This window comes from Methylobacterium sp. Leaf466 (assembly GCF_001425565.1).
In the GTDB taxonomy this organism is placed as follows: domain Bacteria; phylum Pseudomonadota; class Alphaproteobacteria; order Rhizobiales; family Beijerinckiaceae; genus Methylobacterium.
Window position 1 is genome coordinate 54,101 of sequence record NZ_LMRC01000002.1, and the last position, 111,195, is coordinate 165,295.

A 111,195-nucleotide genomic window follows, 5' to 3' on the forward strand; every position below is an offset into this window, starting at 1 on the left:
CCTCGGCACGCGGGCGCAGGCGATCGACGTCGATTCCGGGCGGGTATTCGCGGATCTCGGCGGCATGCCGCCCCGCGCCCGCCATTGCGGCGTGGTCGGCGAGTTCCTGGTGCTGGCCGGTCTCGCCTCCGACCCGAACGCCGTGCAGTGGTCGGACCTCGGCAACATCGATTCATGGCCGCTCGGCCTGAGCAACGGCCGCGAGGGCGACATACAGCCCTTCCCCGACGGCGGAGCGGTCACGGGCTTTGCCGGCGGCGAGTTCGGGATCGTGTTCCAGGAACGCACCATCCGGCGCATGGTCTTCGTGCCGGGTTCGGCCGAGGTCTTCGATTTCGACGTCTACGAGGAGAACCGCGGCGCGGTGGCGCCCTGGTCGCTGGCCAAGGTCGGCGCCAAGGTGTTCTTCCTCGACCGCGATGGCTTCTACGTCTTCGCCGGTGGCGGCTCGACGGCGATCGGCGCCGAGCGAGTCAACCGGTTCTTCGCCGAACGGGTCGACCCGAACGCGGTGGCCTCCGTCGTCGCGATCCGGGACGTGACCGGCCCACGGGTGATGTTCGCCTATCGCAGCAGGTCGGCTCCGACCACGGACCGAACCCTGCTCGACGAGGTCCTGCTCTACGACTGGCTCCTCGACCGGTGGTCGTTCCTGAAGCTGCCGATCCGCTTCGGTCTCGTGGCGGCGACGCCGGCGACGTCGATCGACAGCATCCCGGGCTCGCTCGACGATCCGGGCCAGATCTCGCTCGACGATCCCTCCTATGCCGGCGGCGCGCCCGCGTTCGGCCTCGTCACCGCCGACAACCGGCTGGCGCTGCTGAAGGGCCCGGCGCTCGAGGCGATCCTCGAAACGCCCGACGCCATGATCGCGCGGCCGGACAGGGCCTTCGTGCGCGGATTGCGGCTCGATACCGACGCCGACGACTGGCGCGTCGCGATCGGCGTGCGCGAGACGCTGCGCGCCGCCGACCCGGTCCGGTTCAAGCCCGAGACCGCGCCCACCGTCGAACGGTTCGCGCCCTGCCGCGCCTCGGCCCGGTATCACCGCGTCCGGGCCCGCATCCCGGCCGGTACCGCGTGGAGCTACGTGACCGGCGTCGAGCCGGATGCGACGCCGGAGGGCAGGCGATGATCGTCCCCGGCAAGAACGAGAGCAACCCGGAGAAGGTCGTCCAGGCCCTCTCCGACCTCGCCCGCGGCGGCACCAACGCACTCGGCGCCTCCCTCGTCGCCCTGGCTTCCGACGTGACCGAGACGACCGTCGCCGACTCGCTGTGCACCGAAGGCGCCCTCGTCGCGCCGATCCCGACGACCCAGAGCGCGGCCGACGCCCGCGTCTGGCTGAAGTCCACCGCGCGCGGGTCGTTCACCTGGGGGCACGACGCTTCGCCGGCGACCGACCGCCTGTTCCGCTACGAGATCCGGCGACCCTGATGCAGCTGCGCTCGATCGATCACGTCGACCTGGCTCCGGCCTGGGCGATCGCGGCCCCATGGCTCGCCCGCGCCTGCGCCCGGCCGGGCTGCGACCTCTCCCTGGCCGACCTGCGCGGCCTGGTCGACCGGGAGGAAGCCCTCCTGGTGCTGATCCTCGACGCCACCGGCGCGCCGATCGGCGCCGGCGTAACGCAGGTGCGCGAGCGCGCCGACGGCGGCCGATCCTGTTGCGTCCTGGCGGCCGGAGGGACGGGCGTTCGTCGCTGGCGAGAGATCATGCGGGAGATCGAGGCCGGCGCCGTGCGCGCAGGCTGCAGCCGCGTCGAGTTCGTCGGTCGTGTCGGCTGGGCGGCTCTGCTCCCCGACTACCGGGTCGACGCCTACTACGTGAAGCATCTTGAGGTGGCGGCATGAGCGGCGGCGGATCGAAGACGCAGACCACCACCTCGAACACCAAGACCGACCCCTACGCGCCGGCGGTTCCGGCGCTGCAGAAGATCGTTGACCGTGGAACCGCGGCCTTCGACTCCGGGGTAGGCTCACAGGTCTACGGCGGCGATCGCGTCGCCGGGCTCGGCGACACGACCAAGGCCGGCCTCGATGCGATCAAGGCGACCGCTGGTGCCACCGCCGGCACGGCGCAGGCGGGCGCGGGCTTTCTGTCGAATCTCCTTTCGGACGGCGGCTCCACCGTTGCGACGCAGGGCTCCCTCACGGGTCTCATGAAGGTTCCGGGCGTAGATACGTCCGGCGTGGCCACCGCCGCCGCTCGCATGGGCGACCCCAACGGAGTGGCCGCCGCGGTCGGCAAGGCGCTGACGGGCGGCGACTATGCCCTTGATGAGACCGGGTACCGGGGGCTGCTCGGCGACGTCGGCACGACCACGCAGACCGAACGCTCGCTCCAGGACACCGCCGACGGCAAGTTCCTCGGCGGTTCGAATCCCTACCTCCAGGATATGATCGACCGGGCCACGGCCGGGGCGACCTCCGCTGTGGGCCAGAAGTTCGCGGCCTCGGGGCGGTACGGTTCGGGCCGGTTCGCCGGCGCGACGGCGGAGGCCGCCTCGAACGCCGAGCTCGGCCTGCGCTACTCCGACTATGACGCCGAGCGCGCTCGTATCGCCAATGCCGCTACCTCCATCGATGCGGCGGGCAATGCGCTCACTGGCATCCGCTCCGGTCTCCTGGGCGAGATCAATAGCGTGCGCACCGGCAACGCGAACCAGGCCGTCACCGGCGCCAGGCTGGCCTCGGGCGCGGATGCGGCGGCTCTCACCGGCGCGACGACGTTGGCGGGAATCGAGGGCGACAACAACCGACAGGCCCTGTCGCAGTTCGGCACCGCGCTCTCGACGGCGCAGGGCGACCGCGCCGCGGCGCAGACCGGCCTCGGCCAGATCGCCGGCGTCCAGGCCGACATCATGGCCCCGGGCCAGACGCTGGCCGGCATCGGCGCCGTCGAGGACGAGGAGCAGCAGAAAGAGATCGCCGCGGACCAGGACGTGTTCAACGAACAGCAGGCCGAGCCCTGGAACCAGGCCGGCCTCCTGGCGCAGCTCGCGCTCCCTGTCGCCGGCGCCGGCAGCACATCGACCGGCACGTCGCAGACGAAGATCCCGCAGCCCTCGCTCCTGCAGCAGCTGCTCGGCGGCGGGCTCGCGATCGCCGGGACCGCGTCGAAGTTCATGAAGTAGGCCTGAGGATCACCCGATGAGCGCAGGAATCCTGAACCGCTCCGGCGCGGTGCCGCAGGACGACCCCAACGACCTGATGCGCCTGTTCGGCCGGATGCCCATGGGTGCGCCGCAAGGGTTCGCGGGCACGTCCGGCGCCGTCGTGGAAGCGCCGGTGGCGAGCGCCGAGCCCGTGCCGGACCCGGTCGCGCCTGCTCCGACGGCGTCGAAGGCGCCGATGAGCGTGCCGCTGCCGCCGCGCCGCCCGCTCGGTCTCGGCCTGGGCGCGCCGGCCGCCGACATGCCCGCGCCCGACGCCGTGCCGGCCGCCGGCGCGATGCCCGCCCCGGCCATGGCTCCGACACCCTCCACCGCACCGGGGGGAGGGGGCGGCGCTCCGGCCGACAGCGGGTTCAACTTCGGCGATGCGTTCCAGCGCCTCACCGATCGCGGCGGCGGCGACCTCCTCGTCGGGATCGGGACCGGCCTGATGTCGACGCCCGGGTTCGGCGCCGGTCTCTCCGCCGGGCTGAAGAACGCACAGGTCGCGGACGCCACGCGGGCGACCACGGATCTCGCCAAGACGAAGCTCGGGCTCGAGCGGGCGAAGCTCGCGAAGGAAGCGCAGGGCCAGAACGCGACGAAGGCCTGGCTCACCGGCAAGGGGCTCGACGAGAACCTGGCCACGGCCGCCATGTCGAGCCCAGCGGTCCTGCAGAGCGTCCTGTCGCAGATGAACAAGGACCCGAGCCGGGTCACGATCGGCGGCAACGTCTACGAGCTGAGGGCCGGGGAGAAGCCCGGCACCGGCAACCTGCTGGGGCCGGCGAAGGACCCCACCGAGGCCGAGCGATACACGCTTACCGACCTGCCCGACGGCTCCAAGGCCGCGGTGAGCCGGACCGATCCGGCCGACGTCAAGATCATCGCTCCCGGCCAGCCCGCGCGTCCCGTCACGGCCGAGGAGAGGGTCGCCTTCGGCCTCGCTCCCAACGCGCCGGCGAAGATGACGGCCAAGGGCCCCGAGGCGATCGGCGGCGGCAACACGCAGGTCAACGTCGGCGCCACCGAGAAGGAGCAGGACAAGGTCGTCGGCAAGGGCTACGGCGAATACCAGCTCGAGCTCGGCACCAAGGGGCGCAACGCCTCGTCGACCCTGAACACGCTGGCCCTGATGGAGCAGGCGATGAAATCGCCCGGCTTCTACTCGGGCGTCGGCGCCGATGCCTTCAAGCGCGCGAACCAGTTCCTCGGCGCGCTCGGCGTGAAGGATGCCCGGGCCGCCTCGGCGGCGGAGGTGTTCGACGCCCTGTCGAACAAGGTCGTTCTCGACGGCCTGGGCGGCTCGCTCGGGCCCGGCATCTCGAACACCGACCGCGATTACATCTCCCGGACCGCGCCGACGCTGGCGCAGTCGGAACAGGGAAATCGCGACCTGATTGGCGTCGCCCGGTCCCTCGCCCAGCGCCAGCAGGCCGTCTCGAAGCTCGCCCGCGACTATGCCGCCAAGAACGGCGGTCGCCTCGACGGCGGCTTCGATCAGGCCGTGGAAGAGTTCGCGGCGCAGAACCCGCTCTTCCCGACGGCGAGGGATGGTGCCGCAGCATCGGCTCCGAAAGAGCCGCCGCAGGGCGCTCCGCAGGGCGCTCGGCAGGCTCCGGACGGTAACTGGTACTCGCCCGACCCCGCCCGGCCGGGCAAGTTTCTGATGGTGCGCTGATGAAGCTCGTCCCGGTCGATCACGACCCCTTCGCAGATGCAGCACCAGCCTCGGCCGGATCGCGCCTGGTGCCCGTGGATCACGACCCGTTCGCCGATCCCGCGACGGTGAGCGATCTGCCGACAGCAGAGTTGCCCGGCGACGGTACGACAGCGATCGGTCGTGGACTGATCAATGGCGTGCCCGTGGTCGGGCCGTACCTGCTCGCCGGCGTAAACCGCGCGGCCGCCGCCGTGCGCGCGCTCAAGAACGACACGACGTTCTCGGATGAGCTGGGCAAGGTGGAGCGGTTCGGCGAGGCCACGGCCAAGGCCAACCCGTGGGCGACGACGGGCGGTGAGGTCGCCGGCGGCGTGGCCGGGACGATCCCGCTCGTCATGGCCGCGCCGGCGGCGTTCGGGGCGGGTGCCGGGTCGCTGGCGGTGCGCACAGCGGCATCGGCCGGGAGCGGCACTGTTCTTGGTGGAGCCGATGCTGCTGTTCGGAGCGATGGTGATATCGGTGAAACTAGGTTCGGGGCGCTGCTCGGCGGCGGTCTGGGCGCGGCTGGGCCGGTCGCCGGCCGCCTGATCGGCAAGGCGATCACCGCGGTGCGCGGCGAGGCTCCCGGCATGGGGCTAGTGCGCGAGATGGCGCACGGCATGTCAGAGCAGGACCTCGTCTCGGCGCAGTTCCTGCGCGAGCAGGGCAGGGCGCTGCCGGGCGGCGGGGCGGAGCTGTCCGTGGGCGAGGCCCTGAACGCCGCGACCGGCGGCAGGGCCACTCGCGCCTCGCAGCTCGAGCGCGTGGCCGCCAACTCGGGCGGGGAGGGCGGTCGCATCGCGGCCGAGTTCTATGCGGTGCGGCCGGCGGCGGTGGACAACGTCGCCCGCTCGGCATTCGACAGCATCGGACCGCAGAACCAGGCGCCCTCCGGCGTCGGCATCGACCTGCAGTCCGCGGCGCGCGCTGGCGTGAGGCAGACGCCCGAGGGCATCGCGCTGGCGCAGGCACGTGAGGCGGTCGGCCCGCGTCTCACGGCGGACCAGGCCGGCCGCGTGATCCAGCCCGAGATGCGCGGCGTCGCAGATGCACGCGAGGCCGCCCGCAAGGCGCAGGCCGATCCGGATTATGCGGCGGCGCGCGCGGCCCCGGAGAACATCGGGATCGAGCGCATCATCGCCGTCGAGCGCCCCGGCGAGCCGATCGTGACCCCGACGGCCTGGGAGCGTCCGCAGTTCACCCCCGACGCGCCTCGCCCCCTCGACGGCATGAACGCGTCGGCCCCGTCCGCGGACGGTCCGGTCGAAAGCCTCGCCCGGTACATCGCGCGCAAGGGCGGTATCAACTTCGACGGCGGCGAGGCACGCGCCAACGACTTCCAGCGCTGGAACATCCCCGGCGTCGGCAATGTCGCCCGCGCGGACGGCAGGAGCATCGACAATTTCTGGCGCGAGGAGCTGATCGGCGCCGGCTACCTGAAGCCGGACATCGATGGCGGCGCGGCCCGGGACATCCGCGACGAGCTGTTGCGCAAGCTGACAAACGAACAGCGGGGCGTGCCGTCGTACCAGATCGGCAAGGAGCCCTCGGCCGCGCGGGTCCGGGCAACGCGCCAGGCCGACGAGTACCGCGGCAGCACGGAGGCGGCGGAAGGCTTCCTCGACCGCGACCTGATCAATGCCGGCATCCGGCCGGAGACCGTCCACCCCGACATTCGCTCGCGCGTCCTCGGCGAGATGATGCGCGACCCCCGCGCCGACTCGCTCGACGTCTACGAGAAGGTCGTGATGGCGATGCGCGATGCGCCGCCGCCCACGGTGAAGGGCACGACGATCCGCGAGGAGATCCCGGACGTCCGGTTCGGCCAGGTGAACCCGCAGGCGGCGCTCGACGCGATCGACGCCCAGATGCGCACCGCCAAGGGCGACGTGAGGAATGCCCTCGCCCGGGCGCGCCGCGACCTTTACGGGCCGGACGGGCAGACCGACCTCTCCGTCGAAGGGCTGCTGCACGCCCGCGAGCGCCTGGACACCGGCATCAAGCTCGCGCTGCGGGATGGTGACGGCACCAAGGTCCGCGATCTCCAGACGGCGCGCTCGGCCCTCGATGGGCAGCTCAAGACGGTGCCGGAGGTGGCCACCGCCGACGCGAACTTCGCGGCGAACTCGCGCTCGCTGGAGCCGTTCGAGGGCAACTCTCCGCTCGCCCGCGTCGTCCAGCAAGATCCGGCCACCGGCCGCATGGCCACCCCGACCGAGCAGGTTCCGAGCCACCTGCAGGGCGCCAGCGCCGCGCGCGAGTTCCTGGCCAACGCCACCCCGGCCGCGCGGCAGGCCTACGAGGCCAACGTCGCCACCCGCATCCTCGACGCCGCCACCGACCAGCGCGGGAACGTGGATGCCGACAAGCTCAGTGCTCTCTTGCGCGACAGCACCGACGTCCTGGAGAACATGCCGGACGTCTATCACCGGCTCGACGGCGTGGTCCGGACGCGCGACGCCCTCGCCAAGGTGGAGGCCTCCCCGCTCGGGCGAATCGCCGCCCGGCCCGACGTCGACGCCGCGATACAGGCCGTCTTCACGCCCAACCCGAAGCCCAGGAGCCACGCCGAGGTCTCGGCGGCGATGACGGCCCTGGCCCGCAACCGACCGGCGGCCGCACGTGATCTCGCCCGCATCCACCTCGAATCCGTCTTCAACGAAGCGACGCAGCAGTCGAAGGGCGTGGCAGCGCAGTACGGTGGTGCGGGGTTCGCGTCGGCGGTGCGGGGCAACAGCCAGCAGCGCCATAACCTCGAAGCCGCGATCCGGGCCCTACCCGAGGGCGACACCCTCTGGGGCGGGCTCGACCGTCTGATGACCACCCTCGAGGCGACCGGCTATCGCCCGCAGAAGGGGTCGGACACCGCCTTCAACGAGGCGATCAAAAAGCAGTTCGCGAGTGGCAGCACCCCGATCGGTCAGGCCGTCTCGGACGTCGCGACGGGCGCGGCGGCCGGGGCCACGGTCGGCGGGTTCGGCGGAGCGGCCGGCGGCGCCATCGTCGGCCTGAAGCGTGGGGCCGGGGACGCTGCGCTGCGCGCCCGCATGTTGGGCAACGGCGAGGCGATCGCGCGGTTGATGTTCGACCCGCGCGCCCTTCCGGACCTGCGAGCGCTTTCGCGCTCCCCGGCCGGGAGCAAGAACGCCGAGTTGTTCACCCGGCGCCTGCTCGCCCTGGCGAACGGTGGCGGTGGACCGGTCCGCGAGCCGTCAACGGAGCGTAGGTAGGCGCCGCATGCGGCCGGCGGCGTCGCGTGGCCAGTAGCCGAACACGGCGCAGGCCAGGATGACGGCCAGGAAGACCGCCCACGCACCGGTGCGGCCGATGCTGGCCACAGCCCAATCATGGGCGGGCGGCACGACGAGCTTCAGCACCCATCCGATCACCAGCATGACGACGGTGAAGGCGAGCCAAGCGAGGATGACGGTGGAGCGGTCGTGCATATGCGGAAGCTACATGGCGATCTGCCCCAGCGAAAGATGCGGTCGAGACACCTCCCGCAGTGGTCGTGTCTCAGTTTGAGATTTGCCGGCGGTCTGCTTCAGAAGCAGCAGTCCTTCCCGTAATCTCGCCTGCAACTTCGCGTTAATCCCGAACCTCCGAGGTCGCGGCACAACCTACCCGAAGTTGCCTTGGTCTAGGCGGCTTTCACGCCCTCCAGGAAGCGCGACACCTCCTGGGTCAGGTTCTCAGCATGGTGGGCAAGCTCCCTGGCCGCGCCAAGCACCTGTGTCGCCGCCGCGCTCGTCTGACCTGCCCCCTTACGCACATTGCTGATCGCGGACGTGACCGCGCCTGTCCCTTGCGCGGCGTGGGCCACGTTCCGCGCGATCTCCTGTGTCGTGGCGCCCTGCTCCTCCATCGCGGCTGCAATCCCGACGGACGTATTCGAGATCTCACCGATTACGCGTTCCATTTCTCGGATGTCCGAGACTGCCTGCAGCGTCGCAGCTTGGATCTCGGCGATCTGCTCACCGATCTCGCCCGTAGCCTTCGTGGTTTGACCAGCCAAGTTCTTTACCTCCGCGGCTACGATGGCAAAGCCCCGTCCAGCCTCTCCGGCCCGCGCCGCCTCGATTGTCGCGTTGAGCGCCAACAGATTGGTCTGCGACGCGATATCGGAGATCACTGATACGACTGAGCTTATGCGCTCGGCGCTGATTGCTAATTTCTGGACTGTGAGGTCCGTTTGCTTCGCCTTATCGGCGCCCTGCTGGGCGACCGCGGCTGACCGGCCGACCTGCTGGACAATCTCCTGCACGGATGCGGACATTTCCTCGCTGGCAGCGGCAACCGTTTGCACGTTGGCGGAGGTCTGGAGTGCCGAGTCCGCGGCGGTGACCGTTTGCTGTGTGGTCTCGGTAGCCGTAGCCGCCATGGTGTTCGCGGTGGCCTCCATCTTGGTGGCCGCGCCTGCGAGCCCTTGGACAAGTGCGGAGACGTTGAGCTCGAACTCCGACATCAATCCTGCCAGCGCGCCTGCCCTGTGCAATTTGAAATCGCTCTCAGCCGCCTGTTCGGCAGCAAGCTCCCGGGCGAGGTTGGCGCTACGAATGGCTTCCGCCGTTGCATCCTCGGAGGCGTTCATCGCCTTAACCAGTTGATGGGCCGCCAGCATAAGCGCACCAGCCTCGACGAGGAGGATCACGGCGTGGATCAGGACGCGGGTGTAGTCGGCACCGCCTGGGAACACAGCCGCCGGGTAGAGGACGTTCAGCGCGAGGTGGTGGACTGCGACGACGCCCGTCGCCACCAGGATCGAGGACCAGCAGCCCCAGCCCGCCACCAATGCGAGAGCGGCGAAGAAAAGCATGTGCATGTCGATCTGCAGGTCCGTGCCCGCGGCACTGAACACCACTAGGGCGACGAGGGACATGGCTGCTGCCGACGACATTTGACGCGTGATGGCAGCCGGCCCATTCACACGTGCAACCACTCCAATAATGATGATCAGAGCGCCTCCGAAAACGGCCACGCCTACAAGGTTGGCGCCTGCAGCCCACGCGGTAAGAACGGCAACAGCATACAGTAGACACAGGCTGCCGAGCAGTACGGGCATGAACGCGCGGCGCAGGTCCGAGAGGTTGCTGAGCGGTGTCATAGTTGGAGGGTCCCGGTTATGGACGGTTTGGCGGAAGCGCGGGGCAAGCAGCTACTCACTGCGTTGGCTGCAACAACCAGGGTTGCGCCCTCTTGGTAGAGCGCACGCACGAGGCCCGGCGGGGCGGAGTCGAGAATTAGGAGATGTCCCCGGGCCGACATCCACACGATCCGAGCATCGGCGTTCGCGACCGCTGTGGGCAGCAGTTCGATCGGTCTCAGTCGCAGGATCGCGACGGGCTCATCTTGCCGCGGGCTGAGCGACAGACCGACAGGGCCAAGCCCACACAAAACGATGAAGCAGAGGGCGAGGATGCGGTTCGTCGCCCGCGTCCTGAACCTTACCCCAAACAGATCAGAAATTGTAGGAGCTTCGGTCATTTTGCTCAATGAACCACCACTACAACCAAAACTTGTTTTTCTTTTATTACTGCTCTGTCATGTATCGCCACTCAGTCATGAAGGAATTCTTATGTTCTCCGGTTACGCGCATCGCAAATGAAGGAATACCACTCCCTTGGCTCGCATGCGGTATGGTGCGAGCGGCTGTGACGAAGCTGTATCGAAAGGGGGGCGTGACGGCGGTATCCGCTTTAATCGGGCGGCCATTCAGATGCAGTCCGTCACCAGTCCACCCGACGGGGCCATTCGTCTCGGCCATCCTGGCAGTCCGAAGCTGACGTTCTGAGCTTCCGCAAAGTGTCGATAACCGCCGCTTAAGCGGGGGCAGACTACAAACTGAAACACGCCTATGCCGTCTGCCGCTTGACCCGACGGGCGAACCGCCGCACAAGACCAACGTCCCGCGACGTGCGCCGGGACCTTCAGGGCCGCTCCGCAAGGGCGGCCTTTTGCATGTCCGGAGCACGCGATGACCGACGAGATGCGCGCGGCCATCCTCGCGACGGCCGGCCGGATCGGCGCCAGTCCGCTCGATCTCGGCACGACGATCTCCTACGAGACCGGCGGCACGTTCGATCCCTGGAAAAAGGGGCCGACGACGCAGTGGGGCGAGCACCGCGGCCTCATCCAATGGGGCGAGCCGCAGCGCCAGAAATACGGCGTGACCCAGGACATGCCGGTCGCGGCGCAGGTCGAGGCGGCCGGCAATTATCTCGTCGACGCCGGCTTCAAGCCCGGCATGGGGTTGATCGACCTCTACTCGGCCGTGAACGCCGGTCGGGTGGGGCGCTACAACGCCAGCGACGCGAACAACGGTGGCGCGCCCGGCACCGTGGCCGACAAGGTCAACAACCAGATGTCCGGCCATCGAGCGAAGGCCGCGGCCTTCCTCGGCGGCGAGTTCGTCGCCGCGATGCCCGACGCAGCCAAGGGCGGGATCGGGCGGGCGGGCTTCGGCCTTTCGGGGCCGGTGGCGTCCGACACGGCCATCGAGCCCTCGATGCCCGCGCTCGAGGCGGCCGCGCCGGCGCCGGAACGCCCCGATGACACGGACTATGCTGGCATCCTGAAGGGGCTGCTGGCGACGCAGGTCGGTGCCCCGGCGGCGCCGGCACAGGCCGCACCAGCACCCATCACCGCATCACCGCCGCGCCGCACCGCCTTCGACGCCTCGAAGTTCTTCGGCCTGCTGCCGACCGCCCGGCGCTGACGCCTTAACCGCACCACCATCGCCGTCGGCACGACCCGATCCGGACGCCCTGGCGTCATCGGAGCCGGAGGCCTGCGCGCTTCCAGAGCTCGCCCATGACCGGCCTGTGGGACTTCTCGATCGACGCAACCTCGAACGACCTGGCCGCGCCACCGATCAATTGGCAGGAAGGCCAGGCGGCCGGGTCCGTCAACGCCTCCGCGCGCGAGATGATGGGAGCTCTGGCGCGCTGGCATCTTGATACGGTCGGCGTCTCCGTCGCATTTCGTGGAGCGAACAACGCCTACGCGATGTCCACGTTTCAGGGCGCGACGGCCGCTTCCCTGCTCCGAGGCTTCACCCTCGCGTTCAGCGTCGACGTGCCCAACGACGGGCCCGCCACGCTCTCGATCGACGGCGTGGCCAAGCCCCTCAGGCGCCAGGGCGGCGTCGAGCTCGCGCCGGGCGATCTCGCTCCGAACATCATGTATCGGATCGCGCGCTCTCCGTACTCGGAGGCCTACTTCGTTCTCACGCCCGGTTTTGAGCCGTCGGGGCGCATCTCGCCCTTCGGGGCTTATGCCGCGATCCCGCTCGGGTGGATCATCTGCGACGGCGCGGCCCTGTCTCGCACCGCGTATGCGTCCCTGTTCGCCGTCATCGGCACGACCTACGGCGCCGGCGACGGTACGACGACGTTCAACGTCCCGAACCTCAACGGCCGGGCGATGTTCGGCCCCGGCCTTAGTGGGGCAGGCGGCCTCGGCGGCGCGGTCGGCAGCGCCGGCGGGTCGGAGACGGTCGCTCTGAGCGTGGCCCAACTGCCGAGCCATAATCACAACGGCTCCTCTACCACCGGAGCCGGCGGGCACGACCACGGCGGCGCAACACAAAGCGGCGGCGAGCACAATCACGGCGGGGCAACCCAAAACGCCGGAACGCACGACCATACCGCTTCGACGACCACCGATGGCGCGCATCCTCACACTGGAACGACCGGAGCGCCTGGGACTAGTCACGCCCACTCCGTCCCGGTTGAGGGCGTGAACTTCGCCCTTGGCAACGGGACCAATCTTACCTTCGGCGTCAGGGCCGGGGCTGGCTCCCAGTTTATCCCGACGAGCACCGACTCCCCCGCCCATGGGCATGACGTCACGATCGGAGCCTCGGGCGGACACGGTCACGGCGTACAGGTCAACAACGGCGGCGATCACGCCCACGGGATCCCCGGATCGGGCACGCATGCCCATGTAATCACGGCGGTCGGCGACCACGCGCACGGCGTGAACGTCGCCGCGGCTGGCGAGAACGCCGCCCACCCGAACATGCCCCCCGGCCTCGTCGTCGTCTTCGCGATCAAGGCCTGAGCGGCCCCGACCCCCCTTCGACAATCGAACTCTGGAGTACTGCCGATGGGTGTCCCCGGCTGGTCGCGCACGCCTGCGCAGAACGGTGCGATCGCGACCGCCATCGCGGCGTTGGACGGCGCATCCGCGCGCTCATTCCCGGGCACGACGCGCGAGGTCATGGCGGCCGTGCGCCGCCTGGCCGACGACCTGAGTGGTGTGCTCGTCACGTCGGGCACCCTTAACGCCTACGTGGTCCAGACGGGGAGCGGCCTGACGGAACTGCGCCGTGGCCTCCGCCTCATGATCCAGGTCGACCGCGACAACACCGCTGTCGCGACGCTCAACGTCGACGGGCTCGGACCGCTGCCGTGGGTCGATGCCGGCGGCGTGCCGCTCCAGCCCGGTCGGCTGATCAAGGGGCGGTACTACGACACCATCCTCGATACGCTCGCCGATGGGTCGACCGTCGCCTGGCGCGTCCAGGCCGGCGCATCGACCCTGGACGAGATCCCCGGGCTGATCGATCTGCGCCAGGATGTCGTCGAGGCCGCCGAGGTCACCCTCGACAAGACGGCCGCCGCGATCGCCGCTGCGACCTCGGCGCAGGCGCGGTCCGACGAAGCGACACTCGCCGCCGCCACGGCGACGACGAAGGCCGCGGATGCAGCCGCGCAAGCCGCCACTTCGGTGGCGCAGGCCGGGACCGCGGTTGCCGCCGCCGCCATCGCCACGACGAAAGCCGGCGATGCGACCGCGCGGGCCAACAGCGCCGCCGCGTCCGCCACGCAGGCCCAGAACGCCGTCGCGATCGGCCGAGTGACACGAGACACGCTCGTCGACGTTGACGGCGTCGTTGGCAGCGGGCTCGGCTCGTCGCTCAACTTCCCCGATGGCGCCGTCGGCGAAGTGATGTTCGGTCCGGACGCCGGATACTACGCGAAGACCGGAGCCTCGGGCGCCGGCGCGTGGGTCCTGAAGACGAAGGCGACGGTGCCGGGGCTCGACGAGCGGACAAAGGACGTCCTCCTCACCAAGTCGATCACCGACGACATCACTCGCTACATGCAGGGGATCCTCGGGCGCTTCAACGGCCTGCAGGGGTTTGTGTGGGCAGCGGCTCGGGACTCGCTCGGGCGCGTGCCGCTCGGCGTCACCAAGACCGGCGCCGTCGCGATCCGCCGCAACCTGGTCCGGGGCCTGGCCCTGTCGGATTACGTCGAGGTCTGGGGCGACCGCGCCGGCCGCATCGCACTCGGTATCAGCAAGCGGGGCGCCGTCACGATCCGCCGGAATTTCGTCCGCGGCCTCTCGATGACGAACTACATCGAGGTCTGGGGCGACCGCGCCGGCCGCGTCGCCCTCGGCATCACCAAACGCGGCGCCATCGCCTTCTCGCGCACCAACCTCCTGGTCTCGTCCCTGCTCTGGGAGCGGTACGGACTGCGCCATCTCTGGACGGTTGTCGACAAGAACGGCCGGGTCGGTCTCGCGATCAACTATCGCGGGCGCCTGCAGGCCCGCATCGACCCCCCGAGCTGGGTCGCGTCGCAGCGCGAGGCCACCCTCCCGGAGACCACCGTCATTGCCCTGGGTGCCGCCGGCACCGTTCAGGACGTGGTCAAGGACAAGGAGTTCTACCGCTACAAGTCCACGCCCGATGGCGTCACGATGCCCTACGTGATGCGGCCGGCGTACGCGGGTTCGCCGAGCCTGCTCGACACGACCTCGCGGCTGGCGATCCACATCAGCTACGGGCAGTCCTGGCGCACCGAGACCCTCACCGATGACATCCCGGCGGCCGTCGCCGATATCGGCGAGCCCCGCATGGCCATGTCGCTCGGTCGGATGGGCGGGTCGTCTCAGAAGATCGAGCCGATTCAGACCATCGGCACGGCGTTCCAGACCTCGGCAATCATCGACCTCGCTGGCCTAAGCATGTCGCGAGGGGCGAACATCGGCTATGCGGCGGCGCAGGCGCTCGCCCGGTTCCGCCGGCGCGACAACGCCCGGCAGATGCCGGTGCTGGAATACTGCCACGGCTATCCCGGCTACACCTGGGAGCAGCTCAAGCCCGGCACCGACCCCTGGGCCCAGGGCATCCTCATGCACGCGGCGGCCCGCATCCAGGCGGCCCGCTACGGCAAGACGCCGTTCTTCGAGGCTACGAGCTTCACCCACGGCGGCGCGGTCGATGGCGGCGGCGAGGACTATTTCCAGAGCCTGACCGAGATGGTCGCCGGCTACGACGCGCTCGCGCTCAACGGCGCCGGCGGCACGCCGCTGCACTTCTTCACCGATCAGACGGCGGCCAGCATCGGGCAGGGGCAGGCGCAGCTCTCCTACCTCGACCAGGTCCGGTTCGCCGTCACCAACGCGGCGCGCGTCCACCTGATCGGGCCGCGTTACCCGTACCCGTTCCGCGACAACATCCATCACACCGGGCTCGGCTACACGCGGATCGGCGAGCTCGAGGGGCTGGTCAAGCGCAAGGTGTTGGACCTCGGCGAAGCCTGGGACTGCGCCCGCATCAGCGCCATCGCGGTCGAGAACGGTGGCTTCACGCTGGCCGTGACCCGGCCGCCGGGCTTCGGTGATCTGGCCGTCGACACCGCCATGATCGAAGCCGCGCCCGACAAGGGCTTCGTGCTCAAGGTCAACGGCGTGATCGTGCCGATCGCCAGCGTCACCGTCAGCGCGAACCTCGTGCGGATCATCCCCGTCGCGATGCCGGCCTCCGGTGCGACGGTCGAGGTCTCCTACGCCTTCTACGGCCGCCTCGACATCCCGCCCGGCACCCATGCCGGCGCCTGGGGCAACATCAAGCGCGTCGGCCCGCCTTCCAGCTACTTCGCCGGCGAGACGGTCGATACTTGGCTGTGCGCTTACAAATCCACACTCGTCGTTTGAGGGTCGTCAGATGAACTACAATGAGATCGCCTTTGCTTTCGAGGACGCCGATGGCCTCGATCAGATCAAGGACTTCCAGTCCCTTCTCACGGGCCCCGAATGCGTGGGCTTCTGGCGCTTCGACAACCCGGCGGCGCTCAAGCTGACCGACGGCCGCGTCGAGGAGATCGCCAACTGGAAGGTCGGTGGCGTGCCGATGGTCCAGGCGGCGGCGGCGCGGCGCGCACCGGTCGTCTACGACGACGTGCTCAAGCGCAACGTCGGGCGCTTCGTCCGCGCCGACACGTCGTTCTACACGGCGTCGGGCTACGTCTTCAATCCGGCCGCGGTCTACTCCTGGGTGGCGGTCGTCTGGATCGACGACTTCGCCGCGTTCAACCAGGTCTGCGGTCAGTACATCAGCACGCCCAACCGCGTGCAGATGCAGACCGGCACCAACACGATGCGTCACCTCTACGGCGACGCCGCCGTCCAGGGACCGATCACCGCCGGCGCCTGGGTTCGCGTCATCGTCTCGCTGGGCGTCGACCTCAAGCCCAAGATCAGGATCGGCAACGCGGCACCCATCATCGGCGTCGCGCCGGCCAACGCGCCGGCTCCGGCGTCGATCAACCTGTTCCAGATGGGCGGCTCCGTCATCACGCTCGGGGGCAAGCTCGATCTTCTGGGCAAGTACAACATCGACCTTCTCGCAACCGGTAACGCGCCGATGCTCGCCAACCTCGACGAATATCTGACCCTGCGCAGCGTGTGATCGGATCGACCTGACGCCCGACCCGTTCGCCATCCGCGCCGCCTCCGGGCGGTTTTTTCATGCCCGCAAGGATCTCCGCCATGACCCCGTTGGACCCGGGCGCGTTCGCACGTCTCGACCGCGCCAAGTTCTTCGCCGCGATCCGCCCCCTGTTCGGCTCGCTCTCGGTGGCGCAGGTCGTCGGCATCGAGCGGCTGCTCGACGCCTTCCTCGCCTACGCCCTGCTCTTGGATCGTCGGCATCTCGCCTACATCCTGGCGACCTCGTTCCATGAGACCGGGAAGCGGATGCAGCCGGTCCGCGAAGGCTTCACGCTCTCAGATGCCGCGGCCCGCCGCGCCGTGGCCTCGCTCTACGCCAAGGGCAGGATCAGTCGGAACTACGCGCTCCCGAACGCCCGCGGCCTGTCGTTCTACGGCCGCGGCGACGTCCAGCTCACGCACGAGGACAACTATCTGCGGATGGGCCGAATCCTCGGCATCGACCTGGCCGGCAACCCCGACCTCGCCCTCGACCCGGCGGTCTCGGGCCGCATACTCGTCGAGGGCGTGACGCGCGGCGTCTCGATCAAGGGCGACTTCACCGGCAAGGCGCTCGAGGACTATATCGCCGGAGACCGCTGCGATTACGTAGGGGCCCGCCGCACGGTGAACGGCACCGACAAGGCCGCGACCATCGCCGGCTATGCCGGGCGGTTCGAGGCCGCGCTCGTCGCCGGCGGCATGTCGCTCCTCGGTGCGCGGATGCCCGGGGCCTTGGGCGCGCCGATCAAAACCGGATCAAGTTCTAGTCCGGCCGCGCCGCTCACTAACCCCCTGACGAATAAGGCCCCGTCGCCCGCCGTGGGCGAGCTGGTCAATTCGCCATCAAAAGTAGGCCAAGCCGAACCCGGCTTCTGGTCGTGCTTCCTGTCGACTATCCGCACCAACATGACGAAAGAAGCCTGACCCATGGGCGCGCTGATCACCCTTATTCCGATGCTCTTGCAGTTCCTCGGCCCCGCCCTGGAGAAGGCCATTCCCGACGCCGGCCAGCGTGCGCAGGTCCAGGCCGACTTCCAGAAGGCGGTGCTCGAGAACCAGTCGGCCCTGAACCAGGCGATGGCCGAGGTCATGAAGGGCGACGCGGCCTCCGAAGGCTGGCTCACCCGCAACGCACGGCCGATGGTCGTCGTGTGGGGCCTGTTCATGGTGACCTACGTCGGCGTGATCGCTCCGATGATCGGACTGCAGAAGGAGGTGGTCGCCGCCTTGGCAGCGACTCCGGACAACCTCTGGAACCTGATCTCGATCGGCATCGGCGGCTTCATCCTCGCCCGCACCGTCGAAAAGGGCATCTCCGCGATCGCCCCCAAGGCCGGCCGGTAACGCACTCCGCGCGTCCGGTCCCGCCGGCGCGCCACCACGCTCGTGGGGGCTCGGATCATGGACACATCGTTTCTCGCACCTGGTCCGATCACCTGGGCAGGCCTCGTCGCTTGCATGCTCGCCGTCGTGGCGATCGTGAAGGGGATCGACTGGCTCCAGGCCCGATCAAAGGCCGGCGCCACGGCGGCCGTCTCGCCGCTCACCATCGACATGGCGGCGGTCAAGATCGAGGTCTCCAGCGTGAAGGACCAGCTCAACGCCTTCAAGATCGAGGTCGCGCGGACCTACGTTACCGGCGACGTGATCACGCGGCTGGAACGCCGGATCGACGAGATGATGCTGTCGGTGCGCGACGAGATGCGCGAGACCAGGGAGCAAATGCTCAAGGCGCTGATGAACCGACGATCAGGCGACTGACCCCCAGTCGCTCATTATCGCTCGATCAGGCCCCGCCCGGCACACGCCGTGGCGGGTTCTCATAGGGCTCTTCGGCTAGGCCTCAGCGCTCGGATGCGAAGTCAATCCTAACGTGGATAACTCTGCTGTAACTCAAATTCTAAAACATCAGCGTTGATTTTTCTGCGTTTGACGTTTCAGATAGATGTCGCCTCTGCACATCGGTGTCAAACATGGACGAAATCACTTCTGATATGCTGCCCGATTACGTCGAGCTAGCCGCCGACATCGTGTCCGCCTATGTCTCCAAAAACGCGGTCCCAGTGACCGAACTCGCCAGCCTGGTAGTGAGTGTACACACGGCTCTCAGCGGTCTTGCTGGTGGTAGATCCGAGGCTCCGGCGACGGACGCCGTCGAAAAGCCGACCCTTGCGCAGATCAAAGATTCCATCACGCCGGATGTCCTCATCAGTTTTGAGGACGGCAAGTCTTACAAGACGATGCGCAGGCATCTGACCCTACGCGGGCTCACTGCCGAGGCCTACCGGGAGAAGTACGGCCTACCTCACGACTACCCAATGACGTCGCCCGCCTACTCGGCACTGCGCGCCGAGATCGCTCGCTCCCTTGGCCTAGGGCAGTTGCGGAAGGACAGGGGCAAGGCTGCGCAGCGGGATAACGCGGTCACTGATACCGCGGGTGAGGCCACGCCAAAGCGAGCTGAACGGTAAGGAGCCGTCCAGACAGGAGTCAGCACGCGCGTTGAACCAATTCCGCCGGAGGGGGCCGTTCCGTCAGCATCACCCTCAATTTCTCACTTAAGCCCCGCCCGGCGCATGCCGCAGCGGGGCTTTTCTTTGATCCTTGTGAATGCGCCCGCGGTCCGATTGCCCATGATCCGCCTATCGAGTTGGTTCCTCCGCCTCGATATGGAAGCGTATTTGCGGGCAATGTCCGTTCTTCGCAGGCGCCTCCAATGTTGATGACCTCAACTCGCCCCGCAGACTCACGGCTTGCGGGGCATTTTCGTCGTGACAGCCTGGTATATCTGACCGATCATGCGGCTGGTCTCTATGCATAAGGTCTCAAACCTTTGTCCGGCCTGCTTGACTGGCGCGCCGGCTTTTTTGCGTTTCCTCTTCCGCCTCGCTCCATCACCGCCCGCGTAATCACCGGGGCAACCCGTGGGCTTCATGCGAGAAACTGCTGGAGTCGTAGGGCTCTTTTGCTCGCTCAGACTTTAGCTTGCCTTCAAGAAGCTCTGCATGCTCTCTCCAAGTCCGACCGAATGGACCGCCAGCTGTTCAGAAATCGTGCGTACTGCTTCCGCAAGCTGACCTGTCGCAGTTGCTGCAGCTGAAACACCGGAGATGTTGCTCGACATTTCCTCGGTCGAGGCTGCCTGCTCTTCAACCGCACCAGCCATTGCCAACGTCAGGTTCGAGAGCTCACCTACCGCAGCGGTAATCAACCCGATAGCTGTAACGGCTTCTGCGGTCGCGCTTTGAATTGCAGTAACCTGTTGCGTGATTTCGCCCGTCGCTTTTGCAGTTTGCGCGGCTAGCGCTTTAACCTCACTCGCTACGACTGCAAATCCACGTCCGGCCGCCCCTGCGCGTGCTGCCTCAATCGTCGCATTCAAGGCCAAAAGATTGGTTTGGTCAGCAATGGACTTGATCATGCCAACGACCGTGTCAACCTTGTTGGCATTCTCAGCCAGCAGACGAACTGTAACATCAGTGGCTGCCGCCTGGGTTGCGATTTGCCGAGCACGCTCGGAGACACTTCCAACTTGACCCGAGATTTCGCCGATCGCGCCCGTCATTTGCTGCGAACCAGCAGCTACGGATGATGCCCGAGCGCTTGCTTCGTCGGCAGATTGGTTCAGCCCCAGGGCCGACTGTTGCATCTCCCTGATCGCGGCACCGAGCGCGTCGACGACACGCGACACTTCTGCCGCCATCGCCACTTGTGCCGTCACGACAGCCCATGTCAGCATCGGTCCAATGTAGTTGCCTTCTGAGTCTTTAATGGCGGATGCGCGGAGTTCAAGCGTTTCTGGACCAACTTTAATCTTTGTGCGATGAGGAAGCCGACTTGCATCAGCCAGCATAGTCCGTTGATGATTCGGATTTTTATGAAATACATCGAACGAAGAACCAAGCATTTCATCAACCTTGATAGGCAAATATTTCTCAATCGCTCCAAGAGTTTTACGAGAGGTCGAATTAAAATAGTTTATTTTAAAATTGTCTTTTGGGTCAGCTGTCATGACTGCAACCGGCATGTCGTCAATCATAGTCATTAGCCGACTTGTTTCGTTCTTTTTTACGGTAACATCAGAAGCAAACTTGATGATTTTCGTAGGTTTACCTTGCGCACCCAAAATTGGATTATAGGTCGCCTCCAACCAAACGCGTCGACGACCTTTGCCCAGGCGCATGAATTCGCCCGATATGTGTTGACCTGATTGAAGTTTATTCCAGAAATCTGTGTATTGCAAACTTGCTGAAAATTTTTCTTCAACAAATATACTGTGGTGCTTACCTTTGACCTCTTCAAGGCTGTAACCAACCACGGAAAGAAAATTATGATTTGCATTCAAAATGTTTCCGTCCATCGAGAACTCAATGATCGCCAGCGAGCGATCAAGCGCATCAAGCTTGGCCTGAGCTTCATTGTAAGCTGATTTACGAAACATCTTTTTTCTCGAGTTCATGCACGCCGATCTCAAATATCTGATGAAGGTTAAAAATTTGTAATTATCTTTATAAATGTCTCTGATTATTGAATTATTGAGCAAGCGGGTTTCAAACCCCCGTTGCCTCTTTTTGATGTGATGCAACCGCAAATCGCGCCTTATTTTCTAATTGGCAAAAAGTCATATGATAAAATTGAAAGCTTTGATTGACCTGGTTTTCGGCTCCAAAAAGTTTTCCTGCAATGGTAAACGAGTATACCGCGCTCATAATGTCGGTCCGGTGACATCGCAAAGCTATGGCAAATATCCGGTTACGCTAACGATTTGTTCGTCTTTTGGGAAATCCTCGAAAAATCGACCTTTGTCTTCACGGAATCGCAGAACGTTTCGGCGCTACCTCGTCTCCATAAGAAGTGCGTGGAATGATCCGTTGGTTGAGGGACGCGGCCGGTAATCGCGACGGCGGCGTGATGCTGATCTTCGCGCTTTCGCTGCCGATCCTGCTGGCCGTGGCGCGGCGGCCCTCGAATACGGGTCCATCGTCAAGCGGCGCGGCGAACTCCAGCGGGCCGCCGACAGCGGCNGGAGTGCGTGGAATGATCCGTTGGTTGAGGGACGCGGCCGGTAATCGCGACGGCGGCGTGATGCTGATCTTCGCGCTTTCGCTGCCGATCCTGCTGGCCGTGAGCGCGGCGGCCCTCGAATACGGGTCCATCGTCAAGCGGCGCGGCGAACTCCAGCGGGCCGCCGACAGCGGCAGCATCGCCGGGGTCAACCAGTTCAAGCTCGCCAATGCCGACGACGCCTCTNTCCATCGTCAAGCGGCGCGGCGAACTCCAGCGGGCCGCCGACAGCGGCAGCATCGCCGGGGTCAACCAGTTCAAGCTCGCCAATGCCGACGACGCCTCTTCCGTGCAGGTGGCGATCGCCACCGCCCAGACCCAGGCGGCGGTGCAGGCCACCGCCGGCGCCACGCTCCAGGCCGCGGCGCAGGTGCTCGGGAACCATTCGAGCGTGCAGGTCACGCTCACCGAGACCGTGCCYCTGGCCATGGGCAAGCTGCTCGCGATGTCGGAGATGACGATCAAGGTGCAATCGACGGCCAAGCTGTCGGGGACGACGCGCCTGTGCCTGCTCGCCCTCGATCCCGCCGCGCGCGGCGCCTTCCACCTCGAATCCTCGGCGCGGATCACGGCGGGCGACTGCTCGCTCTACTCGAACTCGCGCCACGCCTCCGGCATCGAGGGCGAGAGCAACGCGGTCGCCCGCGCCCTCTCGACCTGCTCGGCCGGCGGCTACACCGGCAACAAGGCGAGCTTCATGCCGCCGCCGGCCACCGACTGCCCGGTGCTCAAGGACCCGCTCGCCGACCGTGCCGGCCCGTCGCTCGGCCTCTGCAAGATCCTGCCGCTGTGGTACAACCCCAAGATGCTGTTCGACGGGATCGACAGCCCGCTCTACGGCACCCAGGTGGTCAGCACCACGGCGACCCTGGAGCCGGGCACCTATTGCGGCGGCCTGCACATCACCAAGGGCGCCAAGGTCACGCTCAAGCCCGGCATCTACATCATGTCCGGCGGGCCCCTGGTGGTGGACAAGAAGTCGTCGTTCACCGGCACCAACACCGGCTTCTACTTCACAGGCCTGCGCGCCGGCCTGCTGTTCGACGAAGACAGCGTCATCAGCCTGACCGCGCCCAAGAGGACGGCGACCGCCTGCTGCGCGCCGGCCTGCTGTTCGACGAAGACAGCGTCATCAGCCTGACCGCGCCCAAGGACGGCATCATGGCGGGACTGCTGTTCTTCGAGGACCGCGCCCTCATCAACCTCCTGCCGCTGCCGCCGCCCCTCAGCGGCAAGGGGCCCGCGCCGTCCCTGATCGGGGCCGTCGTCGGCCTGCGCGAGTACCGGATCATCAGCAACGAGGCCCGCAACCTCCTGGGCACCATCTACCTGCCCGCCGGACGCCTGATCATCGACTCGAAAAGGCCCATCGCCGATCAGTCCGCTTACACGGTGATCATTGCTCGGATAATCAACCTCTACGATGGCCCCGACCTCGTCCTAAACGCCCGCTACGGCACTACCGACATCCCCGTCCCCGAGGGCGTCGGCCCGAGTTCGGCTGATACCGTGCTGTCAAACTGACCCCAGTTGAGTCTCTATCCACCCTGCAAGCTTTCGGCGAAATCTTCCGGGATCTCGCCGAACCTTCCTAGGATGGTGACGCCTTCGAGCTCGCCGGTCTCGTCGTCGGCCATCACCTTAAGCGCTGCCGTTCCTGGCATCCGGCCGGCCATAGCCTCGGCCTTCTTTAATGCGCCGCTCTCGGTCGGCGAGATCTCGCGGTCGCCCGGGACCAGGCGCTTGCGCTTGATCGTGAACGTCTGGACGAGGAACGTGGTCTTGATCGTCATGGCCGGTCTCCGCTCCTGACAGCCCCGCGCTGTCCCCGTTATCCACAGCCCGCGCGATCCCGTTGACCCGGCCCGCCCCTCCTGTTTGTTCTCTTTCCGTTCTATCACGGATCGGAGCGCGATGTGGGCCTGTATCGGATCGCGGACCTGGACCCGGCCGGATTTATCCCCATACCGATCATGGGGCCCGCGCTATGCGCCGGGTTCCCGTCGCCGGCCGACGACTTCTTGGAAGGGGCGCTCGAACTGCCGCGCTGGCTCGCGCCCAATCCGCCGGCCACCTTCGCCTGGAACATCTCGGGCGATTCGATGCGGGCCGCCGGTATCTTCGACCGCGACCTCGCGGTGGTGGACCGCAGCCTGAAGGCCGGCGACGGCAGCGTGGTCGTGGCCGCGATCGACGGCGAGATGTCGATCAAGCGGCTGCGCATTGAGGGCAGCGTGGCGCGGCTGGCTTTCGACAATCCGGACCTGCCGGCTTTCGCCGTCCAGGAGGCGGCCGAGGGCGAGATCTGGGGCGTGGTCCGCTTCACGATCCGCTGGCACGNGGCTGGCTTTCGACAATCCGGACCTGCCGGCTTTCGCCGTCCAGGAGGCGGCCGAGGGCGAGATCTGGGGCGTGGTCCGCTTCACGATCCGCTGGCACGTCGCGCGCGCCGGACTGGTGCGATGAGCCGCGCCATCGCGCTGATCGACGGCAACAGCTTCTACTGCTCCTGCGAGCGGGTGTTCGACCCCAAGCTGGCACGGGTGCCGGTGATCGTGCTGTCCAACAACGATGGCTGCGCCATCGCCCGGACGGCCGAAGCCAAGGCGCTTGGGATCAAGATGGGCGACCCCTTCTTCAAGATCTGCGAGCAGTGCCGGCGGGACGGGGTGCGGGTCTTCTCATCGAACTACACCCTCTATGGCGACATGTCGGCCCGCACGAACGCGGTGTACCGCGACTTCGCGCCGGTGGTGGAGATCTACTCGATCGACGAGAGCTTCCTCGATCTGTCCGACGTGCATCCCGACCGACGCGGCGAGCTCGCCCGCGATCTGCGGGCGACGGTCCGAGCCTGGACCGGCATTCCAACCTGCGTCGGGATCGGGCCGACGAAGACCCTGGCCAAGCTCGCCAACCACATCGCCAAGTCCATTCCCGACCTCGACGGCGTCTGCGACCTGTCCGACGAGGACGAGCGGGCGGCCTGGCTCTGCCGCATCCACGTCGGCGAGGTCTGGGGTATCGGCCGGGCGTCGCTCGCCAAGCTCGAAGCCATGGGCGTCGATTCGGTGGCGGACCTGCGCGACCTCGACCCCCGTCCGGTGCGCAAAGCGATGACGGTGGTGGGCGAGCGTATCATCCATGAGCTACGCGGGCTGTCGTGCCTGCCGCTCGAACTGATGCCGGCCCAGCGCAAGGGCTGCGCGGTGACTCGCTCGTTCTCCCGCCGCGTCACCGAACGTGCGGTGCTGGAGCAGGCGGTGGCGGCGCACGCGACCCGCCTCGGCGAGAAGCTCCGGCGCGGCGGCCTTGGCACGTCCCACGTCACCGTCTTCTACCACACCAGCACCCACGACCGCGGTGACCCGATGCGGTCCGTCTCCACCACCGTGACGCTGCCGGAGGCGACCAACGACACGCTCGCGCTGATCGCCGCGGCCCGGCACGGCGTCGATCGCACCTGGCGCGATGCGCCGGACGACCGCCCCTGGCGCTACTCCAAGGCTGGTGTCGTCACCACCGACCTGATGCTGCTCGATGCCAGCCCGCGAGCGTTGATCGGCCAGCTCGATCGCGAGCGCAGCGGCCCCCTCATGGCGGCGATGGACGCCTGCAACGCCCGCTTCGGCCGCGGGAGTGTCGTGCCGGCCCGGGCCGGGCTGATGGAGAAGCGGACGTGGTCGACGAAGTTCGAAATGCGTAGTCCGCGCTACACGACGCAGGTGGCCGAGCTGCCGACGGCTCGGGCTTAGGCCCCGACAGGACGAAAAGCCCTTTGCAAACCCGCTCTAAGCCATTGATTTGTAATGGCCTCCGGAGTCTATCTTTTGCAAAATTATGTAATAAAATCAACGAATATATCTAGCTTGAGGTGCTAGTCCTGCAAGGGGTGGAGGTTCGAGTCCTCTTGGCCGCACCAACTCTACTGTCCTCGACGACAGGGAGTTGGTGCAAGACGATCCGGTTGCCGGCGACCGTGGTCCGACGCCGCTCCGAACCGAGGAGCGGTCCGGTGTCCGAAGCCCGTGCCATCATCACGAGTAACCCGACGAGACGCTCCGTCGCCTGGATGGTGTACCTGGGCGCGAGCCGGTCGAACCGCGCGGCGACGGGTCGGTTGTCTTTTTGCATCCACAGCGAGGACGACCGATGATCCGCCTGTCCCATGCGGCCCTTCTGCTGATCGCGGTCGCGCTGCCGGCGAGCCTGCCGGTTCCGGCGATGGCCCAGAGTCCGGCCAAGGACTACCTGTTCCAGGAACAGCGCTTCAGCCGGGCCTGCCGGCCGCCGCTCAAATACGCGGCCGGGGCGTGCGTGCGCCGTTGTCCCGCAGGTTACGAGGACATGGGCCGCACCTGCCGGCAGCGCAGCATGAGAGGCGGCGGCTGGTAGCCGCGGCGCCCGCACCGGCCTCCGACAACGCCCGCGGAACGAGAGCCCCTGTCTCCCGGCGCAGCGTCCAGGCCGCTCGACCCTAGCCATCCCTCGTCGGCGATCCTGCTCGATCCGCTCTCGACGAACGACAGAACGGCGCCCCCTGCGGCGCCGTTCTGTCGTTCGCACGCCTGCGCGTCACACAGAGAACGGAAAACCTTCCCGCACGATGCCGATGCCATCCTTAATCCACCCAACAACTGCGGCAAGATGCCACATCTGGTACCGGAGGCCTGGGCGGCGACGGGGAGAACCACAGGTAGAGCCGGGCCAACACGAAAAGAGGAAACCCATGCGCCACCTGCTCCTCAACCTCGCCGTCCTGCTCGCGCTTCCTGTCGCCGCCCAGGCCCAGGATGCCGGAGACCCTGCCGCCGGCGAAAAAGCGTTCACCGCCTGCAAGGCCTGCCATCAGGTCGGCAAGAACGGCGTCGGTCCCAATCTCGTCGGCGTCGTCGGCCGCAAGGCCGCGAGCTACGACGGCTACACCTATTCGGCGGCGCTCAAGGCGGCCGACATCACCTGGGACGACGCCAACCTGCACGCATGGCTGAAGAACCCGAAGGCCAAGGTTCCCGGGACCAAGATGATCTTCGCGGGCTATCCCGACGACAAGAAGATCGACGACGTCATCGCCTACCTGAAGACGCTGAAGTAAGCGGCGGCCCGGACCGGGACCAGGCCGGCTCCCGGCCATAGCGACGGGAGGGGCGGGACGGATCGGCCGTCCCGCCGAGGCGCGACACGGGCCGGGCCCCGTCCGGTCACTCGCGGAGCTCGTTCACCAGCTCGAGATGGGTGCCTTTCGCCAGGGCCAGGCCGACCTCGTAGAGGAGGAGGTCGATGAGTTCGCGCATCGAGGCCGTCCCGGCCTCCTCGATCACCGCACGGGCGGCCATGCAGTGATCCGCGAGGATCTCGAGGGCGTCGTCGGACTGGATCATCTGGGTTGCGGCCATGGTGTGGAATTCCTCATCAGGGGCGGCGATCACGCCGCGAGATACTGGACGACGGGGGCGAGGACGGAGCCGGTGTCGCCGCGGACTCCGCGAAGGCGGGCCAGGGTGCGGGCGTCGAATTCGGCGGTGGCGGCCAGGATGTCCTCGCCGCTGATCCGTTGCGGCAAGCCCAGCGGACGTGCCCGGAAATGCAGCTGCACCACGTGCAGCAGGTAGAGGGTCGGCATCTGCAGCACGAGCTGGCGCACGCCGCTGGCCAGGCCCCATTCGACGATTCCCGTCAGGAGCGCGATGGAGACCGGGTTGACGGCCTTGCCCCGCGCCCGGTGCGAACGGGCGACCGCCTGCCGGGTCCACTCCCAGGTGTCGGTGCCGCAGGGGCGCTCGCCCTCGCAGAGTTGCGGCATCACGTCCGACAGGAGATGCGGCCGCGTCGTCGGCAAGAGCCGGCTATAGCCGATGACCCGTTCGTCCTCCATGGCCAGAAAATGCACGGCCTGCGGCGTATCGAACTGATCGATCTCGCGACAATCCGGCTTGGCAAGATCGGTCCACTTCTTTTCGACGACGAAGACCTCATGACGTAGACGCCATACCTGCTCCATCGCATCGGAATACTGATTTGCATTACCGGGCGTAACGATATGGATCATGTTCGAGCCTCCGCGTTCGAGGCTTGTCTCGCATGTTGCTTCAGCGGCGCGTACTACGGGAATCCGTAGGGCGGGGCCGACGCGTGGCGGCGCGCCCCGCCCGGCTGTGCTATCCCTCGCGGCACGTTCGACTGCGCGCGTCCATACGGCTTCGAGCCCGGGCACGGGCGCGCCCCACCCCAGGTGACGCCGCCCCGCTGCGAGGCGGCACCGGAAGGCCCCATGACCCAGACGAAAACCGTGATGGTCGGCGATGTCGCGATCGGGGGGCAGAGGCCCTTCGTCCTGATCAGCGGCCCCTGCCAGCTGGAGAGCCTCGAGCATGCCCGCATGATGGCCGAGGGGATCGCCGCGGCCTGCGCCCCGACGGGGACGCCCTTCATCTTCAAGGCGAGCTACGACAAGGCCAACCGGTCGTCGATCTCCACCGAGCGCGGCCTCGGCCTGGACGAGGGGCTGCGCATCCTCGACCGGATCGGCCGGGAATTCGGCTGCCCGGTCCTCACCGACGTGCACGACGCGGGACAATGCTCTGCCGCGGCCGAAGTCTGCCACGTGTTGCAGATCCCCGCCTTCCTGTGCCGGCAGACCGACCTTTTGCTCGCCGCGGGCCGGACCGGGCGCGCGGTCAACGTCAAGAAGGGGCAGTTCCTCGCGCCCTGGGACATGGGGAACGTGGCCGCCAAGATCGCCTCGACCGGCAACGAGAACATCCTCCTGTGCGAGCGGGGCACGTCGTTCGGCTACAACACCCTGGTCACCGATTTCCGGGGACTGCCGACCATGGAGCGCACCGGCTACCCGGTGGTGTTCGACGCCACCCATTCGGTGCAGCAGCCCGGCGGCCAGGGCACCACCTCCGGCGGACAGCGCGAATTCGCTCCGGTCCTCGCCCGCGCCGCCGTGGCGGTGGGCGTCTCGGCCCTGTTCATCGAGACCCACCAGGACCCCGACAACGCCCCCAGCGACGGGCCCAACATGATCCCCCTCGACGAGATGCGAGGGTTGATCGGCAGGCTGGCCGCTTACGACCGGCTGACGAAGGCCGCCTGACCGGTGGCGCCGACGGGGACGAACGGCCAAGGCCTCATGGTTTCGCCGTCTTGCAGGGGGAAGGGGAGGGGCGGCTCAGGGTCCGGGTGCCCGTCCGACACGAGGATTGCCAAGAAGGCCAGGCTTTCGGACCGCATGACCGTCGAGCCTGGCTGAAGGAGCGCTGAATCGGCGATGCCCTCGAACAGACGCCACTTATCGAACGGACCCTGCATCATCCCGCTTGAAATACGCCGCCCGAACGGCTTTTTGGGGCTGGCGGAACCTTGCGATCTCCTGCGAGGGACCCCGACCACCCACGACGACGGGCATGTCCTCGCCGACGGCGGCATCCGCAATCCTCGCGGCCGGCATGCGCGACATTGCGTCGAGTCGCATCCGCCCTGCCGAACCTGAAGCTTTGTCGGTCCTGAAGAAGAGATTGTGCCCGCGATGGATTTCAGCAGCCCCACCTTCTACCTGTCGGTCCTCCAGATCATCTGGATCGACCTCCTGCTCTCCGGCGACAACGCGGTGGTGATCGCCCTCGCCGTGCGGGGCCTTCCGGCACACCAGCGCAAGGTCGGCATCTGGCTCGGCGCCGGGGCCGCCGTGCTTCTGCGCATGATCTTCGCCGGCCTGATCTCCTACCTGCTCAACGTCCCCTTCCTGAAGGTGGTCGGCGCCCTGCTGCTTCTCTGGATCGCGATCAAGCTGGTGGTCGGCGAGGAGGAGGAGGAGACCGACATCGCGACGTCGGGCACGATGTGGAAGGCCGTCTGGACGATCGTCGTCGCCGACGCCGTCATGAGCCTCGACAACGTCATCGCCATCGCCGCCGCCGCCAAGGGGCACTACGAGCTCTTCATCTTCGGCCTGCTGCTGTCGGTTCCCCTGGTGGTGTTCGGAGCGACCCTGGTCTCGAACATCCTCAAGCGCTACCCGGCCATCGTCTGGGCCGGCGGCGCACTCCTCGGCTGGGTCGCCGGCGAGATGTTCATCGGCGACAACTTCCTGCTCACCTACCTGCAGCCGCACCTGCCGGCCTACATCGTGGCCAACCCCCATTCGGAGGGCTACCTCATGAGCATCGGCCTGCTGCACTACGGCGTCGCGGCCCTGGGCGTGCTGATCGTCCTCGCGGTCGGCCTCATCATCGTGAAGCGCAAGGGCGGGCACCATGGGTCGTCGGCCCTGTCGGAGACCGTCCGCTGAGCGGGTTCAAGCAATGTGGTGACGGGGGTTCCCGAAGGAGACCCGCGTCCGATCGTGAACCCGGGCGGACGACGTGTCGGCCTGCCAACGCGTGTCTGCCGAGGGTCCCTGGTCCGGGACTGCCGTGCGCCCGGGCCTTCTCGGCGACGGGGGTACGGTTTCTCAACCTCTTGCGGCCAGGATTCCAGCCGCGGAGGACCAAGCCATGACCGAGACCTCGACCAACGATCGACCGGCACGGTCGGGCACCGGCCCGTCCCTGTCCCTGGTGGAGCCGGCCACCGTGCCGTCGGACCGCCGCGGCGCGGTGCGCCGCAAGCTCGTCATCGAGGTCTCGTCCGATCTTCACCAGCGCATCCTGTCGATCTGCGCCACGCGCCGCATCCCGGTGAACCAGGCGGTTCGCGAGGTACTGGAGCGGTCCTTTCCCGGCAAGTGACGGCTGGGCAAGTGACGGTGACGGCCAGACAAGTGACGGCCAGCGACCTGCCTGCGTCACATCCCCGTCCCCAGGAACGACGCGGATGACGGTCCGTTGACGGTCATTCTCGAGCCATGACCGGAACCGACACATGTCCACCAAGATCCTCCTCACCGCCGCGGCCGCCTGCGTTCTCCTCGCAGGACCCGCCCTCGCTCAGGACGTGCGGATGGACCGCATGCCGAACCAGACCGGGACGGTGGTGCAGCCGCTGCAGAATTCCACCGGGAACGACGGCGGCGTCGTGATCTCGCGCGGTGCGACCGGGGCCGATACGATCACCACCGATTCGGCCGCGGGCGGCAATGCCAGCCGGCCGGAGCAGGCCATCCCGAACGGCAGCGCCAACGGCGGCGGCGGCGGACGGTGACGGCTGCGAACGGACCGGAGGGCGGGAGGCAATCGACCGCGTTGCGGGAAGGCGCGCAGGCGCGCTTCTCTCTGTGCTTCCGACCGACATCGACGTCGGTGGTTTGTCATGAGCCCAGGTCGGGCCTCACCGCAGACGGGGCAGCATGGCCAATATCGCGATCATGATCGGCACGCCCGGCGGCACCCGCCTCATGGCGGCGTCCTCGGAACGCAGCGCCGCACTGATGGCCGAGGCGCTGCTCGTCACCCTCGGGCGCGACGCGCTTCCCGCGCCGCTCTGGGTGCAATGTGCCGACACCGGAATCGTCTCGCGGCTGACTGCCTATCTCGGCGATCTCCAGGCCGACATCCTCGGCGTCGAGGCGGAGTGACGGACGCGGCGGCCCGGTGCCGCCGCGTCCGTTGTTTCGATCCCGGGGCGCGAGATCGGGGCGCGACGGCCTACTGACCGCTGGCGTCGACGGCGGCGCGCAGGACGGGGGTCCAGCGGGCGACTTCGCTCTCCACGAGCGCCTGGAGGGCCTTGGGTCCCTGCTCGGCCGTAGACGGCACGGTGCCGCCCAGATCGAGGATGCGCTTCTTGGTGCCGGCGTCGGCCAACGCGCTGGCCAGCGCGTCCTGCAGCTTCTTGGCGACATCCTGCGGCAGGCCCTTGGGCGCGAAGACCGCGTTCCAGGCGCTGACCTCGTAGCCGGGAAGACCCGCTTCCTTGGTGGTCGGAACGTCCGGCAGCGCCGGGGACCGCTCGGCGGTGGCGATGGCGTAGGCCTTGATCGTGCCGCCGGTGATCTGTGTGGCGACGTTGACGATCTGGTCGGTCATGAAGTCGACCTGGTTGGCCATCAGGTCGTTCAGGGCCGGGCCGGTGCCGCGATAGACGACCAGGGTCGGCTTGGCGCCGATGATCGAATCAAACAGCACGCCGGTCGAGTGCGAGACCGAGCCGACGCCGGCATGGGCCTGGTTGACCTTGGGGCCGCCCGCCTTGACCGCCTCGACGAAGGCCTTGAGGTCGGCCGCCGGGAAGTCCTTCTTGGCGACGATGACGATCGGCGTACCGGCCGCCATCCCGATCGGGTCGAAGCTCTTGGCGGGGTCGTACTTGAGGCCCTTGAACAGGGCCGGCGCGGCACCGTGAGTGCCCATGTGGCCCATCATGATGGTGTAGCCGTCGGGACTGGCCTGCGCGGCGCGGGTGATGCCGGTGGTGCCGCCGGCGCCCGACACGTTCTCGATCACCACCTGCTGGCCGAGGGAGCGCGACATCTGCTCGGCCACCAAGCGGGCGACGATGTCGGTGGGGCCGCCGGCGGCGAAGGGCACCACCATGGTGATCGGGCGCTGCGGAAAGGTCTCGGCGGCGGCCTGGCCGGCGAGGCCGACCGTGGCGGCGAGGCCGAGGGCGCCGAGCGCGCGGCGGGTGAACGTTGTCGTCATGGCGTCATCATCCCTTCGAGGTCGTGGATCCCATCCGACATCCGTCCGCTTGGCTTCGCCCTGCGGATGCCGGCTTCGCTCAGGCGCCGCGCGGGCTCGGTGATACGGTTTCCGCTCGAATCGAGCGAGAGGCGCATCCGTCGCGGTTAGGCTTCGGTGAAGACCTCGTCCCGGCTCTTTCGCAAGGCGGGCGTGAGGGCCGCCACGAGCATCACCACCGAAATCACGAGCAGCACGGCGGTGACCGGGCGCTCGAAGAACACCATCGGATCGCCCCGCGACAGGGTAAGCGACCGGCGCAGGTATTCCTCCATCAGGCGCCCGAGGACGAAGCCGAGCAGCATCGGCGCCGGCTCGAAACCGAGCTTGATCAGGCCGTAGCCGAGGAGGCCGAAGAAGGCGATCAGCATCACGTCGGTGGGCAGGGAATTGATGGAGTAGATGCCGATCGAGCAGAACATCAGGATCGCCGGGAACATCAGCCGGTAGGGGACCTTGAGCAGGCGCACCCAGAGGCCGACCAGCGGCAGGTTGATGATCAGCAGCATCAGGTTGCCGATCCACATCGAGGCGATCATGCCCCAGAACAGGTTCGGGTTCTTGGTCATCACGCCGGGGCCGGGGATGATGCCGTGGATGGTCATGGCGCCCACCATCAGTGCCATCACCGCGTTGGGCGGGATGCCCAGGGTCAGGAGCGGGATGAAGGAGGTCTGCGAGCCGGCGTTGTTGGCACTCTCCGGCCCCGCGACGCCCTCGATGGCGCCGCGGCCGAACCGGCTCGGGTCGCGGGCGATGCGCTTCTCGATGGCGTAGGAGGCGAAGGGGCCGAGCACGGCGCCGTTGCCCGGCAGGATGCCGAGGATCGAGCCGATGGCGGTCCCGCGCAGCACCGAGGGCGCGGCCTGCTTCAGATCGGCCCGGCTGGGCAGCAGGCGGCCGATCTGCTGGCGCACCACGTCGCGGGTTTCGGTCTGGTCGAGGTTGCGCAGGATCTCGGCCACGCCGAACAGCCCCATGGCCAGCACCGAGAAGTCGACGCCGTCCGACAGGAAGGAGAGGCCGAAGGTCATCCGCTCCTGGCCGGTCTCGAGGTCGGTCCCCACCGACGCCAGCAGCACGCCCACCAGGATCATCGCCACCGCCTTGAGGACGGAGCCGCGCGCCAGCACCACGGCGAAGACGAGCCCCATCACCATCAGCGCGAAATACTCGGCCGGGCCGAACACCATGGCGAGACCCGTGAGCGGCGCGCCCAGGGCCGCGATCAGCAGCGTCGCCACCGTGCCGGCGAAGAACGAGCCCATCGCCGCGATGCCCAGCGCGATGCCGGCCCGGCCCTGGCGCGCCATCTGGTGACCGTCGAGGGTGGTCACCACCGAGGTCGCCTCGCCGGGAATGTTGACGAGGATCGCGGTGGTGGAGCCACCGTACTGCGCCCCGTAGTAGATGCCCGCCAGCATGATCAGCGCACCCACCGGGTCGAGCCCGAAGGTGATCGGCAGCAGCATCGCGATGGTGGCGATCGGGCCGACGCCGGGCAGGACGCCGATCAGGGTGCCGACGAGGCAGCCCAGGAAGCACAGGCCGAGGTTCTGCAGGCTCAGCGCGACGCTGAAACCGAGCCCGAGATTGGCGAGGAGGTCGGTCATGATCGGGCTCAGGTCGTCAGGGAGTGGGTGGCGACGTCGACCGGCCGGCGCCGGGCGCCGCTGCGAAGCAACGCCACCATCCCGATACCGAGGAGGATCAGGACCCCGGCCGACAACCGCAGCAGGAGCCGCATGGAAATCGAGCCGGACAGGGCCTCGATGACGACGGTGGGAAACATCGGGATCGGCAGGTTCAGGAGATCGCCGAACAGCAGCATGCAACCCGCGGTGAGGAGGAGCGCCAGGCAGACGAGTTCGCCAAAGCGCGCCTCGGGGCTGGCGTAGCCGCCCACGATGATCGCGAGGGGACCGGCGACGATGAGGCCGAGGCCGGGCGTGGTGAAGGGCCCGACCGGGACCGGCCGGATCGTCACCGCGAAGGCGACGATGGCGAGCATGACGACGACGACGCCGCGCCAGGCCACGGGCGGCAGCGGCTCGCCGGTCTTCAGGAAGCCCGCCAGGACGAGGGCGACGCCGCAAGCGGCGACGCCAATGCCGAGCCAGCGCGGCATCAGGCCGGGCCCCATGGCGCCAAGCGTGCCCTGCGGCAGGTCGCTGCCCGCCCAGACCGCGAAGACGCCGAGCGCGATCAATCCGAGGCCGGCGGCGAGGCTCTGCGGCCCACGGATCGGGCCACCCGCGCGGGCGGAGCCGTCATCGGGCACGCTCATGGTCGATCCTCCGCTGTTGTCGTCGTCCGGCCTGTCCGCCTCTGCGGGCGGATCGAAATGGAGCGGCCGGAGCCTATCCATTCCGAGCGTCTACAAGGGCCATTCGGCGGTGCCAAGCCTTGCCGGCACTGCATTTTCGATAAGACGTTCAGGATTACCAACACTAGGGCGCGCAATGACGCCGGCCGTCATTCGATCTGGACGCCGGCTTCCTTCACGACCGGGGTCCATTTGACGATCTCGGCCTTGACGTGGTCGGCCAGCTGCTCGGGCGTCGAGCTGACGACGGTGGCGCTGAAGGCCTTCATCCGCTCGATCACGGTGGGGTCGGCCAGGGCCTTGATCGCGGCGGCGTTGAGGGCGTCGATGATCGGGCGCGGGGTCTTGGGCGGGGCGAACAGGGCGTTCCAGGTGTAGGTCTCGTAGCCCGGCAGGCCGGCCTCGGCGACGGTGGGGATGTCCGGGAAGGACGGCGCGCGCTCCTTCGTGGTCACCGCCAGCCCGCGCAGGGAGCCCGCCTTGATGAACTCGGAGGCCGAGGGCAGGTTGTCGAACTGGATCGGCACCTGGCCCGCGACCACGTCGTTGAGGGCCGGACCCGAGCCGCGATAGGGGATGTGCTGCATGCTCACCCCCGCCATGCTCTTGAACAGCTCGCCCGAGAGGTGCAGCGGCGTGCCGAGGCCCGACGAGGCGTAATTGTACTTCTCCGGCGAGGCCTTGAGCAGGGCGATCAGCTCCTTCACCGAATTGGCCGGCAGCTTGGGGTTCACCACGAGGACGTTGGGGATGACCGCCAGGAGCGAGATCGGCGCGAAGTCGGTCACCGGGTCGTAGGGCTTGCGCTTGAGCATCAGCGGGTTGAGCGCATGGGTCGCCACCGTCCCCATGAGGATCGAGTAGCCGTCCGGCTCCGCCTTGGCGACGCGCGCCGCCCCGACGTTGCCGCCGGCCCCGACCACGTTCTCCACCACCACCTGCTGGCCGAGCACGTCCGACATCTTCTGGGCCACGAGGCGTCCGACCACGTCGGTGGACCCGCCCGCAGCGAAGGGCACGACGAGGGTGATCGGCCGGATCGGGTAGGGGGCCTGCGCCGAAGCGGGCAGGGACGCGGCGAGCGTGGCGGCGGCCAGGCCGAGCAGGAGCGATCGACGCGCCGGTGTCGGGAGGGTCATCGTGGCGTTTCCCTTCGTGATTGTTGGCGCCACCTTACACGGCACCGGGCACGAGGAAACGTGGTTGGAAGGTCTTGCACAGGATCGGATGGCGCAACGTCGGACGATCGCGCGAAGCGACCCTTATTCCGCCGGCGTCTGCCGACCGGGACGCGTGAACCGTTCGGCGACGAGGTCGACCGCCCCCCGAGCCCCATCACGAACGGCGCGACGAAAAAGAGATCCGCATCGACGGAGGCCGTCGCGCACGTCTTCAGGGCCGCGGCGCCCGGCTCGACGCGTTCGACGAGAACGGGATCGGTCACGCGGAACCTCGTCCGTGAGGCTCGCGGGCGAGCGTCGGCGCGATCCTCATCGCGTCACGCCCATTCATTCAACACGCCGCGACGTTCACCGCCAATCCACCCAGCGAGGTCTCCTTGTACTTCGTCTGCATGTCGGCGCCGGTCTGGCGCATGGTCTCGATCACGGCGTCGAGGCTGACGTGGTGGATGCCGTCGCCGCGCAGCGCCAGGGAGGCGGCGACGATGGCCTTGTTGGCGCCGAAGGCGTTGCGCTCGATGCAGGGGATCTGGACGAGGCCGCCGATGGGGTCGCAGGTCATGCCGAGGTGGTGCTCCATCGCGATCTCGGCGGCGTTCTCGATCTGGAGGGTGTTGGCGCCGAGCAGCGCGGCCAAGCCCGCCGCGGCCATGGAGGCGGCCGAGCCGACCTCCCCCTGGCAGCCGACCTCCGCCCCCGAGATCGAGGCCCGGCGCTTGATCAGGCCGCCGACGGCAGCGGCGGTGAGCAGGAAGTCGCGTCCGCGCTCGGGCGACCAGTCCGGGCAGAAGTCGCGGGCATAGCGCAGCACCGCGGGCACGATGCCGGCCGCGCCGTTGGTGGGCGCGGTGACGACCCGCCCGCCGGCGGCGTTCTCCTCGTTGACGGCGATGGCGAACAGGCTGACCCAGTCGAGGACCTCGTGGGCGGCACGGCTGTTGGAATGGCGGCCGGCCTCCAACTGGTCGTGGATCGCCTTGGCGCGGCGGCGCACCCGCATGCCGCCGGGCAGCAGCCCGTCCATGCGCAGGCCGCGGTCGATGCAGGCGAACATCGCCTGCGCGATCCCGTCGAGGCGCGCCTCGATCTCGTGGAGCGGGCGCAGGCCGCATTCGTTGGCGAGCTGGACCTGGGCGACGGAGAGGCCCGTGCGCGCGCAGACCTCCAGGAGCTCGGCGCCGCTGAGGAAGGGATGGGTCGCGGTGGAGACCGGCAGGCTCGCCTCCGCCCCGGCGCCGACGACGAAGCCGCCCCCGATGGAATAGGAGACCTCCTCGGCCACGCACGTCCCCTGCGCGTCGAAGGCGCGAAAGCACATGCCGTTGGTGTGCACCGGCAGGAGCTCGGTGAGGTTGAGGATGAGGTCGGCGTCCGGGTCGAAGGCGATCCCACGCCCGATCGACCGTTGGGCGCGCAAGGCGGCCATCAGGCCTGGGATCGCATCCGGATCGATCGTCTCGGGCGAGTGCCCGAGCAGCCCGAGGCAGATCGCCGTGTCGGTGGCGTGCCCACGCCCGGTCCAGGCCAGGGAGCCGTAGATCTCGACCTCCACCCGCGCCGTCTGGGGCCCGAGCCGGGCGCGGAACCCATCGGCCGCGATCATCGGGCCGACGGTGTGCGAACTCGACGGGCCGATACCGATCTTGAACAGGTCGAAGACGCTGATCATGCCCGGCGCGATCGCCCGCGGCGTCTGGCCCGCGAGGGCCGTTTCAAGTGGCATGCATCGGCTCCCGGCCCGCTCGGGCGGCAGCATGTCCCGTACCAATGCACCACGCCCGATCCGCCCGATGTAGGAATCGATCGTGACGCATACGTGGCATGCATCGCACGAATGAATATCTTTTGCCGGTGAAGATTTCGGACGCCCGGAGAGTGTCCGGCCACCGGCGGAGGTTAATCACGCTTCATCATTGTGGCGACGATGCGCAAGCGATTGCCTAAAAAAACGGACGCCTGATCTCGTCGCCTTCCATTTGAGCTTAAAAAAGCGCGTGAAGGTGCTCAAACGCACGTCCATTCGTCCGATTCATCGCCATATCGGGCTCACACCATAAGACGCGCCCCACCCCACCCTTCAGCGGGACGCGCCGGTATGAACGGACAGATGATGACCTCCCGAGTAGTTTCCGCCGCCTTCGCCTTCGTCCTGGCTTCGGCCGGTGCCACGGCGCTGGCCCAGAACTCCAGCGCGCCGAACCTGCGCCCGGTCGCCGAGAGCGGCAGCGGCCGCCTCGCACCCCGCTACCCGGCGCCGCCGTCCTATGGCACCGACGCGGTCGCCAGCCTGCGCGGCGACACCCTGACCACCGGCTCGATCGCCCAGCGCCAGCGCGAGACCCGCGCGCACTGAGCGCACGGCGGTTCGACGCGATCGTGAGCCGGTCCCGAAGGGGGCCGGCTTTTTTCGTGTCTCGCGTCAGCCCAGCAGCGCGCGGCGCGCCTTGCGCTTCTGCAGCCACAGGCCGGTGCCCAGCGCCAGGCCGATCACCAGCAGGGACATCGCCGTGGTGAGGGTGCCGAGCGCGTAGATCTCCGGGGTGGTCACGGTCGTCGTCAGCCCCTGCAGTTCGAGGGGCAGCGTGTTGCGGCCGCCGATCGCCTGGCTGGTGCGGGCGAGTTCGTCGAACGAGAGGGTGAAGCCGAACAGGGCGACGCCCACCAGCGAGGGCCCGAGGATCGGCACCACCACGTGGCGCAAAGTCTGGGCGCCGGTGGCGCCCAGATCGCGCGCCGCCTCCTCGTAGGCCGGGTCGAACCGGTTGAAGACCGCGAACATGATCAACAGGCCGAAGGGGAGCGTCCAGGTGAGATGGGCGCCGAGCGCGGAGGTGTAGAGCCCCATCAGCGTGCCGTGCTCCTGCAGCCAGCCCCAGCCGGTGGCGGCGGCGGCCGCATTGACGAGGTCGTCGAGGAGCCGGAACTCGAGGCCGATGCCCAGCGACACCACGATGGAGGGTACGATCAGGCTCGCCACCGCGATGGTGAACAGCGCGCCCTCGCCGCGAAAGTGCTTGCGGAAGGCGAGGCCCGCGAAGAACGACAGCACGACGGTGAGCGCCATCACGACGAAGCCCAGGCGCAGCGAGCGCCACAGCGCCGCCCAGATGTCGACGACGCCCATCCCGGCCCAGAGCCGCGAAAACCAGTGCGTCGAGACGCCATTCAGCGGGAAGGTCAGCCCGCCCTGCGGCCCCTGGAAGCTCAGGACCAGGATCGTCAGGGTCGGCCCGTAGAGGAAGGCGACGAAAGCGGCAAAGAACAGCGCCAGCAGATAGAAGGCGGGACCGCGCGGCCTGTCGCTCATCGGCGATCCTCGGACGGTCGCACGACGATCCCGGAAGACCGATACTCGCTGTTCCGCGTCATGCTCAGAGCTCCCTGCGCAAGTCGATGAGCCGGGTCATGGCCAGGATCATCACCATCACCGCGCCGAGCAGCACCACCGCGTTGGCGGCCGCCGCCGGGAACTGCAGCGAGGACATCTGCACCTGGATGACCTTGCCCACCGAGGCGATCTGCTGGCCGCCCATGATGCCCACCGTGACGAAGTCGCCCATCACCAGGGTGATCACGAAGATCGAGCCGATGGCGATGCCGGGCTTGGTGAGCGGCACCACCACGTTCCACAGGGTCTGCCAGCCGGTGGCGCCGGCGTCGTAGGCCGCCTCCAGCAGCGAACGGTCGATGCGGGCCATGGAGTTGAAGATCGGCACGATCATGAAGACCGTGTTGAGGTGGACGAAGGCCAGCACCACCGAGAAGTCGGAATAGAGCAGCCCCTCGATCGGCGCATCGATGATCCCGACGCTGCGCAGGGTGTCGTTGACGAGGCCGTTGCGGCCGAGCAGCGGGATCCACGAGATCATGCGGATCACGTTCGAGGTCCAGAACGGGATCGTGCAGATCAGGAACAGCGCCATCTGGGTGCGGGCTGAGCGGACGTGAAAGGCCAGGAAGTAGGCCACCGTGAAGCCGATCAGGAGCGTGAAGGCCCAGGTGAGAAAGCAGAACTTCAGGGTCGAAAGGTAGGTGCGCAGGGTGGTGCAGGGGTCGGACGTCGAGAGGCAGCCCTCGAACACGTCGACGTAGTTCTGCACCGTGAAGGCGGGGATGATCTCGTACTCGTTGTATTCCCAGAAGCTGACCATCACGGTCAGGGCGAGCGGCACCAGGAAGAACACCAGGAAGACCAGCGCCAGGGGCGCGGCCTGGAGATAGGCGAGCCGCCGCGTCCGGCGGGCGGTCCTGGTCAGGCTCTGCGCCGTGGCGGCGGGCGCCTCGGCGGGGGCGGGCAGGGCGATGTCGGTCATGGCGATTCCCCTCCCCACGGGGGGGAGGGGAGCGCGTTCGGGATGCGAACGACGGTGCCCATCACGCCGCGATGAACTCGTTCCACTTGCGGACCATGTAGGTGTTCTCGTCCATCACCGCGTTCCAGCAGGCGACGCCGCCCATGCGCTGCTCGAAGGAGCCGCCGTCGCGCACCGCGCCGGCCTTTTCCAGCACCGAGCCGTCGGGGCCCTTGATGTCCTTCTCGGCGGGCTTGCCCTCCATCCAGAACGCCCATTCGTAGGGCTCCATCTGGGTCTTGGCCGTCTCCAGCACCGCGGAATAATAGCCCTGGCGGTTGAGGTAGGCCCCGGCCCAGCCCGACAGGAACCAGTTGACGAAGTCGTAGGCGGCATCGAGCTTCCTGCCCGACAGGGTCTTGGGTAGGCCGAACCCGGTCGCCCAGGCGCGGTAGCCTTCCTTGAGCGGCTGGTAGGTGCAGGCGACGCCCTGGCTGCGCACCTTGGTGACGGCGGGCGACCACATCGACTGGATCACCGTCTCGCCCGAAGCCATCAGGTTCACGGATTCGTTGAAGTCCTGCCACAGGGCGCGGAACTGGCCGGCGCGCTTGGCCTCGATCAGCACCTTGATGGTGCGGTCGATCTCGGCCTTCGTCATGTTGCCCTTGTCGGGATAGGTGTACTCGCCCGAGGCCTCGATCACCATCGCCGCGTCCATGATGCCGATGGAGGGGATGTTGAGGATCGAGGCGCGGCCCTTGAACTCGGGGTTGAGCAGTTCCTTCCAGCTGGTGATCGGGCGCTTGATCAGGTCCGGCCGGATGCCGAGCGTATCGGCGTTGTAGGTGGTCGGGATCAGGGTGATCCACTCGGTGGGCGAGGTGGCGAAGGTCTTGGCGCTCTGGCCTTCCAGGTAGAAGACCTTCTTGGGCGCGGTGCCCTGGTCGCCGATTTTCTTGCCGTTCAGTTCGCCCTTCGTGAACACGCTGGTGATGTTGTCGGCCTGTTTGATGCGCCGGGCGTCCATGCCCATCATGTTGCCCGAGGGGATCAGCTTCTTGAGGCTGAAGTATTCGGAATCGACGATGTCGAACGAGTTCGGCTGCGTCACGACCCGCTTGGAGACCTCGTCGGTGACCACCGGGATGTACTCGATGACGATGCCGAGATCCTCCTTCACCTTGCGGGCGATGTCGGCGGACTGGTTCACGGCGGTGCCGAGGTAGCGCAGGGTCACCGGCTCGGCGGCGATGACGTTGGGAAAGCCGGTGATCGGCCCGGCCCCGAGGGTCAGCCCGGTGGCGCCGGCGCCCTGGAGCAGCGTGCGCCGGCTCAGCTTGATCGTGGTCATGGTCGGTCCTCTGGTCGCATCGAAGGGCAGGGGGCTCAGGCCGTGAGGCGGTGGGCGGCCTCGGCGTCCCAGCCCACGGGCACGGTCTGGCCGAGGGCGAAGGGGCGGGCGGCGAATGTGTCGTCGGGCAGGATCGCGGTGAGCGCGGTGCCGTCCTCGGCCAGCCCCTTCGCCTCGAGGCCGACGTGGACGCTGCTGCCCTGGTACTCCACCGAGACGATGCGGGCGGGCACCGCCTCGGCACCGGCCCGGTCGCCCAGCCGCATGCGGTCGGCGCGCACCGCAACCCGCCGGTTGCCGGGCAGGACGATGACGTTGTGGCCGCCGATGAAGCGGGCGACGAAGGCGCTGGCCGGGCGCTCGAACACCGTGCGCGGGTCGCCGGCCTGCTCGATGCGCCCGCCGTTCATCACCACCACGAGGTCGGACAGCGCCATGGCCTCCTCCTGGCTGTGGGTGACGTGGATGAAGGTGAGGCCGAGATCCTTCTGCAGCCGCTTCAGCTCGGTCCGCATCCGCACCCGCAGGAACGGGTCCAGCGCCGAGAGCGGCTCGTCGAGGAGCAGGACCTTGGGTCCGGTGACCAGCGCGCGGGCGAGCGCCACGCGCTGCTGCTGGCCACCGGAGAGCTGGGCCGGCAGGCGCTCGGACAGATGCGTCATCTGGACGAGGTCGAGCATGGCCATGGCCTTGGCCCGGCGCTCGGTCTTGCCGCCCCCCCGCATCTTGAGGCTGAAGGCGACGTTGTCGCGACAGTTCAGGTGCGGGAACAGGGCGTAGCTCTGGAACATCATGGCGGTGCCGCGCTCGGACGGGGCGGCGTCGCCGACCGCGCGCGGACCGATCACCACGTCGCCGCTCGACACGGTCTCGTGGCCGCCGATCATGCGCAGGGTCGTGGTCTTGCCGCAGCCCGAGGGGCCGAGCAGGCAGCAATAGTCCCCCGACCGGATCCTGAGGTCGATGCCGTCCACGGCGGTGGTGGAGCCGTAGCGCTTGGTCAGGCGGATGAGCTCGACGTCCATGCGGTGCTCCCTCGCAAGGCGATCAGCAAAGGTCGGGCCAGAGCGCGATCGGCATTCCCTCCCCGCGAGGGGAAGGGAGGCCGCCTCACCGTCGCCGCGCCGCCGGCTCGACGGTCCGGTCGAGCACCCGCCCATGACCGACCGCCCCGGTCACCCGCCCGTCCTGCGCGATCACCTCGCCGCGCGCGATCGTCATCACCGGCCAGCCCGTCACCGCGAACCCCTCCCAGGGCGTGTAGTCGGCGCCGTGGTGGAGGTGCTCCTGGCGGATGGTCTCGCGGCGGTTCGGGTCCCACAGGGTGAGGTCGGCATCGAAGCCGGGGCCGATCGAGCCCTTTCGCGGGTAGAGCCCGTAGAGCTTGGCGTGGTTGGTGGACGTGAGTTCCACGAAGCGGTTGAGCGAGATGCGGCCGGCCGAGACCCCCTCCGAGAACAGCACCGGCAGCCGGGTCTCGATGCCGGGGATGCCGTTGGGCACCCAGCGGAACGAGGTCTTTCCCTTCGGGTTCAGCTTGCCGGCGGGGTCGTCGTAGCGGAACGGACAGTGGTCGGAGGAGACCACGTCGAACAGCCCGGTCTGGAGCCCGCGCCAGATCGCGGCCTGGTTGGCGACGTCGCGCGGGGGCGGCGAGCACACGTACTTCGCCCCCGCCATCGGGTCGTCGGACCCAAGCCCCTTCATGTGGTCGGCGGTGAGCGTCAGGTATTGCGGGCAGGTCTCGGCGCGGATGTCGAGGCCGCGAGAGCGGGCCCAGGCGATCTGCTCCATCGCCTCCACGCCAGAGACGTGGACGATGACGATGGGCAGGTCGACGAGCTCGGCGTGGCTGATCGCGCGATGCGCCGCCTCGCGCTCCACGAGCTGGGGCCGGGACAGGGCGTGGCCGTAGGGGCCGGTCTGCCCCGCCCGTTCGAGCTTGTCGGTCATGTAGCGGATGGCGTCGTAGCCCTCGGCATGGACCATGACGCGCGCGCCCTCGCGCCGCGCCAGGTCGAACACGTCGAGGATCTGGCGGTCGTTCAGCACGAGGTCGTCGTAGGTCATGAAGACCTTGAACGAGGTGTAGCCCTCGGCGATCAGGCCGGGCAGCTCCTGGCCGAGCACCGCCGGCGTCGGGTCCGAGACGATGAGATGGATGGCCACATCGATGTGGCACTGCCCTTCCGCCAGCGCCCGGTAGGCATGGGTCGCCTCGCGCAGGGAGGCGCCCCGCGGCTGCAGGGCGAAGGGCATGACGCAGGTGTTGCCGCCGGCCGCCGCGGCGCGGGTGGCGGAGGCGAAATCGTCGGCCATGACGATGCCTGGGCCGGAGGCCTGCGCGATGTGGACGTGGCTGTCGATGCCGCCGGGCAGGACGAGGAGCCCGCCGGCGTCGATGGTGCGGGCGGCATCGGTGATCGCCTCCGCCACGGCGACGATGCGGCCGGCGCGGATGCCGATGTCGGCGCGCAGGGTGTCGGTGGCGGTCACCACCGTGCCGCCGCGCACGGCGAGGTCGAACTCGGGCATGGCGGTCAGCCCTCCCTGCGGGCGATGATCGCCACCGGGCCGCCGCCGTCCGGCCCTTGGTGCTCGGCGCCGCCCGAGACGAACAGGTCGGTGCGCCCGATGGCGGCGGCCGCGACCCCGCCCACCAGCGCGCGGGCGTGGCGGGTGGCGTTGATGTCGCTGTCGTCGTTCATGATGTGGCGGCGCCCGCGGATCAGCCCGTCGTGCGAGGGCTCGGCCTTGGCCAGCAGCGCGACGACCCGCTCGGACTCCTCCAGCGAGAGCTGGCCTCCGGTCGCAAAGCCGAGGTCCGACAGAACCTCCTGAATCGCGAAAAGATCGATGGCGTCGCGCATCACCCGGTGGGCGATCCGGCAGGGGCCGCTCCAGCCTTTCGCTTGCCCGAGTACGATGACCTCGTTGCGCATCAGCTCGATGCCCGCCGAGGCGCTGGCCCGGCCCGACCACAGGTCGCGGGACGAGCAGATCGCCGCGTCGCTCAAGGCCTCCCGCACGATCTCGCCCAGCGCCACGCCGATGCCCAGCGCCGAGGCCCCGCGCGACAACCCCATGGAGGCGTAGGTGTCCTGGCTGACGACGCTCTGCCCGCGCGATGCCGCCTCGAGGATGCGGGCGCTGGTGAGCAGCGGACACTTCACCTGGACGAAGTGCACGTCCTCGGGGTCCTCGATCCCGGCCTGCGCCATGGCGGCCGCCACCGCCGTCGCGGTGGCCTCCACCTGCGCCATCCGGCCGATCTCCTCGGGCGCGAAGTCGGGGGTGAAGGCGGTGCCCACCGCCAGGGCTGGGCCGTCGGGGCCGGCCGCGGCCTCGCGCCGGGCTAAGACGAGGAGATGGGGCGAGAGCCCGCCCTCGGTGCCGCCCGACATGACGAGGGCGACGCGGGCCGCGACCTGCGCCCGCGTGCAGCCCAGCGCCTCGGCCAGGGCCCCCTCCAGCGCCATCACCGCGAGTTGCCGGGTGAAATCGTTGACGCAGCCGTTGCCCTCGGTCTTGCCGAAGATCGCCACGACCTCGTCGGGCCGGACCTGGCCGCTCTCGAACAGGGCGGTGAGCCCCGCGACGTCGGCCGGATTTCGGGTGGGAACGCGCAGGACGAGGCATTCGGGCATCGGCGGGTCCGTGTCGGGGGCGGCGACGCGCGGTCGGCCGGGTCCGGTCTACCGCATGCACGGTGCGCCGGGCGAGTGCCGGTTGGTGTGCAGTGTGATGCCGAAAACAGCACGCTCGCGCGCGAGTTTGAGCAGCGCCCGAGGATGAAACCTCGCCGCCGGGCGTGACCGCCGGCAGCCGGCCTGCCGAACTTGCCTGCGGCGCCCGGGAACGGCACGAGTCCCGCGTCCGCAGGGGCGGCCGACATCCGGTGACGAGGGCAAAGGCGCATGCACGACGCACGACATAACCTGAAGGTCGACGGCTCGCGCCTGTGGGCGACGATCCAGGAGACGGCGCGGTTCGGCGGCACTCCGGAGGGTGGCGTCGACCGGCTCACCCTGTCGGTAACGGACGGTCGGGTTCGCGACTGGTTCCGGGATGCCTGCGAGGCGGCGGGGCTCGAGGTGGCGGTCGACGAACTCGGCACCCAGTTCGCCCTGCGGCGCGGGCGTGACATGAGCTTGCCCCCGGTCGCCTGCGGCTCGCACCTCGACACCCAGCCCACCGGCGGGCGCTTCGACGGCATCCTCGGCGTGCTGGCGGGCCTCGAGGTGATGCGCACCCTCGACGACGCCGGCATCGAGACGCAGGCGCCGCTCATGGTGGTCAACTGGACCAACGAGGAGGGCTCGCGCTTCGCCCCCGCCACCATGGCCTCGGCCGCCTATGCGGGGCTGTTCACGGTGGCGGACATCCAGTCCCGGCGCGACGCCGCCGGGATCAGCGTCGGCGAAGCCCTGGACGCCATCGGCTACCGCGGGCCCGAGCCCACCGGCGCCAGGGCGATCGGCGCCTTCGTCGAGCTGCACATCGAGCAGGGGCCGATCCTCGACGCGGAGGGCGAGAGCATCGGCGTGGTCGACCGCTGCCAGGGGGTGGCCTGGTACGACGGCACCGTCACCGGTTTCGAGAGCCATGCCGGCACGACGCCGATGCCGCGCCGGCGCGACGCCATGGCGGGGCTGGCCGAAATCGCACTGGCGGCGGAGGCCGTCGCCCTCGCGCACGGCCCCGCCGCGGTGGCGACGATGGGCGAGGCGACGATCGCCGCGCCGTCCCGCAACGTGGTGCCGGGGCGGATCGCCTTCACCCTCGACGTGCGCGACCCCGCACAGGCCACCCTCGACGCGATGGAGGCCGCCCTGCATGAGCGGATCGCCGAGATCGGCGCCCGCCGCGATCTCGCGATCACCCTCGACAAGATCTGGTCGCGGGCCCCGGTGGTCTTCCACCCGGAGGTGGTCGCGGCGGTGGAAGCCGCGACCCGCGGCCTCGGGCTGGCGCACCGGCGGATGGTCTCGGGCGCCCAGCACGACGCCTGCAACATCGCCGACACGGTCCCCACGGCGATGATCTTCGTGCCCTGCAAGGACGGCATCAGCCACAACCCGGCCGAATCGGCGACGCAGGAGGATTGCACCGCCGGGGCCGACGTTCTCCTACGGACCCTGGTGGCGCTGGCCGATGCGCCGCGATCTCAGAGCGCCAGCACCGTGTCGGGGATCGGCGCGAACACGCAATCGTCGGCCGAGCCGTCCTCGTAGACCAGCATCGCGAAGGTGCCCGGCGTCTCGCGGGTCATCATGTGGGCGTGCCAGGCGCCGGCCCGGTAGGTGATGCCGGTCTCGCCGGGAACCGAGAACGCCCGCAGGGTGGCAGGGTCGGGGGCGCCGTCCCGGTCCTCGGCCACCACCACGAGGTAGCCGGAGACGGCGAGCGGCAGGAAGGTCTGGCTGGAGAACGGGTGCATCTCCAGCCGCTTGAGCGGCATCAGCCCGGCGGCGGGATCGCTGCGGATCAGGGCGAGGTTGGGCGGGACGCCGGGCCTCGCGTTCTCGATGGGGCTCGCCCGGTCCTGTCGCGGCGCCGGCTCGGGCCGTTCGAGGAGGCTGCCGAACGGCGCGAAGGCCTCGGCGGTGATCGGCCGGACGACGAGGCGGACGACGGGCGATGCGGTCACGGGACAGGCCGGGGCTGGGTCGAACCAAGGGGTATCGGCACAGGCAGGTTCCGCGCCGCGGACCAAGTGGCCGACCACTTGCATACACCCTGGCGTCACAGCGTACAGGAGGGTGTCATCAGCAGCTCGGCTCAGTTCACGAAGGCGAAGGCTCCTCTCACGGCCACGAAGGCCCTCGCCGCCGCCCTGCTCCTGTCGAGCCTCGCCCCCGCGGGTGCTCTGGCCCAGGGCACCCTTCGGATCGGCATGACCGCCTCCGACATCCCGCTGACCACCGGCCAGGCCGACAACGGCGGCGAGGGCATGCGGTTCACCGGCTACACGGTCTACGACGGGCTCATCAACTGGGACCTGTCGAGCGCGACGAAGCCCTCGGTGCTGGCCCCGGGCCTCGCCACCAGCTGGGAGGCGGACGCAACCGACAAGACCAAGTGGACCTTCAAGCTGCGCGAGGGCGTGACCTTCCACGACGGCTCGCCCTTCACCGCCGAGTCGGTGGTGTGGAACCTCGACAAGCTCCTCAAGACCGATTCCCCGCAGTTCGACCCGCGCCAGTCGGCGCAGGGGCGCTCGCGCATCCCGGCGGTGGCCAGCTACCGGGCGGTCGACCCGACCACGCTCGAAGTGATCACCAAGACCCCCGACGCGACGCTGCCCTACCAGATCGCCTGGATCATGATCTCCTCGCCGACGCAGTGGGAGAAGGTCGGCAAGAGCTGGGACGCCTTCGCCAAGACGCCGGCCGGGACCGGCCCGTGGAAGCTGACCCTGTTCGCCCCCCGCGAGCGCGCCGAGATGGCGCCCAACAAGGAGTATTGGGACAAGGCCCGGATCCCTAAGCTCGACAAGCTCGTGCTGGTGCCGCTGCCCGAGGCCAACGCCCGCGTCGCCGCCCTGCGCTCGGGCCAGGTCGACTGGATCGAGGCGCCGCCGCCGGACGCCGTCGCCTCGCTCAAGGGCGCCAAGTTCACCATCGTCACCAACGCCTATCCGCACAACTGGACCTGGCACCTGTCGCGGGCCGAGGGCTCGCCCTGGAACGACATCCGCATCCGCAAGGCCGCCAACCTCGCCGTGGACCGCGAGGGCATGAAGGGGATGCTCGGCGGCCTGATGATCGCGGCCGAGGGCTTCATGCCGCCGGGCCACCAGTGGTTCGGCAAGCCGACCTTCAAGCCGACCTACGATCCGGAGGCCGCCAAGAAGCTCCTGGCGGAGGCCGGCTACAGCCCGGCCAAGCCCGTGACCACCAAGGTGCTGATCGCGCCCTCGGGCTCCGGGCAGATGCAGCCGCTGCCGATGAACGAGGTCATCCAGCAGAACCTCGCCGAGGTCGGGATCAAGATCGATTTCGAGGTGGTGGAGTGGAACACCCTCATCAACCTCTGGCGCGGCGGCTCCAAGGCCGAGATGTCGCGCAAGGCCACGGGGATGAACTTCTCCTACTTCATCCAGGACCCCTTCACCGGCTTCATCCGGCACCTGCAGTGCAACCTCGCCGCCCCCAACGGCACCAACTGGGGTCACTACTGCGACCCCGAGATGGACAAGCTGTTCGACCAGGTCCGCAACACCTTCGACACGGCCGAACAGGCCAAGGTGCTGGAGAAGGTCCACGAGAAATACGTGAACGACGCCCTGTTCCTGATGGTGGCCCACGACGTGAACCCGCGGGCGATGAGCCCCAAGGTGAAGGGCTTCGTCCAGGCGCAGAACTGGTTCCAGGACTTTTCGCCGATCACCGTGGAGAAGTGATCCTGGCCGGTCGGTCTTAGCTGGCGGGGCTCCCTCTCCCATGGGGAGAGGGCAGGGGTGAGGGGAGTGCCTTCTGCGAAGAGGTCACACACCTCACCCTATCCCTCTCCTTCCAGGAGAGGGGACCCGAGCCCGGCAGACCGGCGTCGTGGACGATGGCAGCACACCTGAACGGACGGACCTGAGCGGAATGCCACCATGCTGAGCTTCATTCTCCGGCGCCTCGTCGCCGTGACCCCGGTGGCGCTCGGCGTCAGCGTCGTGTGCTTCCTGCTGGTGCACCTGGCGCCGGGCGATCCCTTGAGCGCGGTGCTGCCAGTGGACGCCACCCAGGAGACCATCGACGCGATGCGCTCGGCCTACGGTTACGACAAGCCGCTGCCGGTGCAGTACTTCATCTGGCTCTGGCACGTGCTCCAGGGCGACCTCGGCACCTCGATCTCGAGCGGCCGGCCGGTGGTGTCGGAAGTGGGCCGCGCCGTCGTCAACAGCCTGATCCTGGCCTCGGTAGCGACGCTGATCGGCTTCACCTTCGGCACCTTCTTCGGTTTCGTGGCCGGCTACTTTCGCGATTCCGCCCTCGACAAGGTGGCGTCCGCCATCTCGGTCTTCGGCGTGTCGGTGCCGCACTACTGGCTCGGCATGGTGATGGTGATCATCTTCTCGGCCACCCTGGGCTGGCTGCCGCCCACCGGCGCGGGGCCGGACGGGTCGGGCAACTGGAAGCCCGACCTCGAACACCTGCGCTACATGATCCTGCCGGCGATCACGATGTCGGTGATCCCCATGGGCGTCATCGCCCGCACCATCCGGGCGCTGGTGGGCGACATCCTCTCGCAGGACTTCGTCGGCGCATTGCGGGCCAAGGGCCTCTCCGAGTTCGGCGTGTTCAAGCACGTCGTCAAGAACGCCGCCCCGACGGCGCTGGCCATCATGGGCCTGCAGCTCGGCTACCTGCTCGGCGGCTCGATCCTGATCGAGACGGTGTTCGCCTGGCCCGGCACCGGCTTCCTGCTCAACTCCGCGATCTTCCAACGCGACCTGCCGCTGCTGCAGGGCGCCATCCTGGTGCTGGCGATGTTCTTCGTCGCCCTCAACCTCATCGTCGACGTCGTGCAGACGGCGCTCGACCCACGCATCGAGAGGGGCTGATGGCCGGAACGACCACTCCCGCCACGGCCGGTATCGACCCGGCCATGGGAACGACCCAGCCCGCACCCGAGGCCTTCGTCGCCTCGGTGGGCTTCTGGGGCAGCGTCGGGCGCAAGCTCGTGCGCGACCCCGTGGCGATGACGGCCGCGGCCATCATCCTCGTCATCGTCGCGGTGGCGATCCTGGCACCCTGGATCACGCCGATGGACCCCTATCGCGGCTCGATGCTCCGGCGCCTCAAGCCGATCGGCGACGCCACCTACATCCTCGGCTCCGACGAACTCGGGCGCGACATGCTCAGCCGCCTGATGATGGGCGGGCGCCTGTCGCTGTTCATCGGCGTCACCCCGGTGATCCTCGCCTTCATCATCGGCTCGGGCATCGGCATCCTGGCCGGCTACGTCGGCGGCTGGCTCAACGTGGTGCTGATGCGCACCATCGACGTGTTCTTCGCCTTCCCCTCGGTGCTGCTGGCCATCGCCCTGTCCGGCGCATTGGGCGCGGGCGTTCTCAACTCCATCGTCTCGCTCACCTGCGTGTTCGTGCCCCAGATCGCCCGCGTCGCCGAGAGCGTGACGACCCAGATCCGCTCGCGCGACTACGTCGACGCCGCCAAGCTCTCGGGCGCCTCCACCTTCACCATCCTGCGGGTGCAGGTGCTCGGCAACGTGCTCGGGCCGATCTTCGTCTATTCGACGAGCCTCATCAGCGTCTCGATGATCCTGGCCTCGGGCCTGTCCTTCCTCGGCCTCGGCGTGAAACCGCCGGAGCCCGAATGGGGCCTGATGCTCAACACCCTGCGCACCGCGATCTACGTCAACCCGATGGTCGCGGCGCTGCCGGGCCTGGCCATCTTCATCGTCTCGATCTCGTTCAACCTGTTCTCGGACGGGCTTCGCTCCGCCATGGAGGTCAAATCGTGACTACCGTCGCCGACATCCGCGATCGCGGCGGGCCGGCCCAGCCGCTGCTCACCGTCGACGGGCTCATCAAGCACTTCCCGATCAAGAAGGGCCTAGGGGGCAAGAAGGCGGTGGTGCGCGCCGTCGACGGGGTCGATTTCGAGATCCTGAAGGGCGAGACGCTGGGCATCGTCGGCGAATCCGGCTGCGGCAAGTCCACCACCGCCAAGCTGATCATGGGGCTGATCGAGCACGATTCCGGCAACCTGCTGTTCGACGGCGAGACCATCGGCAGCCGCGCCCTGCCGATGCGCCAGTTCCGCGCCCAGACCCAGATGGTGTTCCAGGACAGCTACTCCTCCCTCAACCCGCGCATGACCGTGGAGGCCTCGATCGCCTTCGGGCCGCAGGTCCACGGCATCCCGACCCGGCAGGCGATCGAGCGGGCGCGCTCGCTGCTCGCCCGCGTCGGGCTCGAACCGACCCGGTTCGCCGCGCGCTATCCGCACGAACTCTCCGGCGGTCAGCGCCAGCGCGTCAACATCGCCCGGGCGCTCGCCCTGGAGCCGCGCCTCGTAGTCCTCGACGAGGCGGTCTCCGCGCTCGACAAGTCGGTGGAGGCGCAGGTGCTCAACCTGCTCCTCGACCTCAAGCAGGACTTCAACCTCACCTACCTGTTCATCAGCCACGACCTCAACGTGGTGCGCTTCATCTGCGACCGGGTCGCGGTGATGTACCTCGGCCAGGTCGTCGAGATCGGCCCGGCCGACACGGTGCTGGCCTCGCCCTCGCACCCCTATACCGCCGCCCTCCTGTCCTCGATGCCGTCGCTGGACCCGGACAACCGCACGCAGGTGGCGCCGTTGGCCGGCGATCCGCCCAACCCCATCGACCCGCCCTCGGGCTGCCGCTTCCATCCGCGCTGCACCCTGGCCGAACCGGTCTGCTCCGCGAAGGTGCCGCCCCTCGACACCGTGGTCGACCTCCACCGGGTCGCCTGCCTCGCGCGCCAGCCGGGCTCCGGCCATTCGGCGGCCAACGCCCTGGTGGCGGCATGACCGTGCCGGTCCCTTCCGCGCCGCTCTCGCCCGCGAGCCCCACCGGCCCGGCGGTGGCGATCCGCAATCTCAGCGTCACCTTCGGCGGCCGGGTCAGGGCTGTCGACGGGGTCGACCTCGTGCTCGAGCGCGGCCAGGCGGTGGCCCTGATCGGCGAATCGGGCTCGGGCAAGAGCGTGACCCTGCGCGCGATCATGCGCCTCAACCCGGAGAACAAGACCAAGATCGAGGGCACCATCACGGTGGCCGGGCAGGACGTGATGTCCATGTCCAAGAAGGAACTGACCCGCCTGCGCGGGCGCGCGGTGGCGATGATCTTCCAGGAGCCGCTGCTGGCGCTGGACCCGGTCTACACGGTGGGACGCCAGATCACCGAGGCGATCCGCCGCCACGAGGGCCTGGGCGAGGGGGAGGCGCGGGCCCGCGCCCTCGAACTGTTCGAACGCGTGCGCATCCCGAGCCCGCAGCGGCGCCTCGACGCCTATCCGCACGAGATGTCGGGCGGCATGCGCCAGCGCGCGATGATCGCCCTGGCGCTGGCCTGCCGGCCCAAGGTGCTGCTGGCCGACGAGCCGACCACGGCGCTCGACGCCACCGTGCAGATCCAGATCCTGCTGCTGCTGCGCGAACTGCAGGCGGAGCTCGGCCTCTCCACCATCTTCGTCACCCACGACCTCGGGGCCGCGGTGGAGGTCGCCGACCGCATCGCGGTGATGTACGCCGGGCGCATCGTCGAGGCGGGCACCGCGCGCCAGGTGGTGCTCAGCCCCAACCACCCCTACACCATCGGCCTGTTGAGCAGCCGGGCCGACGGCGCCCTGGTCAAGGGCTCGCGCCTCGAGACCATCCCCGGCAGCCCGCCCGACCTCGCCAACCGCAAGCCCGGCTGCCCGTTCGCGCCGCGCTGCTTCCTGGCGGTGGACAAGTGCCACAGGGAGGTGCCGCCCGCCCTCGAGGTGGCGCCGGGCCACGCGGTGGCCTGCTGGCGCTCGGACGACGCGGCGGCGGCGTTCCGCGAAAGGCTGGCCGCACCGGCGGCGGCCTGACAAAGAAGGACACCGGCTTTTCGTGAAAGCCCGTGTCCTTTTCACCAGGACATAGCCTTGACGGTGATTCCAGGGCTCTGCCCTGGACCCGCGAAAGGTCTCGACCTTTCGAAACCGAGATGACGTGGGTGTCCGGCTTTAGAAGAACCGTTCTTTCACGACGATGGTGTCGCCCGGGCGGACCGGATAGGTCATCGGCACGATCCCCGAGACCAGGCCCTTGGGGCCTTCGCGGGTGAGGACGGCGTAGTCGCGCGCCGCACGGGGGCCGAAGCCCTGCGCGATCGCCACCGCCGTCTCGACGGCCATGCCGTTGACGTAAGGGTACTGGCCAGAGGTGGTGACCTCGCCCAGGATGTAGAACGGCCGGTAGGAATCGACCTCCACCGTGACGTGCGGCTCGCGCACGAAGCCGGAGGAGAGCTTGGCCTCGATGGTCTTGGCCGCCTGGACCGTCGACTGGCCGCCCACCTTCACCGTCCCGATCAGCGGCATCGCGATCTGCCCGGCCCCGTCGACCGCGTAGATGTTCGAGAGGTTGTCCTGCCCGAACACGATCACGCGCAGGCGGTCGCCCGCAGAGAGCGTGTAGCGGGCTCCGATCGACCCCGTGCCGGTGGCGTCGAGGAGCTCGGTCCGGAAATCCGGACGCAGGCATCCGCCGAGCGCGAGGCTGGAGGAGAGAGCGAGAAGTAATGCGCGCCGGTTCATCAGCACTGCCGCCGTTGGGACTCGATACGATGAACGAGGCCTAACCGGGCATGGTTAAGGAACGATAAAGTCTCGTTTTCCCGTCCCACGACTTCGCGGCTCTTAACCTCCGGTCAACCCTAACGATGTCTGATGAGATCAAGGCCGATCGATCGGGTTCTCGCTCGCGATGGGTCATTTTTACCTTGCGTAAAGATCTCCCATGCCTCGCACCCGCCTGCATCCCGCCCCGTTACACGCCGCCCAGGGGCACGGCGACGGCCTCGGCCTGACGCAGGTGGGGGGCCTCCTGCGCCGATCCTGGGCCTGGATCGCCCTGCCGACCCTGGCGGCGGCGGCCGGCGCGATCGTGTTCGTGCAGGTGGTCCCGCCACGCTACACCGGCGAGGCCAAGATCCTCCTCGAGAACCGCGAGGCCGCCTTCAGCCGCTCGGGCACCGAGCGGGCCGAGGCGAGCCTGCCCATCGACGAACAGGCGGTGGCGAGCCAGGTCCAGGTGGTGATGTCGCGCGACCTCGCCCGCGAGGCGGTCCGCCGCCTCAAGCTCGCCGGCAACGCCGAGTTCGATCCGAGCGTCGACGGGGTCGGCGTGCTCCAGAGCATGCTGATCATGACCGGGCTCGCCAAGAACCCGCTCGATCGCACGCCCGAGGACCGGGTGCTGGAGACCTACTTCGAGCGGCTCTTGGTCTATTCCGCCGGCAAGTCGCGCATCCTCACCATCGAGTTCCGCTCGCGCGACGCCGAGCTCGCGGCCCGCGCCGCCAACACGGTGGCCGAACTCTACATCGCCTCGCTGGAGGCGGCCAAGGTCGACACCGCGCGCTACGCCTCGACCTGGCTCGGCGGCAACATCGAGTCCCTGCGCAAGCGCGTCGCCGAGGCCGAGGCCAAGGTCGAGACCTACCGCAGCCGCAACGGGCTGATCGCCACCGGCGGCACCTCGAACCAGCCGCTGGGCGCCCAGCAGCTCGGCGAGATCTCGACGCAGCTCTCCCAGGCCCGCACCGTCAAGGCGGATCTGGCCGGGCGCGCCAAGCTGATCAAGGAGATGATCAAGGACGGGCGCGTCTTCGAGATCCCGGATGTGGCCAACAACGAGGTCATCCGCCGGGCGGTCGAGCAGCGCATCACCCTCAAGGCGCAGCTCGCGCTCGAATCGCGCACCCTGCTGCCGGCCCATCCGCGCATCAAGGAACTGGTGGCGCAGGTCAACGACCTCGACGCCCAGATCAAGGCCACCGCCGACCGCGTCGTGCGCACCCTTGAGAACGACGCCCGCATCGCCGAGGCCCGGGTCGAGAGCCTTACGGCAGCGGTGGAGGCCCAGCGCGACGTCGTCGCCCAGGGCAACTCCAGCGAGGTCCAGCTGCGGGCCCTGGAGCGCGAGGCCAAGGCCGAGCGCGAACAGCTCGAATCCTACCTCTCGCGCTACCGCGAGGCGAGCGCCCGGGATGCCGAGAGCGCCACCCCGGCCGATGCCCGCGTGGTCTCCCGCGCGGTGGTGCCCGAGCTGCCGTCCTTCCCCAAGAAACTGCCGATCATCGCGCTGGCGACGCTGCTCGCCCTCATGTTCTCCATCGGTGCCATCCTCGCCCGCCACCTCCTGGCCAACCCCGAGGGCGTCGATGGCGGGCGCCGCCGCGACGAGGACGAGGATGCGGCCGAAAGGCAGCGCCCGTTCTCCCGCGAGCCCGGCCCGTTCGACTTCCCCGAGGCCTCCGCCGCCCTGTCCCGCTCGGGCGCCACCTACGCCGGCACGGCCTATGCCGCGCAGCCACCCGCCTGGGCCGCCTCCGTGGCGCGGGTCGAGGACGAGGACCGCCGGGAGGCCCCGGCCGCCGAACCGGACGGGCTCCATCGCGAGGAACCGTCGATCGCGATCCCGGCGCAGGTCGAGGACGTCCGCGATGCCGCCCGGGTCCGGGCGCCGGTGGTGCCGACTGAGGCCGAAGAGCTCCCGGTGATCCTGGCCGGTCCTCCGCTGGCCGGTCCTCCGTCCGACCTCGCCCAGATCCCCGCCCAGATCACCGCCACGACCCCCGCCATGGTCCCCGCCATGGTCCCTGCGGCGATCCCCCTGCCGCCGCCCGCTGCCGCACCCGAGGAGGCCCTCGCCGCGGCCGTGGACGAGCCCGCCGCCCCGCAGGCCGCCCCGGCCCGGTCCGACGCCGCCTTCCAGCTCGACCTGCTCGTCGCCCGCCTGCGGGAGGGCGGCGAAGGCCACACCGGTCCGCGCGTCGTCGTGGTCGAGACGGGGGAGGGCGGCGAGGAGAGCCTCGCCCAGACCCTGGCCGCGACCCTCTCGGCCTCCGGCAGCCGCACCCTGGTGGTCGATCTCAACGGGCCCGGCGACGACCTCGACGAACCCGGCGTCACCGACCTCGTGGCCGGCGAGGTCGCCTTCCACGATGCGATCCAGCCGATTCCCGGCTCGCGCCTCCACGTCATCGCCCGCGGCTCGATCCCGGCGGAGATCCTGATCGAGGAGCCCCTGGCCCTCACCATCACCCTCGACGCCCTGGACGAGGCCTATGCCTGGGTGGTCTGCCGGATCGACGCCGCCCGCGGCTGGCCCGCCCGCGAGATCATGGCCGCCTGCATCGGGCCGACGACGGCGGTGGTGATCGCCTCGAATGCCGAGGCGCACGATCCCGCCCTCGTCGATCTCTACGCCCGGGCCGAGGATGCCGGCGCCGCCCTCGTCGTGGTGGCGCAGGACCGCCCGGCGGTCCCCGCCGAGACCGACTCCGCCGAGAAGACGGACCTGGGCCTGCGCCTCTCGGCCGCCTGATCCGCCCGGCCGTCAGGCGGCGCGGTCGGTCGGCCGCCGCACCAGGCGGCCGAGGCGGCGGAAGATCCGAAAAAGGCGCGGGCTCGCCTTGATGCGCCGCTTGAGGCGGTTGCGCCCGACCGCCTGGGCGGTGACGAGCCGGCCGAGCAGGGTGATGGGGATCGCCACCTCGCGCAGTTCGATGGTCTCGTCGCAGATGCTGGCCTTGTAGCGCGCCTCTCCGACCCCGAGGTCGAAGGCCCGCCGTCCCCTCTCCGCCTGATACCGCACCAGGTGCTGGAGCAGGATGTCGCCGGGGCTGAAGCGGGCCAGGGCCGGGTCCTGGTCGAACGAGGTCATCATCCCGCTGTAGCGCCGGCCGTCCACGGCGCCCGCGAAGGTCGCCAGGATCCGGCCGTCGCCCCGTGCCACCAGGGCGCAGACCTCGATGGCCGTCCGGTCCTCCAGGCCCGGCACCGCCCCCACCGCCCGGGCGAGGAATTGCCGGATGCCGGGAACCACGTAGGGATCGCAGACGCCGATGGTGGCGAGGCGGGCGGCCTTCTGCGCGTAGAACGCATCGAGGATGGCGCGGGCCTCCTCCGCCGTCGCGGCGACGCTGAAGCCGATCGGGCCGACCGCCTCCACGAGCTTCTTCTCCTTGCCGCGCAGCTTCTTGCGGGCGTCGGCGCTGAAGACCCGCCGCACGGTGGCCTCGGCATCTGCGTCGGTCCCCAGACTCAGGCCGTAGGCGTTGCTGGGGGCCGGCTCGCTGCACTGGGCGAGGGGGTTGGCCACCCCGTCCCAGTGCCGGGGCTGATAGCCGAGCAGGTAGGCGTCGATGCCGGCCTGCGCCCCGGCCGCCCGCAGGGCCTCGACGACCTCGGGCCCGGCCAGGGCCGCCGCCTCGGGCGAGGCGAACAGCGGCATGTGGAAATTGGCGTGGGCGGCGCCGACCACGCGGGCGATCACGGCGCCGTGCTCGCGCCGGCACCATAACGGCAGGATCATCCGCACGCGCCCGGCGCGGTCGCGCAGCACGACGATCCGCACGGCCCCGGCCCGATGCTCGGCATCCGCCGCCGAGGCGCCCGCACAGAAGGCCGCGACCCAGTCGAACCGCTGGTAGGGCGTCGCCAGGACCGCCGGGTCGCTTTCGACCCCGCGCCACAGGGCCTCGACCGCCGACAGGTCGCGATGGACCTCGAACCGCAGGGCCGACCGGATCGACGCGTGGATCATGTCTGCCTGGGCCAGATCATCGACAAGAGCCGCCATGACAACCACTCCCCCCCGATCGTCCGGCACGATATCGCCGGGTCGGGTCGTTCAGTCTCTAGGATGCCGAGCGTAAACCACGGTTGAAGGCGGCCGGAAGGCAATCCCCGATCGGCGCGCGTGGGTAACGAAACCTTGCCGCTTTTCCCGGCACTCTCGGGATCCACGCCGTCCCGGCCGAACGGGACGAGCCGAGCGCCGGTCCGCCGAGGGGACCGCGGCCGGCGGCATCGCCACGAACGCCGGCAGGGGGAGGATCACCGATGACCGCATCCCGCCACCGCCTGCTGGCGGCCGGCTTTCGCGCCATCGCCGCGACGGGCGCCGACCGCTGGCTGCGCCCGCTCGCCCGCGGCGCCGGCGTGATCCTGACCTTCCACCACGTCCGCCCCGAGCCGCCGGGGGCCTATGCACCCAACCGCCTCCTGACGATCACGCCGGACTTCCTCGACAGGGTGCTGGTGCGGCTGGAGGCGGAGGGGTTCGCCATCGTCGGCCTCGACGCGGTGCCGGAACGGCTCGCCGCCGGTGGCGGCCCCTTCGCGGTCCTGACCTTCGACGACGGTTATCGCGACACGCGCGATCACGCCGCCCCGGTGCTGGCACGCCACGGGGCGCCCTGGACCCTGTTCGTCACCAGCGACTTCGCGGACGGGCGGGGACGGCTGTGGTGGATCGAGCTCGAACGCGCCATCGCGCGCCTCGACCGGGTCCGGCTGGCCGGCGACGACCGGGACGCGACAGGCCTCGACCTGCCGGCACGGAACGCCGACGAGAAGACGGCCGCCTTCGAGGCGGTCTATCGCCGCCTGCGCGCGGGCCCCGAGGACAGGCTGCTCGACCGGATCGCGGCGCTCTGCGCCGAGGCGGGAATCGCGGCCGGTTCCGCGGCCGGCGACCTCTGCCTGTCCTGGCCCGAGCTGTCACGCCTGTCCGAGGACCCGGCGGTGACCGTCGGCGCGCATACGGTGAGCCACCCGATGCTGGCCAAGCACCCGGAGCGGCGCGCGGCCTTCGAGATCGGGGAGGGGCGCGACCGCATCGCGGCGCGGCTGGGAAGGCCGGTGCGACACCTCTCCTACCCGGTCGGCGACAGGACCTCGGCGGGAGGACGCGAGTTCGCCATCGCCCGCGACCTCGGCTTCGCCACCGCGGTGACGACCCGGCCGGGCCATCTGTTCGCGGGCCACGCCCGGCACCTGCACGCGCTGCCGCGGGTCTCGGTCAACGGCTGGCACCAGAACGAGGCGGCGTTGCAGGCCCTGCTCTCGGGCGTGCCTTTCCTGGCCTGGAACCGCGGCCGGCGCCTCGACGTGACGTGAGGGTTTCAGCGTCGGCGACGAAAGCGGCGATACGACCGGTTCTCGCCGCCGCCCACCGAGAAGGTCGCGCTCTGGCGTCCGCCCCGCGCATACGACCCGCGCCGGTGGCGCCGGCCACGCCGGGCCTCGGGCGCGGCCTCGTCGGCAGACGACCCCGCCGTGGCCACGGCGGGCGGCATCGCCGGCGGCATGGCGGTGATGGCCGTTCCGGTGGAGGCCGCCCCTTCGCTCGGCGCGGCGGCGCCTCCGGCCACGTTCCGGGCGGCCGGCCCGAACATCGACAGGCACTGGTTGTAGGCGAGGTCGTTCTTGAGCCGCTCGCAGTCGGAGGCCGAGCGCGGGCCGGCCTGCGCCGCGACCGGGTGATGGAGCACCGGCACGAGGACGAGGGCGAGGACGACGGGAAACGGGCTGAGACGAGGCATGAAGCGGTGGAGCGACCTTCGGGAACGACCCGGCGCGAGGGGATCGCGTCGCCACCGCGACGTCCCCGGCCGTGCGAGGTCCTGTTGCGAGACCGTCGGGCGCCCCCTCTGCCGGGGGAGTAAGGCGAAATCCCGGCGCGGCCCCGAGCCGGACCGTCGGCGTCCTACGGGCTCGGATCGGCGTCCGGGCGCTCCATCCAGCGGATCACCGGCATCAGCGGGAAGATCCAGGCGATGCCGAGGATGCAATAGAGCACCGTCTGCACCGGGGCCGGGGTCTGCGAGATGCGGCTGTCGGCCAGCGCCATGGCCAAAGGCGCATAGACGATCACGAACCCGAGGATCGCGACCGTGCCAATCAGGGTGCGGGTGCGGCGGCGCATCGGGCTGTTCCTACCGTCGGAATCGAGGACGGCTCCTGCCTAGAACCCGACGCGGGCAGTGGCAACGTCGCCCGCCGCCGCATCCCGGGTGCGGCACCGCCGGACGTTGCCGGCCGGACGCGGGCTCCTTAACTGGCGACCCATAGGCTCGGCCCCCATGTCAGACGAGATCCCGCGCGATGATCCTGAGCGAGGCGTCCACCGCACACACGCCCGGCCGGTACCGGGGCGTGCGCGCCTGGCTCATCCTGCTGGCCGCCCTCGTGGTCTGCATGGTGGCCGTGGGCGGCGCCACGCGGATGACCGGATCGGGCCTCTCGATCACCGAGTGGCGGCCGGTGACCGGCGCGGTGCCCCCGCTCTCGGCGGAGGCCTGGGCGGCGGAATTCGACAAGTACAAGGGCACCCCCCAGTACCAGATCCTCAACCAGGGCATGGGCATCGCCGACTTCAAGGTGATCTATGCCTGGGAGTGGGGCCACCGCATGCTCGGCCGCGTCCTCGGCCTGGTCTTCTTCCTGCCGCTGGCCTGGTTCTGGTGGCGCGGCGCCCTCGACCGCCGCCTCGGCCTCGGCCTCCTCGCCCTGGGCGCGCTCGGCGGGCTGCAGGGTGCGATCGGCTGGATCATGGTCGCCTCCGGCCTCCAGCCCGGCATGACGGCGGTGGCGCCCCTGAAGCTCACCTTGCACCTGACCACGGCCAGCCTGATCCTGGGGGTGCTGGTCTGGCTCGCCACCGGCCTGCGGCAGCGGGCGCCGGAGCCGGCACCGGCGGGCCTGCGCAACGGCGCCTATGCGGTGGCCGCCCTGGTCCTGGTCCAGATCGCGCTCGGCGGCCTCGTGGCGGGCTCGCGCGCCGGCCTCGTCTACAACACCTGGCCGACCATGGACGGCCTGTTCGTTCCGCCGCTGTCCATGCTGTTCGCGGTGACGCCCTGGTTCGAGAACTTCGTCGACAACGTCACCCTCGTGCAGTTCGACCACCGCATCGCGGCCTATCTCCTCCTCGCCCTCGCCTTCGTCCATGCCATCGACGCGACGTGGCGCAGGCCCGGCACCGGCATCGCCCGCCGGGCCTGGGCCGTGGCCGGCCTCGTCCTCGCGCAGGCCGTCCTCGGCGTGACGACGCTGCTGTTGGCGGTGCCCCTCTGGGCGGGCCTGTCCCACCAGGTCTTTGCGATGGTGGTGCTGATCATGGCCGTCGTCCATGCCCGGCTCACCGTGGCCCAGGCGGCGAGGCCGGTCCCGACCGGTGCGGCGAGCCCCGCCTTCGGGTTCGAGTATCTCGGCGCCGCACGATAATGCAGATGATGAAGATCGCCGCCTAATCCTGCAGGATACCGCGGCTTTTCGGATCTTTCGGCGTCTCGACGAATCGTGAGTGCCGCAGCGCACACACTTATCGCAACGCGGCGAACCGACCGGACACGACGGCGTTCCTCCCCCACTCGGCCACAACCGGACCGGATGGAGAACAGCCTTTGAAGACCGTCGAACCGAACCGGGATACCGCCGCCGAGGGTCGCCACGTCCGCCCGACGAAGTCTCGCGAGCGGCTGTCGCGCCGCGCCGCGATCGCCCTGACGGGCATGCTCGGGGTCGCCTGGGCGGCCGTCATCCTCAGCCGCTATCCCACGCTCATCGCGGGCTAGGCTCGGCGCCGCCAGGCGGCGACATCTGCGCTCCGTAGGGCGCGCTTCACCATGACGCGGGTTTATCCGCCGGCTGTCCCGTCCCGCGTAGTCCGACGCCGGAACGGGGTCGCGCCCTCCACGGTTAAGCTCCTACCACGCGACGGCCGGGGGTTAAGCCTCGCCGTCGCGGATCGCGGTGGCGACAGGGAAGGCTCCACGATGTTCCTGGCGGAAGACGGTCGTCCCGCGGACCTGAAATGGAATTACACCCGCGGGGAGACCCTCGCGGACGGGGCGATCCACGTCATCGGCGTGACCCTGGGTCTGGCCGGAGCCATTGCCGTCGTGATGCTGGCGGCCATGGAGCCGCTGGGCTGGGCCGGGTGGGCCGCCGTGGTGGTCTATGCCGCCGCGCTGGTGTCGATGCTGGGGGTCTCGGCCACCTACAACATGTGGCCGGTGGGCCGGCGCAAGTGGATGCTACGCCGGGCCGACCATGCCCTGATCTACCTGATGATCGCGGGCACCTACACGCCCCTCGTCACCCTCGTGGGCACCGGTTCCTCGGCATGGGCGCTGCTCGCCGCGATCTGGCTGGTGGCGGGCGTCGGCATCGCCCTCAAGCTCCTGATGCCGGGGCGCTTCGACCGGGTCGCCATCGGCCTCTACCTGATGCTCGGCTGGAGCGGCGTGCTCGCCTACGACTCGATCATCGCGGTGCTCACCCCGGACGCCCTCCGGCTGCTCGCCGCCGGCGGACTGCTCTACTCCTTCGGGGTGGTGTTCCACGTCTGGCGCAGCCTGCCCTACCAGAACGCGATCTGGCACGCCTTCGTCCTGGCCGCCACCGCCTGCCACTACGGTACGGTGCTGCTCACCGTGGTCGACACGCGGGTCTGAAGCCCAAGTCACACGGCGCTCACACCTCGGTCGACCGCCCCACCGTCGCCTCGATTTGCCCGTGCGGCTCGTCGGTGGGCAGGAACACCCGCCCGTCGCTGGCGAGGCCGAAGGGCGAGAGGTCGATCGGGATGTAGTGCTTGTTGGGCATGGCGAACCGGATCTCGGCGATCTCGGGGATCGCCGCCAGCACCGCCTCGCCCATCCGGTACATGCTGTCCTGCACGCTCGGACTGTAGGTGGTGCCGAACACCGCAACGAGGATCGCGAGCACCCGCGCGTTGGTGGCGACGGTTTCGGCGGGGACGTCGGACCATGTCCAGGTCGCGTCCATGCTGGTGGCGGCGATGCGATCGCTCGTGTCGGCCAAGGTACGGTAGCCGTCGTCGACGAAATTTGCCCAGCCCGACTGCGTGGTCTTCATGAAGGTGTAGCCGCGCAGGCCCGATTGCAGCACCGAGCCGGCGCGGTCGGCCACCAGCTTGACGTAGCCGACCCCGTTCCCGTCGAGGGTGAAGGTGTGGCCGTGCGGCGTGCCGGAAACGGCATGGCGCAGCCAGCGGGTCTCGCGCGCCTCCACCGAGATCTCGGAGACCTGCGGGTAGGTGTCCAGGAACACCTGCGCCACATGGCCGGCGAAGGCTTCCGCCTCGGCCTCCACGTGCTTGGCCGCCGTGACGTTGACGATGTTCTTGACGCTGTCGGTGGCGACGCAGGTGCGGTTGTCGCCGTCCGTCCAGGCGCGGTCGAAGGCGCCGGTCATGAGGACCTCGAGGGTGAGCTCGCGCGGGGTGTGGTGGTCGCCGTCGCGGGCGAGCCGCATCACCCGCACCCGTCCCTTGCCGTATCGCGACGCCGTCAGTGCCATCGTCGGTTCCTCGTTCGATCGGTCGGTCGCCCTCGGGCCTACGCGGCATGGACGACGCGGCTCCGCTCCGCCCGGGCCGAGGCGGTGTCGCCCAGCCCATCGAAGAACAGGGTGAGGACGACGGCGCAGATCGCGGCGAGCAGGATGCCGGATTCGAGCAGCGGATGCAGCATCTGCTTGAACAAGTTCGGCGCCACCAGCGGGATCAGGCCGAAGCCCACCGAGACCGCAACGATGAAGAGGTTGTTGCGGTTGGCCGCGATAATCCACCGCGCCGAGGATGCGCGCGCCGGTGACCCCGAAGAGGCCGATGTGCCACGAGCCTGCTCGGGCGCCAGCCCCAACGCCCGCCCGACGATGAGCGGCACCGCCACCGCGCCGGCATCCATCGCCAGCCCATGCTGCAGACCGAGGAGCCCGAGGGTGGCGGGGGGCACCTTCGTGATGGTGCCGGCGCCGGCGTCGGAGGGGTGAGCGCTCACGTGTCGGACCCTCCCGGCGACCCGGCCCTCCTCGCGGCGGTCGAGCAATCCCTATGCCAGGGATTCACATAACAAGCCTGGCCGCGGCGGAGCGATCCGCCGCGGCCAGGCCCTCACGCTGGCTTCCTCATCCCATTTCCGGTTGATCACTTCGTGATGCGGACATGGGCTTCGCTCAGGCGCCGCGCGGGCTCGGTGAGACGGGTCCCGCTTGATTCGAGCGGAAACCGTCTCACAGGATGAAGTCGCCCCGCGCGAGGTCGGTGGTGCCGCCCGCCAGGGTCACGTCGATCGCCATGTCGGCGGCGCCGCCGTCGACGTTGACGAAGACGGTCCAGTCGGTGCCCGAGCCGGTGGCCCAGACCGAGCCGGCGGCCGTGCTGGGACCGGTGATCGAGAAGGTGAAGTCCTGGTTGTTGGCCCGGGTCAGGTCGGCATCCATGGCGTGGAGGTCGATCTTGTCGCCCTCGGTCCGGTTGAAGTCGAAGATCTCGTCGCGGGCGCCCGCGGCCGATTCGAGGTGGTTGAAGTAGATGAAGGTGTCCGCGCCCGAGCCACCGGTCATGTCGTCGGCGCCGCGCAGGCCGATGATGCGGTCGTTGCCGCTCCCGCCGGAGATGGTGTCGTTGCCGCCGGCCACGAAGATCAGCGAGTCGCCCACGAGGTAGTCGTTGCCCTGGCCGCCGTAGATCAGGTCGTTGCCGAGCCCGGCCTCGACGCTGTCGTCGTCGAAGCCGGCGTAGACGGTGTCGTTGCCCGAGCCGAGCTGGATGGTGTCGTTGCCGGTGCCGCCGTAGACGGTGTGGCCGGCTTGGGCCGCGCTCGAGGTGGAGCCGATGTCGATGATGTCGTTGCCCCCTTGCGCGTTGATAGAGAGCGAGCGGGTGGACGGCGCCAGGAACAGCACGTCGCGGTCGTCGTCGAGGTTCTGGAAGCCGGTCCGGTCCTGGTCGTCGAAGAAGCGCTGGATCAGGTTGAGCTGCGCGCCGGTGAGCTGGGTGGTGTAATCGCGGTTGAAGTCGAACATCGCGCTCTCCTCGTGTCGGCCGGTCGGTCGACCGGCATGAGGGGACCATGCCCGGCGATCGGCGCCCCTTCCGTGATCCGGATCACACAAGCCCGAACAGGCGCCCCGTGGCGCGGAGCCTGCTAAGGGCTGGCGTCGGCGGGCGCGGCCCGGCCGTCCTCGTCATGGCGGAGCCTCATGACCCTCTCGCTCGATGCCCTGAACCGGGCCAGCCTGCCCGATTTCGTGACCGCCCTCGGGGCGGTGTTCGAGCACGCCCCCTGGGTGGCCGAGGCCGCCGCCGCCGGCCGGCCCTACGCCACGGTGGAGGCGTTGTATTCCGGCATGCGCAGGGCGGTGGAGGCGGCGCCCGAGTCCTCGCGGCTGGCGCTCCTCACCGGCCATCCCGAACTCGCCGGCCGGGCCGCGCGGGAGGGCGCCATCGCCGCCGATTCCATCGCCGAACAGGCCGCCGCCGGGCTCGACCGGCTCTCCCAGGCCGAATACGCCCGCTTCGAGGCCCTGAACGCCGCCTACCGCGAAACATTCGGGTTTCCCTTTATCCTCTGCGTCAGGCGCCACGGCCGCGCCTCGCTGCTGCGGTCGTTCGCGGCCCGGGTCGCCTCGGACGCGGCCACCGAACGCGCCACCGCGCTCACGGAGGTGTTGCGCATCGCCGCGATCCGGCTCGACGCCCTGGTGACGGGCGAGGGCCCCTTGCGGACCACCGGCCGGATCTCGACCCACGTCCTCGACACGGTGCGGGGCAGGCCCGCCGCCGGGGTCGCCGTCGACCTCCTCGAATGGGTCTCGGCCGAGGAGACGGTGCTGGTGGCGCGGGCGGTCACGAACGCGGACGGGCGCACCGACGCGCCCCTGATCGGCGGCCGGCCGGTGCCGATCGGCACCTACGAGCTGCGCTTCCACATCGGCGACCATTTTCGCAGGCTCGGCCTCGACACGGCCGAGCCGCCGTTCCTCGACGTCGTACCCCTGCGCTTCGGGGTCGCCGAGCCGGAGGGGTATTACCACGTGCCCCTGGTGGCGACGCCCTGGAGCTACCAGACCTATCGCGGGAGCTGACACCGGTGGATTTCGCCCCCCGCATCCAGGCGCGCCTCGACGCGCTGGCCGCCATCAGCGCCGAGCCCGGCGCCATCACCCGCCTCTACCTCACCCCCGAACAGGCCCGTGCCAGCGCCCTCGTCATGGGCTGGATGCGCGAGGCCGGAATGAGCGCGCGCCTCGACGCCGCCGGCAACGTGATCGGCCGCCTGGAGGGCCCGGTGCCGGGGAGCCCCGCCGTGGTGATCGGCTCGCATCTCGACACGGTGCGCGACGCCGGGCGCTACGACGGCCCCCTCGGCGTCGTCACCGGCATCGCCTGCGTCGCGGCTTTGGCGGCATCGGGCACGCGCCTGCCCTTCGCGGTGGAGGTGGTGGGTTTCGCCGACGAGGAGGGCACCCGCTTCGCCGCGACCCTGATCGGCAGCCGCGCCTTCGCCGGCACCTTCGACCCGGACAAGCTGGCCTGCCCGGACGGGCAGGGGGTCACCGTCGCGCAGGCGCTGCGGGCGGCCGGGTTCGACCCGGAGCGGTTCCACGAGGCCGCCCGCCGCCGATCCGAGATCCTCGCCTATCTCGAACTCCACATCGAGCAGGGTCCGGCCCTGGAACGGGCGGGCCTCGCCGTCGGGCTCGTCACCGCCATCAGCGGCGCCACCCGTCTGGCCGTGACCCTGGAGGGGGAGGCGGGGCACGCCGGCACCGTGGCGATGGACGGGCGGCGCGACGCCCTCGCCGGGGCCGCCGCCTGCGTCCTGGCCGTCGAGGCGCGCTGCCGCGGCGAGGCCGGATTGGTCGGCACGGTGGGGAGCCTCACCGCCAGTCCCGGCGCGGTCAACGTCATCCCCGGCCGGGTCGCCTTCAGCCTCGACCTGCGCGCCCCCGACGACGGCCAGCGTGCGGCCGCGCTCGCCGACATCGCGGCGGCCTGGCGGTCCATCGCGGCCGAGCGTGGCCTGGCCCTCGCCTGGCGCACGACCCACGACGCCCCGAGCGTGCCTTGCGACCCGGCCCTCGCCGAGCGCATCGCCGCGGCGATGGCGGCGGAGGGTCATCCGGTGTTCCGCCTACCGAGCGGGGCGGGGCACGACGGCATGGCGGTGGGGGCGCTGGCGCCGGTGGCGATGGTCTTCGTGCGCTGCCGCGGCGGCGTCAGCCACAACCCGGCCGAGTTCGCGAGCCTGCCCGACATCGAGGCGGGCGCCCGCGTCCTGCTGGCGACCGTGCGCGGGCTCGGCGCGGACGGATGACGCCCCCTTCCGTAGGTTCGAGGAGCCCGTGGAGGACCTTCGTCGGCGTGGACTTGCCGGCCACGATGGGCTTGCCGGCCAGATGGACTTGCCGGCCACGATGGACTTGCCGGCCAGATGGACTTGCCGGCCCCAATCTCGTGATCGACGGGTCGTTGGCGGCCAACAGCGGCACCGGTCCGTCGCGACCGGGCACCGGTGCCGCGGCCTCCACCCTCAGGCCGTACCGAACAGGCTATGGGCGAGGCGGGTGTGGGCCTCGCGCAGATGGCCGGTCTCGATGCCGAGCGGCTGGCCGTCGATCACCCGCCAGCGGCCGGCGACCATGACCCGGTCGGCCTTGTGGGCGCCGCACAGGACCAGCGCCGCCAGGGGATCGTGCGCGCCCGAGAACCGCAGTTCGTCGAGGGTGAAGAAGGCGAGATCCGCCTCGCGGCCCTCCTCGATCCGGCCGATGTCGGCGCGCCCGAGGCAGGCCGCCGACCCTTCCGTCGCCCAGCGCAGGGCGTCGAGATGGGTGACGCGTTCGGCCCCGTAGGTGAGGCGGTTGATCATCAGGGCGTGGCGCACGCCCTCCATCAGGTTGGAATTGTCGTTGGAGGCCGAGCCGTCGACGCCGAGCCCCACAGGGCTGCCGGCGGCCTCGAGCTCGCAGGTGCGGCACTGGCCCGACGCCAGCGTCATGTTCGAGGTCGGGCAGTGGCAGACCCCGACCCCGGCGCGCCCGAGGCGGGCGACCTCGGCGTCGTTGAAGTGGATGCCGTGGGCGAGCCAGACGCGGTTCGTCATCCAGCCGACCTCCTCGAGATAGTCGACCGGGCGCTGGCCGAACGCCTCGAGGCAGTAGCGGTCCTCGTCGAGGGTCTCGCCGAGGTGGGTGTGCAGGCGGCAGTCGTGGCGCTCGGCGAGCGCCGCGCTCTCGCGCATCAGACGCTTGGTGACGTTGAAGGGCGAACACGGGGCGAGCCCGATCTGCACCATCGCCCCGGGCCTCGTGTCGTGGAACAGGCGCAGCACGCGCTCGCTGTCCTCGAGAATGGTGTCGTCGCTTTGCGTCAGGCATTCGGGCGGCAGGCCGCCGTCCTTCACCGACAGGCTCATGGAGCCGCGGGTGACGACGGCGCGGATGCCCAGGCCGCGCGCCTCCTCGACCTGGATGTCGACGGAACTCTCCAGGCCCTTGGGGAACAGGTAGTGGTGGTCCCCGGCCGTGGTGCAGCCGGACATGAGCAGTTCGGTGTAGGCGAGCCGCGTCGCGAGGCGGAACGCCTCCGGGTCCATCTTGTCCCAGACCGTGTAGAGGGCCTGCAGCCAGGGAAACAGCGGCTTGTTGATCGCCACCGGATGGGCGCGGGTGAGCGTCTGGAAGAAGTGGTGGTGGGTGTTGACGAGGCCCGGGATCACCACGTGGCGGCCGGCCTCGACGGTCTCGTCCACCGGCGCGGCGGGGCTCGCGCCCGCGGCCACCCGCTCGACGATGCGGGTGCCCTCGACGACGATGCCGCCGCCGGCGTCCTCGGCGAGGATGGCGAGGGGGTTCCTGATCCAGGTGCGGCCCGACTTCATGCCGACGTCGTCCATCCCATCCCCCTCATGCCATCCGCGCGATGCCATCCGCGCGATGCCCTGCCGGCCCCTCAGAAGACGTGGAAGGACACGCCCGCCGGGGCGGTCGTCTCCTCGGAGCCGGGCAGCCGCGCGGCGTCGTTGCCGAACTTGTTGCGCCAATACTGGAAGCCCACGAACACGTCGACCTTGTCGGGCTGGCCGTAGACGATTCCGAGCTCGGGCATGGCGTCGAACTCGGTATCGCGGGCCGGCAGGGGCACGGTGCCGTTGCGGTTGAACTCCCTGGAGGCGTGGACCGCGAGGTCGCGGAGGCCCGCCGGCACGTCGAAGGCGACGTTCAGCCCGGCGACGACGAGGCGCTTCTCGGAACCGAAGCTGGTGTTCTTCGAGTTGAGATCGGTGCCGTAGCAGAGCGAGACGTCCTCGACGAAGCCGGGGAGGGCGAAGGCCTCGGGGCCGGTGAGCGCGTTGCCGCTCAGGGTGGCGCGGTGGAGACCGCAGGCTTCCGTCGCGCCGATGCCGGTCTGGATGTCGAGGTTCGGGAACGCGTAGCCGCTCGGTTCCTGCGAGCCGGACCGGGGGATGTCGAGGGAGACGACGTCGGTGCGGTAGGCCCCGGCGTTGGCATGGCCGATGGTGAGGACGGTCTTGGGAATGCTGCGCCCGTTCAGCGAGTTGCCCCTGGTCGCCGGGACCCCGGGCTCGCGGGAATCCATCACCCGGCGGTCGCCGACCTGGGTGTCCGAGAACAGGAAGAACGAGGACGGGACCGATGGCGGCGCGAGATCGGACGCCAGGGCCGGAACCGTGAACGGCGCCATCGCGGTGGCCATCGGAACGCAGGAAAATCGATGGGTCATCGGCCGTCCGCGGGGGGCTTGGTGGGGCCCTCTTGCCGGCACAGCAGCAACCGATATGCCAGCGGACGCGCCCGGCTCGCGGCCGGACCTCGCGCGGAACGCGCGATGCAAATCGGCGACAAGACCCCGATCCCGCCCGCGATCCTCACCGAGCCGCGACCCTCACCGAGCCGAGCCCGGACGGCAGGACCCGGCCGTCCGCTCGCCACGGGCCCACGAGCGTCTCGGAGACCGGTTCGCGCCAGGCCTGAGCGTCGTCTGCCCAGGAAAGCGGATGTCTGCCCTTCGATGCGCGCCGACGCCGGAAGGCTCCGGCGCGGTGCCCGAACGCGGGACGGCGCGGCCGGAACACCCGCCCACGTTGCGGCGGTGGCCGAAACACGGTCTAAGGGCCCCCGCGACACGCCCGCTTCCGGGCAACCGGCGCAGCGCTCCGAGAGCGGGTCGCGGCCGGATCGCGTTCCCGTCCTCCAGCCCGAGATCCCGGTGCCCGCGCCCCAGACCCGCGCCGAACGCCTGGCGGACGAGATCGCCGCCGCCATCCTCTCGGGCGACCTGCCCCCGGGGCTGCACCTCGACGAGCAGGTGCTGGCCAAGCGGTTCGGGGTGTCGCGGACCCCGGTGCGGGACGCCCTGCGCCTCCTGAGCGGCAGCGGCCTGATCGACCTGCGCCCGCGCACGGGCGCCACGGTCCGCACGATCACGGCGGAGGGGCTCGACATGCTGTTCGTCGCCACCGCCGAGATCGAGGCGACCTGCGCGCGCCTGGCCGCCCTCGGCATGACGGCCGCCGAGCGCAGCCGCCTGCGCGACCTCCACGAGGGCATGGCGCCCCTGGCCGCGGCCGGCGACCGCGACGGCTACATCACCGCCAACCAGGATTTCCACGCGCTCCTCTCCATGGGCACCCACAACAGCGTGGTGGAAGAGATCGCCCGGTCGCTGCAGCGGCGCCTGACGCCGTTCCGCCGGGCGCAGTTCCAGGCCGAGGGCCGCCTCGCGCGGTCGCACAGCGAGCACGGCGCCGTGGTGCGGGCGGTGCTGGCCCGGGATGCCGCCGCCGCCAACGCCGCCATGCTGGTCCACATGAGCATCGTCGAGGATGCGTTCGAGACCGTGGACGCAGCCCCCGCCGCGATCCGCGCCGTGGCCCGGGACCGCATCGTCCGTCCCCGCCGCGCGGAAGCGGTCGAGCGGGCGCGTCGCTGAACAGCGACCGGCGCCGACGCGACCTGCCACCGATCGATGCGGGGCGGAATACGATGTGGGCGCCGCAATCGGGACCCCTGCGGACATGATCGCGCACGGCCAGGCGATTCGCCCGGCTTCAGCCCCCGATGTGAAGGGCCCGCCAAGACCGTCACGCTCGCCGCGCAGCCCGCGCCTTCGGCCATCGATCCGGCCACCACGGCGCTGGTCGTCATCGACATGCGGCGCGACGTCATCGAGCACGGCGGCTTCGGCGAGACGCCGGTCAACGACGTCTCGCTTCTCGAGGCGGCCATCGCGCCGCGCCGCGCCGTGCTCGCGGCCGCGCGCGCCGCCGGGATGCTGGTGGCGCACACGCGGCAGGGCCATGCCCCCGACCTCTCCGATGCGCTCCCGGCCAAGCTCGAACGCGGTGAGCGGGCATCGCCGTTCAGCTGCTGTCCTCACGCAACGGGGGTCGCTCGGCATCGATTTCGCTTGGGGCCGCTCCTGCGACGACAGCCGCCACAGCCGCCCCGGGACCCCGATGCCACCGACCCCCTCCGAGACGCGCGCCGCCTATGTCGAGGCCGCCGCCGGCCTGCTCGGGCTCCCCCTCGACCCGGCCTGGGCGGCGGGCGTCGCCGACAACCTCGCGGTGCTGAGCGCGGCGGCCGAGCGGGTGGCGGCGTTCCCGCTGCCCGACGAGGCCGAGGTGGCGCCGGTGTTCGAGGCCTGACGGGATGAGCGACGATCCGGCCCTGATGCACGGCCACGCCATCGCCGCCGCCGTGCGCGACCGGCGCACGAGCGCCACGGCGGCGGTCACCGCGGCCCTGGCCCGCATCGCGCGGGTGGACGGCACCGTCAACGCCTTCACCGACGTCGTGGCCGAGCGCGCCCTGGCCCGGGCCGGATCGATCGACGCGGCCATCGCTCGCGGCGAGCCCCAGGGGCCCCTGGCCGGCGTGCCCTTCGCGGTCAAGAACCTCATCGACGTCGCCGGCCTGCCGACGCGGGCGGGCTCGAAGATCAACCGCGCCCGCCCCCCGGCCGCCCGCGACGGCGCGACCCTGCGCCGGATGGAGGCGGCGGGCGCCATCCTGGTCGGCGCCCTCAACATGGGCGAATACGCCTACGACTTCACCGGCGAGAACGTCCACGACGGCGCCACGCGCAACCCGCACGACCTCGGCCACATGTCGGGGGGCTCGTCCGGCGGCTCGGGCGGGGCGGTGGGAGCCGGTCTCGTGCCGATCGCGCTCGGCTCGGACACCAACGGCTCGATCCGGGTGCCCTCGGCCTTCTGCGGCTGCTTCGGGTTGAAGCCCACCTATGGCCGGCTGACGCGGGCCGGCAGCTTCCCCTTCGTCGGCAGCCTCGACCATCTCGGGCCGATGGCCCGCAGCGTCACCGATCTGGCGCTCGCCTACGACGCGATGCAGGGCCCCGACCCCGAGGACGCTGCCACCACCGCCCGCGCGCCGGAGCCCGCGACGCCGGGGCTCGACGACGGGATCGCCGATCTGCGCATCGCCGTGGCGGGGGGCTATTTCGCCACCGGCGGCGACCCGGAGGCCTTCGCGGCGGTGGCGGCGATCGCGGGCGCGCTCAAGGTCACGCGCCGGGTCGAGATCCCGGAGGCCGCCCGCGCCAGGGCGGCGGCCTATCTCATCACCGCCGCCGAGGGCGCCGCCCTCCACCTCGACCGGCTGCGGACCCGGGCGGACGACTTCGACCCGGCGGTGCGCGACCGGCTCATCGCGGGCGCGATGATCCCCGCCCCCTGGGTCGGGGGCGCCCAGCGCTTCCGGCGCTGGTACCGCGCGGCGGTGGCCGAACTCTTCGCCGACGTCGACGTGATCCTGGCGCCGTCGACGCCGTGCCGGGCGCCGACATCGGGCCAGACCCATTTCGTCCTCGACGGCGTGACCCTGCCGGTGCGGGCCAACATCGGCGTGTTCACCCAGCCGATCTCCTTCATCGGCCTGCCGGTGGTGGCGGTGCCGGTGCGGGTGGACGACGGCCTGCCGCTCGGCGTCCAGGTCATCGCCGCCCCCTGGAGGGAAGGATCGGCGCTGCGGGTGGCACGCCACCTCGAACGCGAGGGAATCGTGAGCGCCCCCGCGGCGGACCTTTGACAACCGTCGTGATCCTCCCCTCCTGGACGCGAACGACGGCGTGACCGGCGAAACCACGAGACAGCCATGACGATCGACGACCCCGCCGTGAAGGCCGAAGTCGAGGCGGCGTTCGCGGCCTACGAGGCCGCGCTCGACGCGAACGACGTGGCGACCCTCGAGGACCTGTTTCGCGACGATCCGCGCACCATCCGCTACGGGATCGGGGAAAACCTCTACGGCATGGACGCGATCCGCGCCTTCCGCCGGGCCCGCTCGCCGCAGGGGCTGGCGCGCACGATCCACGACACCGTCATCACCACCTACGGGCGCGACACCGCCACCGCCATGACCCTGTTCCGGCGCGAGGGCGCCCCGGGCAAACTCGGCCGCCAGAGCCAGACCTGGGTGCGTTTCGAGAAGGGTTGGAAGGTGGTCGCCGCCCACGTCAGCCTGATCGAGGACGCCTGATCAGGTCTCGGCCGGGTCCTTGCGCGCCACGCGGCGCAGGCGCCCGTTGCGCTTCTCGTATTCGAACATCGCCGTCGTCGCCCGGTCGGCATCGGCGTCCACCGCCGCGGCCGGCACCGCGGGGGCAGGGGGCGTCCGCCGTTCCAGGGCGGCGCGGACCAGGGCGACGTCGCGGGCGATCAGGGCGGCGAGATCGGCCCGCACCGCGAGTTCGGCATCGGCACCGTCTTCGAAGGCGAGGCGCAGGAGCGTGGTGGGCGGCGTCGCCTCGAAGGCGCCGAGCCCGAACCCGACGGCGGAGGCGGCCACGCTCACGGGCTTGGGCAGGGCCTGCGCGCTGGCCAGCGCCCCCTGAAGGCCGCGCAGGAGATCGCCGCTCCAATGGGCGGGCGGTGCCGCGGGCTCCGGCAGGTCGAGGCTCGCCACGGTCTCGATGCCGCGCGAGGTCCCGTCGGGCATCGTGAAGAGCCCGTCCTCGTAGGCGCCCGCCCCGCTGCCGCAGGCGCCCCCTGCGATCCGGATGGCCGTCATCGTCTCTCGTCCTCGCGTCGTACAACCAGGGTGACGCGCCGATGTGTCCGAAACGCGGCGCGCCTCACGACGCGCGTCGGGCACGCTCGGCGAAGAAGTTGCGCAGGGTCGCCGCCACGAGGTCGTCCACCTGCGCGGCGCTCTTGGGTTCGCGCAGGACGAGGCTCGTCACCGCGTCGGGGTGGTTGCGGCGTTGCTTCGGGGTCCGGGCGTGGTTGGAGACCCGCAGGGCGAGGTCGCAGCCGGCGGTCTTGAGATAGACGGAATCGCCGCGGGTGTTGCGGGCCGCCTCGGCGAAGCCCTGTTCGGACAGGCGTGCGAGCGCCCGCGCCATCGCGGCGGCCGGGTCGAGCGGGGGCGAGCCCCGCCGGTCCCCACCGGTCACGCGGCGATCGACGGCGCCCGCCCGAGGGCGCGCAGGGCCGCCTCCGGCTCGCGGTCGAGGATGTTGAGGAGCACCCGCACGTAGGGCGGCACCGAGGTGCGGCCCTGTTCCCAGTTCTTCAGGGTCGCGAGCGGCGCATCGATCAGCCGGGCGAATTCGACCTGCGTCAGCCCCAGGCGTTCGCGCACCCTATGCGGCGGCCGGACGACGACGGCCCCCTCCAGGTAGGAGGGATCGTCGGGGTCGTAGCCGTCCTCGATCATATGGCGCCGGATGTCCTCCTCGGTGGTGGCATCGAGCTTGGCTTGGTCCACGTCGGCCGGCCGGGCGGCCAGTTCCGCCAATGTCACCCTCACCATTTCACGCGCTCCTTACGGTTCGAGAGCCAGGCCGTGATGATCCAGCGGACATCGCCGCGGTCCGTATAGACGACGGTGTAGAACCGGCCGTCATACTGGCCCACGGCCGTCATGCGGACCTCGCCGTAATCCTGACGCGTATCCTGCCAGGTCACGACTCGCCCAAGAAAGATCCTGGCCGCAGTCCCGAGCCCGAAGCCGCGAGCGGATTTCACGAGGTCGGATTTTGCCGGGTCCCAGTCGAATTCCATCATCCACTCATACGCTCACAGCGCCCTTCGCACCAGCGACGTGTTGCAACGAAGCGGTGGTGAGCGTGGGGCGGCGACCGGCAAGGCGCGTGCCGTGACACCCCCGCCTACCCTTGCTATGCCGCGCCTGACACGATGACGGCGCGTCCGTCGCAACCGCATGCCCCGGCTCCATCCGATGAACATCTTCGCCACCTTCGAGGCGCGCGTCCGCGAGGCGTTGCAGGCGCTCACCCGCTCCGGCCACCTGCCCGAGGGGCTCGACCTGTCCCGCGTGGTGGTCGAGCCGCCGCGCGATCCCGCCCACGGCGATCTCGCCACCAACGCCGCCCTGGTGCTGGCCAAGGAGGCCAGGGCCAACCCGAAGGCGCTCGGCGAGGCTCTGGCGGCAGAACTCCGCACCGACCCGCGGGTGGTCGAGGCGAGCGTGGCGGGGCCGGGCTTCATCAACCTGCGGCTGGTGCCGGAGGTGTTCCACGAGGTGGCGCGCGCCGCCCTGACGGAGGGCGCCGGCTACGGCCGCGCCGCGATGGCCGGCGGCCCGGTCAACATCGAATACGTGTCGGCCAACCCCACCGGGCCGATGCACGTCGGCCACGGCCGCGGCGCGGTGTTCGGCGATGCGCTGGCCAACCTCCTCGCCTTCGCCGGCCGGGACGTGACGCGCGAGTACTACATCAACGACGCCGGCGCGCAGGTCGACGTCCTCGCCCGCTCCGCCCACCGGCGCTACCGCGAGGCGCTCGGACAGGACGTCGGCCCGGTGCCCGAGGGGCTCTATCCCGGCGACTACCTGGTTCCGGTGGGGCGGATGCTGGCCGACACCCATGGCCGCGCTCTCCTGGAGCAGTCCGAGGCCGAATGGCTGCCCGTGGTGCGGGCCTCGGCCATCGATGCGATGATGGCGCTGATCCGCGGGGACCTCGCGCGCCTCGGGATCCACCACGACGTGTTCTTCTCCGAGGCGACACTGAAGGAGGCCGTCCCCGTCCTCCTGGCGGAGCTGCGCGACAAGGGCCTCGTCTACGAGGGCCGGCTGCCGCCGCCCAAGGGCCAGCCGCCGGAGGATTGGGAGGACCGCGAGCAGACCCTGTTCCGCACCCGAGAGTTCGGCGACGACGTCGACCGGCCGCTCCTGAAGTCCGACGGCTCCTTCACCTATTTCGCCTCCGACATCGCCTACCACCGCGACAAGTGGCGGCGCGGCGCCACCGACCTCATCGACGTGCTCGGCGCCGACCACGGCGGCTACGTCAAGCGGATGCAGGCGGCGGTGAAGGCGGTGAGCGGGGGCGAGGCCACCCTCGACGTCAAGCTCTGCCAGCTCGTGCGGCTGCTGCGGGCGGGCGAGCCCGTGAAGATGTCCAAGCGCGCGGGCGAGTTCATCACCCTGGCCGAGGTCGTGGACGAGGTCGGGCGCGACGCCATCCGCTTCATGATGCTCTACCGCAAGAACGACGCGACCCTGGATTTCGACCTCGCCAAGGTGGTCGAGCAGTCCAAGGACAACCCGGTCTTCTACGTGCAATACGCCCACGCCCGCTGCGCCTCGGTGTTCCGGCAGGCGCGCGAGGCGATGCCCGGCGAGGATTTCTCGCGCGCCGCCCTCATGGCGCAGGCCGACCTGTCCCTCCTCGCCGACCCCGGCGAGGCCGAGATCCTGCGTCTCGTCGCCCAGTATCCGCGGGTGATCGAAGCGGCGGCGGCGGCGCACGAGCCGCACCGTGTGGCATTCTACCTCTACGAACTGGCCAGTTCCCTGCATGGTTTCTGGAACAAGGGCAAAGACTTGCCGCAATTACGGTTTGTTAATCCAACCGACAGAAACTCGACCCGGGCGAGATTGGCCCTCGTCGAGGCTTTGCGGGGCGTTCTCGCTTCGGGTCTCGGCGTCTTGGGCGTCACCGCGCCGGACGAGATGCGGTGAGGACACGCCGCGTGTAGAGGGATGCAGCCATGACGCCGAACGCCTCGCGAGCGCCTGTCGACTTCGATGCGTTCGAGCGCGAGCTGCAGCAGCCGGCGCCGCAATCGGCACAGGCTGCGGCCAAGGGCGATCCGTTGGCCGAGCTCGCCCGCATCGTCGGCCAGGACGATCCGTTCCGGGCGCTGCTGCAGGTCCGTGACGCCCGCGCCGCCGGCCACCAGCAGGCCCAGGGCGGCCGCATCGAGCCGACGTTCTACGAAGACGCTCGCTACGAAGACACCCGCAACGAGCACGCGCGCCACGAACACGCGCTCTACGACGACCGCCGGGCGGAAGGCTCCGGGGGCCATCCGCACCAGCCCCCGGCACACGCCCTGCAGGCGCAGGCCCCCGAGGGTCACGCCCCGCAGGACCCTGCGGCCGGCTACGGCCATGGCCAGCCCTACGACCCGGCCTACGGCCACCCGCCGGATCTGTCGCCGGCGGACGCCTTCAACCAGTACCTCGCCTCGGTCGAGCAGGGCGGCTACGACGCGCAGGGCAACCCGCGCAGCCATGGCGCAGACGACGCAGGCCACGCATTCGCCGACGACGGCGCCGCCCCGCGCAACGCCGCGGCCGAGAAGCCGCGCCAGCGCAGCCGCCTCGTCTCGGTGGGTGCCGGGCTCGCGGTCCTCGTCGTCTCCGTCACCGGGGCGCTGACCTGGCGCAGCCTGCACACGAGCGGCAACGGCGGCAGCGAAGGCGTGCCCACCATCATGGCCGACAAGGCCCCCCTCAAGATCGCGCCCAAGACCGCCGACGGCGTCGAGATCCCCGACCAGAACAAGCAGATCTACGACCGGACCGCCAAGGACGGCCAGATCCGCATCGTCAACCGCGAGGAGCAGCCGGTGGACGTGGCCCAGGCGGCCCGCGCCGCGCCGCGGCCGGCGGAATCCGCCGCCACGCCCGCCACCGCCACGCCGGGCACCCTCAACGAGTCGCTCGGCGAGCCGCGCCGGGTGCGCACGGTGTCGGTCAAGCCCGACACCCCGCCGCCGGCCCAGCAGCGCGACGTCCCCGCCCAGGCCGCCGATACCACCCCGGGGGCGGCGTCGACCTCGGTCATCCCGAGCATGGTGATGCCCGGCGCGGGCAACGACGGCACCGCGACCACCGCCTCCCTGCGCCCGCGCAGCCCTAAAATCCCGCCCGCGGTCCCGGCCCCCGAGGCCGGCACCACGACGACCGCCGAGGCCCAGCCGGCCCCGGCCCAGAAGCCGAAGCCGGCCCAGAAGGTCGCGGCCCTGCCGGCCGAGACCGCCCCGGCGGCCGCGGTCCCGGTCACCTCCGGTCCGGTCGGCGGCTTCTCCGTCCAGCTCGGCGTGCGCACGAGCCAGGCCGAGGCCCAGGCCGCCTTCCGGCAGATGCAGACCAAGTACAGCCAGCTCAACGGCCAGCCGCCCCTGATCCGGCAGGCCGAGGTCAACGGCAAGTCGATCTTCCGCGTCCGCGTCGGCCCCCTGGGCAAGGACGAGGCGAACAGCCTGTGCAGCCAGATCCAGGGCGCGGGCGGCCAGTGCTTCGTGGCCAAGAACTAAGTTCGAACGAGCCGACGAGCGAGCGCACCTGCGCGGCGGCGCGTTCCCGCCGCGCTGGTGTTCTTTCGTGACAGTCCCCGACGCGAGCCCCAGTCCATGACCACCCGCGCCCTGATCCTCGGCTGTGCCGGCCGGACCCTCTCGGCGGAGGAGACCGCCTTCTTCCGCGCGGTCCAGCCGTGGGGCTTCATCCTGTTCAAGCGCAACATCGGCACGCCGGACGAGGTCCGCGCCCTGACCGCGTCCCTGCGCGACATCGTCGGGCGTGCCGACGCGCCGATCCTCATCGACCAGGAGGGCGGCCGCGTGCAGCGCATGGGACCGCCGCACTGGCCGTCCTACCCGCCGGGCCGGATCTTCGGGCGGCTCGACGCCGCGGCCGCCACGGTGGCGCGCCTGGGTGCGCGCCTGATGGCCCACGACCTCGCCGACGTCGGCATCAACGTCGATTGCGCGCCCGTGCTCGACGTCCCGGTGGCCGGCGCCCACGACGTGATCGGCGACCGGGCCTACGGCGAGACCGTGGCGTCCGTCGTCGCCATCGGCCGCGCGGTGGCCGAGGGCCTGATGGCCGGCGGCGTCCTGCCGGTAATGAAGCACATCCCCGGGCACGGCCGCGCGGCCTGCGACAGCCACAAGGGCCTGCCGGTGGTGGAGGCCGACCGCGACAGCCTCGAGCCCCACGACTTCGCGCCCTTCCGGGCGCTGGCCGACCTGCCCATGGCGATGAGCGCCCACGTCGTCTACGCCGCGATCGACCCCGCACGGCCCGCCACCCAATCGCCCCGCATGATCGCTGAAATCATCCGCGGCGCGATCGGCTTCCAGGGCCTCCTGATGACCGACGACCTCTCGATGCACGCGCTCAGCGGCACCTTCGCCGAGCGGACGCAGGCCGCCTTCGCGGCCGGGATCGACGTCGCCCTGCATTGCAACGGCGATCTGGCGGAGATGGCCGGCGTGGCCGAGGCGACGCCGGGGCTCGCCGGGCAGGCCCGCGTGCGTGCCGATGCGGCCCTGGCGCGCCTGCGCCCGGCCGCCGACCTCGACGTGGCGCAGGCCCGCGCCGCCTTCGCCGCCGCGCTGACCCGGGCCGCCTGAGGGAAGCACGGTCGTACCGCCATCCCGCGTCGATCGCTCCTGCGGCCTTTGCCGCTTCTTGTGTTCGTGGCGTCCGATCCTTAGGTTCGCCCCAATCCGATCGCACGAGACGCCGCCGCGCGGGTTCCGCCCGCGGCGCAGGAGGTTGCCATGGGCAGCATGAGTATCTGGCACTGGATCATCGTCGCCGGCATCGTGATGCTGCTGTTCGGCCGCGGCAAGATCTCGGACCTGATGGGCGACGTCGCCAAGGGCATCAAGGCCTTCAAGAAGGGCATGGCCGAGGACGAGACGCCCGCCGCCGTTTCCCCAGCCCAGCCGGTCACGCCCGTCAGCGCCACCGACCCGGTGCGCACGCTCCCGCACCAGGGCGAGCCGGCCCCGGCCAACACCGTCGCCGCCGACCGCAAGGTCGGCTGACACTCGGGTTCGCACGCCCCACGATGGACGGAGTCGAGCGGTCGGTCGGGAGTCGCCGCCGGATCGTGAGGCGGGCCATGCCGAAGAGCCCACGGGACGATCGACGCCATGTTTGACATGAGTTGGGGCGAGGTGATGCTGATCGGCGGCATCGCCCTGATCGTCATCGGCCCGAAGGATCTGCCCAAGGCGCTGCGGACGGTGGGTCAGGTCACCGGCAAGATGCGGCGCATGGCCGGCGAGTTCCAGTACCAGTTCAAGGAAGCGGTGCGCGAGGCCGAGCTCGACGAGGTCCGCCGCGAGGTCGACGGCATAAAGCGGTCCGCCGGCACGATGGGGCCGGTGTTCGACCCAGTCCAGACCATCCGCAACGAGATCAAGGGCGCGGTCGAGGGCGGCCACGCCCAGTCGAGCACGCAGCCGCTCGCCAATGTCGCGGCCCAGTTGGCGGCGGCCGAGAGCGAGACCCTCAGGGCCGGCCCCGAGGCCGCGCAGGCCCCGACGACGGCCTCCGAGGAATCCGACGCCCCGGCTCCGGCCTCCACCGACCCGGTCGCGCCGCGGCCGACGTCTCCGACCCCGGGCGCGTGACGATGAGCACCACCACCGACGAAGCCGACATCGAGGCTTCGCGCGCGCCCCTCATCGAGCATCTGATCGAGCTGCGTTCGCGGCTGATCAAATCGCTGGCCGCCTTCATCGTGATGTTCTTCGTGTGCTTCTTCTTCTCGAAGCACATCTACAACATCCTGGTCTATCCCTACGTCAGCATCGTGGGTGCGGCCAACGCCAAGCTGATCGCGACGCACTTCCTCGAGCAGGTCTTCACCAACATCAAGCTCAGCGTCTTCGGCGCGGGTTTCCTCGCTTTCCCGGTGATCGCGACGCAGATCTACGCCTTCGTGGCGCCGGGCCTCTACAAGAACGAGCGCAAGGCGTTCCTGCCCTATCTCGTGGCCACCCCGATCTTCTTCTTCCTCGGCGCGCTGGTGGTGTTCTTCCTCGCCATGCCGCTGCTCATCCAGTTCTCGGTGAGCCTGCAGCAGATCGGCGAGCCGGGCGAGGCGACGATCTCGCTCCTGCCCAAGGTCGACGAGTACCTCTCGCTGATCATGACGCTGATCTTCGCGTTCGGGCTGGCCTTCCAGTTGCCGGTGATCCTGACCCTGCTCGGCCAGATCGGCGTCATCGACACCGCCTTCCTGCGCGAGAAGCGCCGCTATGCCATCGTGCTGGTTTTCGTCGCCGCCGCGATCCTGACCCCTCCGGACGTGATCTCGCAGCTCTCGCTGGCCCTGCCGATGCTGCTCCTCTACGAGGCCTCGATCTTCTCGGTGGCCCACGTGGAGCGGCGCCGTGCGGCCCAGCGCAAGGCCGAGGGGCTGGATCCGTAAGGCGGTCCGGCGACGCCTCCCGATTGATCGGGCGGCGCCATGCGCTAGTGTCGCGGCCAAAGACCGCCCGGGAGGGGTCCATGCGCAGCGAGACGATCTACGACCGGGACCTCGACAAGGTCGCGGCGAACTACCAGCCGTTGACGCCCCTGACCTACCTCGAACGGGCGGCGCGGGTGTTTCCCGACCGGATCGCCGTGATCCACGGCCCCCTGCGGCGGACCTATGCCGACCTCTACGCCCGCTCGCGCCGGCTCGCCTCGGCCCTGGAGCGGCGCGGCATCGGCCGGGGGGACACGGTGGCGGTGCTGCTCGCCAACACGCCGGCCATGATCGAGGCGCACTACGGGGTGCCGATGACCGGCGCGGTGCTCAACACCCTCAACACCCGCCTCGACGCCGCCGCTTTGGCATTCTGCCTCGACCACGCCGAGGCCAGGGTCCTGGTCACCGACCGCGAGTTCGCCCACGTGGCCGGGCCGGCCCTGGAAAAGGCCGGCGTCACCCCTCTGGTGATCGACTACGACGATCCCGAATACGACGGCCCCGGGGACCGCCTCGGCACCCTCGACTACGAGGCTCTGCTGGCGGAGGGCGACCCCGACCACGCGTGGGCGATGCCCGCCGACGAGTGGGACGCGATCTCGCTCAACTACACCTCCGGCACCACCGGCGACCCCAAGGGCGTGGTCTACCACCACCGCGGCGCGGCCCTGCTGTCGCTCGGCAACGTCGTCACGGGGGACCTCGGGCAGCACCCGGTCTATCTCTGGACCCTGCCGATGTTCCACTGCAACGGCTGGTGCTTCACCTGGACCCTCTCCATCGTGGCCGGCACCCATGTCTGCCTGCGCCAGGTCAGGGCGGGGGCGATGTACCGGCTGATGGCCGAGCACGGGGTCACGCACCTGTGCGGCGCGCCCATCGTGATGTCGCTCCTCGTCAACGCCCCGGCGGAGGAGCGCCGGCCGCTGCCGCACCGGGTGGCCTTCTTCACGGCCGCCGCCCCGCCGCCGGAGGCGGTGCTGGCCGGGATGCGGGAGGCCGGCTTTGCCGTCACCCATCTCTATGGCCTCACCGAGAGCTACGGCCCGGCGGTGGTCAACGCCTGGCACGCCGAATGGGACGACCTGCCCCCCGACGAGCAGGCCGCCAAGAAGGCGCGCCAGGGGGTGCGCTACCCGGTGCTCGAAGGCCTCGACGTGCGCGACCCCGACACCCTCGAACCGGTGCCCGCCGACGGCACGACCCTGGGCGAGGTCATGATGCGCGGCAACGTGGTGATGCGCGGCTACCTCAAGAACCCGGCCTCGACGCGGGCGGCCTTCGCCGGCGGCTGGTTCCACACCGGCGACCTCGGGGTGAAGCACGCCGACGGCTACGTCCAGCTCAAGGACCGTTCCAAGGACATCATCATCTCGGGCGGCGAGAACATCTCCTCCATCGAGGTGGAGGACGTCCTGTTCAAGCATCCGGCCATCGCCGCGGCCGCGGTGGTGGCGCGGCCCGACGAGAAATGGGGTGAGACGCCCTGCGCCTTCGTCGAGCTCAAGGCCGGGAGCGAGGCCGGCGCCGACGAGATCATCGCCTGGTGCCGCGAGCGGCTCGCCCCCTACAAGCTGCCCCGCCACATCGTCTTCGGCGAATTGCCGAAGACCTCCACCGGCAAGGTGCAGAAATACCTGCTGCGCGGACGGGCGCAGGAGGGTTAGGCGCGGCGTCGTCACGGCCTCGGGACATCGAGAGGCTGGCGATGGTTGACGCCGCGATAGGCGCGCCAGGCCTCCACCGCTGCGATCCAGAGGGCCCGGCCAGGGCCGCCGCCAGCGCCATCGGGGGCTCGCCGAGCCGGCTGGTGCACCGGACCGGGGATAAGCCGTCGCCGCCACGGCGAGACCGCCCAGGACGATGGCACCCTCGCCGCCGATGATCACGAGCCCGACCCGGGCGGGCAGGGCCACGCACAGGGCCGCGAACAGGATCGGGGCCGCTTGCTGCAGGCTGTTCTGGAAGGCGAAGGGCGAGCCGAAGCCGCCGCGATAGACGAGGTCGAGGAAGATGGTCGGAGAGTGCCCGGGGCCCGGCAGGAACAGGCTGAACAGGGCGAGACCGGCGGCGGCCGCTCCGATCGGGATCGCGAAGGTCTCGGCGCGGCAGGCGCGCCTCGGCAACGATCCCGTGGCAAGGGGCGGCGTCGGCAGCCACGTGATCTTCTCTCCCCGCGAAGGCGGCGGGAGAGGCGTGAATTCCGTGCCAAGCCGGGGCGCAGGGCGCCCCGGGATCGGCTCGTTACGGCGTGGGGGTTAAGGCGTGGGGCGTTACGGCGTGGGCTTGGCGACGGCCGCCTGCTGGTTCACGTCCGGCACGCGGGTCCAGGTCTGCGAGCCGCACAGCACCTTGAGCAGGCAGCCGGAGACGCTGAGTTCGCTGCCGCTCTCGCGCTCGAGGCTGACCTGATAGGTCTTGCCTTCCTCGATGTTGTAGATGTCGCCCGAGAACTTGGCGTCGTCGGGCTTCAGGCCCTCCAGGAGCGGCAGGCCGAGCACCGGCCGGTTGCGCTTCTTGGGATCGGGATTCTTGAGATCGGTGCGCGGGCTGCCCGTCTCGGTGGTCGGCACCTTGAGCCAGACGACCTTGCCGCAGACCTGGGCGGCGCCGGGGCCGCAGCGGTCGATCCGGATCTTGGCGCGGCCGTCGCCGGTGAGCCAGGTGCCCGACGGGTCCTGGGCGGGTGCCGCGGCGGCGGCACCGAGGCCGGAGAGGAGGAGGGCGGCTGTCACGGCGACACGCATGGCTCGGATCTCCTTTGGATGAGGGGCTAGCGCCGGACCACGGGAGGGGCCGGCGCCGTCATCCGCCAGGAAGCCATCGCTTTCGGGCGATTTTCCGGCGGTGTTGCGTTCCTGCCATGGTGAGCGCGATTCGGGCCTCGGCGCGATTCAGGCCTCGGGTTGAGGCACCGGGGCGTGCCGGCTATAAGCCCGGCGCCGAAGCCGTTTTCGGCTCACCGACCAGAACCGGACCGACCATGGCCACCGAGCGCACCTTCTCCATCCTCAAGCCCGACGCGACCAAGCGGAACCTCACCGGCGCCGTCAACGCGCTGATCGAGAAGGCGGGCCTGCGCATCGTCGGCCAGCGCCGCATCCAGATGACCAAGGCCCAGGCCGAAACGTTCTACGAGATCCACAAGGAGCGCCCGTTCTTCGGCGAACTCGTGGACTTCATGACCTCCGGCCCCGTGGTGGTTCAGGTGCTCGAAGGCGACAACGCGGTCGCCAAGTACCGCGAGATCATGGGCGCCACCAACCCGGCCCAGGCCGCCGAGGGCACCATCCGCAAGACCTTCTCCGAGTCGGTGGGCGAGAACACCGTCCACGGCTCCGACAGCGCCGAGAACGCGGCCATGGAGATCGCGCAGTTCTTCAAGGACGGCGACATCGTCGGCTGATCGCGCCCCACGGAGCGATTGCCCGGGAGGTGTGGCGGCGTCGCCCTTGCGCCGCCACGGCTCTGCGCGTGAAAGCGGAATCGTTCGACGATCCCGCTCCACCGACCCGGATATCCTCCATGCGCTACGCCCATCCGCGCACCGGCCGCCTTCTCCTGGCGGCCGGCCTGCTCTCCCTCGTCGCCGCCTGCAACTCCGCCAAGCCCGGCCCCACGGCGAGCCTCGAAGGCTTCACGCCCGACCCGGCGCTCAAGACCGCCTCGACGCGCAACCTCACCGGCCGCGTCAGCCGCGCCTGCGTCGTGACGCAGGGCCGCCTCCAGAGCGTGCCCGAGACCGCGCTCGCCCGCCCGTGCGGCTGCTACGCGCAGAAGACCCTGGCCTCCCTCGACCGGGGCGAGCTCGAATCCTACCGCACCTCCGGCTACTTCAACGATTCCGCCAAGGCCAAGGCGCTCGCGGCCCTCGACGCCTGCCAGCTGCCGCGTCCGGTCTGAGGGCGCTTCGTTACGCGCGTCGATGACGGTTTCGTCCGTCTGTCGACGCGCGGCCTTCCTTTCCTGAGCGGAGAGGGCGCGCAGGCACGCCTCCCGCGATCGTTCGATCGACGGGATCGGAGCGATCGTCTCCGGTCCGGCCGGGGCCGGACACGCAAAGCTCCCCGTTCCGGCGCGAGCCGGGGAAGACCGTCACCGCACGGTCACGGGGATGACGTACCGGCGCTCGGATCAGGCAGTCGCCTCACCCCGTGACCGAAGACCGCTCCATGACGCGTGCAGCACGTGCCATCCGCCGCGAGACCAGCCTGGGGCTGACGAGCGCGGTGCATCGCAACGCCGCCCTGTCGCGCGCCGGGCTCTCGGAACGGCTGTTCACCCTCGCCTTCAGCGGACTGGTCTACCCGCAGATCTGGGAGGACCCGGTGGTGGACATGGAGGCCCTGGCCCTCGGGCCTCGGGACCATGTGGTCGCCATCGCATCGGGCGGCTGCAACGTCCTGTCCTACCTCACCGCCGATCCGGCCCGGGTCAGCGCGGTGGACCTCAACGGCGCCCATGTGGCGCTCGGGCGCCTCAAGCTCGCGGGCCTGCAGGCGCTGCCGGACCACGGGGCGTTCTTCCGGTTCTTCGGCCGGGCCGACGCCGCCGAGAACGTCGCCGCCTACGACGCCCTGATCCGGCCCCGGCTCGATCCGGTCTCGCGGGCCTATTGGGAGGCGAGGGGCCTCGACGGGCGCCGCCGCATCTCGGCCTTCGCCACCAACGTCTACCGCACCGGCCTGCTCGGGCGGTTCATCGGCGCGGGCCATCGCCTCGCCCGGCTCTACGGCCACGACCTCTCCGCGGTCCTGCGGGCCCGCACGCTTGCCGAGCAGCGCGCCGCCTTCGAGGCCGAGATCGCGCCGCTGTTCGAGAAGGCGTTCGTGCGCTGGCTGATCGGCAAGCCGGCCTCGCTCTACGGCCTCGGCATCCCGCCGGCGCAATACGGGGCGCTGGCGAACGACCTGCCCGGCGGCATGGTGGCGGTGCTGCGCCACCGGCTGGAACGGCTGGCCTGCGATGTCGCGGTCAAGGACAACTACTTCGCCTGGCAGGCCTTCGGGCGCGGCTACGACCCGGCCGCCGACGCCGCGCTGCCGCCCTACCTGCAGCCGGCCCGTTTCGCGGCGGTGCGCGCCCGCGCATCCCGGGTGCGCTACGAGCAGCAGTCGATGACCGCCTTCCTCGCCGCCAGCCCCGAAGGCAGCGCCGACGCCTACGTGCTGCTCGACGCCCAGGACTGGATGACCGACGCCGACCTCACCGCCCTGTGGACGCAGATCACCCGCACCGCGCGCGCCGGCGCCCGGGTGATCTTCCGCACGGCGGCCGACGAGCGCTGCCTGCCCGGCCGGGTGCCCGACGCGATCCTGGGCGCCTGGACCTACGAGGAGGCGACGAGCCGGGCGCTCTGCGCCCGCGACCGCTCCTCGATCTACGGCGGCTTCCACCTGTATCGGCTTCGCCCATGACGGCGGCCGCGGCGGCGATGGACCGGATGTACCGGCGCCAGCGCCACATCTACGACGCCAGCCGCAAGTTCTACCTCCTGGGCCGGGACGCCGCCATCGATGCCCTGAAGCCGCCGGCGGGGGGCAGCGTGCTGGAGATCGGCTGCGGCACCGGGCGCAACCTCGTGCGCATCGCGTCCACCTACCCGCAGGCCCGATGCTTCGGCCTCGACGTCTCGGCGGCGATGCTCGACACCGCCGCCCGGTCGGTGTCGCGGGCGGGATCCTCCGCGCGCATCCGGCTCGCCTGCGCCGACGCCACCGATTTCGATCCCCTGGCGCTGTTCGGCCGCCCCGCCTTCGACCGGATCGTCATCTCCTACGCCCTCTCGATGATCCCGCCCTGGGAGGCGGTGCTCGCCGAGAGCGCCGGATACCTCGCGCCGGGCGGCGAGCTCCACGTGGTCGACTTCGGCGGCCAGGAGGGTCTGCCGGGGCCGTTCCGGGCGGTGCTCAACCGCTGGCTGGCGGCTTTTTCGGTGACGCCGCGCATGACCTTGGCCGACGCGATGGCCGGGATCGCAGCGAGCCAGGGGTTCGTCTGCACGGTGCGCCAATGCTACCGCGGCTACTCGGTCCACGGGGTGCTGTCGCGGCGAGCCGGCCTCGACTGAACGCCTCGGTTCACCCCTCCTCGGCCCAGGGCGCCAGGGTGCCCGCCGCGATCTGATCGACCGCGTGGCGGTGGCCGATGGCGGCGGTGGTCGCGTGCGAGGACCACGCCCTGAGGTCGATGCCGGCGAGCGGCGGCCGCAGCACGGCGGCGGCGTGACGGGAGGTCAGCGCCGTCTGCGCGTCCGAGGAGACGGTGGCGGCCCGCAGCAGCAGTTGCGCGATGCCCGGCGTCTCCTGGGGCGCACGGAGCCATTGGCGCAGCATGCGTCCGCGCCAGGACCGCGCCGGGACGCTCTGGAAGGCGAGGTCGCTGGCGACGTCGACGCCGAGGACGGGGCCGCGCTGGCGGCTCGCCATCACGTCCACCGGCAGGTTGTTCATCATGCCCCCGTCCACCAGGATGCCCTCGGGCGTGCACACCGGCGGCAACAGGCCGGGGATGGCGATGCTGGCGCGCAGCGCCGTGACGAGGTCGCCCGCTTCGTGCACCATGGCGGTGCCGGTGGTGAGGTTGGAGGACAGGCAGAAGAACGGCAGCCACAGATCCTCGATCCGGGTGTCGGCGAAGGTGCGGGCGAGGCCCTCGTCGACCTTGGCGCCGCGGGTGAGGGCGAGGATCGGCAGGGTGTAGTCGTTCAGCGGGTTGCGCGACACGAAGGCGGCCACGGTCTGGTCGAGGATGCGCGCGCCGCTCCAGCCCATGGCGAGGCTCGCCGCCACGATGGCGCCCATGCTGGTGCCCCCCACCGCATCGATCGGCAGGCCCGCCTCCTCAAGGGCCCGGATGACGCCCAGATGCGCGAACCCACGCGCCCCGCCGCCACCGAACACCACCGCCCTGGCGCAGCCGCTGGCGAGCCGCGCGAGGCGGCCGAGATCGTCGGCCCGGCCCGGCCTGACGTGGATGCGCAGGGAGACCGGCACGCCCGAGAACACCCGGTGGGCCGGGCGCGGCAGCACCGCGTCCGGGGCCTGGACCACGACGAGGTCGTGGCGGACCCAGTCCGAGGGCGTGCGCGCGGCGAAATCGGCGCAGGCGGGCTTGGGCGGCTGCCCGGCCGCGGCCAGGAGCAGGACGTGGTCGGACCGGCGCAGGCACAGGCGGGTCCAGGCGCTGCCGGGCTCGTCGGCGCGGTAGACGACGCGGTCGTGCCCGCTCTCGAAGCGGTGGAACCAGGTCTCGTCCGCCTCCTCCGGCCAGGCGTCGAGATAGCCGACCTGGCCCGGCAGCGCCGCGGCGAAGCCGTGGGCGAGGGCGCCCGCGTCGATGCCGGCGGTCACCGGCAGCACCGTGAAGGTGCGGGGCGCATTGTCCAGGGCCGGGGCCTCGTCGGCCCGGCGCAGGCGGTCGGCGAGGAGGCGCGTGAAGTAGAGCATCGTCGAGGGATGGCGCTCGACCAGATCCTCGAACGCCCGGCGGCTGAGGCGGTAGAGGTGCGAATCGCGCAGCGCCGTGGCGGTGGCCGAGCGCGGCCCCTCCGAGAGCAGGGCCATCTCGCCGACGGTGATCGGCGGGCGCAGGCGCGCGACCCGGCGGATGGCGCCGGTCCGGGGATCGCGCCGCGAGATGCCGATGGCGCCCGAGGCCAGGGTGTAGAGGGCGTCGGCCTCGTCGCCCTCGTGGAACAGCACCTGCCCGCCGGCCACCGCCACGGAGGCGAGCCGGTCGCGGATCGCCTGGGCGGCGTCCTCGTCGAGGTACCTCAGGAACGGGATATCCGGTTCGTCCACCCGCGCGCCCTCCGTCCGCCGGGCGCTACTCGGGCCGAGGCCACGGCGCGCCCTTGCGAGCCAGGATGCGCCGCGAAGGTTGCGCGGGGATAGGGTGGAGTGAGGACACCCGCCTCAGACGAGGCCGTCGATCGCCACCCGCAGGGTCTTGGGGCCGCGCAGGGAAGCGCCGTCCCGGTAGGGCGGCGGATCGTCCAGGAGGCGAGGCGCTTTCAGGCGGCGGGCCAGGGTGACGAGGGCGATCTCGGCCTCGATCCGGGCGAGCGGCGCCCCGAGGCAGTAGTGCAGGCTGCCGCCGAAGCCGAAGTGCTGGTTGTCCGCGCGGTCGGGATCGAACCGGTCCGGATCGGTGAACCGGTCGGGATCGCGGTTGGCGGCGGCGAACAACAGCGTCACCGCGGCGCCCTCGGGGATGACCGTGCCGGCCACCGGGATGTCGCGGAGCGCCTTGCGGGTCCGGAAATGCACCGGCGGCTCGTAGCGCAGGCATTCCTCGATCAGCCGGGGCGCCCGCTCGGGGTCGCGGCGCAGGCGCTCCAACTCGTCGGGGTGGCGCAGCAGGGTGAGCATGCCGTTGGCGATCAGGTTCACGGTGGTCTCGTGCCCGGCCACCAGGAGCAGGATCGCCGTGGCGATGAGGTCGAAGTCGCCCATCCGGCCGGCGGGGGTCTCGGCGGCCAGCCCGCTGAGCATGTCGTCCACGGGCCTGGCGCGCTTCTCCTTGATCAGGTCCTTCATGTAGGCCGAGATGGCGTCGAAGGTCGTGCGCGTCTGCTTCTGCGTCTCCTCGTCGTGGCGGGCGTCGGGTTCGAGTGCCGTGGCGAGCTGCGTCGCCCAGCCCTGGAAGGTCGGCTCGTCCTCGGGCGGCACGCCCAGCATCTCGCAGATGACGGTGACGGGGAGGGGATAGGCGAGGTCCTCGACCACGCAGATCGCGTCCCCGCCGCGGCGGCGGTCGAGCAGTTCGTCCACCAGGCTCTGCGTGCGCGCCTTCATCCCGTGGACGCGCTCGGGCGTGAACTGGGTCATCACGATCCGCCGCAGGGCGTCGTGGTCGGGGGGATCGCGAAAAATCAGCGGCCGGTGGCGGGTGACGATCTCGTCCTTGATCGGCCGCAGGATCCAGTCCTTGAACGGGTTGCCGGTGGCCGGGCTGTGGGCCGGCGGCAGGTCGGCCGAACTGATGCGCGGGTCGAACAGCAGCGCCCGGATCGCCGCATGCGAACTCACGAGGTAGCTGTCGTCGTCCTGGCGCAGCACGGGGTGGCCGCGCAGGCGGGCGTAGAGCGGATAGGGGTCGGCCCGGTTGGCCGGGTCCTTGATCTGGGCGAACAGGGTCGGGTCAGCCACGGGCGGAAACCTCGGGAGGAGGGGTGGGCCAGGACGGGTCGAGCGTCCCGAGGCGCGAGGGCTGGTCGAGGGCGTTCGCGATCGGCGGGAACGGCGCCCGGGCGGCGATCGCCTCGGCATAGGCCGGCAGCCAGCGGGCGCAATCCACCGACAGGGCGGCGACGGTGCGCCCGGCCCGGCCGTAGACCGCCAGGAACCGCCTGTCCTTCAGCGAACCCTGCACGACGGCGAGGCTGTCGGCGCCCTCGGTCAGCCCGGCGAGCTTGATGGTGATCCCGAACTGGTTGGACCAGAACTCGGGCATCCCGGCGAAGGCCGGCCGGTCGCCGTCGCCGAGTGCCAGGGCCCGGCCGGCGTATTCGCCCTGCGCCACCGCGTTGCCCCAGTGTTCGAGGCGCACCATGCGGCCGTCGTAGAGGGGGTGCGGCCACAGGGCGACGTCGCCGGCCGCGCGGATCTCGGGGTGGAGGCCGCCATCCTGCGCCCGCACCCGGGCGTGCCCGTCGCAGACGAGGGCGCCGGATTCGAGCGCCAGGCCGGAGCCCTCGAGCCACCCGGTGTTGGGAACGGCCCCCAGCGCCACGACCACCACGTCGGCGGCGATGGTGCTGCCGTCGTCGAGGGTGGCGCCCACGACCCGGCCGTCGCGGCCGTCGAGGGAGCGCAGCCCCGTGTTCGAGCGGACCTCGACGCCCGCCGCAGCGATCCAGTCGCGCAGGAAGCCGGACACGGCCAGACCCAGCACCTTGGCCAGGGGCGCGGGCAGCGGATCGACCAGGGTGACGGGCAGGCCGAGGTCGCGGCAGACCGAGGCGACCTCGCAACCGATGAAGCCGCCGCCGACGATCAGCACGCGCTTGGGCGCAGCGGCCAGGGCGGCACGCAGGGCCGCCGCGTCGTCGCGCCCGCGCAGGGTGAACACCCCTTCGAGGGTGCCCTCTGCCTCATCGTGCCAGGGCCGAGCCCGGGCACCGGTGGCGATCAGGAGGCGGTCGTAGGGCAGGCGCTCGCCGTCCGAGAGCACGATCGTGCGGGCCTGGCGGTCGAGGCCGGCGGCACCGGCTCCGAGCCGCCAGGCGGCGTCGAGATCGAGGCGATGGGGCAGGGTGGTGGCATCGGGCGCCATCTCGCCGGCGATGACGTGCTTCGACAGGGGCGGCCGGTCGTAGGGGAGATGCGGCTCGTCGCCGACGATGGTCAGCGGGCCGCGATGGCCGGCGAGCCGCAGGCTCTCCGCCCCGCGCAGTCCCGCCAGCGAGGCGCCGACCACGACGACGCGGGCGTCCTCATCGGCACGGGGGATCCGGGCGGAGGTCATCGGCCGGCGCCGGCGGCGGGCTCGTCGGCCTGAACGGTGATGGCGCGCACCGGGCAGGACTGGGCCGCACGCTCGATCCGGCCGCGGTGTTCGGCGCTCGGGGCGGGATCGTAGACCAGGATCTCGGCGCCGCGCAGTTCGAAGCTCTCGGGGGCGGCATAGCAGCATTGGGCATAGCCCTGGCAGCGGTTCAGATCGACGACGACGCGCATCTCACTCGTTTTCCGGCTTGGGAACATCGGGCCGTCCGCGCATCCTCGCGAAACGAGGACCGGCGCCGGAGGTGGCCCGCGACCACGAGATGGGGCGGGGACGCCGGCGATCCAACCGCCTGTGCAATCATGCCGCCGCGAGATAGGCCCGCCACCCGCCGAACCGCGTGATCTCTTCCGCCCCCTCGACGGCATGGGCCTCGCACAGGAACCCGGACACGATGCGGCCGTCCGCCAGGACGACCTTGCCGATCCCGAGGGGGGCGGGGATCGCCGCCGTGAAGCGGCCGAAGGCGTCCGGCGACAGCCCCCAGACCTCGACCGCCAGCCCCGGCCCGGCAAAGCCGGGATCGCGCAGGAGCCCGGGCTTGGCGGGCCGGGTGCCGGGCAGGGCGTAGAGGCGGTAGTCGGGCGCGGTGCGTGCTTCGCCCATCAGCGTCGCCCCGAGGTCGACGAGCTGGTGGTTGAGGGCGAGCCCCGAGAGATGGGCGCCCACCACAACCAGGGGGATGGTGCCGGGCACGGGCGGAGCCACGCGGCTCGCCTCGGGCAGCGCCGCCGCGCGGTCGACGCCCATGCCAGGGGCGAGCGCCCGGTGCAGGGTGTCGGCGAGGTGCCCCAGGGCGTCGTCGCTGAAGCCCGGCCCCACCAGGGTGACGCCGCCGGGGATGCCGTCGGGCCGGAAGCCGGCGGGGATCGCGATGGCGGCGTAGCCCAGCAGGTTGGCGAAGTTGGTGTAATGCCCGAAACGGCCGTTGAGGCGGAGCGGGTCGGCCAGCATCGCCTCCACCGTGTAGGTGGTGGGCGCGGTGGGCAGGAGCAGGATGTCGACCTGCGCGAAGGCCGCCTCGGCGCGGCGGCGCAGGGCCTGCAGGGCATAGAGGCCCTCGAAGGCGTCGACGGCGCTGTAGGCCCGCGCCGATTCGACGATGGCCCGCACGCTCGGATCGAAGGCGTCGGGGTGATCGGCGTGGAAGGCGGCCACCGCCGCCATCCGCTCGGCGACCCAAGGGCCCTGGTAGAGCAGTTCGGCGGTCTCGCGGAAGGGGGCGTAATCGAACGGCACCGCCACGGCGCCGGCCGCCTCCAGCCGGGCGACCATGCCGTCGTAGAGCGCCTCGGTGCCGCGATCGCCGTGGAACTCGCGCTCGGCCGGCGTCAGCACGCCGACGCGCAGGCCGGCGGCGGGGAGGGCATGGGGCGCGGCGGGCCGCGAATAGGCGTCGGCCGGGTCGAACCCTTCCGCGATCCGGCGCACGGCCAGGCCGTCGCCGACGGTGGCGGCGAAAAGACTGATGCAATCGAGGCTGCGGCAGGCGGGCACGAGGCCGGTGGTGCTGAGGAGGCCCGGCGTCGGCTTGATGCCAACGAGGTTGTTGAAGGCCGCCGGCACCCGGCCGGAGCCGGCGGTGTCGGTGCCGAGGGAGAAGCTCGCCAGCCCGGAGGCGACCGCCACCGCCGAGCCGGAGCTCGATCCCCCCGAGACGTAGGCCGCGTCGAACACGCTGCGCGGGGCACCGTAGGGGGAGCGGGTACCGTTCAGCCCGGTGGCGAACTGGTCGAGGTTGGTCTTGCCCGTCACGAGCGCACCGGCCGCCTTGAGCCGGGCCACCACCGTCGCGTCGGTCGTCGGCCTGTAGGCGAAGGCCGGGCAGGCGGCGGTGGTGGGCAGGCCGGCGACGTCGATGTTGTCCTTGACCGCGAAGGGCACGCCCCACAGCGGCAGGGAGTTCGGCTCGGGGTGGCGTGCGACGAGGTCGCCCGCGGCGGCCACGAGGTCGGCCCGGCTCACGGGCGTGATGAACACCGCCGGGTCGGCGAAGGCCTCCATGCGGTCGGCGACCGCCTTTGCGAGATCCACCGGCGTGAGCCGGCCCGAGGCGTAGAGGTCGCGCAGGGTCGAGAGGTCGAGGATGGTCGGCAGCATGGGGGTCACACCTCTTCGATCACCGCCACGAGGTCGCCGCCCCGCAGCGTCTGTCCCGGGCGCACCCGGATCTCACGCACGATCCCTGCCGCGGGGGCCGCCACGGGGACTTCCATCTTCATCGATTCGAGGATCGCCACCGTCTCGCCGGCCGCGATCGTGTCGCCCACCGCCTTTTCCACCCGCCAGACGTTGCCCGGCACGGTGGTCGCCACCCCGAGGCAACCGGCGGGGACGGCGTCGGCCCCCGCCTCCGGCGCCGCCTCGTCGGGCACGAAGCTGTCGAGCCCCTGCTCCTTCCAGCGCCGGCGCTCGGCCTCGAAGGCGGTCTGCTGGCGCAGCTTGGCCGCGGCGATCTCGCCCGCGTTGGCGGCGAGTCCGGCCCGGTGGTCGGCATGGGAGAAGGTCCCGTCCTCGATCCGGATCGGGTAGGCGCCGTGCGGGAAGGCGGCGCGGGCCTCGGTGAGCTCGGCGTGGTCGACGGGGAAGAAGCGGATGCGGTCGAACGGCCGCAGCAGCCAGGGGTGGCCCGGCACGAAGTCGCGGGTCGTCCGCCAGGTGTTCCAGATCTGGATGGTGCGGCCGACGAGCTGGTACCCGCCCGGCCCCTCCATGCCGTAGATGCACATGTAGGCGCCGCCGATGCCGACTGCGTTCTCGGGCGTCCAGGTCCGGGCCGGGTTGTACTTGGTGGTGACGAGGCGGTGGCGCGGATCGACCGGCGTCGCCACCGGGGCGCCGAGGTAGACGTCGCCGAGCCCCATGACGAGGTAGCTGGCCTCGAAGACGATGCGCTTCACCTCCGCCTCCGAGTCGAGACCGTTGATGCGGCGGATGAAATCGATGTTGGAGGGGCACCAGGGCGCGTTGGGGCGTACCAGGTCCTGGTACTGGCGCATGGCGCGCTCGGCTTGCGGGTCGTTCCAGGACAGCGGCAGGTGGACGATGCGGCTGGGCACCGTGACGTCGTCGACGCAGCCCAGCCCGGCCTCGATCTCGCGCAGCAGGCCGAGGAGGCGGGAGCGCGCCAGGACCGTGCCGTCGTAGTGGATCTGGAGCGAGCGGATGCCGGGCGTCAGGTCGAGGAGGCCGGGAAGCTTCGCTTCCGCCACCGCCTGCGCCAGGAGGTGGACGCGCAGGCGGATGCCGATGTCCAGCGCCATCGGGCCGTATTCGACGAGGAGGTTGTCGTCGCCCTGGCGGCGGTAGACCACCTCGACCGGGCCTGAGACGTCGCGGGCGAGGATGGGGGAGCCTCGGACGGCAACCCCTGCCCCCAGCAGATCTCGGGCCTGCCCGAGATCTGCACTCCCCTGCGGAGGGGGGAGGAAACCCGCGCTCTCGCCGTCGACGTCACCGGGCTGCTCCACCGCCACGAACCGCACCCGGTCCCCCGGCCGCAGCTGGCCCATCTTCCACAATTCGTCGCGGGCGATGACGCCGGGGCAGACGAAGCCGCCGAGACTCGGCCCGTCCGGCCCGAGCAGGATCGGCATGTCGCCGGTGAAGTCGAGGGCGCCGACCGCGTAGGCGTTGTCGTGGAGGTTCGAGGGGTGCAGCCCGGCCTCGCCGCCGTCCTCCCGCGCCCAGCGCGGGGTCGGGCCGATCAGGCGCACGCCGGTGCGGGCGGAGTTGAAATGCACCTCGTAAGCTGCCGAGAACAGGTCGGCGATGTCGGCGTCCCGGAAGAAGTCCGGCGCCCCGTGCGGGCCGTAGACGAGGCCGATCTCCCAGTCCGCGGTGAGCGGCACCGGCTCGGGCGAGGCCGGTTCCACCGCGGCGACGGCGCCGAGATGGAGGGTGTCGCCGGCCTTGAGCACGCCGGTGGCGTGCCCGCCGAAGGCCCCGAGCGCGAAGGTCGCCCGCGAGCCGAGCACCACCGGCGCATCGAAGCCGCCGCGCACGCCGAGGTAGCTGCGCATCCCCGGCCCCGCGATGGCACCGATGGCGAGCGTGCCGCCCGCCGGCACCGCGAAGGCCTGCCCGTGGGGCTGCACGACGCCGTCGAGCCGGGCGGTCATGGCCGCTCCCGACAGCGCCACCACGGTGTCGGCATGGAAGCGCAGGGTCGGGCCGGACACGGTGAGTTCGAGGGCGCAGGTGTCGGGCGGGTTTCCCACCAGCGCATTGGCCACCGCGAAGGAGCGCGCATCCATCGGCCCGCTCGGGGGCACGCCGACATGCCAGAGCCCGAGGCGGCCGGGCAGTTCCTGCAGGCTCGACTGGGGGCCGGGCGCCAGCACCGCGACGCTGCGGGGCGTATATGCGAAGTCGCGCAGGGCCGTGGTGGCGACACGCCCGCTCGCGAACAGCTCCGAGGCCGCGATGGCGCGCAGGTAGCCGAGATTGGTCTCGATGCCGGCGACCACCGTCTCGTCGAGCGCCGCGCGCAGGGCGGCGATGGCCGCCGGCCGGTCCGCTCCGGTGACGATGATCTTGGCGAGCATCGGATCGTAGAACGGCGTCACCTCGGTGCCGGTGACGATCCAGCCGTCGACGCGGACGCCGTCCGGAAAGCGCACCTGCGTCAGCAGGCCGGCGCTGGGCGCGAAATCGGCATACGGAATCTCGGCGTAGAGCCGCGCCTCGATGGCCGCTCCCTTCGGCACCAGCGGTCCGGCGGTGCCGATGGGGTCTTCGCCGGCGGCCTGGCGGATCATCCACTCCACGAGGTCGATGCCGAACACCGCCTCCGTCACCGGATGCTCGACCTGGAGCCGGGTGTTGACCTCGAGGAACGAGATATCCTGGCGGTCGGGATCGTAGATGAACTCGACCGTTCCGGCCGAGGCGTAGGACACGCTCGTCCCCAGGGCGACGGCCGCCGCGTGCAGCCGGGCGCGCACCGCGTCCGACAGGCCCGGCGCCGGCGTCTCCTCGACGACCTTCTGGTTGCGGCGCTGGAGCGAGCAGTCGCGCTCGCCGAGCGCCACGACGCGCCCCTGCCCGTCTCCGAAGATCTGCACCTCGACGTGGCGCGCCCGCGCCACGAAGCGTTCGAGGTAGACCCGCGCGTCGCCGAAGCTCGCCCGCGCGGTGCGCTCGACGCTGGCGTAATGCTCGGCGAGCTCGGCCGGCGAAGTGCACAGCCTCATGCCGATGCCGCCGCCGCCGGCGGTGCTCTTGAGCATCACCGGATAGCCGATCGCCTCGGCCGCACCGAGCGCCGTCGCGAGGTCGGGGAGGAGGTCGGTGCCCGGCAGGAGCGGGACGCCGCTGGCCTTCGCCAGTTCGCGCGCCGTGTGCTTGAGGCCGAAGGCGCGCAGGTGCTCGGGCCGCGGCCCGATGAAGACGATGCCCTCCGCCGCCAGGCGTTCGGCGAAGGCCACGTTCTCGGACAGGAAGCCGTAGCCGGGATGGACCGCCTGCGCCCCCGTCGCCTTGCAGGCGGCGATGACGGCGTCCACGTTCAGGTAGCTCTCGGAGGCGGGCGCCGGGCCGAGGCGAAAAACCTCGTCCGCCTCCAGCACGGCGGGGGTGAAGCGGTCGGCGTCGGAATGCACCGCCACCGAGGCGATCCCCATGCGCCTGCAGGTGCGCAGGATGCGCCGGGCGATCTCGCCGCGATTGGCGATCAGGATCTTTTGGAACATCACAGTCCATCCCGGATGGTCGCTCGGTCCCGGATGGTCACCTGGATCGGCGTCGGGTTGAAGCCGTTGCAGGGGTTGTTGATCTGCGGGCAGTTCGAGATCACGCAGATCACGTCCATCTCGGCGGTGACCTCGACGTAGTCGCCGGGCGAGGAGACGCCGTCGACGATGGCGAGCTGTCCGTCCTGTTCGATCGGCACGTTCATGAAGAAGTTGACGTTGGGCGGGATGTCGCGCTTGGACAGCCCGTATTTGGCGACCTCCAGGGCGAAGTTCTCGCGGCAGGCGTGGAGGTACTTGGTGGCGTGGCCGAAGCGGACGGTGTTGGCCTCGCAGGAGCAGGCGCCCGCCGAGGTGTCGTGCCGCCCGCAGGAATCGGCCGTGACGACGGCCATCACCCGCCCCTCGTTGGAGACAAGCCGGGTGCCGGTGGTGACGTAGGCCGCCCCCTGCACCCGCAGGGTGTCCTGCGAGGAGTAGCGCTCGCCCATGTCGTCGGCGCGGTAGAACAGGGTGTCGACCGCCTGGCAGCCGTCGAGGTCGGTGATGCGCAGAATCTGGCCCTTTCGGACGAGGCCGGACCATGGCGCTTGCGCCGGCACGGTCGTGTCGAGGAGAGGGGTCTCTTCGGTCATGACGTATCCTCCCCTCAAAAGCCGATGGCGGCGTTGTTGGAAAAGCCGCGCACGGCCTCGATGGTGGCGGTGCGGCAGAGGTCGTCCGGGCCTGGATGCGGTGCCCGGAAGCGCGTCGCCGTCACGGGGTTGGGGGCGTAGTCTGGGGCCGGATCGAGGGGGTGGGGGCAGTTGGAGAGGGTGACGACCAGGTCCATCTCGGCGCGCAGGTCGACGAAGTCGCCCGCCCGGCGCCCGGCCTCGTTCCAGGTGAAGCGCCCTTCGGCGCCGACGCTCACGGGGGCGAAGAAGGTGATCAGCGCGGGGATGTCGCGCCGGTCGAGCCCGGCCTTGAGGGCGGCGAGCACGAGGTTGTCGCGGGTGTTGCGGTGGGGGCCTTTCGCGTAGCGCGCGGCGTTGGAGGCGGCGTTGGAGCCGCCCGTCAGCGCGTCGTGGGCGCAGCAGGAATCCTCGATCAGCGAGAGCATCACCCGGCCCATGTCGGAGAACAGCACCCGGCCCTTCCGAAGGGCGGCGCTCCATTGCACCTTGACGGTGTCGGCGTAGTTCAGGCGCTCGGAGGTGTCGGCGGCGTTCCAGGCCACCAGGGCGACGCTCGACGGGCCGTGGTCGAGGGCGAGCCGCAGCGCGTCGCCGGCATGGAGTTCCGTGGTCCAGTACCAGCCGCCGGGGATGGTCTCGGTGTGCAGGATCTCCGCCTCGTCCAGCGGCAGGCCGCGCACCGAGGGCGGCGGCAGGGCGCGCGGCGCGTGCTCCTGCCCTTGCGCCTTCAGCGCCTCGTAGCGGCGCCGGTTCTCGGCGATGGTCTGTTGGATGGTTGTCGTCTCAGGTGTGGTCATGCCCGTTCCTCACGTTCTCCGACGGGTCGTCCCGGCCGATGTCGCGCCCTGATCGCGAGGCCGGGTCGTCCCGGCCTTTTTCCTCCCCCGCTCGAGGGGGAGGGTTGGGGCGTCGCGCTAGAACATGTGGCTGTAGCGCTCGGTCTCCCAGGCGCTCACGGTGAGGTGGTACTCCTGCCATTCGGCGCGCTTGTACCGGACGAACTCGTCGCGCAGCGCCGTGCCGAGGGTCCGCTCCACCAGCGGGTCGGCCGCGAAGGCGTCCACCGCCTCGGCCAGCGTCTGGGGCAGGAAGTCGATGCCGCGCTCGGCCCGCGCGGCGTCGGTGAGGTCGTAGAGATTGTCCTCGTTGGGCGCGCCGGGATCGATCCGCTCGCGGACGCCTTCGAGGCCCGCCGCCAGCACCAGGGCGGCGGCGAGGTAGGGGTTGACGGCGCCGTCCGCGTTGCGGCTCTCGCAGCGCCCGCCACCGGCCGGCACGCGCACCGAATTGGTGCGGTTGTTCGAGCCGTAGGAGTTGAACACCGGCGCCCAGGAGAAGCCCGCCATGGCGCCCTGGCGCACAAGGCGCTTGTAACTGTTGACCGTGGGGGCGAAGGCCGCGCACAGCGCCCGCCCGTGGCGCAGGACGCCGCCGATGAAATGGTAGCCGGTCTCGGTGAGCCCGAGGCCGCGCGGATCGGCCGACGGATCGCAGGCGAAGACGTTCCTGCCGGTCTCCTTGTCGGAGAGCGACATGTTGAAATGCGCGCCGTTGCCGGTGCGGTCGGCGAAGGGCTTGGGCATCATCGTGGCGAGGAGGCCTTCCTCCTTGGCGTAGTGCTTGGCCATCATCCGGAAGAAGGTCAGCCGGTCACACATGGTCAGCGCGTCGGCGTAGTTGAAATCGAACTCGAACTGGCCGCAGGCGTCCTCGTGGTCGAAGGAATAGAGGTCCCAGCCGAGGGCGTCGATCGTGGTGGCGACCTTGTCGAGCCAGGAGAAGTTGTCGACGAACCCGCGCACGTCGTAGCAGGGTTTTTGCAATTTATCGTCGGCGACCGGCGTGTGCAGGGACCCATCGGCGGCCTGTCTCAGGAGAAAAATCTCGCACTCGATGCCGAGGTTGAAGCCGAAGCCCATGTCCTCCGCCTCGCCGATGACGGTCTTCAGGGCGACCCGGGTGGAGAGCGGATAGGGCTGGCCCTGGAAGGTGAGGTCGGCCGGGCACCAGGCGAGTTTGGGCTCCCACGGCAGCTGGACGACCCGGGAGAGGTCGGGGACCGAGGCGAGTTCGTCCTCGTTGGGGGCCTGGCCGAGGCCGTCGAGCGCGTAGCCGGTATAGCGTTCGGAGCCGGCCGCCATCTGCGGCAGGTGGCCGATGGGCACCACCTTGGCCTTCTGGACGCCGTGGATGTCGACATAGGCGCCGATGACGTATTTCACGCCCTTGGCGCGCAGGTCGTCCTGCACGGCCTTGACGGCGGGGTCGATCTCGCTCGCATGAGCCATCGGCTCGCTCCTTTTCGTTACACGGACACGTCGTAGGGGTGGGGGAGGGGCGGGGTCTCGGTCAGCCCCCGCATCACGAGGGCGGTGAGGTCCTCGACCATCCAGGCGAACAGGCGCCCGCCCTCGGTCGCGGTCGCCTGCGAAGGGCGTCCGGTGACGCCGTTGCGGCTGGTGCGGTTGACCGGGTGGGCGAAGACGAGCCCCTGCGTCCGGTCGGGATCGTCGGCATCGGCGACCCGGTCGGGCCGCACGAGGCGCGGGGCCAGCGCCATCATCAGGGCGGTCTCGGCGGCGTTGGCGTGCCAATCGTCGGCATCGGCGACATGGGCGGCGCGGACCCGCTCGCTCACCGTGGCCGAATTGACCAGCGCCACCATGAGGTCGTCGTGGGCGGCGCGCAGCATCTCCAGCGCGCAGCGCAGGGGCGCGGCGTTGGTGACGTGCGCGTTGACGAGGAACAGCCGGCGCACGCCGGACCGGTGGGCGCCGGTCCCCACCTGCACGACGAGCTGCGTCATCACGAGCGGATCGAGGGTGATCGTGCCCGGCCAGCGCCGGCTGTGGCCGAGCGAGCAGCCGTAGGGAAGGGTCGGCAGCACCGGCACGCGGGTGGCCGCCGAGACCGCATGCGCCAGCATCTCGGCCAGCACGAAATCCATGCCGGTGCCCAGATGCGGCCCGTGCTGCTCGGTGGCGCCGACGGGCAGGATCGCGGCCCCGCCCACCGCGGCGAGGTCGCCGGGGAGCTCGTCCCAGGTGCGCTCTGCCCAGAGGAGGGGGGCGGTCATGCGGGTTCGCTCCGCTTGGCGAGACGGGCGCCATCCCCTCTCCCCGCAAGCTGGGAAAGGCGAGGGCGCGCGGGCGCGATCGGTGCTGGACGCGCCATCATTCCACCTCGTCCCCGGCGGACGTCATCCGCGTCACCACGTCGGGGGCCACCGCCTCCTCGGCCTCGTCCTTGGGCGGGTGGATCAGCGCGTCGAGGCGCGCGCGGGTGGCACGGAACTCGGGCCCGAGGGCCTGGTCGTGGCTGCGGGGGCGGGGCACCGGCACCTCGATGAGTTCGGCGACCTCGCCCGGATGGGCGCTGAGCACCAGGATGCGGTCGGCCAGATGCACGGCCTCGTCGAGATCGTGGGTGATGAAGACGATGGTGATGTCGATCTTCTTCCAGATCTCGATGAGGTAGGCCTGCATCCGGGCGCGCGACTGGGTGTCGAGGGCCGAGAACGGCTCGTCCATGAGCAGGATGCGCGGCCGGGTGGCGAGCGCCCGTGCGATCGCGACCCGTTGCTTCATGCCGCCCGAAAGCTGGTGCGGGTAGGAGCCCGCGAAGGCCTCGAGCCCGATCAGCGCCAGCCATTGCCGCGCCTCGCGCTCGGCCTCGCGCCGGGGCGTGCCGTTCTCCTCGAGCCCGAAGGCGACGTTGCGCAGCACGCTGAGCCAGGGAAACAGGGTGTAGCCCTGGAACACCATGCCCCGGTCGGCGCCGGGCCCAGAGACCGGCACGCCCTCGACGCTGACCACGCCGGAAGTCGCGGTCTCGAGGCCGGCGAGGATACGCACGAAGGTGGACTTGCCGCAGCCCGACGGGCCGACGACGCACAGGAACTCGCGCCGGTGGGTGACGAGGTCGATGTCCTTGAGGGCCACGGTCACGCCGCCGTCGGCGGTGCGGAAGGTCTTCGTTAGCTTCTCGACCCTGAGCGCGACCTCGCGGCCCTTGAGCTTGGAAAAGCGCGCGCGGACCGGCTCGCCTTGCGTGCGGTAGTCGCAGGCGGCGGTCGGCGGGACGACGGGCCCGGCGCTCACGCTTCGCTCCTGTCGTAGGGAAAGAGCCGACGGCCGATGACGGCGAGCACGATGTCGGTGATCGAGCCGACGAGGCCGATGATCAGGATCGCGGCGTAGACGTTCTCGAAGTGCTGGTAGCGGGCCTGCTGGGTGATGAAGAAGGTGATGCCCGAGGAGGTGCCGATGAGCTCGGCCACGATCAGGTAGGTCCAGGCCCAGCCGAGCAGGATGCGCTGGTCGCGGTAGAGCTGCGGCAGCATCGCCGGCACGATCACCCGGCGGATCAGGCGCAGGTTGCGTGCGCCCAGCGTCAGGGCCGCCTCGATCAGCAGCGGGTCGATGCGCCGCGTGGTGTTGGCGATCACCAGCACCTGCTGGAAGAAGGTGCCGATGACGATGATCGCGATCTTCGGGCCATCGTAGATGCCGAGGATCGCCACCATCAGCGCCCCGAAGGCGGGGGCGGGCATGTAGCGCACGAACTCGATGACCGGCTCGGTGATGCGCGCCAGCGTCGCTTGCGCCCCGCACAGGATGCCGAGCGGCACGCCGACGATCGACGACAGCAGGACCCCCCAAAAGATGATCTGGATCGAATGCCACAGGCTCCAGGGGAGCCGGATGGCGTCGCGCTGGGTCGGCGCCGCGGTGAGCGAGGTCCAGAGCGCGATGGCGACCTCGTGCGGGGCCGGCAGGTAGACCGGGTTGGCGGGCGTGCCCACCGGGGGCGCGGTGTTGGCGGCGCGGGCCGATTCCACCTCCTCGGCGAAGGCCGCCGCGGGCAGGCGCATGCCGGGCTGGATCCAGGCGACGTCGCCCGGATCGGAGACCTCCACCAGGGGATGCCACAGGAACGGCAGGTAGGAGACCGCCGACCAGGCGAGGATCGGCAGCAGGAACGACAGGATCGTCAGGACGATGCGCCGGCGCGGCGCCAGGGGGCGGACGACGCCGACCCAGGAGCGGCGGCGGGGCGGCGGCGGACCTTTCCCTTCCCCCTCGACGGGGGAGGGTGGCCCACCCGCCAGGCCCTGGCGCATCTCCGCGCTCATTTGCCGTCGGTGAGCGCGGGGTCGATGGCGGCCTTCACGTCCTGGGCGGTCTTGTAGACATCGACCTTCACGTTGAAGGCGTCGGCGAAGCGGGTCGAGCCGTAGAGGGAGCCGAAGCCGTCGGCGTCCTTCATGACCTTGCGGCCCTCGGCCAGGGTCATGAGCTTGGTGCCCTTGAGGAAGCGGGTGAAGGTGGGCACGTCGATGCCGACCTTGGCCGCCATGATCGCCACCGCGTCGGGTTGGGTCTTGGGATCCTCGATGTAGGCGACGACCTTGTCCCAGACGCCGACGAACTTGATCCACTCGGCCCGGCGCGAGGCGAGGCTGGCGGGCGAGACCGTGACCACGTCGTAGATCAGCCCTGGCACGTCGGCGGAGGTGTAGAGGGGCTTGGCACCGGCCGCCGCCTTCATCGCCTGGCCGGCGATGGGCTGCCAGGCGCCGACGGCCGCCACGTCGCCGGAGGCCAGCACCTGCGGCGTCTCGTTGGTCTTGGCGTTGACCAGCGTCACGTCGGTCTCCTTGAGGCCGATCTTTGTGAGCCCGTGGATGAGCAGAAGGTGCTCCACGAGGCCGACCTCGAGGCCGACCTTCTTGCCCTTGAGGTCGGCCAGCGTCTTCACCCCCGGCTTGCCGACGATCATGTCGTTGCCGTTCGAATAGTCGGTGAGCATGATCATGACGTTCTTGGCGCCGTTGCCGGCCATGACCAGGGCGTCGCCGTTGGTGCAGGTGACGGCGTCGAGCTTGCCCGCCGAGAACGCGTCCATCGAGGCCGAGTAGTCGAACCACTCGAACTTGGCGTCGACGCCGGCCTCCTTCAGCCAGCCCTTCTCGATGGCGACCTGCCAGGCGACCCAGCCCGGCCAGTCGCTGTAGCCGATGCGCAGGGGCTCGGCCGCGTGAGCGACCGGGGCGGCGACGAGGCCCAGGGCCAACAGGCCGGCGGCGACCCCCTTGCGGGCGGCGGAAGCGATCGTGGACAGGCGCATCTGATATCTCCGAGGCGCGTAGTACGATTCGATGAAATCGTAATACCGACGGCTTTTCAGGCATACAAGAGGCGTGCCAGATTCACATCGCAGCGAGGGAGCGGACGACCATGGCGGATGCGAACACGGACGAGGGCGGCGCGGGGCGGCGCCGGCCGGTGAGCCGGATCAGCCTGTCCTTGTCCGAGGACCTGCTCGGCGAGCTCGACGCCATGGTGAGCGAGCGCGGGTTCGCCAGCCGCTCGCAGGCGGTGGCCACCGTCCTGCACCGGTCGCTGGTGGAGCACCGCCACGAGGTCGGCGACCGGGTGATGGTGGGCACGATCACCCTGTTCTACGACCACCTCGCCCACGGCCTGCAGCAGCGGCTGGCGGACCTGCAGCGGCGTCACATCGCCGAGGTGATCGCGTCGCTCCACGTCCACCTGATGCACAACCAGACGCTGGAGGTGGTGCTGGTGCAGGGCCCGGCCACCACCTTGCAGACCATCGCCGACGCGATGATCACCGAGCGCGGCGTGATCTCGGGGCGCCTCGAGCTGGTGGCGGCGCTGATCCCGCAGTTGCACCCGTTCCAGGGGGAGGGGTGATACGGGGTTCGCTCGGATCAAGCGGGACCCGTATCACGAAGCCCGCGCGGCGCCTGAGCGACGCCGACATCCGCATGACGAAGCCATCGAACGGATGTCGTATGATCACCCCAATCCCCCAGCCCGCTCCACGAAACGGGCGACCGCGTCGGCCCCGTCACCCTTGCGCAGCGAGGTGAAGACGTAGGGGCGGGTGCCGCGCATCCGCCTCGTGTCGGCCTCCATCACGGCGAGGTCCGCGCCGACGAAGGGCGCCAGATCGGTCTTGTTGACGATGAGCAGGTCCGAGCGGGTGATGCCCGGCCCCCCTTTGCGCGGGATCTTCTCGCCGCCGGCGACGTCGATCACGTAGAGGGTGATGTCGGCCAGTTCCGGCGAGAAGGTCGCGGCGAGGTTGTCGCCGCCCGATTCGATCAGGATTAGGTCGAGCCTGGGGAAGCGCCGGCGCATCTCGGCCACCGCCGCGAGGTTGATCGAAGCGTCCTCGCGGATGGCGGTGTGCGGGCAGCCGCCTGTCTCGACGCCCATGATCCGCTCCTCGGGCAGGGCGCCGGCCACGGTGAGGATGCGCGCATCCTCCTTGGTGTAGATGTCGTTGGTGATCGCGCAGATCTCGAAGCGATCGCGGAACCGCTTGCAGAGCTGTTCCATCAGCGCGGTCTTGCCAGAGCCGACCGGGCCGCCGATGCCGACGCGCAGGGGGCCATTGAGGGATGTCATCGCAAAGGTCCTCACGAGCGGAAGATGCGGGAATACTGGGTCTCGTGCCGGAGGGACCCCAGATCGAGCCGAAGGGTGGCGCCCCCGACGTCGTCGAGGGTGAGCCCGGGGATCGTCTCCGCCAGCGCCGCCACGCAGGGCGCCAGACCGGCGATCACCCGCGTGCCGGCGGTCTGGCCGACCGGGGCGAGGCGCAGGGCCGCCGAGACGAGGTTCTGCACGAAGGCGAGGCCGAAGGCGGCGAGCGTGGGCACCGGCGCGAGGCCATGCGCCCCCGCCGCCAGGCCCACCGCCACGGGGTAGGCCACGGGGCCGGGCAGGGTTTCGGCGAGGCGCACGAGGGCTGGCGTGGCCCAGGCCGCCAGGGTCGCGTCGAGGAAGCTGCGGCCCTGCTGGGCGGTCTCCAGGTGGAGTTCGCGGGAGGGGGCCAGGGCGAGGGCGAGGGCGTTGACGGGCTCCAGGGCAGCGGCATCGGCGCCCGAGGCGGCGCGGTGGGCGTGGGCGGCCAGGATCATGTCGCTGCGCCCGGCGCCGCGCGCCACGACGTCGTGGAGCCATGCCGCGAGGGAGGCCTCGTCGGACACCTCGCCGGCCTCCACCGCCCATTCGAGCCCGTGCGAATAGGCATAGCTCCCCACCGGATAGGTCGGCGACAGCCACACCATCAGCCGCAGGGCGTCGGTCATCGGGGGGCGATTCCGCTTCGCCGCCCCCCTCTGGGGAAGGGCGCGGGCACCGGGACCGCAGCGGTCATCGGGACGCCGCCCCGTGCGGATGCGGGTGGTCGTGGTCGTGGTCGTGGTCGTGGTCGTGGGGCCCGTGATCGTGCCCGTGATCGTGCCCGTGGTGATGATGCCCCGCGGCCTCGCCGGCATAGGCGCCGCCCTCCGGCCGGAACGGGCGATCCACCGGCTCGGCCGAGCCGCCCAGCCCCCGCACCATCTCGGCGAGCACGTGGTCGAACCCGATGTAGACGGCGTCCTCGGCGATCTCGGCCGGGATGTGGCGGTTGCCGATGTGCCAGATCAGGCGCTTGAGGGCGTGGTCGTCGGGCGCGCGGATCGCGAGCAGGCGCTCGGGCGCCGCCTCGACCCAGACGAGGCGGCCGTCCTGCAGCACCAGGGCATCGCCGTCGTCGAGCACCGTCGGCTCGGGCAGGTCGAGCAGGAAGTCGAGCCCGCCGACCCCGCGCATCGCCATGCGCCGACGATGCCGGTCGCCGTGGTCGAGCACGACGCGGTCGACGATCTCGCCGGTCCGGAGCGCATCGCGGCGGATGAGGTGTGTGGCGCGGATCATGACCATGCCACCCGGACCCGACCCGACGACACGCGAGGGAACGCCCTCATTAGGCGACGTCCGGTTCGGCGGGACCGGGATAGAAGTCCTCGTCGAGAACCTGTGCCAGCGTGTACGGGCAGGTAGCCGGAAACAGGCGTTCCGCCATTCCGGTCTCGCCCGCCGCGCGGACATGACCCAGACGATAGGCTTTGTCCAGGACGGCTTCGGGCCACGATCCCAGGCTCGGACTGACGTCGATCAGTCCTTCGATCTGAAGGCGCTGTTCGACGATCGAGACGCGCCAGCCGTACTTCCGCTTCTGCGGCTGGAACTCCCATTTCAACAGGTGCTGCAACAATACGGCGAGACGGTTCCGAATCTCGGATTTCTGCGATCCGCCCAAGCTCTCGATTTCCTCGGCCAGATGATGCCAGTCGATGGCCTGCCGCTGTCCCGCGCGCAGCAAGGCGGCCTGCGCTTGCGTCCACAGGTACAGGTCGGCCTCGTAGAGGGCTTGCTCAGGAGGAGTCCGGCCCGGAGGCGGACTCAAGGCGGCCTTGGACATGGGAAGCTCCACGCGCGACGCTCCCATCCTACCTCAGAACAGAAAATACCGCTGCGCCATCGGCAGCACCTCGGCGGGCTCGCAGACCAGCAGTTCGCCGTCGGCGCGGACGTCGTAGGTCTCCGCGTCGATCTCGATGGTCGGGGTGGCGTCGTTGAGGATCATGCTCTTCTTCGATATGCCGCCGCGCACGTTCTCCACGGCGACGAACCGCTTCTGGCATCCGAGCCGGTCGCGCAGCCCGTCGTCCATCGCCGCCTTCGAGACGAAGGTGAGGGCGGTGGACCACGGCGAGCGGCCGATGGCCCCGAACATCGGGCGGTAGTGCACGGGCTGGGGCGTGGGGATCGAGGCGTTGGGGTCGCCCATCGGCGCGGTGGCGATCATGCCGCCCTTGATCACGAGGTCGGGCTTCACGCCGAAGAAGGCGGGCGTCCACAGCACGAGGTCGGCGAGCTTGCCCGCCTCCACCGAGCCGACATGGGCCGAGACGCCGTGCGCGATGGCCGGGTTGATCGTGTATTTGGCGATGTAGCGGCGTGCCCGCAGGTTGTCGTTGCCGCTCGTGTCGCCGGGCAGGGCGCCGCGCTGGCGCTTCATCTTGTCGGCCGTCTGCCAGGTGCGGATGACCACCTCGCCGACCCGGCCCATGGCCTGGCTGTCCGACGACATCATCGAGAGCGCGCCGATGTCGTGCAGGATGTCCTCGGCCGCGATGGTCTCCTTGCGGATGCGGCTCTCGGCGAAGGCGAGATCCTCGGGGATCGACGGGTCGAGGTGGTGGCAGACCATGAGCATGTCGAGATGCTCGTCGATGGTGTTCTTCGTATAGGGCCGCGTCGGATTGGTGGACGAGGGCAGCACGTTGGCGAGCCCGGCCACCTTCATGATGTCGGGGGCATGCCCGCCGCCCGCACCCTCGGTGTGGAAGGCATGGATGGTGCGCCCGGCGAACGCCCGGATCGTGTCCTCGACGAACCCCGATTCGTTGAGCGTGTCGGAGTGGATCATCACCTGCACGTCGTGCAGGTCGGCCACCGTGAGGCAGGTGTCGATCGCCTGGGGCGTGGTGCCCCAATCCTCGTGGAGCTTGAGGGCGCAGGCGCCCGCGCGCACCATCTCGACGAGGCTCTCCGGGCGCGAGGCGTTGCCCTTGCCGGCGAACGCCAGGTTCATCGGAAACGAATCCGCCGCCTCGATCATCCGGGCGAGGTGCCACGGGCCCGGCGTGCAGGTGGTGGCGAAGGTGCCGTGCGCCGGGCCGGTGCCGCCGCCGAGCATCGTGGTGACGCCCGAGCACAACGCCTCCTCGATCTGCTGCGGGCAGATGTAGTGGATGTGGCTGTCGAACCCGCCCGCCGTGAGGATTTTTCCTTCCCCCGCGATGACTTCCGTCCCCGGTCCGACGACGATGTCGACGCCGGGCTGGATGTCCGGGTTGCCGGCCTTGCCGAGCCTGACGATGCGGCCCTTCACGATGCCGACGTCGCATTTCACCACGCCCCAATGGTCCAGCACCACCGCGTTGGTGATGACGGTGTCGACAGCCCCGTCGGCGTTCGTCACCTGGGACTGCCCCATGCCATCGCGAATCACCTTGCCGCCGCCGAACTTCACCTCCTCGCCGTAGGTGGTGTGGTCGCGCTCCACCTCGATGACGAGGCAGGTGTCGGCGAGCCGGATGCGGTCGCCGGTGGTGGGCCCGAACATGTCGGCATAGGCGGCGCGGGGGAGGGAGGCGGGGCGGGGGGTGTTCGACATAGGGGCTTCCAGCGGATCAGGATGTCGGACCGAGCCGCGTGAAATCCGCGGCCTGGACGGCTTTCCGGTCGAACGTCAGCGTCGTGTCGCATCCTCCGTGCCGGTTGATCGCACCGATCAGGTGATCGCTGAAGCCACCACCGCCCGCCGCGAAGCGCGCGATGGCGTCGGCCGCCGCGTCGCGCCGTTCGATCTCGACATTCGAAGCCTCGATCAACCGCCGCAACAGATCGACGAGCACGGATTTGCGCTGCTGCAACGGCTTGTTCAGGACCCAGACCACCTCGGCCAGTACCACCGTGTTGACGAAGAAGCGCTCATTCGGATCCGACAGGATGCGCGTGGCGTCGGCGACCTGCTCGGGATTGTCCACGGGCCAGACGGTCTCATCGACCAGCCAGCGCAGCAGCACGTTGGTATCGAGGCCGATCATCGGTCCTTGGCGCTTTCGTCCTCGCCGGAGGAATCGCCGCCACCCCAACGGGCTGCACGGCTCTCCTCGATCCAACGCGTGATCTGGTCGGTCGTAACCGCCCCGGAGCCGCCGCGGACGATGCCACGCAGGTCCGCGAACGTGGCGACCTGGGCTTCGAGCCGATATCCGCCGGCATCCTCCACGAAGACGAGCGTATCGCCCGGCTTGAGATGCATGGCAGTGCGCAGGCGTGCAGGAACGGTAATCTGCCCCTTCGACGTCACCTTGGCCTCGAACCGTCCCATCGCAGCGACTCCTTACCGTTGCAGCAAAATGTAAGGACCACCGCCCGGAGTCAAAGCTTCCCCATCACATCCCCCCGGAACCCGTACACCTCCCGCGCGCCGAGCAGCGGCACCAGCGACACCTCCCGCGTGGCGCCGGGCTCGAACCGCACGGCGGTGCCCGGCGCGATGTCGAGGCGCTGGCCACGGGCCTTGTCGCGGTCGAAGGTCAGGCCGGCGTTGACCTCGTAGAAATGGTAGTGCGAGCCGACCTGGATCGGCCGGTCGCCGACGTTGGCCACCGCGATCACGGTGCGCGGAGCGCCGTCGTTGAAGACGATGTCGCCCGGCTGCGTCGTCACCGTGCCCGGCACGTCGGCCGAGGCCGCCCCGCGGATCGGGTGGTGGACGGTCACGAGCTTGGTGCCGTCGGGGAACGTCGCCTCCACCTGGATGTCGTGGATCATCTCGGCGATCCCCTCCATCACCTGGTCGGCGGTGAGCACATGGGCGCCGGCCTGCATCAGGTCGGCGACCGAGCGGCCGTCGCGGGCGCCCTCGACCACGGCGTCGGTGATGAGCGCGATCGCCTCCGGGTAGTTGAGCTTGACGCCCCGGGCGAGCCGGTTGCGGGCGACCTGGGCGGCCATGGCGACGAGGAGCTTGTCTTTTTCACGCGGGGTCAGGAGCACGGAGCGAACCTCGGGTGCTGGGCACGATGGGCGGGCGATGCAGGCAAGGACCGTGCACGGGTCCGGTCACTTCATGGAACCAGTCGCGCGGCCGCTGCGCAAGGCCGGTCCGGACCTTGCGCAGCCCGGCCGCGATTTGCCAGAAGTCCGACGGATCGGGCACGGATCGGGCATGGCACGGACGGCGCTCGCCCATTCCCCACACCCCCTACGGCAGGCCCCGTGACCTATCCCCGCGACCTCGTCGGCTACGGCCGCAATCCGCCCCATCCGCGCTGGCCGAACGGCGCCCGGATCGCGGTGCAGTTCGTCCTCAACTACGAGGAGGGGGCTGAGAACTGCATCCTGCACGGGGACCCGGCCTCGGAGGCGTTCCTGTCCGAGCTGGTCGGCGCGCAGCCCTGGCCGGGCCAGCGCCACATGAGCATGGAATCGCTGTTCGAATACGGCTCGCGCGCCGGGTTCTGGCGGCTGTGGCGGCTGTTCCAATCGCGAAAAATCCCCGTCACCGTGTTCGCGGTGGCCGCGGCGCTCGCCCGCCATCCCGACGTCGCCGCGGCGATGCGGGAGGCGGAATGGGAGATCGCCTGC

At 70.1% G+C, this 111,195-nt stretch carries 109 protein-coding genes and 2 pseudogenes (2 of these 111 only partly in view); 57 read left to right on the forward strand and 54 right to left on the reverse strand.

The features are described 5' to 3' along the window. The 6 genes in view from ASG59_RS02330 to ASG59_RS02355 are tightly spaced (at most 16 nt apart) and all read left to right on the forward strand, a layout consistent with a single transcriptional unit that may run on beyond the window. A protein-coding gene (locus tag ASG59_RS02330) for a hypothetical protein (protein ID WP_055888708.1) crosses the window boundary here: on the forward strand, window positions 1-1,135 show its 3' portion. 350 nt of this gene lie to the left of the window's left edge; only the last 1,135 of its 1,485 coding nucleotides appear in the window; the start codon falls outside the window, past its left edge; its stop codon occupies window positions 1,133-1,135. Continuing rightward, on the forward strand, window positions 1,132-1,437 hold the full coding sequence (locus tag ASG59_RS02335; protein ID WP_055888710.1) for a hypothetical protein: 306 nt from the start codon (window positions 1,132-1,134) through the stop codon (window positions 1,435-1,437). The genes ASG59_RS02330 and ASG59_RS02335 overlap by 4 nt, the downstream gene beginning before the upstream one ends. Continuing rightward, a complete protein-coding gene (locus ASG59_RS02340; protein WP_055888712.1) occupies window positions 1,437-1,853 on the forward strand; it encodes a hypothetical protein in 417 nt (138 codons plus the stop codon). The genes ASG59_RS02335 and ASG59_RS02340 overlap by 1 nt, the downstream gene beginning before the upstream one ends. Beyond that, window positions 1,850-3,136 carry a hypothetical protein gene (locus ASG59_RS02345; RefSeq protein WP_056406809.1) on the forward strand — a complete coding sequence of 429 codons (1,287 nt, stop codon included), beginning with the start codon at window positions 1,850-1,852 and terminating at the stop codon, window positions 3,134-3,136. Before ASG59_RS02340 ends, ASG59_RS02345 begins: the two co-directional genes overlap by 4 nt. Before the next feature lie 16 nt (window positions 3,137-3,152). Next, the gene (locus ASG59_RS02350) at window positions 3,153-4,835 is read left to right on the forward strand and encodes a hypothetical protein (protein ID WP_056406812.1); all 1,683 of its coding nucleotides are present in this window, start codon (window positions 3,153-3,155) and stop codon (window positions 4,833-4,835) included. Then, window positions 4,835-8,086, forward strand: a complete 3,252-nt coding sequence (locus tag ASG59_RS02355) for a hypothetical protein (RefSeq protein WP_056406814.1) — start codon at window positions 4,835-4,837, stop codon at window positions 8,084-8,086. Before ASG59_RS02350 ends, ASG59_RS02355 begins: the two co-directional genes overlap by 1 nt. Here ASG59_RS02355 and ASG59_RS02360 read toward each other — a convergent pair. Continuing rightward, window positions 8,069-8,302 (reverse strand): hypothetical protein, encoded by a 234-nt coding sequence (locus ASG59_RS02360; RefSeq protein ID WP_055888726.1) that lies wholly within the window; start codon window positions 8,300-8,302, stop codon window positions 8,069-8,071. The genes ASG59_RS02355 and ASG59_RS02360 overlap by 18 nt on opposite strands. A 194-nt stretch (window positions 8,303-8,496) precedes the next feature. After that, window positions 8,497-9,960, reverse strand: a complete 1,464-nt coding sequence (locus ASG59_RS02365; protein WP_082528589.1) for a methyl-accepting chemotaxis protein — start codon at window positions 9,958-9,960, stop codon at window positions 8,497-8,499. 870 nt (window positions 9,961-10,830) lie between these two features. Here ASG59_RS02365 and ASG59_RS02370 point away from each other — a divergent pair. The 8 genes from ASG59_RS02370 (at window position 10,831) to ASG59_RS02405 (ending at window position 19,054) form a co-directional block, all read left to right on the forward strand. Further along, window positions 10,831-11,571: a hypothetical protein gene (locus ASG59_RS02370; RefSeq protein WP_056285895.1), complete on the forward strand. Its 741-nt coding sequence runs from the start codon at window positions 10,831-10,833 to the stop codon at window positions 11,569-11,571. 95 nt (window positions 11,572-11,666) lie between these two features. Further along, window positions 11,667-12,917: a tail fiber protein gene (locus tag ASG59_RS02375; RefSeq protein WP_055888731.1), complete on the forward strand. Its 1,251-nt coding sequence runs from the start codon at window positions 11,667-11,669 to the stop codon at window positions 12,915-12,917. Between the two features lie 45 nt (window positions 12,918-12,962). Continuing rightward, window positions 12,963-15,806, forward strand: a complete 2,844-nt coding sequence (locus ASG59_RS02380) for a hypothetical protein (protein ID WP_055888733.1) — start codon at window positions 12,963-12,965, stop codon at window positions 15,804-15,806. 10 nt (window positions 15,807-15,816) lie between these two features. After that, window positions 15,817-16,560 (forward strand): hypothetical protein, encoded by a 744-nt coding sequence (locus ASG59_RS02385; RefSeq protein ID WP_055888736.1) that lies wholly within the window; start codon window positions 15,817-15,819, stop codon window positions 16,558-16,560. An 80-nt stretch (window positions 16,561-16,640) separates the two neighbouring features. Continuing rightward, window positions 16,641-17,507: a glycoside hydrolase family 19 protein gene (locus tag ASG59_RS02390; RefSeq protein WP_056406817.1), complete on the forward strand. Its 867-nt coding sequence runs from the start codon at window positions 16,641-16,643 to the stop codon at window positions 17,505-17,507. A gap of 3 nt (window positions 17,508-17,510) precedes the next feature. Continuing rightward, the gene (locus tag ASG59_RS02395) at window positions 17,511-17,927 is read left to right on the forward strand and encodes a 3TM-type holin (protein ID WP_056406819.1); all 417 of its coding nucleotides are present in this window, start codon (window positions 17,511-17,513) and stop codon (window positions 17,925-17,927) included. A gap of 57 nt (window positions 17,928-17,984) precedes the next feature. Next, a complete protein-coding gene (locus ASG59_RS02400; protein WP_056406821.1) occupies window positions 17,985-18,344 on the forward strand; it encodes a hypothetical protein in 360 nt (119 codons plus the stop codon). Between the two features lie 212 nt (window positions 18,345-18,556). Further along, complete coding sequence (locus ASG59_RS02405) at window positions 18,557-19,054, forward strand: MucR family transcriptional regulator (protein WP_056406823.1); 498 nt, start codon at window positions 18,557-18,559, stop codon at window positions 19,052-19,054. A 509-nt stretch (window positions 19,055-19,563) separates the two neighbouring features. On the opposite strand, the gene ASG59_RS19665 is transcribed toward ASG59_RS02405, so the two are convergent. Beyond that, a complete protein-coding gene (locus ASG59_RS19665; RefSeq protein WP_082528590.1) occupies window positions 19,564-21,024 on the reverse strand; it encodes a PAS domain-containing methyl-accepting chemotaxis protein in 1,461 nt (486 codons plus the stop codon). A gap of 367 nt (window positions 21,025-21,391) precedes the next feature. Continuing rightward, window positions 21,392-21,607, reverse strand: a 216-nt coding sequence (locus ASG59_RS21075) for a hypothetical protein (protein ID WP_210168502.1), incomplete at its 5' end; no start/stop codon positions are given. Between the two features lie 13 nt (window positions 21,608-21,620). Here ASG59_RS21075 and ASG59_RS21135 point away from each other — a divergent pair. Both ASG59_RS21135 and ASG59_RS21140 read left to right on the forward strand, forming a co-directional pair. Continuing rightward, the coding region (locus tag ASG59_RS21135; RefSeq protein WP_244475604.1) for a pilus assembly protein TadG-related protein at window positions 21,621-21,833 on the forward strand (213 nt) is incomplete at its 3' end. Window positions 21,834-22,808: 975 nt separating this feature from the next. Continuing rightward, window positions 22,809-23,171 (forward strand): hypothetical protein, encoded by a 363-nt coding sequence (locus tag ASG59_RS21140; protein WP_056406827.1) that lies wholly within the window; start codon window positions 22,809-22,811, stop codon window positions 23,169-23,171. 14 nt (window positions 23,172-23,185) lie between these two features. Here the strand turns inward: ASG59_RS21140 and ASG59_RS02420 are convergent, their stop codons facing one another. Next, a complete protein-coding gene (locus ASG59_RS02420; RefSeq protein ID WP_055888744.1) occupies window positions 23,186-23,440 on the reverse strand; it encodes a hypothetical protein in 255 nt (84 codons plus the stop codon). A 180-nt stretch (window positions 23,441-23,620) separates the two neighbouring features. Here ASG59_RS02420 and umuD point away from each other — a divergent pair. The 4 genes from umuD to ASG59_RS02435 form a co-directional block, all read left to right on the forward strand. Beyond that, a partial coding sequence (umuD, locus tag ASG59_RS19675; RefSeq protein ID WP_244475605.1) for a translesion error-prone DNA polymerase V autoproteolytic subunit occupies window positions 23,621-23,987 on the forward strand: 367 nt, incomplete at its 3' end. Between the two features lie 122 nt (window positions 23,988-24,109). Beyond that, entirely contained in the window at window positions 24,110-25,402 is a 1,293-nt protein-coding gene (locus ASG59_RS02425) for a Y-family DNA polymerase (RefSeq protein WP_056406922.1), read from the forward strand. Window positions 25,403-25,799: 397 nt separating this feature from the next. Further along, on the forward strand, window positions 25,800-26,042 hold the full coding sequence (locus ASG59_RS02430) for a hypothetical protein (protein WP_055888751.1): 243 nt from the start codon (window positions 25,800-25,802) through the stop codon (window positions 26,040-26,042). Window positions 26,043-26,376: 334 nt separating this feature from the next. After that, complete coding sequence (locus tag ASG59_RS02435; RefSeq protein WP_055888753.1) at window positions 26,377-26,742, forward strand: cytochrome c family protein; 366 nt, start codon at window positions 26,377-26,379, stop codon at window positions 26,740-26,742. Window positions 26,743-26,848: 106 nt separating this feature from the next. On the opposite strand, the gene ASG59_RS02440 is transcribed toward ASG59_RS02435, so the two are convergent. After that, on the reverse strand, window positions 26,849-27,043 hold the full coding sequence (locus ASG59_RS02440) for a hypothetical protein (protein ID WP_244475606.1): 195 nt from the start codon (window positions 27,041-27,043) through the stop codon (window positions 26,849-26,851). 29 nt (window positions 27,044-27,072) lie between these two features. Next, window positions 27,073-27,696 carry an acyl-homoserine-lactone synthase gene (locus ASG59_RS02445; protein ID WP_056406829.1) on the reverse strand — a complete coding sequence of 208 codons (624 nt, stop codon included), beginning with the start codon at window positions 27,694-27,696 and terminating at the stop codon, window positions 27,073-27,075. 243 nt (window positions 27,697-27,939) lie between these two features. Here ASG59_RS02445 and kdsA point away from each other — a divergent pair, with 243 nt between their 5' ends. The 5 genes from kdsA to ASG59_RS02475 all read left to right on the forward strand — a co-directional run bounded on the left by kdsA (window position 27,940) and on the right by ASG59_RS02475 (window position 31,167). Beyond that, window positions 27,940-28,749 carry a 3-deoxy-8-phosphooctulonate synthase gene (gene kdsA / locus ASG59_RS02450; RefSeq protein WP_244472453.1) on the forward strand — a complete coding sequence of 270 codons (810 nt, stop codon included), beginning with the start codon at window positions 27,940-27,942 and terminating at the stop codon, window positions 28,747-28,749. Window positions 28,750-29,181: 432 nt separating this feature from the next. Beyond that, the gene (locus ASG59_RS02460) at window positions 29,182-29,943 is read left to right on the forward strand and encodes a TerC family protein (protein WP_055888764.1); all 762 of its coding nucleotides are present in this window, start codon (window positions 29,182-29,184) and stop codon (window positions 29,941-29,943) included. A 205-nt stretch (window positions 29,944-30,148) separates the two neighbouring features. Beyond that, the gene (locus ASG59_RS02465; protein ID WP_055888767.1) at window positions 30,149-30,382 is read left to right on the forward strand and encodes a hypothetical protein; all 234 of its coding nucleotides are present in this window, start codon (window positions 30,149-30,151) and stop codon (window positions 30,380-30,382) included. 133 nt (window positions 30,383-30,515) lie between these two features. Further along, window positions 30,516-30,794: a hypothetical protein gene (locus ASG59_RS02470; protein ID WP_056406833.1), complete on the forward strand. Its 279-nt coding sequence runs from the start codon at window positions 30,516-30,518 to the stop codon at window positions 30,792-30,794. Between the two features lie 145 nt (window positions 30,795-30,939). After that, the gene (locus ASG59_RS02475) at window positions 30,940-31,167 is read left to right on the forward strand and encodes a hypothetical protein (protein ID WP_055888771.1); all 228 of its coding nucleotides are present in this window, start codon (window positions 30,940-30,942) and stop codon (window positions 31,165-31,167) included. A 70-nt stretch (window positions 31,168-31,237) separates the two neighbouring features. Here the strand turns inward: ASG59_RS02475 and ASG59_RS02480 are convergent, their stop codons facing one another. The 5 genes from ASG59_RS02480 to ASG59_RS02500 form a co-directional block, all read right to left on the reverse strand. Next, window positions 31,238-32,233, reverse strand: coding sequence for a tripartite tricarboxylate transporter substrate-binding protein (locus ASG59_RS02480; protein ID WP_055888773.1), 996 nt, complete (start codon window positions 32,231-32,233; stop codon window positions 31,238-31,240). A gap of 146 nt (window positions 32,234-32,379) precedes the next feature. Next, complete coding sequence (locus ASG59_RS02485) at window positions 32,380-33,885, reverse strand: tripartite tricarboxylate transporter permease (protein ID WP_055888775.1); 1,506 nt, start codon at window positions 33,883-33,885, stop codon at window positions 32,380-32,382. Window positions 33,886-33,893: 8 nt separating this feature from the next. Beyond that, the gene (locus ASG59_RS02490; RefSeq protein ID WP_056286118.1) at window positions 33,894-34,559 is read right to left on the reverse strand and encodes a tripartite tricarboxylate transporter TctB family protein; all 666 of its coding nucleotides are present in this window, start codon (window positions 34,557-34,559) and stop codon (window positions 33,894-33,896) included. A 188-nt stretch (window positions 34,560-34,747) separates the two neighbouring features. Further along, a complete protein-coding gene (locus tag ASG59_RS02495) occupies window positions 34,748-35,737 on the reverse strand; it encodes a tripartite tricarboxylate transporter substrate binding protein (protein ID WP_055888778.1) in 990 nt (329 codons plus the stop codon). A 373-nt stretch (window positions 35,738-36,110) separates the two neighbouring features. Then, a complete protein-coding gene (locus tag ASG59_RS02500) occupies window positions 36,111-37,448 on the reverse strand; it encodes an L-serine ammonia-lyase (protein WP_055888987.1) in 1,338 nt (445 codons plus the stop codon). Window positions 37,449-37,874: 426 nt separating this feature from the next. On the opposite strand from ASG59_RS02500, the gene ASG59_RS02505 reads away from it, so the two are divergent. Further along, window positions 37,875-38,132, forward strand: a complete 258-nt coding sequence (locus ASG59_RS02505; RefSeq protein WP_055888784.1) for a hypothetical protein — start codon at window positions 37,875-37,877, stop codon at window positions 38,130-38,132. Window positions 38,133-38,198: 66 nt separating this feature from the next. Here ASG59_RS02505 and ASG59_RS02510 read toward each other — a convergent pair whose 3' ends face one another. From ASG59_RS02510 to ASG59_RS02535, 6 genes are all read right to left on the reverse strand, one after another. Beyond that, window positions 38,199-39,086 carry an ABC transporter permease gene (locus ASG59_RS02510; protein WP_055888786.1) on the reverse strand — a complete coding sequence of 296 codons (888 nt, stop codon included), beginning with the start codon at window positions 39,084-39,086 and terminating at the stop codon, window positions 38,199-38,201. Between the two features lie 64 nt (window positions 39,087-39,150). Then, a complete protein-coding gene (locus ASG59_RS02515) occupies window positions 39,151-40,092 on the reverse strand; it encodes an ABC transporter permease (RefSeq protein ID WP_056285919.1) in 942 nt (313 codons plus the stop codon). A gap of 61 nt (window positions 40,093-40,153) precedes the next feature. Further along, the gene (locus tag ASG59_RS02520; protein WP_055888789.1) at window positions 40,154-41,425 is read right to left on the reverse strand and encodes an extracellular solute-binding protein; all 1,272 of its coding nucleotides are present in this window, start codon (window positions 41,423-41,425) and stop codon (window positions 40,154-40,156) included. A gap of 35 nt (window positions 41,426-41,460) precedes the next feature. Then, window positions 41,461-42,450 (reverse strand): ABC transporter ATP-binding protein, encoded by a 990-nt coding sequence (locus ASG59_RS02525; protein WP_056406835.1) that lies wholly within the window; start codon window positions 42,448-42,450, stop codon window positions 41,461-41,463. 85 nt (window positions 42,451-42,535) lie between these two features. Next, window positions 42,536-43,960: a dihydropyrimidinase gene (gene hydA / locus ASG59_RS02530; protein WP_056406837.1), complete on the reverse strand. Its 1,425-nt coding sequence runs from the start codon at window positions 43,958-43,960 to the stop codon at window positions 42,536-42,538. A 5-nt stretch (window positions 43,961-43,965) separates the two neighbouring features. Then, window positions 43,966-45,072: a ring-opening amidohydrolase gene (locus tag ASG59_RS02535; RefSeq protein WP_056406839.1), complete on the reverse strand. Its 1,107-nt coding sequence runs from the start codon at window positions 45,070-45,072 to the stop codon at window positions 43,966-43,968. 270 nt (window positions 45,073-45,342) lie between these two features. Between ASG59_RS02535 and ASG59_RS02540 the strand changes: the two genes are divergently transcribed. Then, window positions 45,343-46,659 (forward strand): Zn-dependent hydrolase, encoded by a 1,317-nt coding sequence (locus tag ASG59_RS02540; protein ID WP_056406842.1) that lies wholly within the window; start codon window positions 45,343-45,345, stop codon window positions 46,657-46,659. Here the strand turns inward: ASG59_RS02540 and ASG59_RS02545 are convergent. Further along, a complete protein-coding gene (locus ASG59_RS02545) occupies window positions 46,593-47,075 on the reverse strand; it encodes an ureidoglycolate lyase (RefSeq protein ID WP_056285938.1) in 483 nt (160 codons plus the stop codon). The genes ASG59_RS02540 and ASG59_RS02545 overlap by 67 nt on opposite strands. Window positions 47,076-47,261: 186 nt before the next feature. On the opposite strand from ASG59_RS02545, the gene ASG59_RS02550 reads away from it, so the two are divergent. The 5 genes from ASG59_RS02550 to ASG59_RS02570 all read left to right on the forward strand — a co-directional run bounded on the left by ASG59_RS02550 (window position 47,262) and on the right by ASG59_RS02570 (window position 52,988). After that, window positions 47,262-48,830 (forward strand): ABC transporter substrate-binding protein, encoded by a 1,569-nt coding sequence (locus ASG59_RS02550; RefSeq protein WP_056406926.1) that lies wholly within the window; start codon window positions 47,262-47,264, stop codon window positions 48,828-48,830. A gap of 198 nt (window positions 48,831-49,028) precedes the next feature. Next, the gene (locus ASG59_RS02555; protein WP_055888800.1) at window positions 49,029-49,982 is read left to right on the forward strand and encodes an ABC transporter permease; all 954 of its coding nucleotides are present in this window, start codon (window positions 49,029-49,031) and stop codon (window positions 49,980-49,982) included. 44 nt (window positions 49,983-50,026) lie between these two features. Continuing rightward, entirely contained in the window at window positions 50,027-50,905 is an 879-nt protein-coding gene (locus ASG59_RS02560; RefSeq protein WP_055888993.1) for an ABC transporter permease, read from the forward strand. Beyond that, on the forward strand, window positions 50,902-51,942 hold the full coding sequence (locus ASG59_RS02565) for an ABC transporter ATP-binding protein (RefSeq protein WP_200944280.1): 1,041 nt from the start codon (window positions 50,902-50,904) through the stop codon (window positions 51,940-51,942). The genes ASG59_RS02560 and ASG59_RS02565 overlap by 4 nt, the downstream gene beginning before the upstream one ends. Beyond that, window positions 51,939-52,988, forward strand: coding sequence for an ABC transporter ATP-binding protein (locus tag ASG59_RS02570; RefSeq protein ID WP_055888801.1), 1,050 nt, complete (start codon window positions 51,939-51,941; stop codon window positions 52,986-52,988). The genes ASG59_RS02565 and ASG59_RS02570 overlap by 4 nt, the downstream gene beginning before the upstream one ends. 138 nt (window positions 52,989-53,126) lie before the next feature. On the opposite strand, the gene ASG59_RS02575 is transcribed toward ASG59_RS02570, so the two are convergent. Further along, the gene (locus ASG59_RS02575) at window positions 53,127-53,699 is read right to left on the reverse strand and encodes a polysaccharide biosynthesis/export family protein (protein ID WP_056285944.1); all 573 of its coding nucleotides are present in this window, start codon (window positions 53,697-53,699) and stop codon (window positions 53,127-53,129) included. A gap of 202 nt (window positions 53,700-53,901) precedes the next feature. Here ASG59_RS02575 and ASG59_RS20870 point away from each other — a divergent pair, with 202 nt between their 5' ends. Next, window positions 53,902-56,493, forward strand: coding sequence for an exopolysaccharide transport family protein (locus tag ASG59_RS20870; protein ID WP_056406844.1), 2,592 nt, complete (start codon window positions 53,902-53,904; stop codon window positions 56,491-56,493). Between the two features lie 12 nt (window positions 56,494-56,505). Here the strand turns inward: ASG59_RS20870 and ASG59_RS02585 are convergent, their stop codons facing one another. Next, the gene (locus ASG59_RS02585; RefSeq protein ID WP_056406846.1) at window positions 56,506-57,750 is read right to left on the reverse strand and encodes a GNAT family N-acetyltransferase; all 1,245 of its coding nucleotides are present in this window, start codon (window positions 57,748-57,750) and stop codon (window positions 56,506-56,508) included. 263 nt (window positions 57,751-58,013) lie between these two features. Here ASG59_RS02585 and ASG59_RS02590 point away from each other — a divergent pair, with 263 nt between their 5' ends. Continuing rightward, entirely contained in the window at window positions 58,014-59,072 is a 1,059-nt protein-coding gene (locus ASG59_RS02590) for a polysaccharide deacetylase family protein (RefSeq protein WP_055888809.1), read from the forward strand. Window positions 59,073-59,077: 5 nt separating this feature from the next. Here the strand turns inward: ASG59_RS02590 and ASG59_RS02595 are convergent, their stop codons facing one another. Further along, window positions 59,078-59,497, reverse strand: coding sequence for a hypothetical protein (locus ASG59_RS02595; protein WP_056285950.1), 420 nt, complete (start codon window positions 59,495-59,497; stop codon window positions 59,078-59,080). 164 nt (window positions 59,498-59,661) lie between these two features. After that, window positions 59,662-59,880 carry a DUF2842 domain-containing protein gene (locus tag ASG59_RS02600; protein WP_055888814.1) on the reverse strand — a complete coding sequence of 73 codons (219 nt, stop codon included), beginning with the start codon at window positions 59,878-59,880 and terminating at the stop codon, window positions 59,662-59,664. Window positions 59,881-60,059: 179 nt separating this feature from the next. Between ASG59_RS02600 and ASG59_RS02605 the strand changes: the two genes are divergently transcribed. The 3 genes from ASG59_RS02605 (at window position 60,060) to ASG59_RS02610 (ending at window position 62,413) form a co-directional block, all read left to right on the forward strand. Continuing rightward, on the forward strand, window positions 60,060-61,181 hold the full coding sequence (locus tag ASG59_RS02605; RefSeq protein ID WP_056406847.1) for a COX15/CtaA family protein: 1,122 nt from the start codon (window positions 60,060-60,062) through the stop codon (window positions 61,179-61,181). 179 nt (window positions 61,182-61,360) lie between these two features. Further along, entirely contained in the window at window positions 61,361-61,531 is a 171-nt protein-coding gene (locus ASG59_RS20235; protein ID WP_156387804.1) for a hypothetical protein, read from the forward strand. 201 nt (window positions 61,532-61,732) lie between these two features. Then, entirely contained in the window at window positions 61,733-62,413 is a 681-nt protein-coding gene (locus ASG59_RS02610) for a hemolysin III family protein (RefSeq protein WP_055888818.1), read from the forward strand. Between the two features lie 19 nt (window positions 62,414-62,432). Here the strand turns inward: ASG59_RS02610 and pucL are convergent, their stop codons facing one another. From pucL to ASG59_RS02625, 3 genes and pseudogenes are all read right to left on the reverse strand, one after another. Beyond that, complete coding sequence (pucL, locus tag ASG59_RS02615) at window positions 62,433-63,281, reverse strand: factor-independent urate hydroxylase (protein ID WP_056406849.1); 849 nt, start codon at window positions 63,279-63,281, stop codon at window positions 62,433-62,435. Window positions 63,282-63,319: 38 nt separating this feature from the next. Then, window positions 63,320-63,575: pseudogene (locus ASG59_RS02620) on the reverse strand (purine permease); the annotation flags it as partial. Between the two features lie 420 nt (window positions 63,576-63,995). Then, window positions 63,996-64,790 carry a hypothetical protein gene (locus tag ASG59_RS02625; protein ID WP_056406854.1) on the reverse strand — a complete coding sequence of 265 codons (795 nt, stop codon included), beginning with the start codon at window positions 64,788-64,790 and terminating at the stop codon, window positions 63,996-63,998. A 177-nt stretch (window positions 64,791-64,967) separates the two neighbouring features. On the opposite strand from ASG59_RS02625, the gene uraD reads away from it, so the two are divergent. Continuing rightward, complete coding sequence (uraD, locus tag ASG59_RS02630; RefSeq protein WP_056406855.1) at window positions 64,968-65,852, forward strand: 2-oxo-4-hydroxy-4-carboxy-5-ureidoimidazoline decarboxylase; 885 nt, start codon at window positions 64,968-64,970, stop codon at window positions 65,850-65,852. A 5-nt stretch (window positions 65,853-65,857) separates the two neighbouring features. Next, the gene (locus ASG59_RS02635) at window positions 65,858-67,084 is read left to right on the forward strand and encodes an allantoate amidohydrolase (protein WP_056406857.1); all 1,227 of its coding nucleotides are present in this window, start codon (window positions 65,858-65,860) and stop codon (window positions 67,082-67,084) included. Window positions 67,085-67,300: 216 nt separating this feature from the next. Here the strand turns inward: ASG59_RS02635 and ASG59_RS02640 are convergent, their stop codons facing one another. Further along, entirely contained in the window at window positions 67,301-68,665 is a 1,365-nt protein-coding gene (locus tag ASG59_RS02640; RefSeq protein WP_056406858.1) for an 8-oxoguanine deaminase, read from the reverse strand. Window positions 68,666-68,721: 56 nt separating this feature from the next. Further along, window positions 68,722-69,513, reverse strand: a complete 792-nt coding sequence (locus ASG59_RS02645; RefSeq protein WP_082528591.1) for a hypothetical protein — start codon at window positions 69,511-69,513, stop codon at window positions 68,722-68,724. Between the two features lie 486 nt (window positions 69,514-69,999). On the opposite strand from ASG59_RS02645, the gene ASG59_RS02650 reads away from it, so the two are divergent. The 5 genes and pseudogenes from ASG59_RS02650 (at window position 70,000) to hpxZ (ending at window position 73,292) form a co-directional block, all read left to right on the forward strand. Then, the gene (locus ASG59_RS02650; RefSeq protein WP_056406860.1) at window positions 70,000-70,722 is read left to right on the forward strand and encodes a GntR family transcriptional regulator; all 723 of its coding nucleotides are present in this window, start codon (window positions 70,000-70,002) and stop codon (window positions 70,720-70,722) included. A 183-nt stretch (window positions 70,723-70,905) separates the two neighbouring features. Beyond that, window positions 70,906-71,136, forward strand: a pseudogene (locus ASG59_RS21145) (isochorismatase family protein); the annotation flags it as partial. Between the two features lie 112 nt (window positions 71,137-71,248). Then, the gene (locus ASG59_RS02655; RefSeq protein ID WP_055888834.1) at window positions 71,249-71,440 is read left to right on the forward strand and encodes a DUF4089 domain-containing protein; all 192 of its coding nucleotides are present in this window, start codon (window positions 71,249-71,251) and stop codon (window positions 71,438-71,440) included. A 4-nt stretch (window positions 71,441-71,444) separates the two neighbouring features. After that, window positions 71,445-72,842 (forward strand): AtzE family amidohydrolase, encoded by a 1,398-nt coding sequence (locus ASG59_RS02660; RefSeq protein ID WP_056406861.1) that lies wholly within the window; start codon window positions 71,445-71,447, stop codon window positions 72,840-72,842. A gap of 66 nt (window positions 72,843-72,908) precedes the next feature. Continuing rightward, the gene (hpxZ, locus tag ASG59_RS02665) at window positions 72,909-73,292 is read left to right on the forward strand and encodes an oxalurate catabolism protein HpxZ (protein ID WP_056406862.1); all 384 of its coding nucleotides are present in this window, start codon (window positions 72,909-72,911) and stop codon (window positions 73,290-73,292) included. Here hpxZ and ASG59_RS02670 read toward each other — a convergent pair whose 3' ends face one another. The 4 genes from ASG59_RS02670 to ASG59_RS02685 all read right to left on the reverse strand — a co-directional run bounded on the left by ASG59_RS02670 (window position 73,293) and on the right by ASG59_RS02685 (window position 74,821). After that, a complete protein-coding gene (locus ASG59_RS02670) occupies window positions 73,293-73,823 on the reverse strand; it encodes a hypothetical protein (protein ID WP_055888840.1) in 531 nt (176 codons plus the stop codon). A 64-nt stretch (window positions 73,824-73,887) separates the two neighbouring features. Continuing rightward, window positions 73,888-74,208 (reverse strand): hypothetical protein, encoded by a 321-nt coding sequence (locus ASG59_RS02675; RefSeq protein WP_244472447.1) that lies wholly within the window; start codon window positions 74,206-74,208, stop codon window positions 73,888-73,890. Further along, complete coding sequence (locus tag ASG59_RS02680) at window positions 74,205-74,567, reverse strand: helix-turn-helix domain-containing protein (protein ID WP_056285982.1); 363 nt, start codon at window positions 74,565-74,567, stop codon at window positions 74,205-74,207. The genes ASG59_RS02675 and ASG59_RS02680 overlap by 4 nt, the downstream gene beginning before the upstream one ends. Then, complete coding sequence (locus ASG59_RS02685; RefSeq protein ID WP_244475607.1) at window positions 74,561-74,821, reverse strand: BrnT family toxin; 261 nt, start codon at window positions 74,819-74,821, stop codon at window positions 74,561-74,563. The genes ASG59_RS02680 and ASG59_RS02685 overlap by 7 nt, the downstream gene beginning before the upstream one ends. Before the next feature lie 175 nt (window positions 74,822-74,996). Between ASG59_RS02685 and argS the strand changes: the two genes are divergently transcribed. The 7 genes from argS (at window position 74,997) to ASG59_RS02720 (ending at window position 82,955) form a co-directional block, all read left to right on the forward strand. Continuing rightward, on the forward strand, window positions 74,997-76,745 hold the full coding sequence (argS, locus tag ASG59_RS02690) for an arginine--tRNA ligase (RefSeq protein WP_055889005.1): 1,749 nt from the start codon (window positions 74,997-74,999) through the stop codon (window positions 76,743-76,745). A 29-nt stretch (window positions 76,746-76,774) separates the two neighbouring features. Further along, window positions 76,775-78,328, forward strand: a complete 1,554-nt coding sequence (locus ASG59_RS02695; protein WP_056406863.1) for an SPOR domain-containing protein — start codon at window positions 76,775-76,777, stop codon at window positions 78,326-78,328. A 96-nt stretch (window positions 78,329-78,424) separates the two neighbouring features. Then, a complete protein-coding gene (gene nagZ / locus ASG59_RS02700; protein WP_056285987.1) occupies window positions 78,425-79,429 on the forward strand; it encodes a beta-N-acetylhexosaminidase in 1,005 nt (334 codons plus the stop codon). A gap of 150 nt (window positions 79,430-79,579) precedes the next feature. Further along, a complete protein-coding gene (locus tag ASG59_RS02705; RefSeq protein WP_056285989.1) occupies window positions 79,580-79,849 on the forward strand; it encodes a twin-arginine translocase TatA/TatE family subunit in 270 nt (89 codons plus the stop codon). 108 nt (window positions 79,850-79,957) lie between these two features. Then, window positions 79,958-80,440: a Sec-independent protein translocase protein TatB gene (tatB, locus tag ASG59_RS02710; RefSeq protein ID WP_056285992.1), complete on the forward strand. Its 483-nt coding sequence runs from the start codon at window positions 79,958-79,960 to the stop codon at window positions 80,438-80,440. 2 nt (window positions 80,441-80,442) lie between these two features. Further along, window positions 80,443-81,243, forward strand: coding sequence for a twin-arginine translocase subunit TatC (tatC, locus tag ASG59_RS02715; protein ID WP_056285994.1), 801 nt, complete (start codon window positions 80,443-80,445; stop codon window positions 81,241-81,243). Window positions 81,244-81,323: 80 nt separating this feature from the next. Further along, window positions 81,324-82,955 (forward strand): acyl-CoA synthetase, encoded by a 1,632-nt coding sequence (locus ASG59_RS02720; protein WP_056406866.1) that lies wholly within the window; start codon window positions 81,324-81,326, stop codon window positions 82,953-82,955. A gap of 606 nt (window positions 82,956-83,561) precedes the next feature. Here the strand turns inward: ASG59_RS02720 and ASG59_RS02725 are convergent. Then, a complete protein-coding gene (locus ASG59_RS02725) occupies window positions 83,562-84,035 on the reverse strand; it encodes a DUF2147 domain-containing protein (protein ID WP_055888857.1) in 474 nt (157 codons plus the stop codon). Window positions 84,036-84,271: 236 nt separating this feature from the next. Here ASG59_RS02725 and ndk point away from each other — a divergent pair, with 236 nt between their 5' ends. The 4 genes from ndk to ASG59_RS02745 all read left to right on the forward strand — a co-directional run bounded on the left by ndk (window position 84,272) and on the right by ASG59_RS02745 (window position 87,358). Next, window positions 84,272-84,694: a nucleoside-diphosphate kinase gene (ndk, locus tag ASG59_RS02730; protein WP_056286001.1), complete on the forward strand. Its 423-nt coding sequence runs from the start codon at window positions 84,272-84,274 to the stop codon at window positions 84,692-84,694. Between the two features lie 119 nt (window positions 84,695-84,813). Next, on the forward strand, window positions 84,814-85,191 hold the full coding sequence (locus ASG59_RS02735) for a hypothetical protein (RefSeq protein ID WP_055888863.1): 378 nt from the start codon (window positions 84,814-84,816) through the stop codon (window positions 85,189-85,191). A 269-nt stretch (window positions 85,192-85,460) separates the two neighbouring features. Continuing rightward, entirely contained in the window at window positions 85,461-86,705 is a 1,245-nt protein-coding gene (locus ASG59_RS02740) for a DUF3419 family protein (protein ID WP_055888864.1), read from the forward strand. Next, window positions 86,702-87,358, forward strand: a complete 657-nt coding sequence (locus tag ASG59_RS02745; protein WP_056406868.1) for a class I SAM-dependent methyltransferase — start codon at window positions 86,702-86,704, stop codon at window positions 87,356-87,358. The genes ASG59_RS02740 and ASG59_RS02745 overlap by 4 nt, the downstream gene beginning before the upstream one ends. 10 nt (window positions 87,359-87,368) lie before the next feature. Here ASG59_RS02745 and ASG59_RS02750 read toward each other — a convergent pair whose 3' ends face one another. The 13 genes from ASG59_RS02750 to ASG59_RS02810 form a co-directional block, all read right to left on the reverse strand. Continuing rightward, window positions 87,369-89,090 (reverse strand): patatin-like phospholipase family protein, encoded by a 1,722-nt coding sequence (locus ASG59_RS02750; protein WP_056406870.1) that lies wholly within the window; start codon window positions 89,088-89,090, stop codon window positions 87,369-87,371. Window positions 89,091-89,204: 114 nt separating this feature from the next. Beyond that, window positions 89,205-90,440: a cytochrome P450 gene (locus tag ASG59_RS02755; RefSeq protein WP_056406871.1), complete on the reverse strand. Its 1,236-nt coding sequence runs from the start codon at window positions 90,438-90,440 to the stop codon at window positions 89,205-89,207. Beyond that, on the reverse strand, window positions 90,433-91,758 hold the full coding sequence (locus tag ASG59_RS02760; protein WP_056406873.1) for an FAD/NAD(P)-binding oxidoreductase: 1,326 nt from the start codon (window positions 91,756-91,758) through the stop codon (window positions 90,433-90,435). Before ASG59_RS02760 ends, ASG59_RS02755 begins: the two co-directional genes overlap by 8 nt. Next, entirely contained in the window at window positions 91,755-91,970 is a 216-nt protein-coding gene (locus ASG59_RS02765) for a ferredoxin (RefSeq protein WP_055888874.1), read from the reverse strand. Before ASG59_RS02765 ends, ASG59_RS02760 begins: the two co-directional genes overlap by 4 nt. 127 nt (window positions 91,971-92,097) lie before the next feature. Beyond that, window positions 92,098-93,897 (reverse strand): allophanate hydrolase, encoded by a 1,800-nt coding sequence (atzF, locus tag ASG59_RS02770; protein ID WP_056406875.1) that lies wholly within the window; start codon window positions 93,895-93,897, stop codon window positions 92,098-92,100. Window positions 93,898-93,902: 5 nt separating this feature from the next. Beyond that, window positions 93,903-97,490, reverse strand: coding sequence for an urea carboxylase (uca, locus tag ASG59_RS02775; protein ID WP_056406876.1), 3,588 nt, complete (start codon window positions 97,488-97,490; stop codon window positions 93,903-93,905). Beyond that, the gene (locus ASG59_RS02780) at window positions 97,490-98,125 is read right to left on the reverse strand and encodes an urea amidolyase associated protein UAAP2 (protein ID WP_056406878.1); all 636 of its coding nucleotides are present in this window, start codon (window positions 98,123-98,125) and stop codon (window positions 97,490-97,492) included. The genes uca and ASG59_RS02780 overlap by 1 nt, the downstream gene beginning before the upstream one ends. A 14-nt stretch (window positions 98,126-98,139) precedes the next feature. Then, complete coding sequence (locus ASG59_RS02785) at window positions 98,140-98,964, reverse strand: urea amidolyase associated protein UAAP1 (protein ID WP_056406880.1); 825 nt, start codon at window positions 98,962-98,964, stop codon at window positions 98,140-98,142. A gap of 117 nt (window positions 98,965-99,081) precedes the next feature. After that, on the reverse strand, window positions 99,082-100,455 hold the full coding sequence (glnT, locus tag ASG59_RS02790) for a type III glutamate--ammonia ligase (protein WP_055888883.1): 1,374 nt from the start codon (window positions 100,453-100,455) through the stop codon (window positions 99,082-99,084). Between the two features lie 17 nt (window positions 100,456-100,472). Continuing rightward, window positions 100,473-101,243: a creatininase family protein gene (locus ASG59_RS02795; RefSeq protein WP_055888885.1), complete on the reverse strand. Its 771-nt coding sequence runs from the start codon at window positions 101,241-101,243 to the stop codon at window positions 100,473-100,475. A gap of 97 nt (window positions 101,244-101,340) precedes the next feature. Next, a complete protein-coding gene (locus ASG59_RS02800; protein WP_056406882.1) occupies window positions 101,341-102,267 on the reverse strand; it encodes an ABC transporter ATP-binding protein in 927 nt (308 codons plus the stop codon). Continuing rightward, entirely contained in the window at window positions 102,264-103,301 is a 1,038-nt protein-coding gene (locus ASG59_RS02805; protein WP_082528592.1) for an ABC transporter permease, read from the reverse strand. The genes ASG59_RS02800 and ASG59_RS02805 overlap by 4 nt, the downstream gene beginning before the upstream one ends. Next, a complete protein-coding gene (locus tag ASG59_RS02810) occupies window positions 103,298-104,296 on the reverse strand; it encodes an ABC transporter substrate-binding protein (RefSeq protein WP_055888889.1) in 999 nt (332 codons plus the stop codon). Before ASG59_RS02810 ends, ASG59_RS02805 begins: the two co-directional genes overlap by 4 nt. Before the next feature lie 110 nt (window positions 104,297-104,406). Here ASG59_RS02810 and nikR point away from each other — a divergent pair, with 110 nt between their 5' ends. Next, complete coding sequence (nikR, locus tag ASG59_RS02815) at window positions 104,407-104,886, forward strand: nickel-responsive transcriptional regulator NikR (protein WP_055888891.1); 480 nt, start codon at window positions 104,407-104,409, stop codon at window positions 104,884-104,886. Window positions 104,887-104,991: 105 nt separating this feature from the next. On the opposite strand, the gene ureG is transcribed toward nikR, so the two are convergent. The 8 genes from ureG to ASG59_RS02855 all read right to left on the reverse strand — a co-directional run bounded on the left by ureG (window position 104,992) and on the right by ASG59_RS02855 (window position 110,604). Beyond that, window positions 104,992-105,606, reverse strand: a complete 615-nt coding sequence (gene ureG, locus ASG59_RS02820) for an urease accessory protein UreG (protein ID WP_055888893.1) — start codon at window positions 105,604-105,606, stop codon at window positions 104,992-104,994. Between the two features lie 11 nt (window positions 105,607-105,617). Continuing rightward, the gene (locus tag ASG59_RS02825; protein WP_056406883.1) at window positions 105,618-106,292 is read right to left on the reverse strand and encodes an urease accessory protein UreF; all 675 of its coding nucleotides are present in this window, start codon (window positions 106,290-106,292) and stop codon (window positions 105,618-105,620) included. Window positions 106,293-106,356: 64 nt separating this feature from the next. After that, window positions 106,357-106,905 carry an urease accessory protein UreE gene (locus ASG59_RS02830; protein ID WP_056406932.1) on the reverse strand — a complete coding sequence of 183 codons (549 nt, stop codon included), beginning with the start codon at window positions 106,903-106,905 and terminating at the stop codon, window positions 106,357-106,359. Between the two features lie 49 nt (window positions 106,906-106,954). Further along, the gene (locus ASG59_RS02835) at window positions 106,955-107,452 is read right to left on the reverse strand and encodes a DUF29 domain-containing protein (protein WP_056406934.1); all 498 of its coding nucleotides are present in this window, start codon (window positions 107,450-107,452) and stop codon (window positions 106,955-106,957) included. A gap of 33 nt (window positions 107,453-107,485) precedes the next feature. Further along, window positions 107,486-109,213 (reverse strand): urease subunit alpha, encoded by a 1,728-nt coding sequence (gene ureC, locus ASG59_RS02840; RefSeq protein WP_055888897.1) that lies wholly within the window; start codon window positions 109,211-109,213, stop codon window positions 107,486-107,488. Between the two features lie 16 nt (window positions 109,214-109,229). Then, window positions 109,230-109,646, reverse strand: coding sequence for a type II toxin-antitoxin system VapC family toxin (locus ASG59_RS02845; RefSeq protein ID WP_055888900.1), 417 nt, complete (start codon window positions 109,644-109,646; stop codon window positions 109,230-109,232). Then, entirely contained in the window at window positions 109,643-109,933 is a 291-nt protein-coding gene (locus ASG59_RS02850) for an AbrB/MazE/SpoVT family DNA-binding domain-containing protein (RefSeq protein WP_055888902.1), read from the reverse strand. The genes ASG59_RS02845 and ASG59_RS02850 overlap by 4 nt, the downstream gene beginning before the upstream one ends. A 50-nt stretch (window positions 109,934-109,983) precedes the next feature. Next, entirely contained in the window at window positions 109,984-110,604 is a 621-nt protein-coding gene (locus ASG59_RS02855; RefSeq protein ID WP_082494637.1) for an urease subunit gamma, read from the reverse strand. A gap of 222 nt (window positions 110,605-110,826) precedes the next feature. Here ASG59_RS02855 and puuE point away from each other — a divergent pair, with 222 nt between their 5' ends. Beyond that, a protein-coding gene (gene puuE / locus ASG59_RS02860) for an allantoinase PuuE (RefSeq protein ID WP_056406885.1) crosses the window boundary here: on the forward strand, window positions 110,827-111,195 show its 5' portion. The gene runs 534 nt beyond the window's last position; the window shows 369 of its 903 coding nt (coding positions 1-369); it begins with the start codon at window positions 110,827-110,829; its stop codon lies beyond the right edge, outside the window.

Coding starts and splice junctions, on each gene's coding strand:
- ASG59_RS02335 (WP_055888710.1), top strand. CDS start 1,132: ATGATCGTCCCCGGCAAGAACGAGAGCAACCCGGAGAAGGTCGTCCAG.
- ASG59_RS02340 (WP_055888712.1), top strand. CDS start 1,437: ATGCAGCTGCGCTCGATCGATCACGTCGACCTGGCTCCGGCCTGGGCG.
- ASG59_RS02345 (WP_056406809.1), top strand. CDS start 1,850: ATGAGCGGCGGCGGATCGAAGACGCAGACCACCACCTCGAACACCAAG.
- ASG59_RS02350 (WP_056406812.1), top strand. CDS start 3,153: ATGAGCGCAGGAATCCTGAACCGCTCCGGCGCGGTGCCGCAGGACGAC.
- ASG59_RS02355 (WP_056406814.1), top strand. CDS start 4,835: ATGAAGCTCGTCCCGGTCGATCACGACCCCTTCGCAGATGCAGCACCA.
- ASG59_RS02360 (WP_055888726.1), bottom strand. CDS start 8,302: ATGCACGACCGCTCCACCGTCATCCTCGCTTGGCTCGCCTTCACCGTC.
- ASG59_RS02365 (WP_082528589.1), bottom strand. CDS start 9,960: ATGACACCGCTCAGCAACCTCTCGGACCTGCGCCGCGCGTTCATGCCC.
- ASG59_RS02370 (WP_056285895.1), top strand. CDS start 10,831: ATGACCGACGAGATGCGCGCGGCCATCCTCGCGACGGCCGGCCGGATC.
- ASG59_RS02375 (WP_055888731.1), top strand. CDS start 11,667: ATGACCGGCCTGTGGGACTTCTCGATCGACGCAACCTCGAACGACCTG.
- ASG59_RS02380 (WP_055888733.1), top strand. CDS start 12,963: ATGGGTGTCCCCGGCTGGTCGCGCACGCCTGCGCAGAACGGTGCGATC.
- ASG59_RS02385 (WP_055888736.1), top strand. CDS start 15,817: ATGAACTACAATGAGATCGCCTTTGCTTTCGAGGACGCCGATGGCCTC.
- ASG59_RS02390 (WP_056406817.1), top strand. CDS start 16,641: ATGACCCCGTTGGACCCGGGCGCGTTCGCACGTCTCGACCGCGCCAAG.
- ASG59_RS02395 (WP_056406819.1), top strand. CDS start 17,511: ATGGGCGCGCTGATCACCCTTATTCCGATGCTCTTGCAGTTCCTCGGC.
- ASG59_RS02400 (WP_056406821.1), top strand. CDS start 17,985: ATGGACACATCGTTTCTCGCACCTGGTCCGATCACCTGGGCAGGCCTC.
- ASG59_RS02405 (WP_056406823.1), top strand. CDS start 18,557: ATGGACGAAATCACTTCTGATATGCTGCCCGATTACGTCGAGCTAGCC.
- ASG59_RS19665 (WP_082528590.1), bottom strand. CDS start 21,024: ATGTTTCGTAAATCAGCTTACAATGAAGCTCAGGCCAAGCTTGATGCG.
- ASG59_RS21140 (WP_056406827.1), top strand. CDS start 22,809: ATGGCGGGACTGCTGTTCTTCGAGGACCGCGCCCTCATCAACCTCCTG.
- ASG59_RS02420 (WP_055888744.1), bottom strand. CDS start 23,440: ATGACGATCAAGACCACGTTCCTCGTCCAGACGTTCACGATCAAGCGC.
- ASG59_RS02425 (WP_056406922.1), top strand. CDS start 24,110: ATGAGCCGCGCCATCGCGCTGATCGACGGCAACAGCTTCTACTGCTCC.
- ASG59_RS02430 (WP_055888751.1), top strand. CDS start 25,800: ATGATCCGCCTGTCCCATGCGGCCCTTCTGCTGATCGCGGTCGCGCTG.
- ASG59_RS02435 (WP_055888753.1), top strand. CDS start 26,377: ATGCGCCACCTGCTCCTCAACCTCGCCGTCCTGCTCGCGCTTCCTGTC.
- ASG59_RS02440 (WP_244475606.1), bottom strand. CDS start 27,043: ATGGCCGCAACCCAGATGATCCAGTCCGACGACGCCCTCGAGATCCTC.
- ASG59_RS02445 (WP_056406829.1), bottom strand. CDS start 27,696: ATGATCCATATCGTTACGCCCGGTAATGCAAATCAGTATTCCGATGCG.
- kdsA (WP_244472453.1), top strand. CDS start 27,940: ATGGTCGGCGATGTCGCGATCGGGGGGCAGAGGCCCTTCGTCCTGATC.
- ASG59_RS02460 (WP_055888764.1), top strand. CDS start 29,182: ATGGATTTCAGCAGCCCCACCTTCTACCTGTCGGTCCTCCAGATCATC.
- ASG59_RS02465 (WP_055888767.1), top strand. CDS start 30,149: ATGACCGAGACCTCGACCAACGATCGACCGGCACGGTCGGGCACCGGC.
- ASG59_RS02470 (WP_056406833.1), top strand. CDS start 30,516: ATGTCCACCAAGATCCTCCTCACCGCCGCGGCCGCCTGCGTTCTCCTC.
- ASG59_RS02475 (WP_055888771.1), top strand. CDS start 30,940: ATGGCCAATATCGCGATCATGATCGGCACGCCCGGCGGCACCCGCCTC.
- ASG59_RS02480 (WP_055888773.1), bottom strand. CDS start 32,233: ATGACGACAACGTTCACCCGCCGCGCGCTCGGCGCCCTCGGCCTCGCC.
- ASG59_RS02485 (WP_055888775.1), bottom strand. CDS start 33,885: ATGACCGACCTCCTCGCCAATCTCGGGCTCGGTTTCAGCGTCGCGCTG.
- ASG59_RS02490 (WP_056286118.1), bottom strand. CDS start 34,559: ATGAGCGTGCCCGATGACGGCTCCGCCCGCGCGGGTGGCCCGATCCGT.
- ASG59_RS02495 (WP_055888778.1), bottom strand. CDS start 35,737: ATGACCCTCCCGACACCGGCGCGTCGATCGCTCCTGCTCGGCCTGGCC.
- ASG59_RS02500 (WP_055888987.1), bottom strand. CDS start 37,448: ATGATCAGCGTCTTCGACCTGTTCAAGATCGGTATCGGCCCGTCGAGT.
- ASG59_RS02505 (WP_055888784.1), top strand. CDS start 37,875: ATGAACGGACAGATGATGACCTCCCGAGTAGTTTCCGCCGCCTTCGCC.
- ASG59_RS02510 (WP_055888786.1), bottom strand. CDS start 39,086: ATGAGCGACAGGCCGCGCGGTCCCGCCTTCTATCTGCTGGCGCTGTTC.
- ASG59_RS02515 (WP_056285919.1), bottom strand. CDS start 40,092: ATGACCGACATCGCCCTGCCCGCCCCCGCCGAGGCGCCCGCCGCCACG.
- ASG59_RS02520 (WP_055888789.1), bottom strand. CDS start 41,425: ATGACCACGATCAAGCTGAGCCGGCGCACGCTGCTCCAGGGCGCCGGC.
- ASG59_RS02525 (WP_056406835.1), bottom strand. CDS start 42,450: ATGGACGTCGAGCTCATCCGCCTGACCAAGCGCTACGGCTCCACCACC.
- hydA (WP_056406837.1), bottom strand. CDS start 43,960: ATGCCCGAGTTCGACCTCGCCGTGCGCGGCGGCACGGTGGTGACCGCC.
- ASG59_RS02535 (WP_056406839.1), bottom strand. CDS start 45,072: ATGCCCGAATGCCTCGTCCTGCGCGTTCCCACCCGAAATCCGGCCGAC.
- ASG59_RS02540 (WP_056406842.1), top strand. CDS start 45,343: ATGCACGACGCACGACATAACCTGAAGGTCGACGGCTCGCGCCTGTGG.
- ASG59_RS02555 (WP_055888800.1), top strand. CDS start 49,029: ATGCTGAGCTTCATTCTCCGGCGCCTCGTCGCCGTGACCCCGGTGGCG.
- ASG59_RS02560 (WP_055888993.1), top strand. CDS start 50,027: ATGGGAACGACCCAGCCCGCACCCGAGGCCTTCGTCGCCTCGGTGGGC.
- ASG59_RS02570 (WP_055888801.1), top strand. CDS start 51,939: ATGACCGTGCCGGTCCCTTCCGCGCCGCTCTCGCCCGCGAGCCCCACC.
- ASG59_RS02575 (WP_056285944.1), bottom strand. CDS start 53,699: ATGAACCGGCGCGCATTACTTCTCGCTCTCTCCTCCAGCCTCGCGCTC.
- ASG59_RS20870 (WP_056406844.1), top strand. CDS start 53,902: ATGCCTCGCACCCGCCTGCATCCCGCCCCGTTACACGCCGCCCAGGGG.
- ASG59_RS02585 (WP_056406846.1), bottom strand. CDS start 57,750: ATGGCGGCTCTTGTCGATGATCTGGCCCAGGCAGACATGATCCACGCG.
- ASG59_RS02590 (WP_055888809.1), top strand. CDS start 58,014: ATGACCGCATCCCGCCACCGCCTGCTGGCGGCCGGCTTTCGCGCCATC.
- ASG59_RS02595 (WP_056285950.1), bottom strand. CDS start 59,497: ATGCCTCGTCTCAGCCCGTTTCCCGTCGTCCTCGCCCTCGTCCTCGTG.
- ASG59_RS02600 (WP_055888814.1), bottom strand. CDS start 59,880: ATGCGCCGCCGCACCCGCACCCTGATTGGCACGGTCGCGATCCTCGGG.
- ASG59_RS02605 (WP_056406847.1), top strand. CDS start 60,060: ATGATCCTGAGCGAGGCGTCCACCGCACACACGCCCGGCCGGTACCGG.
- ASG59_RS02610 (WP_055888818.1), top strand. CDS start 61,733: ATGTTCCTGGCGGAAGACGGTCGTCCCGCGGACCTGAAATGGAATTAC.
- pucL (WP_056406849.1), bottom strand. CDS start 63,281: ATGGCACTGACGGCGTCGCGATACGGCAAGGGACGGGTGCGGGTGATG.
- ASG59_RS02625 (WP_056406854.1), bottom strand. CDS start 64,790: ATGTTCGACTTCAACCGCGATTACACCACCCAGCTCACCGGCGCGCAG.
- uraD (WP_056406855.1), top strand. CDS start 64,968: ATGACCCTCTCGCTCGATGCCCTGAACCGGGCCAGCCTGCCCGATTTC.
- ASG59_RS02640 (WP_056406858.1), bottom strand. CDS start 68,665: ATGGACGACGTCGGCATGAAGTCGGGCCGCACCTGGATCAGGAACCCC.
- ASG59_RS02645 (WP_082528591.1), bottom strand. CDS start 69,513: ATGACCCATCGATTTTCCTGCGTTCCGATGGCCACCGCGATGGCGCCG.
- ASG59_RS02655 (WP_055888834.1), top strand. CDS start 71,249: ATGCCACCGACCCCCTCCGAGACGCGCGCCGCCTATGTCGAGGCCGCC.
- ASG59_RS02660 (WP_056406861.1), top strand. CDS start 71,445: ATGAGCGACGATCCGGCCCTGATGCACGGCCACGCCATCGCCGCCGCC.
- hpxZ (WP_056406862.1), top strand. CDS start 72,909: ATGACGATCGACGACCCCGCCGTGAAGGCCGAAGTCGAGGCGGCGTTC.
- ASG59_RS02670 (WP_055888840.1), bottom strand. CDS start 73,823: ATGACGGCCATCCGGATCGCAGGGGGCGCCTGCGGCAGCGGGGCGGGC.
- ASG59_RS02680 (WP_056285982.1), bottom strand. CDS start 74,567: ATGGTGAGGGTGACATTGGCGGAACTGGCCGCCCGGCCGGCCGACGTG.
- ASG59_RS02685 (WP_244475607.1), bottom strand. CDS start 74,821: ATGATGGAATTCGACTGGGACCCGGCAAAATCCGACCTCGTGAAATCC.
- argS (WP_055889005.1), top strand. CDS start 74,997: ATGAACATCTTCGCCACCTTCGAGGCGCGCGTCCGCGAGGCGTTGCAG.
- ASG59_RS02695 (WP_056406863.1), top strand. CDS start 76,775: ATGACGCCGAACGCCTCGCGAGCGCCTGTCGACTTCGATGCGTTCGAG.
- nagZ (WP_056285987.1), top strand. CDS start 78,425: ATGACCACCCGCGCCCTGATCCTCGGCTGTGCCGGCCGGACCCTCTCG.
- ASG59_RS02705 (WP_056285989.1), top strand. CDS start 79,580: ATGGGCAGCATGAGTATCTGGCACTGGATCATCGTCGCCGGCATCGTG.
- tatB (WP_056285992.1), top strand. CDS start 79,958: ATGTTTGACATGAGTTGGGGCGAGGTGATGCTGATCGGCGGCATCGCC.
- tatC (WP_056285994.1), top strand. CDS start 80,443: ATGAGCACCACCACCGACGAAGCCGACATCGAGGCTTCGCGCGCGCCC.
- ASG59_RS02720 (WP_056406866.1), top strand. CDS start 81,324: ATGCGCAGCGAGACGATCTACGACCGGGACCTCGACAAGGTCGCGGCG.
- ASG59_RS02725 (WP_055888857.1), bottom strand. CDS start 84,035: ATGCGTGTCGCCGTGACAGCCGCCCTCCTCCTCTCCGGCCTCGGTGCC.
- ndk (WP_056286001.1), top strand. CDS start 84,272: ATGGCCACCGAGCGCACCTTCTCCATCCTCAAGCCCGACGCGACCAAG.
- ASG59_RS02735 (WP_055888863.1), top strand. CDS start 84,814: ATGCGCTACGCCCATCCGCGCACCGGCCGCCTTCTCCTGGCGGCCGGC.
- ASG59_RS02740 (WP_055888864.1), top strand. CDS start 85,461: ATGACGCGTGCAGCACGTGCCATCCGCCGCGAGACCAGCCTGGGGCTG.
- ASG59_RS02745 (WP_056406868.1), top strand. CDS start 86,702: ATGACGGCGGCCGCGGCGGCGATGGACCGGATGTACCGGCGCCAGCGC.
- ASG59_RS02760 (WP_056406873.1), bottom strand. CDS start 91,758: ATGACCTCCGCCCGGATCCCCCGTGCCGATGAGGACGCCCGCGTCGTC.
- ASG59_RS02765 (WP_055888874.1), bottom strand. CDS start 91,970: ATGCGCGTCGTCGTCGATCTGAACCGCTGCCAGGGCTATGCCCAATGC.
- atzF (WP_056406875.1), bottom strand. CDS start 93,897: ATGCTGCCGACCATCCTCGACCTCTCGACCCTGCGCGACCTCTACGCC.
- uca (WP_056406876.1), bottom strand. CDS start 97,490: ATGTTCCAAAAGATCCTGATCGCCAATCGCGGCGAGATCGCCCGGCGC.
- ASG59_RS02780 (WP_056406878.1), bottom strand. CDS start 98,125: ATGACCGAAGAGACCCCTCTCCTCGACACGACCGTGCCGGCGCAAGCG.
- ASG59_RS02785 (WP_056406880.1), bottom strand. CDS start 98,964: ATGACCACACCTGAGACGACAACCATCCAACAGACCATCGCCGAGAAC.
- glnT (WP_055888883.1), bottom strand. CDS start 100,455: ATGGCTCATGCGAGCGAGATCGACCCCGCCGTCAAGGCCGTGCAGGAC.
- ASG59_RS02795 (WP_055888885.1), bottom strand. CDS start 101,243: ATGACCGCCCCCCTCCTCTGGGCAGAGCGCACCTGGGACGAGCTCCCC.
- ASG59_RS02805 (WP_082528592.1), bottom strand. CDS start 103,301: ATGAGCGCGGAGATGCGCCAGGGCCTGGCGGGTGGGCCACCCTCCCCC.
- ASG59_RS02810 (WP_055888889.1), bottom strand. CDS start 104,296: ATGCGCCTGTCCACGATCGCTTCCGCCGCCCGCAAGGGGGTCGCCGCC.
- nikR (WP_055888891.1), top strand. CDS start 104,407: ATGGCGGATGCGAACACGGACGAGGGCGGCGCGGGGCGGCGCCGGCCG.
- ureG (WP_055888893.1), bottom strand. CDS start 105,606: ATGACATCCCTCAATGGCCCCCTGCGCGTCGGCATCGGCGGCCCGGTC.
- ASG59_RS02825 (WP_056406883.1), bottom strand. CDS start 106,292: ATGACCGACGCCCTGCGGCTGATGGTGTGGCTGTCGCCGACCTATCCG.
- ASG59_RS02830 (WP_056406932.1), bottom strand. CDS start 106,905: ATGATCCGCGCCACACACCTCATCCGCCGCGATGCGCTCCGGACCGGC.
- ASG59_RS02835 (WP_056406934.1), bottom strand. CDS start 107,452: ATGTCCAAGGCCGCCTTGAGTCCGCCTCCGGGCCGGACTCCTCCTGAG.
- ureC (WP_055888897.1), bottom strand. CDS start 109,213: ATGTCGAACACCCCCCGCCCCGCCTCCCTCCCCCGCGCCGCCTATGCC.
- ASG59_RS02845 (WP_055888900.1), bottom strand. CDS start 109,646: ATGATCGGCCTCGATACCAACGTGCTGCTGCGCTGGCTGGTCGATGAG.
- ASG59_RS02850 (WP_055888902.1), bottom strand. CDS start 109,933: ATGGGACGGTTCGAGGCCAAGGTGACGTCGAAGGGGCAGATTACCGTT.